The sequence below is a fragment of the Caulobacter sp. GW821-FHT11E11 genome (genome assembly GCF_058808315.1).
Genome location: NZ_JBXARO010000009.1, coordinates 56,637 through 161,938, shown reverse-complemented (window position 1 = coordinate 161,938; position 105,302 = coordinate 56,637). Strand labels below are relative to the sequence as shown.

Sequence of the window (105,302 nt, the reverse complement as noted above, 5' to 3'; positions counted from 1 at the left end):
CTTCAAAGCCAAGCAAGGCTAATGACGCCTGCCCGTCCCAGAGCCGTTCTCTGGGATGTCGGCAACGTCATCGTGCGCTGGGATCCCCGCGCACTGTATGCGAAGATCTTCAAGGAACCGGCCGATCTCGACCGGTTCCTTTCGCATGTCTGCACCCTGGATTGGCACGTCGAGCACGACAAGGGCGTCGGCTTCCCCGAGAACGCCGCCCCGCTGATCGAACGCTTCCCCGAGCAGGCGGACCAGATCCGCGCCTGGGACGAGCGTTTTCCCGAAATGCTGTCGGGCCCGATCCCCGAGACCGTCGCGGTGATCGACGCCCTGGCGGCGCGTGACGTGCCGCAGTTCGCCCTGACCAACATGCCCCAGAGCAAGTGGCCGGCGGTCCAGGCGATCTCGCCCAGCCACTTCGGTCTCTTCCGCGACGCCATCGTCTCTGGCGACGAAGGCGTGATCAAGCCGGCCCGGCGGATCTACGAGATCGTGCTGGAGCGCACCGGCCTGCAAGCCGCCGACCTGCTGTTCGTCGACGACAGCGCCGCCAATATCCAGGCGGCCATGGACATCGGCTTCCACACCCACCACTTCACCGATCCGGCCAAGCTTCGCGCAGCCGTGGAGCAGCACGGCCTGCTCTGATTCTCAGGACAGGGAGTTCGCCATGAACGTCGGTTTCGTCGGCCTGGGCGCCATGGGCGCGGCCATGGTGCGCAATCTGCTGGGCAAGGGCGTGTCGGTGACGGTGTGGAACCGCTCACGGGCCATGGTCGACGAACTGGCCGCCGAGGGCGCGATCCCCGCCGCGACCGTCGACGAGGCCTTCGCCGCCGACATCGTCCTGACCATGCTGGCCCATGACAAGGCCATGCGCGAGGTGCTGGTCGACAGCGGCGTGCTGGCGCGGGCCAGAAAGGGCGTCGTCCACGTCAACCACGCCACCATCTCGACCGATCTGGCCGCCGAGCTTTCTGCCCTGCACGCCGAACTGGGCCTGGGCTATGTCGCCGCCCCGGTGTTTGGCCGTCCGCCGGTGGCCCAGGCCGGCGGGCTGAACGTCCTTTCCGCCGGCGCGCCGGACGCCGTGGCCAAGGCCCAGCCGGTGCTGGACCTGCTGGCCGCCAAGGTCTGGCCGCTGGGCGAGGATCCGGTCCGCGCCAACGCCCTGAAGCTGGCCGGCAACTTCATGATCGTCGCCGCCATCGAGAGCATGGGCGAGGCCGTGGCGCTGGGCGAGGCCTATGGCGTCGAAGCCCCCGACCTGCTGGACATGCTGTCTTCCACCCTGTTCGCCGCGCCGATCTACAAGATCTATGGCGGCATGATCGCCGAGCGCCGCTACACCCCGCCGGGCTTCGCGGCCGAGCTGGGCCTGAAGGATGTGCGGCTGGTGCTCGACGCCGCCGAGGCCAAGGGCCTGTCCATGCCGCTGGCCGACCTGGCCGAGGCTAGCCTCGAGTCACTGCTTGCCGGTGACGAAAAGAACCTCGATCTGGCCGCTCTGGCCGAGATCGCACGAGGACGTGTGGAAGGTCGCTGAATCCCGCTTCCCAGGGGCGCGGCTTCGAACTAGGTTCCGCGCCTCCCAATTCCAGCCTTCTCGCGAGATCTCCGCATGGCCGACGACGCCGTTCCCCACGCCGACGTTCTGAACAGCACCGCCCAGGGCCAACTGAAGTCGATCGTCGACCGCGTCGAGCGGCTCGAGGTCGAAAAGGCCGAGATCATGGAGCAGATCAAGGAAGTCTATAACGAAGCCAAGGGTAACGGCTTCGACGTCAAGGTGCTGAAGAAGGTGGTCCGCCTGCGCAAGCAGGACCGCGCCAAGCGCCAGGAAGAGGACGCGATCCTGGACCTGTACCTCTCGGCCATCGGCGAGATCTAAGTTTTTCAAGGTGCGCTGGCGTGCAGGGTCGGGGATAGTCCTCCGCCATGCGCGCCAAGCCGCCCGATCCTAAAGAACAGGCCAAGAAGGCCGCGCTGAACGCCCTCAAGCGGGCCAAGCGCGCGGCCGAGAAGTCGGGCGTCGAGCTCTCCGAATGGGAGGGCGAGTTCCTGACCAGCGTCGCCCAGCGCGTCGAGACCTATGGCCGGGCCTTCGCCGATCCCGAAAAGGGCGGACGCGGCCAGGCGCTGTCGGGCAACCAGACCATCAAGCTGAAAGAGATCGTCCGTAAGGCCAAGGGCGAGAAAAAGCCCATGAGCCGCGGCAAGGGTTTCCAGCGGCGTGGTCGGCCCGAACCCGAGCCCGAGCCGGAAAGCGACGAAGGCTGACGGCCGCGCGACCAGGCCGGACGTCTGCACGACGGTTTCGCGGTTAACTCCTCAGGTTCTGGGGAGAGAACTCATGGAAACCCGCAAGTCCTGGCGCGACCTCGCGCTGACCATCCTGCTGGCCACGATCGTGGCCGGAGCCCTCGACATCACCGACGCCTGCCTCTGGTGGGGGATCACCAAGGGCGTGCCGCCCGAGCGGATCTTCCAGTCGATCGCCAGCGGCCTGCTGGGCAAGGCGGCCTTCAAGGGCGGCGCGCAGACCGCGGCCCTGGGCCTGGCCCTGCATTTCGCGATCATGGCGGTGATGGTCGCGGTCTATGTCGTGGCCAGTCAGAGGCTTAGAGTGTTAACGCGCCGACCCGTGCTGATGGGTATCGCATACGGTGCAGCCACCTATGTCGTGATGAACCATGTCGTGCTGCCCCTGTCCCAGGTCGGACCCCGGGGTCCATTCGTATTGTCAAGCTTCATCAATGGTCTAGCTGCACATCTGTTCTTGGTCGGTCTCACTATCGCCATGATTGCGACGTCACGAGAAAAGATGACAAGCACAGCCTGAAGTTTGTCCCAAAGACTTACCAAAAACTGTCGTTCGCCCATCACTGTTAAGGTCTTGGTAACGATCCGGGCGGAAAATGTGAATGATTGTAAATAGTTAACAGTTATCCTGTTGTGGGGTTCTAGGTCGCGGCTGCTCACGGCGACCTCAGTCTCGATGCGCGCGGGCGAAAGCCTGGATCGGCCGCCGAGCGGACACCACGGCCCTTCGGAATAGGGACAATGGCAACGACCTATCAATATCTGCTGCGCCGCAAGGCGGAGCTGGAAAACCGCATGATCGAGGCGCAGCGGCGGGCTCAGGCCCCATTCGAGAGCGAGCTGCGCGCGATCATCCTGGCGCTCGACGCGCTGAAGCAGGCTGGCATGGCCGAGCGGCTGTCCTCGGGCGAGCCCCCGTCCTTCGCGGCTCAGTCCTTCGCGCCGACGCCGCAACCGCAGGCCCCGACGCCCACAAAGCGCGGCCGACGAGGGCGCTCGACCCGCGACATGATCCTGATGACCCTGGCCCAGGCGCCGGGCCTCAACGAGGCCGAGATCGCCCGCCAGCTGGATCACCGCTGGAGCCGCCCCGTGACCCCGGTCGCGGTCGGCCGCGAGCTGGAGCAGCTGGAAGTCGAAGGCCTGGCCAAGCGCTCGGGTCCGGGCTGGATCCGGCTGGACGATCAGGCCCAGGACGACGAAGAGCGACCGAGCCTCAGCCTGGTCGCTCCGGGTCACTAGCTTTCTGGGTCACTAGCTAGAGAAGAAGCCCTAGGCTCGCACCGTCGTCGGCTTTGACGACACGGGGCGGGCCGGCTTCAGCAGCGCCTTCAGGCGCTGCTCGCGCGAGATGGGTCGGAAGATCATCAAGCTCGCCATCAACCCGCTTCCTTCATGTCGACTTCGATGCCCTGCTCGCGGACCTTGCGATACAGGGTCGAGCGGCCGATGCCGAGACGGCGGGCCACTTCGCTCATATGACCGGCATAGACGTCGATCGCGTGCTGGATCAGGTCGCGCTCGATGTCTTCCAGCGTCCGCAGATGACCGCGGTCGTCGAGGATTCGCACCGGGGCCTCGGCCGCCGTCGTAGGGGCGGACATGGCGGCATGCGCGGCTTGCAGCAGGGCGGCCGGCGGCGGGGCCGGCGCGACCGAGACGGCCTCAATCGGCGCCGCCAGGCCCGAGATGGCCGGGAAGTCGTAGGGCTGCAGGTACGGCGCGTCGGCCAGCACGATGGCGCGATAGATGGTGTTTTCCAGCTGGCGCACATTGCCGGGCCAGTCGAAGGCGGTCAGCAGCTGCAGGGTCTCGGGCGAGGCGCCGATGACGCGCTTGCCCTCTTCGACGTTGAAGCGGCGGATGAACGCCTCGACCAGGGCCGGGATGTCCTCGCGACGCTCGCGCAGGGACGGGGCCTCCAGCGGGAAGACGTTCAGGCGGTAATAGAGGTCCTCGCGGAAGCGGCCGGCCGAGACAGCCTGCTGCAGGTCGCGATTGGTGGCCGAGACGATGCGGACATCGACCTTCAGCGAACGCTTGGAGCCGATCGGATCGATCTCGCCCTCTTGCAGCGCGCGTAGCAGCTTGACCTGGACGTCCAGCGGCAGCTCGCCGACTTCGTCGAGGAACAGGGTGCCGCCGTCGGCTTCCTTGAACTTGCCCAGGTGCTTGTCGGAAGCGCCGGTGAACGAGCCCTTCTCGTGGCCGAACAGGATCGACTCGACGAGGTTCTCGGGGATGGCGCCGCAGTTGACGGCTACGAACGGCTTGCCGGCGCGGTCCGAGGAGCCATGCACCGCGCGGGCCAGCAGCTCCTTGCCGACGCCGCTTTCGCCGGTGATCAGCACCGGGATGCCGCTCCTGGCGGCGCGTTCGCCCATGCGCTTGACCATCGACATGATCGGCGAGCCGCCGATCAGGTCCGCGAAGGTGGTCTTGCCGCCGGCGCGCTTGGTCAGGCGCTCGACCTCGCCCTTCAGGTCGCCCATCGACAGGGCGTTGCGGATCGAGACGGTGATCCGCTCCGGAGAGGCGGGCTTGATGAAGAAGTCGGCGGCCCCGGCCTGCATGGCCTTGACCACGGTGTCGACGCCGCCGCTGGCGGTCAGCACGATCACGGGCTGGGTGAAGCCGCGGGCGCGCATTTCCTTCAGCGTTTCCTGGCCGGTCAGGCCGGGCATGACGAGGTCGAGCAGGATGACATCGGCCGGAGCGCCGGACGTCAGGTGCGCGATCGCCGCGTCGCCGCCCTCGGCGTGCGAGACCGCGAAACCGTCGCGCTCGAGCACCGCCTGGATCAGCCGACGTTGTGTCGGGTCGTCATCGACGACAAGGACCGTTTTGGTCATTGGGCATCCACCATCACCGGCCTCGCTCCCATGGAGCAGGGCTCTTGTTGGTTCAGAGTGATACAGCAGGGGGGTAAACACCGGCTTTCGGAGACGTGCCCAGAACCTTAAGCTTTAGGCTTAACAGGGTGTTGCGGGGAGGCGGGCATGGTGAGTGCGGAGCAACTGCAGGCGCTGGCCCTGGCCCTGCCCGAGGTGGCCGGCGCGGTCAGCGACAGCGGCCAGTTCGGGTTCGAGGTCGGCGGCAAGGGCCTGGCCTGGGCCTATCTGGCGCGCCCGGCGCCCAAGGCCAAGCGCGTGCTGGTCCCCGGCGTCGTCGCCATCCGCTGCACGATGGACACCAAGGAGCTGCTGCTGGAGGTCGCGCCCGAGCGGTTTTTCACCGATGATCACTATCGCGGCTATCCCGCGGTGCTGGTCCGACTTTCGCAGATCGAAGCCGACGAGCTGGCTGGACTCCTGCGCCAGGCTTGGAAGATCGTGGCCCCCAAGCCGATCGCCAAAAGGTACGAGGTGTAGGGGCATGTTCGTTGGACACTATGCGGCGGCTCTGGCCGCCCGGGCGGTCGAGCCGCGCGCGCCCCTGTGGTCCTATGTGCTGGGCTGCCAGGCCATCGACATCGCCTGGAGCGGGCTGATCCTCGCCGGCGTCGAGAAGGCCAGCGTCGATCCCGGCCTGCCCGGCAGTTCGCTGGTGCTGAGTTACATGCCCTATACCCACAGCCTGCCGGCGGCGGTGCTCTGGTCGATCGCGGTCGGGGCGGGGCTGATGCTGTTGTTGAAGCTGCCCCGGCGCGCGGGCCTGTTCATCGGCCTGGCCGTCTTCTCCCACTGGATCCTCGACTTCCTGGTCCATCGGCCGGACCTGCCGCTGCTGTGGGGCGAGCCGAAGGTGGGTCTGGGCCTCTGGAACTACCCGTTGCCCGAGCAGGTGCTGGAGCTGGGCCTGCTGGCCCTGGCCGGCGCGGCCTGGGGCTGGCGGCGCGGCCAGGAGGGCCGGGGCTGGGTCGGCGTCTTGGCCTTCCTGACCTTCCTGCTGTTCCTGCAGATCGTGCCGATGTTGTCGCCGCTCGGCGAGGGGCGGCTGTCCTTGGGCGGTTCGCCCCTGGTCGCCTATCTGGTCACCTGCATCGCCGCCTGGATGGCCGAACCCTACAGGAAACAACCCGCCTAGAGCGGCCCCGTCCGCCGGAAGACCAGGCTCTGGCCGTCGGGCGTGGTCAGGGTCATCTGGCCGTCGCCGAGCTTGTAGCGAGCAGCACGGCTGAAAGTATCCAGCAGGACCCGGTCGTTCGGGCAAGAGGCGTGCGAGAGCGGATCGACCGCGATCTTGCCCAGGCTGCGCGCGTAGTCCGTGTCGTAGCGCCCGCAGGCCGTGGTCAGCCGCGCCCGGTCGCGCTTGGCGGGCATGGCGCTGTCGACCAGCAGGGTGAAGCTGGTCCGGCGCTGGCGGTCGAAGCGGACCTGAAGCGCGTCGGGTGCGACCGCCGCGCCATTCCAGCGCTCGAGCGTCCAGGTCGTCTCGAACCCGACGCTGGACAGCAGCAGCAGCGCGCCGCCGAAGATCAGCGCCGCCAGCATCAGTCCGTCGCGCCAGAGTTTGAAGCTCGACAATGGGTTTTCCTCAACGTCCGCGCCCTTATCGCGTGTGGGGCGTTAAACGCGGGCTAAATGATTGCGCCACCCCGGCGCGGAGGCCTATTTCCAGATCCATGAACGCCCCCTTCAAGCCCGACGCCCCGCCCGAATGGAACCTGGCCGACCTGTATGTCGGGCGGGACGATCCGCGTATCGAGACCGACCTCTCCGCCGCCAAGGCCGCCAATGACGAGCTGGCCTCGCTGGAGGGCATGTTCCTGGAGGCCCGCAAGGAGCCGCAGCGCCTGGGCGTGCTGCTGGACCGCGGGATCACCTTGTACGAGCAGGCGACCAACGGCCTGTGGGGTGTCGGCGCCTATGCGGGCCTGGCCGCCTCGGTCTCGCGCGACGATCCGGCCTGGGCCAAGTTCGAGGGCGACCTGCGCGCCCGCTCGTCGCAGATCGCCGCCGAGAGCCTGTTCTTCACGCTGGAACTGAACCAGCTGGAAGACGGCGAGATCGCCGCCGCGCTGAAGGCCCATCCCGACGCCGCCCGCTGGACGCCGTGGCTGCGCCGCGTGCGCCTGTCGCGGCCGCACGAGCTGTCGCCGGAGCTGGAGCGTTTCATCGTCGACAAGGCCCCGGCCGTCGCCAACTGGGTGCGCCTGTATGACGAGACGCTGGCCAAGCTGACCGCCAAGGCCGGCGACGAGACCCTGACCCTGCCCGAGGCGCTCAACCGCCTGTCCGACCCCGACGTCGCGCGCCGCAAGGCCGCCGCCGACGGCCTGGCCAAGGCGCTGGAGGAGCGCGGCTCGACCCAGGCCCTGGTGCTCAACACCCTGGCCTTCGAGAAGCAGGTCGAGGATCGCTGGCGCCACTACGAGACCCCGGCCCAGTCGCGCCACCTGGCCAACGAGGTCGATGGCGACGCCGTCGACGCGCTGGAACAGGCGGTGGTCGAGGCCTATCCGCGCCTGTCGCACCGCTATTACGCGCTGAAGGCCAAGGTCATGGGCCGCGACAGCCTGGACTATTGGGACCGCAACGCGCCGCTCGACGCCGCCGCCCCGCGCGCCTACGCCTGGGACGAGGCCAAGGGCATGGTGCTGGAGAGCTTCCAGGACCTGGCGCCCAAGTTCGCCGACGCCGCCCGCGTGTTCTTCGACCGGCCGTGGATCGACGCCCGCCCGCGTGCGGGCAAGCAGTCGGGGGCCTTCGCCCATCCGGTGACCGCCGACCGCCACCCGTTCGTGTTCATGAACTACATGGGCGAGCGGCGTGACGTGCTGACCCTGGCCCATGAGCTGGGCCACGCCGTCCACCAGACCCTGTGCCAGCCGCTGGGCACCCTGCTGGCCGACACGCCCCTGACCCTGGCCGAAACGGCCTCGATCTTCGGCGAGGGCCTGGTGTTCGACCGCCTGCTGGCCGAGGCCTCGCCCGAAGACCGCAAGAAGCTGCTGGCCGGCAAGATCGAGGACGGCCTCAACACCGTGGTCCGCCAGATCGCCTTCCACCGTTTTGAGCGCCGGTTCCACGAGGCTCGTCAGGAGGGCGAGCTGTCGCCCGACCAGATCGGCGGCCTGTGGCTGGAGGTGATGGGCGAGAGCCTGGGTCCGGCCGTCAAGCTGAACGCGGGCTACGAGCACTATTGGGCCTATGTCAGCCACTTCTGCCACGCGCCTTTCTACGTCTACGCCTATGCGTTCGGCGACCTGCTGGTGCGCGGCCTGATGGAGAAGCGCCGCGAGGATCCGGCGAAATTCGCGCCGCTGTACGAGGACCTCCTCGCGGCGGGTGGCACGCGCACCTATGTCGAGGCCTTGAAGCCCTTCGGCCTGAACCCGAGGGACAAGGCGTTCTGGGCCGCCGGCTGCGCGCAGCTGGAGCGGCTGGTGGACGAGTTCGAAGCCCTGGTGTGACCTGACATGGCGGATGACGTCCGTGACCCCGAACGCGACCGGCTCTCCGGTCGTCTCTCCCGCTTCGCCAAGGTGGGGGCGGGATTGTCGGGCGCGGCCGTCAGCTATGGGGCCAACCGGGTCTTCGCTGGCGACGACGCCAACGCTCGCAACGCCAAGGCGCTGAAGGCCGCGCTGGGCGGACTGAAGGGCCCGCTGATGAAGGCGGCCCAGATGTTCGCCACGGTGCCCGACCTGCTGCCGCCCGAGTTCGCCAAGGAGTTCGCCGAGCTCCAGACCAACGCGCCGGCCATGGGCTGGCCGTTCGTGCGGCGGCGCATGGCGGCCGAGCTGGGCGCGGACTGGCAGGGCAAGTTCAAGAGCTTCGAGCACGAGGCCGCCGCGGCCGCCTCGCTGGGCCAGGTGCACCGCGCCACCACCCACGACGGCCGGGCCATCGCCGTGAAGCTGCAGTACCCCGACATGCAGAGCGCGGTCGAAAGCGACCTGGGCCAGCTGCGCGCCTTGATCGGCCTGTTCAAGCGCATGGACGGCTCGATCGACCCGACCGAGATGATCGTCGAGATCGGCGACCGCCTGCGCGAGGAGCTCGACTACGAGCGCGAAGCCAAGATGATGGCCGTGTATGCCAACTTCTTCGCCGGCCGCGACGACATCAGAACGCCGACGCCAGTTCCGGAGCTATCCACCGGCCGCCTGCTGTCGATGACCTGGCTGGACGGCCAGGGTCTGCTGGCCTTCAAGAGTGCGCCGCAAGAGGTCCGCGACCGCATCGCCGCCCTGCTGTTCGAGGCCTGGTGGAGCCCGATGACCCACCTGGGCGTCATCCACGGCGACCCGCACCTGGGCAACTACAGCTTTGGCGGCGAGGGCGCGGCGCATCTCAATCTGCTGGATTTCGGCTGCATCCGCGTCTTTCCGCCGAAGTTCGTGGCCGGGGTGGTGCGGCTCTATCGCGCCCTGTCCAACGACGACCGCGCTGAGCAGATGGAGTCCTATCGCAGCTGGGGCTTCACCGGATTGAACGACGACCTGGTCGACACCCTGAACGTCTGGGCCCGCTTCATCTATGGCCCGCTGCTGGACGATCGGGTCCGCACCGTCGCTGACGACGTTCCGCCCGGCGAGTACGGTCGCCGCGAGGCCTTCAAGGTGCGCCAGGCCCTGAAGGCCAAGGGGCCGGTGACCATCCCCCGCGAGTTCGTGTTCATGGACCGGGCGGCCATCGGCCTGGGCGCGGCCTTCCTGCACTTGGGCGCCAGCCATAACTGGAAGCAGCTGTTCGAGGCCTCGCTGGAGGGGTTCTCCGAAGAGGCCGTGGCCGAGCGGCAGCGGGCTGCGCTCGGCGCGGTCGGGCTCTAGCGCTCGTACTCGCTGAGCAGCCCCTCCAGCCGCCGCTGCTCGGGCTTCATGACCCAGAAGTAGCGGCCGGTGTTCCAGCCGACGCTGGCGATCAGGGCGACGCCGAACACGAACAGCATCTGCCAGGTATCCCGCTCGGTGGCCTTGCCGACGTCGTGCAACTGGGCGACGGCCAGGACAGTCGGCGCGAAGAACACGGGCAGCATCATCCAGAAGATCCTCACATTGGTCCGCGCCCGGCGGTTTGCCGACAGCATGGCCGAGAGCGTGTCGCGCATGGAGCCGCGGTCCGCGCACCGCCGGTGGCGCAGCAGGATGCCGGCGACCAGCACCGCCGCCAGGATCAGCCAGCAGACGCCCAGCATGGCCATGGCGCCCCACTCTCGCGCCAGGTCCAGGCGGCCCGAGATGACCGACTGGACCGCGACGGTCGTGAAGATCGACATGGCGATCACGGGCAGGGCGAACAGTAGCAGTTCGCCACGGCGGCGAGCCTTCAGCGTCTTCATGACTTCCTCCATCAGATAGGCCTGGGCGCGGTCGTCCGGCGTGTTGGCCGGCGAGCGCCAGGCGGCTTCAAGGTTTTCAAAGTCCATTGCCGGCCTCCTCCACGAGGCTTGAGGCGCGCTGGCGGATACGAGTCAGGCGCGCCCCGACATTGGTTTCGGTCAGGCCGTGCAGGCGGGCGATCTCGGCGTACGAGACCCCGTCCAGCGACAGCAGGATCAGCGACCGCTCCACCGGCTCCAGCTGGCGGATGGCGGCGTAGAGGCGCTCCAGCAGGGCCTCTTGCGGATCGGTCCCGGCGTCGCGCGTCAGCAGCTCGGCCTCGATCGCCACGCCGCGCAGTCGCCGCCGGGTCTCGCCGCGCCGCCAGGTGAGGGCGGCGTTGTGGGCCACGCGGTAGGCGAAAGCGCCCGCCAAGCTGACATCGTCAAACCTCGGCCGCGCCTTCCACAGCGCCAGGGTCAGTTCCTGCAGCAGGTCGTGCTGGTCGTCCGGGGCGGCGAAGGCGCGGGCCGTCCGGTGCAGCATCGGCAGATGCGGCGCCAGCCAGTTCGCGAAATCGTCTTCGGCGCGCGCCATCAGTCCCCCTGTTTCGAAAGGCTAGATGCCGGCCGGACCGTCGTCCTTACGGAAGGCTTTTCTTTTTTCAAACGCTCGTTAGCCTGACCACATGTCCGACGACCTGACAGACGCCCAGACCGGCGCGATCCCCGACGGCTTCAGCCAGCTGAACTGGTCCCGAGGCTTTGGCCGCCAGATCGGGCCGTTGTTCGAGCACCGCGAAGGTCCCGGCCAGGCGCGCCTGGCCTTCCGGGTCGAGGAGCACCACACCAATGGCCTGGGCAACTGCCACGGCGGCATGCTGATGAGCTTCGCCGACATGGCCTGGGGGCGGATCATCTCGCTGCAGAAGTCCTACAGCTGGGTGACGGTACGGCTGATGTGCGACTTCCTGTCGGGCGCCAAGCTGGGCGACTGGGTGGAAGGCGAGGGCGAACTGATCGGCGAGGAGGATCTCCTCTTCACCGTGCGCGGCCGCATCTGGGCCGGCGACCGGACCCTGATCACCGGCACCGGCGTCTTCAAGGCGCTCAGCCCCCGCAAGCCGCGGCCCGGCGAACTGGCCTATAAGGAGGCCGCCGGTGGCTGACGATCAGACTCAGCCCGCTTCGCTGCTCGCGCCGTTCCACGGCGAGCCCCCGCCCGCGCCGGCCTGGTTCGACGCGGCCATCGCCCAGGAGCCCGAGCGCTCTAGGATCGCCGTCGAGGGCGTCGAGATCGAGCTCCTGACCTGGGGCGAGGTCGGCAAGCCGGGCCTGCTGTTCCTGCACGGCAACGGCGCCCACGCCGACTGGTGGAGCTTCATCGCGCCGTTCTTCGCCAAGGACTGGCGTGTGGCGGCGATCTCGTGGTCGGGCATGGGGGGCAGCGACTGGCGCGAGGCCTACACCGCCGAGCTGTTCGCGGCCGAGATCTTTTCGGCTGTCGAGGCCGCTGGTCTTCAAGCCGGCGGCGAGAAGCCGATCGTGGTCGGCCACTCGTTCGGCGGCTTCCCGACCCTGTACTGCGCGGCGCGCCATCCCGAACGCCTGCGCGGCGCGATCATGGTCGACAGCAGCATCCAGCCGCCCGAGAAACGCTGGAAAGGCCCGCCGCCACGCTCGGGGCAGGGCGCTCGGGTCTATCCGACCCTGGAGGAAGGCCTGAACCGCTTCCGCCTGGCCCCGCCGCAGCCCTGCGAGAACCTCTACATCGCCGACTTCATCGCGCGGCGGTCTCTGAAGGAAGTCGAGGGCGGCTGGACCTGGAAGTTCGACCCCGACCTCTGGCACAATTTCCGGATGCCGGATCTGGGCCTGCTGTTGCCGCAGATCGCCTGCCCGGCAGCGCTGATGTGGGGCGAGCAGTCGAACCTGATGCGCAGCGACACCTTGGACTATATGCTGGAGCAAATGCCCAAGGACGTGCTGCTCTTGCCCCTGCCCGACGCCGACCACCACGTGATGATCGACCAGCCCCTGGCCTTCGTGGCCGGGCTTCGCGGACTGCTGGCGGCCTGGGCCTAAGCGCCGTGGCCGGCCCCGTTCTCGTCTACACGCCCGATCGTGGGATCGGCGACCTGATGTGGCACCTGCCGACCATCCGGGCGATCGCGGCGACGACGCCCGAGGGCAAGGTGGTGCTGGTCGCGCGGCCCGCCAGCCGGGCGTCCGAGGTGCTGGCGGTCGAGCCGACGGTCGCGCGCGTGCTGCACGCCCCGAACTACAAGGGCAAGCTGAAGGGAGTCCGCGAGACCCTGGACTTCTTCCGCCTCTGCAAGGCCGAGAAGCCGCGCGCGGTGTGGATCCTCGAGAAGATCGACCGTCCCGCCATCGCCGCCTTCCTGGCTGGCGTGCCCGAGCGCCGGGGATTTGGCCTGGGGCACGGCCAGGAGAGCTTCCTGACCACCGGACCGTACCTGCCGAAGTCCATGCGGCCGGCCCACCGGATCGACAAGCTGGAGGCCTTCGAGAAGGCCCACGGCCTGGTGGTGAAGAGCCGCGAGCCCGAATTGAGGCTCGACCCCAAAGCCATCGAGGCCGTGAAGGCCAAGTACGCCGATAAGCCCGGCCCGTGGCTCAGCCTCGGCATCGGCGCCAGCGAACCCGCCCGCACCTGGTCGGCCGAGCGCTTCGCCGAGACGGCCAAGCGCCTCTCCGATCTCTTCGGCACGGTGTTCTGGGTTGGCGGCCCGCATGAGGCCGAGACAGCAAGAGCTGCGATCGGCGAGCTGCCGGGCAATGTCGTCGCCTGTGACCTGTCTCTCGACCAGTCGGCGGCGCTCATCTCGCTATCGGCCGGCTTCCTGGGCAACGACTCCGGCGCGCTGAACGTCGCCGCCGCAGTCGGCACGCCCTGCGTCGGCCTGATGGGCACCGCGCCTGTCCCGGCCTATTCCCGCTGGCTCTCGCGCCTGGACGGCGGGGAAGGTCGAATCGCGGACATCTCCGTCGATCAGGCCGCCTCCGCCGTGCGCAGCCGCTTCCTTAAGGAAGGCTGGGGCAATTCGCCCGCTTGAGCCTTAAGCCCCCCCGTTGTATCGGGCGGGCTCGGTATCTCCCTTTTGCTTCCAAGGACGACACATGGCCGGCGATTATCACCGCGGTGAGATGGACATTTCGGAACAAGCGGCGACGTTCGCCGCGTTCAACGGTATGACCAAGTGGGGCTCGCTGGGCGTCGCCGTCCTGCTGCTGTTCATCACGCTGCTGTTCTGCACCCCGACCGGTTTCATTGGTAGCGCTATCGCCGCCGTGGTGCTGCTGGCCGCGGGCATCTTCTTCCTGCGTGATAAGCCCGTTCCGGCCCACTGACACCGGTAGACATCGGCATAATTTTTCCCTGACCTGCACGTCATGCCTCGACAAGAGGCAAGACTATCCCCTACAGAGCGCCTCATGCTGGTGAGCAAACAGCGCTCTGGGGAGGGGTATGCCGATGGCCGTTATTGCCGTCACAAAAGAGACCCGCGCGAACGAAACGCGGGTCGCGGCCACGCCTGAAACCGTCAAGAAGCTCGGCGCTGCCGGCTTCTCGGTGGTGGTTCAGGCGGGGGCGGGGACGGCCGCGTCCTATTTCGACGCCGAATACGAGGCGGCTGGTGCCACGATCGCCAAGACCGCCAAGGACGCCCTGAAGGACGCTGACGTCCTGTTCAAGGTGCGCGCGCCCGAGTCGGCCGAGATCGCGGCCCTCAAGAAAGGCGCGATCGTCGCCGCCGCGCTCAATCCGTACCAGGACAAGGAAACGCTGGACGCCCTGGCCAAGGCCGGCGCGACCGCGATCGCCATGGAATTCATCCCGCGCATCACCCGCGCGCAGGTGATGGACATGCTGTCCTCGCAAGCCAACCTGGCCGGCTATCGCGCCGTGATCGAAGGCGCCGAGGCCTATGGCAAGGCCCTGCCGATGATGATGACCGCCGCCGGCACCGTCGCCGCGGCCAAGGTGTTCATCATGGGCGTGGGCGTCGCCGGCCTGCAGGCCATCGCCACGGCTCGCCGCCTGGGCGCGGTGGTCACCGCCACCGACGTGCGTCCGGCCACCAAGGAGCAAGTCGAGTCGCTGGGCGCCAAGTTCCTGGCCGTCGAGGACGAAGAGTTCAAGAACGCCCAGACCGCCGGCGGCTACGCCAAGGAAATGTCCAAGGAATACCAGGCCAAGCAGGCCGAACTGGTCTCCTCGCACATCGCCAAGCAGGACATCGTCATCACCACGGCCCTGATCCCGGGCCGTCCGGCGCCGAAGCTGGTCAGCGCCGCCCAGGTGGCGTCGATGAAGGCTGGCTCGATCCTGGTCGACCTGGCCATCGAGCAGGGCGGCAATGTCGAAGGCGCCAAGCTGAACGAGGCCGTGGTCACCGCCAACGGCGCCAAGATCCTCGGTCACGCCAACCTGCCGGGCCGCATCGCCACCGACGCCAGCGCGCTCTACGCCCGCAACCTGGTGGCCCTGGCGACCCTGTTCACGACGAAGGAGGGCGCCTTCGCCCCCAACTTCGAGGACGAGATCCTGCAGGCCGCCGTCGTCACCTGTGACGGCGCGATCGTCCATCCGAACCTGAAGACCGCCTAAGCGCACCAACAGAAGGGAGGCTCCCATGGAAGCCGTTGACCCCACAGTGTTCCGTCTGGCGATCTTCGTGCTCGCCATCTTCGTCGGCTACTACGTCGTCTGGAGCGTGACGCCCGCGCTGCACACGCCGCTGATGGCCGTCACCAACGCCATTTCGTCGGTGATCATCGTCGGCGCCCTGCTGGCCGCCGCGGCCCATGGCGCCAATTCCGACTTGGCCGGCGGCGCCGTCGCCGGCTCGACCTGGATCTCCAAGGGGGCCGGCACGCTCGCCGCGGCCTTCGCGGCGGTCAACATCTTCGGCGGCTTCTTGGTCACCCAGCGCATGCTGGCGATGTACAAGAAGAAAGAGAAGAAGTGAGCGGCAGAGAGCAGGGGGAAATAGAACAATGAACGCCAATCTCGCCGCCATTCTCTACATCGTCTCGGGGGTGCTCTTCATCCTCGCGCTGCGTGGCCTCTCCAGTCCTGTGACCAGCCAGACGGGCAACCGTAACGGCATGATCGGCATGGCCATCGCCGTCGGCACCACCCTGGCCACCCTGTGGAGCCAGGGCGCGCTGGACGTCGTCACCCTGGGCCTGATCCTGGGCGGCGTCGCCGTCGGGGGCGCGGTCGGGGCGATCATCGCCCGCAAGGTCGCCATGACCTCGATGCCGCAGCTGGTCGCCGCCTTCCACAGCCTAGTCGGCATGGCCGCCTGTCTGGTGGCCGTGGCCGCCATCTACACGCCCGCCGCCTATGGCATCGTGGGCGAGGACGGCGCCATCCACCTCAACAGCCTGATCGAGCTGTCGCTGGGCCTGGCCATCGGCGCCATCACCTTCACCGGTTCGGTCATCGCCTTCGCCAAGTTGAACGGCAACATGGGCGGCGCGCCGATCCTGCTGCCGGCCCGTCACCTGCTGAACATCGCCATCGCCCTGGGCATCGTGGCCCTGGTCGTGGTGCTGGTGATCTCGGGCGGTTCGGCGATCTGGGCCTTCTGGGGCATCTTCGCCCTCAGCCTGCTGATCGGCGTCACCCTGATCATCCCGATCGGCGGCGCGGACATGCCGGTCGTGGTGTCGATGCTGAACAGCTATTCCGGCTGGGCGGCGGCGGCCCTGGGCTTCACGCTGGAAAACACCACCCTGATCATCACCGGCGCTCTGGTCGGTTCGTCGGGCGCGATCCTGTCCTACATCATGTGCAAGGGCATGAACCGCTCGTTCGTCTCGGTGATCCTGGGCGGCTTTGGCGCCGACGCGGCGGCTTCGGCCGGCCCCGGCGGCAAGGTCGAGAGCCGTCCGGTCAAGCAGGGCTCGGCCGACGACGCGGCCTTCATCATGAAGAACGCGTCCAAGGTCATCATCGTCCCCGGCTACGGCATGGCCGTCTCCCAGGCCCAGCACATCCTTCGCGAGATGTGCGACAAGCTGAAGGAAGAGGGCGTCGAGGTGAAGTACGCGATCCACCCCGTCGCGGGCCGGATGCCGGGCCACATGAACGTGCTGCTGGCCGAAGCCAACGTCCCCTATGACGAAGTCTTCGAACTGGAGGACATCAACAGCGAGTTCTCGACGGCCGACGTGGCCTTCGTGATCGGCGCCAACGACGTCACCAACCCGGCCGCCAAGACCGACCCGACCAGCGCCATCTACGGCATGCCGATCCTGGAGGTCGAAAAGGCCCGCACTGTCCTCTTCATCAAGCGCGGCATGGCCTCGGGCTATGCCGGCGTCGAGAACGAGCTGTTCTTCCGCGACAACACGATGATGCTGTTCGGCGACGCAAAGAAGATGGTCGAAGGCATCGTGAAGGGGCTCTAAGGCTTCTTCCACCGCTACGAGCGACGAAGGCCCCGGCGGAAACGCCGGGGCCTTTTTCGTGCGCCAAACGAAACAGAGGCCCCAGGGTTACCTGGGGCCTCTGTCGCGGGGTGCGGGGAGGTGGGGAGTTTTGGGGTACGCGGTACTGAAACTTGTCGGTCCTGCGATCACTGGGCGGCGACTTCGACCGGGGCGGTCTTGGCCAGGGCCAGGGCGTTGCGGTGGCGTTGCGACAGCTGGCGCTCGGCGTCCTGGCGGGCTTCGGTGACGCAGGCGCGGACGCTGGATTGCAGCTCGCCACGGTTCATCTTGGCGCGACAGACGGTTTCGCCGGCGGACTGGACGCGGGCCTTGAAGATCTTGGCCTGGGCGGGGTTGGCCAGGTTCAGGTCGGCGAAGGAGACGGTGATCGACGGGTCGCCCGGCTCGCCGCGCTCGGCGGCGTTGGCGGCTTGAGTCAGGCCCAGGACCGGCACGGCGGCCAGGCTCAGGCTGGCGACGGTGGTCAGGCTCATGATGAACTTGCGCATTTCGAAGATCCCTCTGGCTGGGCGCTGTTCTTGTGCGCCGATGAATATTGAGTACTCGCCAGAGCTCTCGAAGTCCCGTTACGACTCATTCATGACGTGTAATTAAAGAAGTGAAGCGCGTTTAATGAAGTGAACTTGGTGTAATGTTTGCATTTATTCTTGATGTCGGCATGCAAGCTGCGCTGCGTGGTGAATGAATGGTTAAGCTGCGCCCTGTTTTCGCCCCATGCGACCTTCATAGACCGCCGCCATTCACCAAGCCGAAAGGTCAGGTATGAGAGTAAAGCCGCCTGCGCGCGGTCCTCTCGACTGACCGAACGTCGAAGAGGTAGCGGTTTGATCTCCAAGAGCCTGGCTGTCCCGCCTCAACACCTGCGCGTCGCCTTCATCACCATGCTGGGCGTCGCCGCGATGGCGGGGACCCTGAACGGCGCGCTGGCCCTGGGCGACTGGGTGGCGCGGACCGCGCCCGTCGCCGCGCCGGCGCCAGCCGTCGCGCCGGTCGAGGCCCAGGCCGAAGACGCCGAGCCCGAGACGCCGCCGCCCGCCTTCCAGTTCGGCGCGCCGCTGCCGGGCCGCGTGATCAATTCGCCGTTCGGCCTGCGCCAGCTGCCCTGGGAAGAGAACGGCCGTCTGCACGAGGGCGTCGACATCGCCGCCCCCGGCGGCGCGGCGGTCAAGGTCGCCGCCGATGGCGTGGTCAAGGCCACGGGTCTCAGCGCCTCGTACGGCCGTTATGTCCTGGTGATGCACAAGGGCGGCCTGACCACCCTCTACGCCCACCTCGCCAAGCCGGCGGCGGGCGTCAAGCGCGGCGCCTATCTGCATCGCGGCGATACGGTCGCCTTCGTCGGCAATTCGGGCCGTTCGACCGGCTCGCACCTGCATTTCGAGATCCGCAAGGGCGACAAGGCCCTGAACCCGAGCTTCTTCCTGGACCGCAGCTTCGCCGAGGCCTCGGACCTGCCGCTGAAGGCGGCCGGCCGCGTTTCGCGCAAGGTGCACAAGGCCACGGTCTCGAAGTGGCCGCCCGGCGTTCTGGCCAAGGCCGGGACCGCGCCCGGCGGCGTCAAGGTCGCCCGCCTGAAGAACGGCCGTGTCCGCGCCACCATCCCGGTCGCCACGGTTCCGGCGCCGGCCGTCCAGGCGGTGAGCGCTTCGGCAGGCTCGACGACCTAAAGCTCCGTTCCCTGTGCAACGCGTCTCGACGCGTCACAAAGCGTCACTACATTGGACGGCATGATCCAGTTTCTCGGTCGCGGCGTCGCGGGCTTGGCCCTGCTGTTGGTTTCGTACATCGCCGTGGGCGGCGTAGTGAGCGCCGTCGGCGCGCCCAAGATGCGAGGCCAACTGGTCGAGATCGAGCCGGGCCGCGCGCTGCGGCTGGTCTGCGAAGGCCCCAAGAGCGACCGTCCCGTGGTCTGGCTGGAGGCCGGCGCCTTCGGCTTCGCTGCCGACTGGGGCGGAACCCAGGAAGCCCTGACCGCCGCCGGCTGGCGCTCGTGCGCCTATGACCGGGCCGGCATGGGCTTCTCGCCCAAGGGCCCCAGCCCGCGCGACGGCATCGCCATCGTCACCGACTTCGAGAAGCTGGTGGCCGCCTCGGGCGAGCCCGGCCCCTACATCCTGGTCGGCCACTCGATGGCGGGCCTGCGCCTGCGCGAATATGCCGGCCGCAACCCCGACAAGATCGCCGGCATCGTCCTGGTCGACGCCGCCACGCCCGAGGCGGCCCAAAACCCGCAGATGCAGGGCTTCATCAAGACCTTCGCCAATGTCTCCAAGTGGGCCGCGCGCGGGGCCTCGCTGGGTCTCTACAAGCCGCTGGTCCACACTAGGCTGGGCGACAAGATCGACCTGCCGCCGGCCGCCAAGGCCGAGAAGGGCTGGGCCTTCGCCAATGGTCGCCATAACCGCACCTCGGCCGAAGAGGTCGGCCTGTGGAAGGAGGCCTCGGACCAGGCCGCCCAGCAGCCGGACTTCGATCCCAAGTGGCCCGTCGCGGTGGTCACCGCCGGTCCGGTGGCGGGACGCGAGCTGCGCAAGGAGATGCAGGCCGCGCCGGCCCGTCGTTCACGGCACGGCCTGGTCGACCATGTCGAGGCCGCGACTCACACCCTGCTGATCGGCCGCCGCTTCGCCGACCACATCGTTCGCGCGGTCGCCTTCGTGGCCGACGCTTACAAGAAGGGCTGATACAACCAGAGGATCGGTCGATTCGGGGGAGGTCCCGTCATGGGCAATGCGGTCAGCCTGGAGGGCGTCAGCAAGACCTACGACGACTTCCATGCCGTGCGGGATGTCAGCTTCGACGTCCCCGCCGGCCGGATCACCGGGTTCCTGGGCCCCAATGGCGCGGGAAAGACCTCGACCATCCGCATGATCCTGGGCCTGCTGCCGGTCAGTGCGGGCAGGATCGCGGTGCTGGGCGGCGACGACGCCCAGAAGGTGCGCGACCGCATCGGTTTCCTCCCCGAGGAGCGCGGCCTCTACAAGCGCATGACCCCGATCGACGCCATCGCCTTCTTCGCGGGGCTGAAGGGCGTGCCGGAGACTGAGGGCCGCAAGCGGGCCAAGGCGATGCTGGAGGCGCAAGGCCTGGGCTACGCCATGAAGAAGCCGATCAAGGACCTCTCGAAGGGCATGGCCCAGAAGGTCCAACTGCTGTCGGCCCTGGCCCACGAGCCTGAGCTGGTGGTGCTGGACGAGCCGTTCTCGGGCCTGGATCCGGTCAACCAGCAGGCCCTGGAGGCGATGATCCGCGAGATCGCCGCGCGCGGGGCCACGGTGTTGTTCTCGACCCACGTGATGCAGCACGCCGAGCGCCTGTGCGACAAGGTCGTGCTGATGGCGCGGGGGCGTAAGGTGTTCGACGGCGACGTCGCCACGGCCCGCTGCGCCGCGCCCCGGGCGCTGGTGCTGGAAGGCGATCTGTCTGCCGAGCAGGTCGCGGCTCTGCCGGGTTTGGGCGCGGTGACCTCCGAGACCCTGCAGGACGGCGGCTGGCGACACGTGGCGGTGCTCCCTGAGGCTGGAACGGGCCACGACGCCCTGAAGGCCGCTTTCGCGCGTGACCTGTCGCTGCGACGGTTCGAGCTCAAGGAGCCCAGCCTGCACGACGCCTTCATCGTCCTGACGGGAGGCCAGGCATGAGCCGCCTGCTGAAGATCGCGCGCCGGGAATACCTGGCCTATGTCCGCACCGTCGGCTTCTGGCTGTCGATCGTGGCCCTGCCTCTGGTGATCGGGATCAGCGCCTCGGCGCCGCTGATGATGATGAAGTCGGCCAAGCCCGAGCGCCTGGCGATCGTCGACCTGACCGGCCAGAACCTCGGTCCGGCCCTGGCCAAGGCGATCGTCGAGAACCAGACCCGCGACGGCGCGCGCGCCCTGCGCGCGGCGGCCCTGTCGGCGGCCGGTCCCAAGGCCCAGGAGGAGGTTCGCAAGGCCCAGCAGGCCGGTGGCGATGCGGCCGGCCGTGAGGTCCTGGCCCGCTACAACCCCTCGGCCGCCGCCCGCTACAAGACGCCCAGGGCCAAGGCGATCGTCCTGCCCGCGCCCGCCGAGGCCCAGGCCGCGACGACCCCGCGCGCCGCCGGGCTCGCCGCCCGCCGCGCGGTGGCCGAGAAGCGTCTCGATTCGGTGCTGATCCTCAGCGGCCGCGACGACGCCATCGTCATGGACCTGTGGAGCCGCAATCTGGGCGCGCCGGTGCTGGAGGGCGACCTGAAGGCCGCCGTGGGCGAGATCATGCGCGAGCGGGCCCTGACCCGCGCCGGCGTCTCGCCCCAGACCCTGAACGCCGCCGACGCGCTGAGGCCCACGTTCAACAGCCTGTCGCCCAAGGCGGCCTCGGGCGAGAAGGTCAGTCTGCGCGACCGCCTGCCGACCATCGTGGGCTTCGCGGCCGGCATGCTGCTGTGGTCGATGATCCTGACCGGGGCCAGTATCCTGCTCAACAGCGTGATCGAGGAGAAGTCGTCAAAGATCCTCGAGGTGCTGCTGTCCTCGGCCTCGGTTCCCGAGATCATGGGCGGCAAGATCCTGGGCGTGGCGGGCCTGACCCTGACCGTGCTGGGCGTCTGGGCCATGGGCGGCTGGCTGGCCCTGATCAATTTCGCCCCCGGCCTGGCGGGCGACCTGGTAGCCGTGCTGCTGGGCAAGGGGCTGGTGTTCTATTTCGGGGCCTACCTGATCGGCGGCTACCTGATGTACGCGGCGCTGTTCGCCGGCATCGGGGCCTTCTGCGAGAGCCAGCGCGACGCCCAGACCCTGCTGGGGCCGATCATGATGGTGATGACGGTGCCGGTGATCTTCATGGGCCAGGCGATCCGCTCGCCCGAGGCGCCGATTCTCAGCGCCCTGTCCTGGATCCCGCCCTTCACCCCGTTCCTGATGCCGGTGCGCATCGCCAGCGATCCGCCGCTGGTCCAGGTGGTCGGCACCACGGTGCTGATGGCCGTGACCGTCGTGGCGATCATTGCCTTCTCGACGCGGGCCTTCCACGTGGGCGCCCTGGCGACCGGAAAGGTGAACCTCAAGACCCTGATTGGCCTGATCCTGCGCAAACAGGCGGGGTAGGGCCCAAAAACAACGTACAGCCTAGAAACGACGAAAGCCGCGCGGATCACCGCGCGGCTTTCGAAATCTTCAGCGAAGAAAGGTCCGGTTCTACCGGGCCGGCTTCTTCGGCATCGGCAGCAGGCCTTCGCGCTGGGCGCGCTTGCGGGCCAGCTTGCGAGCGCGACGGACGGCTTCGGCCTTTTGGCGAGCGCGCTTTTCCGACGGCTTTTCATAATGCACGTGCCGCTTCATTTCGCGGAACGAGCCTTCGCGTTGCATCTTCTTCTTCAGGGCCTTCAGCGCCTGATCGACGTTGTTGTCGCGGACGAAAATCTGGACCAGGGGTATCTCTCCATTCGACAGCCCGACCAATATTCCCAAGTCCCTCTTGAGGGGCCGGGCGGGCGAACAAAACCGGGTAACCTGGAAGGGGTTCTCCCAGGCGATGAGGCGGGGCTGATAGCAGAGCGGAGGGCCGCTGTCCATGCGCGACGCGGCCTAAACCTCGGTGTAGACTCGGATTTATGACGCAAACCGCCCAGACCCTCGACGAGACCGCCAGTCAAGCTTCGGATCAACCGGGATCGTCGTGGGCCGACGACGCCGAGCAGCGCGTGCTGGACGAGGCCCTGCGCCTCGCGCCCAAGCTGGGCTGGAACGCCGGACTAGTCAGCCGCGCCCTGGCGGCGGCGGGCTTGAGCGAGGCCGAGGGCCAGCTGCTGCTGCCCGAAGGTCCTCGCGACCTGGCGGCCCTGCTGTCGCGACGCCATGACGCGGCGGCGCTCGGCCGTTTGAAGGCGTTCGACGTCGCCGCTCTGAAGATCCGGCAGCGGATTCGCGAGGGCGTCGTGGCGCGGCTCGACGCGGCTCAAGAGCACGCGGATGTGATGCGTCCGCTGGCCGCCTTTTTGGCCTTTCCGACCAATCTGCCCCTGGCCCTGCGGCTGACCTGGGAATCGGCCGACATGATCTGGCGCTGGGCCGGCGACGTGGCGACCGACGAGAACCACTATTCCAAGCGGGCGATTCTGTCGGGGATTCTGATCTCGACCCTGGCCGTGGATCTGGCCTCGGGCCGCGCCTCGGCCCTGACGCACCTCGACGCGCGCATCGACAACGTCATGGCCTTCGAGAAATGGAAGGCGGGCCTCAAGCCCATGGACCTGGCGAGCGAGATGGTCTCTGCCCTCGCCAGGATGCGCTACGGCAAGTAGGGGGCCTTAGCCCCCGAAAGCGGCCGTCAGGCGGTCGAAGTGGGCCTGGACGGGGCGAGGGGCCTCTTCGTTCGGCGATTCCACGTACATGCGGCGGTCCAGGTGGCGGACCCGCTCGTACAGGCGCTCAGAGCGCGTTAGCAGGTGGGTCAGGCCGAAGGGCAGCTCCTCGATGGCCGGAGCCTCGCCGGTGGCTTCCTCGCCCAGGCGATACGATTCCGCGCAAGCGGCTTCCGGCGGCATCTCGCCCTCACGCACGGCGCGTTGGACCAGCAGCCACGAGGCGACCTGCATCAGGCGGGTGGTGAGGCGCATGCTCTCGGTGGCGTAGCCCAGGGCGGCATTGCGCGAGAGCACCTTGCTGTCATGCCGGCCGGCCCCGTCGAGATAGGCGGCGGTCTCTTCGACCAGCTGCATGCCCTCTTCGAAAGTGCGGTCGAACAGTTCCGATCGCGCGAAGTCCTGGATGACTCCAGCGCGCCAAGGCGTGTCCGCGAACGCGTTCACTTCGGTCATAGCTACTCAATGCCCCTTCGAAAGGCCGCGAGGACGTCTCGCTTGGTGACGGAACTGCAACGCCCGTGCCAAACCCAACCGTCCCGTTTCGCGACCCGCCCCCCTTCGAACCGACGATACTCTTACTGTAGAGTTGCGTCCGAAAGCGGATGAACGCTTAAGACGCCAGTAACCTCACCGAAACCTTAAAAGAGCTTTTAGTCCAGGCGACCAAACAGCGCATTCGCCGCGTCGCGCCCGGCTTTTTTCTTGGTCAGCTGGGCCTTGGTGCGTTTGATTTCGGCCTGCAGGGCCTCGATCCGCTCCTCCAGTTCCGCGACGCCGTAGATCTCCAGATCCTCGTGGGTCGTCTCGTTCAAAGCGCGTCCGCTGAAGGCGCGGGGTTCCGCAGGCTCTTCGAACATCGGCTTTTCTCCCTTTTCCGTTGGATATCTGACCCCTACCTAGGTCCCAAGGCAAGCTTCACGAGGATCAGGCTCCATGACGCAGACGATGACGGCGATCGCGATCGAGGGCGGCAAGGGCCCGGCGGAGGCCCTGCAGGCCGTCCAGCTGGAGCGTCCCGCGCCGGGACCGGGCGAAATCCTGATCAAGGTCGCCGCGGCCGGCGTGAACCGTCCCGACCTCCTGCAGCGCATGGGCTTCTATCCGCCGCCGCCGGGCGCGCCGGCGACCCTGGGCCTGGAAGTGGCGGGCGAAGTCGTGGTCGCCGCCGGGCGCTGGCAGGTCGGCGACAAGGTCTGCGCCCTGGTGGGTGGCGGGGGCTATGCCGAATATGTGGCGGTCGACGCCCGCCACGCCCTGCCGATCCCGGGTGACCTTGACCTGGTCCACGCCGCGGCCCTGCCCGAGACCGTCTTCACCGTCTTCGCCAATGTGTTCGAGCATGGCGCGCTGAAGGCCGGGGAGACGCTGCTGGTTCACGGTGGAACGTCCGGAATCGGAACAACAGCGATCGCCATGGCCAAGGCGGCCGGCGCCAAGGTCATCGCGACGGGACGCGGCGCCGACAAGAAGGCCAAGGCCCTCGAACTGGGCGCCGACATCGCCGTGGACACCAAGACCGAGGACTTCGCCGAGGTCGTGAAGGCCGCCGGCGGCGCCGACGTCGTGCTCGACATGGTCGGGGCCAGCTATTTCGAGAAGAATCTCGACGCCCTCAATGTCGGCGGCCGCATCGTCTACATCGCCAGCCTGGGCGGGGCGGTTCTGGAGGTTCCGGTGATGAAGGTCATGCAGAAGCGCGCCGTGATCACCGGCTCGACCCTGCGTCCCCGCTCGGCCGACGAAAAGGCCCGCCTGGCCGCCGAGGTCGAGCGCGTGGCCTGGCCCTGGGTGGCGGCGGGCAAGCTGAAGCCCCTGATCGACGCGACCTTCCCGCTGGCGGATGCGGCCAAGGCCCACGCCCATCTCGAAGCCGGCGAGCACGTGGGCAAGGTGGTGCTGACGGTCTAGGGAAGACTAGGCGCGCCTGAAAGCTCTGACGCTGTTGAAGTTTGCTTGATCCCCGTTCCCTTTTCACGAGAAGCGGATTATAGCTTTTCCAACATCCCGCCCGGCCGAAAGGCCGGGCGCCGTCATTTCTGGAGGACCGCATGTCCGACATCCTGATGCCCAAGGCGACCGCCGTCTGGTTGGTGGACAACACCTCTCTCAGCTTCGAGCAGATCGCCGACTTCTGCGGTCTGCACCCGCTGGAAGTGCGTGGCATCGCCGACGGTGAAGTGGCGCGCGACATCCGCGGCGCCGATCCGATCGGCAACGGTCAGCTGACCCGCGAGGAGCTGGACAAGGCCCAGGCCAACGACGCCTACCGCATGAAGGCCCAGGTCAGCCGTCACGCCGAGCTGCTGAAGCCGCAGAAGAAGGCCCCGCGCTACACCCCGGTGTCGCGCCGCCAGGACCGCCCGGACGCCATCGCCTGGTTCCTGCGCCACCACCCCGAAGTGACCGACGCCCAGATCTCGAAGATCCTGGGCACCACCAAGGCCACGATCGAGCAGGTCCGCGCCCGCACCCACTGGAACGCGGCCAACATCAAGCCGATCGATCCGGTGACCCTGGGCCTGGTCGGCCAGCTGGAGCTGGACGCGCTGGTCAAGAAGGCCGCCGAGAAGAAGGCCAAGGACGACCTGAAGAAGGGCATCCTGCCGGAAGACCCGACCCTGCGCCCCGCTTCGGAAGCCGGCCAGTTCGAGCCCGAAGTCGAGGAAGAGGAAGAAGACTTCCGCGCCCCGCGCGGCGACATCAAGGCCGAGGACGTGTTCGGCAAGTCGTCGGGCTATGTCGACGAGGAAGACGAGGACTAGTCCTCCGCTCCCGCGGCCTGAAAAGCAGAGGCCCCGCTCCTTGCCGGAGCGGGGCCTCGTGTTTTTCGGCTGCTCGAGCATTTTCCGATCGGAAAATGCTCCAACTTTCGAAGAGAGCCCTTTTTTATCCGACATGATCGTTTCGATCAGGTCGGAAAGGGCTCTAGCAGCTAGTGAAGTCGCGCCCTGAGGCCCTCGATCTCCTCCTTCAGCCGAAGCTTCTGCCGCTTCAGCTCCATAAGCATTGTAGCGTCGCTACCGGGTCTACTGGTCTCCTCCTGGATCTTGCGATCAAGGTTCTCGTGACGGGACCCAAGCTCGCGGATACGGGATTCGATGGCCATGGCTCTCGGCTCCATTGCTGTTGGAGAAGAAAGTGAACACCCGCTGCGCGGCGCTGTCAGATCACATATGATTGCAAGCGGCCCCGCTTGACGTGGCGCAGTTTGCTCCCAAGACGGACGAAAATTTACCATGACGGACGCTTCGAAGACCGTTGATCGTCAAAGGCTAGTCGTGGGGATCACGGGCGCTTCGGGCGTCGTCTATGGCCTTCGGACCCTGGATGCGCTGCGCGAACTGGGGGTGGAGAGCCATCTGGTGGTGTCCAAATCCGCGGCGCTGACGCTCGCCCAGGAGGCAGACCTGAGCGTCGCCGAGGTCAACGCCAAGGCCGAGGTCGTACACCGCACGGCTGATGTCGGCGCGTCGATCGCGTCGGGTTCGTTCAAAACCTTAGGCATGATCGTCGCGCCGTGTTCCGTCCGGACCATGAGCGAAATCGCCACCGGCGTGACGTCTTCGCTGCTGACCCGCGCCGCCGACGTCACCCTGAAGGAGCGCCGCACCCTGGTGCTGATGGTGCGCGAGACGCCGCTGCACCTGGGCCACCTGCGCACCCTGACCAAGCTGGCCGAGATGGGTGCGGTGATCGCGCCGCCGCTGCCGGCCTTCTATGCCAAGCCCGCCACCATCGCCGAGATGGTCGACCAGTCGGTCGGCCGGGCGCTGGACCTGTTCGACCTCTCCTGGAAGCCGGTGAAGCGCTGGGGCGAAGACCTCGAGACCCTCTCCGGCAAAGGCGAAGGTTAACGCGCATGCGGCTGTGGGATTGGGCCCTGGAGGTCTATGCGCGACAACCTGTCGCGGACGCGTGCCTGCACCTGCAGGACGCCCACGGCCAGAACGTGCCGTACCTGCTGTGGGCCGCCTGGATGGCCGGGGAGGGGCGCTCCGCTGACCTCAAGGACGCCGCCAGGACGATGCGCGCCTGGGACGCCGAGATCGGCGCGCCCCTGCGCGGCGTGCGCCGGGCGCTGAAGCCCGCGCGCCCTCCCGTCGACGACGCGGCCAAGGCGGCCCTGCGCGACGCGGTGAAGGCCGTGGAGCTGAAGGGCGAGCGGGTGCTGATGGAAAGCCTGGAGGCGCTCAGCGGTCCATCTGCCGCGCCTGTCTCGGTTCTGGACGGCCTCGTCGCCGCCGCTGAAGCTTCCGGCGACCCGCCGCGCCGGAGCGCGCTCGAACGGCTGGCTTCCGCCCTTGAGAAACCTTTGGGCTGAGCGCCTTTACCGGCTGTCAGCCTTTGCTATCTATCACCCGGTGAAGGGGCCCCACCGAGATGACGTCCATGAACGACGATGATCCGTCGGAAGATACCGACATCGCGATCGAACGTCGCCTTGCCGACCTGCGCGAGGAGCACAAGGACCTCGACGACGCCATCCGGGCGCTGGAAGAGCGCTACCAGCCCGACATGCTGCAGATCGCGCGTCTGAAGAAGAAGAAGCTCGCCCTCAAGGACGAGGTCGGCCGGCTGGAAGACCAGCTGACCCCCGACATCATCGCCTAGTCAGGCCGCTTCGCGCGCGGCCTCCAGGTCGCGGACCGTCTGCAGCAGACGGCCGGGCGTGATCGGCTTTTCCAGACGCGCGTCGGCGTGCTGGTCGGCCTTCAGCAAGCGGGCGTCGCAGGCCGAAGCCATCAGGGTGGCCGCGCCGGGGCGGACCTTGCGCACGGCGCTGACCAGTTCGCCGCCGCTCATGCGGGGCATGGAATGATCCGTGATCACCAGATCGGGCGCGAAGCTGTCCAGCGCCTCGAAAGCCGCCTGGCCGTCCTGGCACAGCAGGACGTCGAACCCCGCTTCGGTCAGGGTGATCTCGTAGATCATCGACAGGACGGGATCGTCCTCGGCGACCAGAATACGCTGCATGTAACCCGCCCAGTCATGCTTAACAGACTGTGAACGTGTTACCCCGCCGAAGGGCTGCTAGTCGCCGTGCGATAAAGTCGCATCACTGAGGGTTGTTAGCCGACGGCCTTACGCTTCCGGACGAACATGGCCGCGTCGGCCTCGGCCAGCGACACTTCCGGATCGACGCCGGGCTCGATCTCGCGCACGCCGAACGAGACGTGCAGCGGGGCCGACCACTCGCCGAACTCGACCGGCTGTGAACGGATGGCCTCGGCCAGGCTCTGGGCCTTGGCCAGGGCGGTCTCCTTGTCGGCCTGGGCCAGCAGCACGGCGAACTCGTCGCCGCCCATGCGGCCGACCAGGTCGCTCTCGCGGACATTGGCCAGCAGGCGCTTGGCCACGGCCTTCAGCGCCTCGTCGCCTGCGGCGTGGCCGAAGCGGTCGTTGACGCTCTTGAAGTTGTCCAGGTCGAAGAACACCAGGCTGGCCGACGAGCCGTAGCGCTGGGCGAAGGCCGAGACGCGCTTGGTCTCGCGCAGGAAGGCGCGGCGGTTCAGAACCGGGGTCAGGGCGTCCATGTCGGCCAGGCCCTGCGCCTCGTTCAGGCGCAGCTTCAGCGACGACACCTCGTTCCGCAGATCATCGATCTCGGTCATCAAGGTCTTCAAGGCCTCGACCACTTGCGGCGTCAGATCCGCGTCGGTCAGGCCGAGGAAGGCGGCGCTATCGGGGGCGGCGACCTCACGGGCGACGACCTGGGCTCCGGCGCGCACGAGGGCGCGCTTGCGGATAGCGGCGAAAGGTTCGGTCCGGGCGCCGGTAATCTTCATGACCTTACGGGGAATCGGTATTGCACAGCTGCGCCATGGTTAACGGGAACGGCGTTCGGCGCAATCGGGGGTGATGATTGGTCACACGCGCAAAGGGTCGCATGCTCGACCTATGGGCGATCTTGGCCATTCGCTCCGTAGGCTTCGTGTCGTTTTGCACTTGCGCGGAAGGGGTGAGGCGCATACGGGGCGGCCTTCATTCACCGCGCCCAGGGAAGACGCGATGACCTCGACCACTCCGCCCGTCGCCATCATCATGGGCAGCCGCTCGGACTGGCCGACCATGAAGGGCGCGGCCGACGCGCTGGACAGCTTGGGCGTAGCCTATGAGGCCAAAGTCGTTTCGGCTCACCGCACGCCCCAGCGCCTGTTCGAGTTCGCCACGGGCGCCGAGGCCGCGGGCTACAAGGTGATCATCGCCGGGGCCGGCGGCGCGGCGCACCTGCCGGGCATGGCCGCCTCGATGACCAATCTCCCCGTCCTGGGCGTGCCGGTGCAGTCCAAGGCGCTGAGTGGCCTGGATAGCCTGCTCTCGATCGTCCAGATGCCGGGCGGCATTCCCGTCGCCACGTTGGCGATCGGCGAGGCTGGGGCCAAGAACGCCGGCCTGCTGGCCGCCCAGATCCTGGCCCTGTCGGATCCGGCCCTGGGCCAGCGGCTGTCCGCCTTCCGCGCCGCCCAGACCGACAGCGTCGCCGAGAGCGTCGAGGACTAAGCATTATGGCCGACTTCCCCCTCGTTCCCGGTTCGACCATCGGCATCCTCGGTGGGGGACAGCTGGGCCGCATGCTGGCCCTGGCCGCCGCCCGCCTGGGCTTCGACGTGGTCATCCAGGATCCGGAGGAGGGCTCGCCCGCCGGCCGTGTCGCCGCCCGTCAGATCGTCGCCGCCTATGACGACCGCTGGGCCCTGAAGCGCTTGGCCGAGGCCTGTGACGTCGTCACCTACGAGTTCGAGAACGTCCCGGCCGACACGGTTTCTGAACTCGCTTCGCTCGGCGCGGTCGTTTCGCCGGGCGCCAAGGCCCTGGCCGCCGCCCAGGACCGCGTTGTCGAGAAGAGCTTCCTGGCCGAGATCGGCGTGCCCACCGTGGCCTTCGCCCCCGTCCACGACAGCGAGAGCCTGGCCGCCGCCATCGCCAAGATCGGCGCGCCGTCGCTGCTGAAGACCCGCCGCGAAGGCTATGACGGCAAGGGCCAGGCCTGGATCCAGAAGGCTTCCGACGCCGAGGCCTCGTTCGAGAAGATCGGCCGGCGGTCAGCCATCCTGGAAGCGCCCGCCGATTTCGGCCGCGAACTGTCGGTGATCGCCGCGCGCGGCCGCGACGGCGAGATCGCCTGCTATCCGGTCAGCGAGAACCACCACGAGGGCGGCGTCCTGCGCCGCACCGTCGCCCCGGCCAAGATCACCCCGGCCACCCGCGACCAAGCCGAGAAGATCGCCGCCAAGATCTTGACCGCCCTCGACTATGTCGGCGTCATCGGCGTCGAGCTGTTCGAGCTCGCCGATGGCAAGCTGCTGGTCAACGAGTTCGCCCCGCGCGTCCACAACACCGGTCACTGGACCCAGGACGGCTGCGAGGTCGACCAGTTCGAGCAGCACATCCGCGCCGTCGCCGGCTGGCCTCTGGGGCCCACCGCCCCGCACCACCATGTCGAGATGACCAACCTGCTGGGCGCCGACGTCGACGCTTGGCGCAAGCTGGCCGCCGAACCCGAGACCCGCGTCCACCTCTACGGCAAGGGCGAAGCGCGCCCGGGCCGCAAGATGGGTCACGTGAACCGGCTGCGGTCCCTAAAAGACTAAAGAGCGCGGGACTAGAGGCAGACGATCTGCGAGAGGGTGGCGCTGGCTTTCACCAGGCGGCCGCCCGTGTCGCGGGTCCAGGCTACCTCGATCTTCTCGACGCAGGGCAAGCCGTTGATCTCGCGCCGCGCGGTGCGGGATCGCGCGTCGACCTCGAACTTATGCTTTTCGAGCCACGCCACCAGCTCGCTTTCTGGCGTTCCGGCGTGGAACCGGCGGTTGAAGTGCTGGGCCGAGGCCGGATCGTCCCACCGCGCATCTCTGAGCAAGGCTGGCGGGCGCTCGGAGAACACGACCCAGAACATCACGACGGTCGTCTGCCAGTTCAGCGCTAATATCGCCACGACAAGACCGGTGACGATCGCCACCCCCGTCAGGTCCCGCCTTGCTCCAGGTGACAACGCCATGCCTTGAGCATGTCCGCTAAGGTTGAGTTCGGCAATGGCTCAGCTAGAGTTCGCGACAAGACGGGGAAGCGCTTCATGACGCCGGTGATCGAAACTGAACGGCTGATCCTGCGGGTGCCGGAGCAGGCCGACTTCGACGCCGGCTGGGCCGAGTTCCATGGCGACGCCGAGTGCATGCGCTATCTGGGCGGCGCCATGCCGCGCAGCATCGCCTGGCGCACCTTGGCCCAGGTGGTCGGCATGTGGCCGCTGCGGGGTTTCGGGACATTCTCGATCATCGAGAAGGCCACCGGTCGCTGGGTCGGACGCTCCGGGCCGTGGGAGCCCGAGGGCTGGCCGGCGCGGGAGGTGGGCTGGATGCTGCACCGCTCGGCCTGGGGGAAGGGCTACGCCACCGAGGCGGCGGGCGCGGGCCTGAAGTTCGTGTTCGAGGACCTGGGCTGGCCGTCGGTCGCCCACATGATCCACCCCGACAATGTCGGCTCGCAGGCCGTGGCGGCGCGGCTGGGCTCGCGTTTCCTGGAGATGGTCAGCCTGCCGCCGCCGATGGACGTGGCCGGCCCGACCCAGATGTGGGGCCAGAGCGCCCAGGAGTGGCGCGCGGCTCAGTCGTCCTCGTCCGCGCCTGCCAGGTCGGCGGCGTCGAAGTCGTAGTCCAGCAGGTCGCCGGGCCGGCAGCCCAGGGCCGCGCACAGCCGGGCCAGGGTGCGGAAGCGGATGCCCTTCACCTTGCCCGAGCGGAACAGCGACAGCTGGGTTTCGCTGAGGCCCACCTCGGCCGCCAGGTCGCGGGCCTTGAGGCCCTTGGCGACGATCAGGGCGTCCAGGGTGACGCGAACGGGCATCAGATCATCTCGTCCAGCTCGGCCTGCGCCGCCAGGGCCTGGTCCATCACGCGGCCCAGCAGGAACAGGGCGCCGCCGATCATGCCCAGCGTCATGCCGGCCACGTCGAAGTTCAGATAGCTGCGCTTGTCCGCGCCGACCAGCCGCATCAGGTTGATGACCACGAACACGCTGGCGACGCCCCCGACGCCCAGGGCCAGGCCGACGCGGCGCAGCGCCGAGGGCAGGGCGGCCTGGATCAGCCTGCCCTTGGCGATCTCGCCCAGCGCCTGGCCGATCGACCACACCCCGAACAGGTAGCAGGCGGCCGGCACGTACTGGATCGTCATGGCCAGGATCCTCGCAGGAGGCGGCGCAGATGGCCTTTGCAACGCCATCTGCAGCAGCGGCGCGATCCACGCGATCAGCGCCAGCAGCAGGCCGACGCTGACGACCATGAACACCGCCAGCCAGCGGAACTGGCCGCACATGCGGCGGAAATTCTCGACGTCCTTCGCGCCCACGGCGGCCTCCGATCCTGTCTCGTCTTTAATCTTGACTTAAAGATCGTTGGCTCGCAACTTTATATCTAACTTAAACGAAACGAGCCGGGCCATCATGCCAGCCGCCATCGAGACGCAAAACCTGACCCGACGCTTCGGCCGCCGCCTGGCTGTGGATGCGGTGTCCATGACTGTGCCCGAACGGGCGGTGTACGGCTTCCTGGGCCGCAATGGCGCGGGCAAGACCACGACGCTGAAGATGGTTCTGGGCCTAATTCGCCCGACCGCCGGGACCGCGCGGGTGCTGGGCGTCGACGTCGTCCGCGACCGCATTGGCGCGGCGCGCAAGATCGGGGCGCTGCTCGAGGCGCACGGCTTCTACACGAACCTGACCGGGGCCGAGAACCTGGCCCTGACCACAACTCTGCTGGGCCTCCCCGCCAACGAGATCGACCGGGTGCTGGAGGTGGTCGAGATGCGGGCCGACGCTGGCCGCAAGGTCGCAGGCTATTCGCTAGGCATGCGCCAGCGCCTTGGCCTGGCCCGCGCCATGCTGGGCGCGCCGCCGGTGCTGGTGCTGGACGAGCCGACCAATGGCCTCGATCCCGACGGCATCGCCGACATGCGCCGGTTCCTCAAAAGCCTGCCCGAGCGCACCGGCGCGACCGTGCTGCTGTCCAGCCACCTGCTGGGCGAGATCGAGCAGACCGCCACCCATGTCGGCGTGGTCAATGACGGCCGCCTGGTCCTGCAGGGCGAGCTGTCGCGGCTGAAGGCCGACCTCGCGCCGCAGATCATCCTGCGCACCGGCGACGATGCGAAGGCCGCCGAGGTGCTGGCCGGTCACGACCTGGCGCCCACCGAGGCTGGCCTGGTGGTGGCTCTTCGCGCCGGCGAGGACGCGGACCAGGCGACCGCCGCGCTGAATCGAACCCTGGTCCAGGCCGGGCTGCCGGTCTTCGCCATCGGTCCTCGCGACCGGTCGCTGGAGGACATCTACCGCCAGGTCTCCACGCCCCAACGCCAAACCGAGGTCGCCTGATGCTCGCCGTCCTGTCCGTCGAAATCCGCAAGCTGAACCGTTCGCTGGCCGCCGTCCTGGCGCTGGCCGCGCCGTCGCTGATCGCCGCTTTCGTGTTCTTCCTCGTCCTGCGCGGCAACCGGGCCGGAAAATGGGACATGTTCATGGAAGGCTCGAGCACCGCCTGGGCCTTCTTCATGCTGCCGATGAGCGTGACGGCCCTGACCGCCTTGGTGGCGCACATGGAGCACGCTCCCCGCGCCTGGGATCACCTGCGGGCGCTGCCGGTCCCGCGCTGGCGGATCTACGCCGCCAAGGCGATCTGCGTGATCGTGCTGGTGACAGTGATGAGCGGGCTGAACCTGCTGCTGACCTGGGCTTCGGTCTCGGCGGCGGTGACGATCAAGCCGGCCGTCACCCCGACCGGGACCGTGGATGTGGCCAAGCTGCTGATCCTGAACCTCAAGGTCGTGGCCGCCGCGACCCTGATGATCGCCATCCAGCTATGGACCGCCCTGCGCTTCGCCAGCTTCGTGCCGGCCCTGGCGATCGGCATCGGTGGGACCTTCTTCTCGGTGGTGGCGACCTCGGCCAAGGAGGGCGTGTTCTTCCCCTGGCAGATGCCGGTCAACATGCTGGCCAAGCAGGCCTGGCGCGGCGAGACGGCCCTGGCCCTGGGCGGCGGCCTGGGCGCGGTGGTCCTGGTCCTGGCCGTCCTGCATCTGGCGCGGCGCGAGGTGTTGTAACCCCGCGCCGGTCTCTCTAGGACGCTCCTAGGCAGAAGAGGCGGACCCATGGCCGAACAGGCGCTCATCGGATTGATCGGCGGCATGAGCTGGGAAAGCTCGGCCCAGTACTATCGGCTGATCAACGAGGCGGTGCGCGAGCGGTTGGGCGGCGTGGCCTCGGCGCGGATCCTGATGTGGTCGTTCGACTTCGCCGAGATCGAGCATCTGCAGCACGCCGGCCGCTGGCCCGAGCTGTCGCGGCGCCTGGCCGATGCGGCCCGGGCGCTGGAGGCCGGCGGGGCCGACTTCCTGGTCCTGTGCACCAACACCATGCACCGCGAGGCCGACGAGATCGAAGCGGCGGTGCAGATCCCGCTGCTGCACATCGCCGACCCGACGGGCGCGGCGATCAAGGCGGCCGGCCTGACGACCGTGGGCTTGCTGGGCACGGCCTTCACGATGGAGCACGACTTCTATCGCGGCCGGCTGGAGAAGAAGCACGGCCTGACGGTGCTGACCCCGGACGCCGACGACCGCGCCGCCGTGCACCGGATCATCTACGAGGAACTGGTCGCCGGCCGGGTGCTGGACGCCTCGCGGGAGGTCTACAAGGCGGTGATCGGGCGGCTGGCCGAGCAGGGGGCGCAGGCGGTGATCCTGGGCTGCACCGAGATCATGCTGCTGATCTCGCAGGAGGACAGCCCGGTCCCGGTGTTCGACACCACGACCCTGCATGCGATGGCCGCCGTCGACCACGCCTTGAACGGCGCCGCCTAGCCGATAGGGTGCGGCTTCGCTCTAGTTGCGGAGTCACCCGAATGCGTCTGCGCCTCGCCCTGCTCGCCAGCCTCTCGATCCTGGCGGCAAGCCCCGTCCTGGCCCAGACAGCTTACGAGGCCGTGGACCCGTTCATCGGCACGGGCGGCGACGGCCACACCTTCCCCGGTGCGGTCGTGCCGTTCGGCATGGTGCAACTGAGCCCCGACACCGACATCCTGCCCTTCAAGCAGAGCTATGCCCGCGCGGCCGGTTACCGCTTCGGCGATCCGACCATCCTGGGCTTCTCGCACACCCATTTCTCGGGCGCGGGCCACTCAGATCTCGGCGACATCCTGCTGACCCCGGTCAGCGGCGAGGCCAAGCTGGAGCCGGGCGAGGCCGACAAGCCGGGCTCGGGCTATCGCTCGCGCTACAGCCACGCCAGCGAGGTGGCCCAGCCGGGCTACTACGCTGTCACCCTCGACGACAGCCATGTGCGGGCCGAGCTGACGGCGGGCCTGCGTACGGGCCTGCATCGCTACACCTTCCAGAAGGGCGATCGGGCCCAGGTGCTGATCGACCTGCGCAGCTCGATCTACAACTATCCGGGCAAGGTGCTGTGGTCGCGGCTGCGGCTCGCCCCGGACGGGACGATCACCGGCTATCGCGAGACGCGCGGCTGGGCGCCGGGCCGCAAGCTGTTCTTCGCCATCCGCTTCGACCGTCCGCTAGTGGGGCAGCAATTCCACAACCGCGAGGCCGACATACCCTACAAGGGCTTCGCCCAGCCGGGTCGCACGCCCGAGGACCGCGCCCAGGTCCAGGGGCGGGCGCTGGTCGGTGTGTTCGACTTCGGCCAGATCGACGGGCCGCTGACCGCCAAGGTGGCGCTGTCGTCGGTCAGCGAGGACGGCGCGATCGCCAACCTGGCCAGCGACGAGCCCGGCTTCGACTTCGACGCCCAGCGGGGCCGCGCCAAGACGGCCTGGGAGAAGGCCCTGGGGGCGGTGGACATCGAGGCCGCGGCCCCGATGCGGAAAACCCTCTACACGGCGCTCTACCACACGCTTCTGGCCCCCAGTGTCTTCGCCGACGCCGACGGTCGCTACCGGGGTCCCGACGACCAGGTGCACGAGGGCAAGCTGGACGGCCGGGCCTTCACCTTCCATTCGACCTTCTCGCTGTGGGACACCTTCCGGGCCGAGCATCCGCTGCTGACCCTGGTGCAGCCGGCCGACTACACCAATGACGTGGTCACCTCGCTGATCGCCTCGCAGCGCCAGAGCCCGTACGGTCTGCTGCCGGTCTGGCAGTTCCACGGCCAGGAGACCTGGACGATGATCGGCTATCACGCCGTGCCGGTCATCGCCGACGCCTGGATGAAGGGCATCCGCGGCTATGACGGTAAGGCGGCCCTGGACGCCATGGTCAAGAGCGCGACCTACGCCCCGTACGGCGGTCTCGGCGACTACATGAAGCTCGGCTACGTCCCGATCGACAAGGAGCCCGAGGCGGCGTCCAAGACGGTCGAATACGCCTACGACGACTGGACCATCGCCCGCATGGCCAAGGACGTGGGCCAGGCCGACGTGGCCAAGACCTTCGAGAAGCGCGCCGGCTACTGGCGGAACAGCTTCGACCTGAAGACCGGCTTCCTGCGCGCCCGCAAAAGCGACGGGACCTATCGCGAGCCCTTCAACCCGACCGCCATCAACTACGGATCGGACTACACCGAGGGCAACGCCTGGCAATATTCGTGGTTCGCGCCCCAGGACCTGGGCGGCGTGGTCACGGCCCTGGGTGGCGACGCGGCGACGGTGAAGAAGCTGGACGCCATGTTCGACTTCGACAATTCGAAGATCGACTACTCGCACGCCGAGGACATCGCCGGCCTGATCGGCCAGTACATCCATGGCAACGAGCCCAGCCACCACGTGGCCTATATGTACAACTACGCCGGCGCCCCGTGGCGCACGCAAGGCCGCCTGACCCAGATCATCAAGAGCCAGTACAAGCCGACCCCGGAGGGCCTGTCGGGCAATGACGACCTCGGCCAGATGTCGGCCTGGCTGATGTTCACGTCGCTGGGCTTCTATCCGGTGACCCCGGCCTCGAACGAATACGCCATCGGCCGGCCGTTCGTGGACAAGGCGGCGCTGAACCTGCCGAACGGCAAGCGCTTCACGGTGCGAGCGCAGGGGCTGGCGGACGCGCGGCCCTACGTCGGTAGGGTAACCCTGAACGGCAAGCCACTGACCCGGGCCTTCCTGCGGCACGAGGAGATCGTCGCCGGTGGCGAACTGGTCTTCACCATGAGCGCGACGCCGAACAAGGCTTGGGCGACGAAGCCGGCGGATCGGCCGGCGTCGATGACGCCCTACCGCTAGTAGGGCAGGTTCTCCGGCGCCGGCTGCCCTGGCGCGGTCGACGGCTGCAGGGTCTCGGCCGCCTTGGCCGCCGCGTCCAGCTCCGAAGCCGCCCGTGCGAACTCCGCCGACAGGGTCTCGTAATAGCCGTTGCGGGGGTCGGGCTCGGTCTGCGGGGCCGGGTCGGGCAGCAGCCAGGCGAAGTCGCGGACCGCCAGGGTCTGGTGCGCGGTCATCATGAAGCGCCGCCAGATGCTGGCCGGGATGTCGCCGCCGACCACCTTGTTCATCGGCTTTTCGTCGTCATTGCCGACCCAGACGCCGGTCACGTAGTCGGGCGTGAAGCCCACGAACCAGGCGTCGCGCCAGTTCTGGCTGGTGCCGGTCTTGCCGGCCACCGGGCGGCCGAAGGCGGCGCGCTTGGCCGTGCCTTCGGAGACCACCTTCTTCATCATCTTCACCATGATGCTGGCGTGGCCGATGTCGTAGACGCGGCGCTCGGCGGCCGGCGGCTGGTGGGCGAAGAGGGACTGGCCGTCCTGGGTGGTGATCGACTCGATGACGTAGGGCTCGAGGCGCACGCCGCCCTGCTGGAAGACCTGGAAGCCCGAGGTCAGCTGCAGCAGGTTTACCTCGTACGAGCCCAGCGACACCGACAGGTCGGGCACGGGCGGCAGGGAGGTGATGCCGAAGCGGCGGACCAGGTCGCCGATCGCCGCGCCGCCGGCTTCCTTGCCCAGCTTCACGGCCACGGTGTTGGTCGAGGTGACCAGGGCCTGCTCGACGGTCATCGGACCGCGATAGCCGCCGCTGTAGTTCTCCGGGCTCCAGTCGCCGAACTTCACCGGCTCGTCGACGCGGATGTCGGTGGGCAGCACGCCCTTCTCGACCGCAGCGGCGTAGATGAACGGCTTGAAGGTCGAGCCCGGCTGGCGCTTGGCCTGGACGGCGCGGTTGAACGGGCTCTCGCCATAGCCGGTGCCGCCGACCATGGCGCGGATCGCCCCGTCGGCCGACAGCGACAGCAGGGCCGCCTGGCTGGCGCCCGAGCGGGTGGTCTCGGTGGCCATGGTCTGGCGCACGACCTCGGCGCCCTCGTGCTGGAGGGCCGGGTCGATGGTCAGGCGCACCACCAGGTCGGGCGCGTTCTGGCCGGCGATCTTCACGGCTTCGGTGGTGGCGTAGTCCAGCACCCAGCCGTAGTCGCCCTCGTCCTGCAGCGCCATCGGCGACAGGCGCGGGGTGTCGTCCAGCGCGCGGCTTTCCTGCTCGGCGGTGATCCAGCCTTCCTTGCGCATATTGGCCAGGATCAGGCGCGAGCGAGCCAGGGCGCGCTCCATGTCGTTGGTGAGGGCCAGACGCGAGGGGGCCTTGGGCAGGCTGGCCAGCAAGGCCGATTCCGACAGGGTCAGCTGGCTGGCGGGCTTGCCGAAATAGGTCTGGGACGCGCCGTCGACGCCGTAGGTGCCGGCCCCGAAATAGATGCGGTTCAGATAGAGCTCGAGGATCTCATCCTTGGAGAGCACCTGCTCAAGCTTATAGGCCAGCAGCATTTCCTGCAGCTTGCGCTTCACGACCCGATCGGGGGTCAGGAACAGGCCCTTGGCCAGCTGCTGGGTCAGGGTCGAGGCGCCCTGCTTGGTGCGCCCGCCGCGCCAGTTGACCCAGGCGGCCCGGGCGATGCCCTGGGCGTCGATGGCCCCGTGCTTGTAGAAACGCCGGTCCTCGGCCGCCAGGAAGGCCAAGGGCACGTAGTTGGGCACTGAATCGACGGTGATGCGCTGGCCATAGCGCGGGCCGCGCGTGGCGATCACCTGGCCGTTGCGGTCCTCGAAGCGGATGCCGGGCGCGCGGTTGACCGCGAACAGCGCCGCGCGCGAGGGCAGCTGCGGCGTGTCCTTCAGATATTTGAACCAGACATAGGCCGCGCCGCCGCCGGCGGCGAGCACGCCGATCAGGAACGAGACCAGCAGGGTTCCCCAGATCCAGCCCCACTTGCGGGCCTTCTTCTTGGCGGCGTGGTGCTTCAAATCAGCGCGGAACGGCTCCTCGGGCGGAGGAGGGGGCGGGGGCGCCGCCGACGGCTGAGGGCTGTCCGAGAGCTTGAACGGATCCTTCAACGGCGGCTCTGAAGCCCAAGGATCATGCGGCTGCGCGGGCGCGCCAGGGCTCTGCCCCGGTCCCCGTTTGGACGGATCCTTGTCGTCGAACTTGTAAGGCGGAAGCGTCCAGTCGTTCACGGTCTGCGTCAGGCTCTGTTTGGTCGCCAACTAAATCGGGTTTAGGACGGCGCCATGACGCCACGCAAACCTTTCTGGGAGACGAAGACGCTCTCCGAGTTGACCGTCCCCGAGTGGGAGAGCCTATGCGATGGCTGCGGTCTTTGCTGCCTGGTTCGCTTCGAAGACGAAGATACCGGCGAAATCATACCCACGCGCGTGCACTGCCAGCTGTTCGACGAGCATCGGTGCCAATGCAAGGACTATCCGAACCGCAAGAAAACGGTGCCGGACTGCATCAAGCTGACGCCGCACAATATCGAGGACCTGGAGTGGATGCCGCCCTCGTGCGCCTATCGCCGGCTCCACGAGGGCAAGGATTTGCCGCGCTGGCACCCGCTGGTTACAGGCGATCCCGACAGCACCCACAAGGCCGGCGTCTCGATCCGCGACCAGACCGTGTCGGAACTTAGCTTCGTCGACGCCGAGGACGCGATGGACTTCGTGGCCACGGACCTGATGCGCGATCGCGGGGATGACCTGTACGAGCCCGAGGACGAGGAAGACTAGGCGGCGCTTGCGGCCGCCGGCGTCTTCCCCATTTCCGGTAGAGCTTCCACCGGAATCCTCGCATGTCGCTGCTGATCGCCGCCCTGATCGGGCTCCTGGCCGTTCTCGTCTCGCGAGACCCCGGCGGATGGCTGTGGCGGCCTCTGGTCGAGGCGCCGGCAAGCAAGCTCGGCTCAATGACCTGGCGGCAGATGGCGGTCACCGCGATCGTGCTGGTGATGGCGATCGGCGCTTCGGAGCTGGTGCTGCTGGACCTGGCCTGGTTCCTGGCCGCCGACATCGTCGCCTGGATCGAGCTTTTCGCCACCGTGCTGGTGGTGACGCGGCTGCTGCCGGGCTGGAGGGCCTTCAAGGCGAAAGCGGGCCAGAGCCTCTCGACTGTCCTTCGCGCGCGTCCCAGGGCGGCTCGCGCCCGGAAGGTGCGCCGTCCGGCTCAGGTCTCTGACGACCCCGACCCGGAATGGGGCCTGGTTTTCGCCTGAGGCCCAGAAACGGAAAAGGCCGGCCCGCGAACGCGGAACCGGCCTTTCGTCGCCCTTACGGCGAGAAGCTGAAAGCTTCTTACTTCTTGGCGGTGAAGCCAGCGAACTTGGCGTTGAAGCGCGAAACGCGACCGCCACGGTCCAGCATCTGGGCGTTGCCGCCGGTCCACGCCGGGTGGGTGCGCGGGTCGATGTCGAGCGCGAGGGTCGCGCCTTCCTTGCCGTAGGTCGAACGGGTTTGATAGTTCGAGCCATCCGTCAGGGTGACGGTGATGAAGTGGTAGTCGGGGTGAATGTCTTGTTTCATGGCGGCGATCCAGTCCGACTAAGCCGGCGAGTGTGAATTGGGGTAAGCGCCATCCTGCGCACGCGCGGGGTGGCCCTCGAAGACGGGCGGCTATAAAGAACCCGCGCGATTTTGGCAAGGGACTGTTGATGACTGACGTGAACGCCGGCGAGCAAAAGGCCGAAGGCCGCCCCGGCGCGGGAGCCGAACTGGTCCAGGGCATGGCCGAGGCCAAGGCCCGGCGGGGGCGTCGCAAGGACATCCGTCCGCTCGTTCACCTGCTGCCTTTCGTCAAGGCCCACAAGGGCGACGGGATCGCGGCGGCCTTCTTCCTGCTGTTCTCGACGGGCGCGACCTTGGGTCTCACCGCCGCCTTCAAGGAAGTGATCGACCACGGCTTCGCCAAGGGCGCGGGCGCCGAGATCAACAGCGCGTTCCTGGGCCTGGGCGCGGTGGCCATGGTGCTGGCGATCGCCACGGCCTTGCGATTCTTTTTCATCACCCGCCTGGGCGAACGGGTCGTGGCCGATGTGCGCCGGGCGCTCTATGGCCACACCCTGACGCTGGACCAGCAGTATTTCCTCAAGACCCGCACGGGCGAGGTGCTGTCGCGCCTGACCACCGACGTCTCGCTGATCGAGCAGCTGGTCGGCGCCTCGGCCTCGATCGCCCTGCGCAACATTCTCAGCCTGGTGGGCGGCCTCGGCTACATGGCGGTGGTCTCGCCCAAGCTGGCGGGCTTCATCGTGCTGATGGTGCCGGTGATCCTGGCCCCGATGTTCCTGGTCGGCCGCCGTGTGCGCAAGCTGACCGTCACCGCCCAGGACAAGTTCGCCGACGCGGTGGGCTATGCGGGCGAGAGCCTGGACGCCCTGGAGACCGTGCAGGCCTTCGGCCGCGAGCAGGCCTCCGCGGCGCGCTTCGGTGGGGCGGTGGAAGAGGCCTACAAGGCCTCGGTGCGTCGGATCACCACCCGGGCCAGCATGACGGCGATGGTCATCACGCTGGCCTTCGGCGGCGTCACCCTGCTGCTGTGGAGCGGCGCGCGCCTCGTCCTGGCCGGCGAGATGACCGGCGGCACCCTGGCCCAGTTCGCCATGCTGGCGGTGATGGCCGCCGGTTCGATCGGGGCCCTGGGCGAGGTCTGGGGCGACGTCCAGAAGGCCTCCGGGGCCATGGACCGCATCGCCGAGCTGCTGAACGCCAATCCCGACATCGCCGCGCCGCCGGCCCCCAAGACCCTGCCGGTCCCGGCCCAGGGTGCGATCGCGTTCGAGAACGTGGTCTTCGCCTATCCCGGTCGCCCGGACCTGCCGGCCCTGAACGGCTTTGACCTCAGCGTAAAGCCCGGCGAGACCGTCGCCCTGGTCGGCCCCTCGGGCGCGGGCAAGAGCACCGTCCTGCGGCTTCTGCTGCGGTTCTACGACCCCCAGGTCGGGGGCATCCGCCTGGACGGCGTCGACCTGCGCGACGCCGAGCCGGAAGAGGTGCGGGCGCGCATGGCCCTGGTCGCACAGGACTCGCCGCTGTTCTCGGGCTCGGCGACGGACAACATCCGTTTTGGCCGCCAGGACGCGACCGAGGCCGAGATCCGCGCCGCGGCCGAGGCCGCCCAGGCCGCCGGCTTCCTGTCGGCCCTGCCGCAGGGCTTCGACACCCCGGTCGGCGAGCGCGCCAAGACCCTGTCGGGCGGCCAGCGCCAACGCCTGGCCATCGCCCGCGCCCTGGTCCGCCAGGCGCCGATCCTGCTGCTGGACGAGGCCACCAGCGCGCTGGACGCCGAGAGCGAGCGCCTGGTCCAGCAGGCCCTGACCGCAGCCATGGAAGGCCGCACCACCCTGGTCATCGCCCACCGCCTGGCCACCGTGCTCAAGGCCGACCGGATCGTGGTGATGGAGGAGGGCCGGGTGGTCGAGCAGGGCACGCATGCCGAACTCTTCGCCAAGGGCGGGCTCTATGCGCGCCTGGCCAGCCTGCAGTTCGGGGTGGCGGCCGCCTAGACGACCGCCCCCAGGATCACGGCCAGCACCGCGACGATCAGCACCACGCCCTCGACGGCGTGGATCAGCACCGCCAGCCAGCTCGACCGAAAGAGTTGGGCCGGCAGGCTGTAGCAGAGGCAGCTGATCAGCAGGCCCGGCATGATCCAGAACTTGTGGACGTGATAGGCGGTGAACAGCACGCCATTGCCCAGCCACGCCCACCGGCCCCAGGCCTTCTCCATCCGCGGCAACAGCACGCCGTGGAATAGGAAGGCCTCGCCCAGGCCGTAGTTGAAGACGCTGGAGACCACGGCCAGGGCCAGGATGTCCCAGCGCCCGCGCGCGTCTGGCGTGGCCAGGTGCTCGATGAAGGCGAAGGCCGGCGTGTGGGTCGCCAGGGCCTGGCCCAGCGCCGTGCCCTGGAACCAGGCGCCGGCCGCGTCGTCGCCGACGAAGCCGATGGCGGCGAACACCGGGACCAGCAGGAACGCGGCGATCGCCGGACGCCCCCGCCAGGTCGGCGTCGCCAGCCACAGCCGCCGGGCCAGGGGCGCGGGCCGCAGGGGCACGCCTTCCAGCTTCAGCACGATCACCGACAGCACGCCCTGCCAGGCCATGCCGACCACCATCAGCCGCCAGAAGGTCAGGCCCGGCAGCGGATCGCCGGCCGCGATCAGCCTGGGCGCGACGCCCCAGGCCAGCACCGCCATCGGCGCGGTCGCGGCCAGCCAGATCAGCAGGATGGCGCCCGTTCCGCCGCCGGCCTTGGACGTCGCCGCCGCCGGGACCAGCGCGTGGGAGCGATCGATCGCGCTCACGGCTAGAACCGCCGGACCAGGCTGATGAAGCCGGCGGCCGCGTGGTCCTTGGCCATCAGCGGGCTGTCGGTGATGTCGTTGTCGAAGATCTCGACCTCGGCCGCGGCGATCACGAACAGGCGGTCGGTGACCTGGTAGCGGGCCTGGGCGCCCAGGGACGGCGCCAGAACCCCGCCCGACGCCGCGCGGGCGGTGCGGCCGTATTCGAAGGCCCGAGCCTTGCCGACCTCCTTCTCGCGCAGGCCGTACAGCCAGGTGGCCAGCTTCTCGTCCTTCCACGACAGGCCGGCGACGACGTCGATCGACAGCTTCTCCAGCGGCGTGGCCGACAGGGTCAGGTCCAGATTGATCTCCTGGCCCTTGGTCTCGCTGGCGACATCGCGGAGGTATTCGACGCTCAGGGTCGCGGGACCGGCCGTGCCGCTGAGGCGGCCGCCGACATCGGCGCCGACGTCGCGCTTGAGGAAGGCGAAGTCCCGGGTGTCCTTGGGATCGACCAGCTGGAAGCGCGGCGCGATGCGGCCCTCCAGCTTGAAGTGGTCGTTGCGCCAGGCGGTGACCGCCAGGCCCGACAGGTCGGCCGTCAGGCGCTCGGTCTGATAGACGAACAGCGGCAGGACGCCGGTCTGGGTCTTCTTCTTGGCCGAGGCATAGGGGTTGGTGGTGGCGTAGACGCCGGCCCCCAGCAGGAAGAGGCGTTCAGGCGGCTGCGCCTCCTGGGCCTTGGCGACCATGGGCGTCAGGGCCAGGGCGCAAGCGATAACGGTGAAACGACGGATCATGACTGCTCTCGTGAGTGGGGAGGACAGTCATCGAATGGCCCAGCTCGGCGCCGGGCGTCGTCCGAACGGGTAGGCTAGAAGCTTCGGCGCTTCCGATCCTGCCGGTTCGGACGTGGCTCAGGTCTCGGGCCGGAAGGCGCTGGGCGGCTGGCCGGCGTGCTTTTTCACGGCGGCGTTGAAGGTCGAGCGCGAGTTGAAGCCGACGTCGTAAGCGATGGCCAGGATCGGTTCGTCCGACGCCTTGATCCGCGCCACCGCCTCCTCGACCCGCCAGCGATTGACGTAGTCGAAGAAGCTCTGGCCCAGGTGATCGTTCAAGGCCTGGGACAGGTGGTTGGGCGTGATGGCCACGCGGCTGGCCAGGGCGCTCAGCGACAGCAGCGGATCGCGATAGAGGGCGTCGGCGCGCATGGCCTGCTCCAGGCGGGCGGCGATCTCGACCTGGCGCGCCTCGGGCAGGGCCGAGCGGGCGTATTTCTCGGTCGCTGGCAGGACCTTGGGCGTCTCGGTCTCCTGCGTGTAGATCGGCTTCTGCGACAGGCCAAACAGGCCGATAGCCGCGGTCCAGCCCAGCTCGACAGCGGCGGCCGCCACGTCCAGCCAGTGGATGTTTGCGCCGATCGACAACACCGACTTCACCGCGCCCCAGGCCCAGGCCGCCAGCATGATCAGCACCAGGGCCCGCAGCCAGCTCAGCGTCCGGTTTTCCAGGTTCGAGAACAGGTCGCGCACCCGGCGCACGTGCCGGCCCAGCACCACGAAGGCGGCAGCCAGGTAGCCCAGGGTGACCAGCAGGAACAGCGCCACGAACAGCAGCTGCAGGATGCCCGCCGTCACATCGCCCTCGGCGCTGCCATAGACCGCCAGCCGCGTCCGCGCCGGCAGCAGGAAGAACGGCGAGGCGATCAGCACCGCCACCCCCGCCGGCCAGCCGATCCGCCACACGCGGTCGAAGGTCCAGCGGTCCGGCTCGCCGGTCATGGCCAGCACATAGGCCAGGATCGACGGCCCCAGGAACAGCGAGATCGCCCACAGGATCCCGGTCGTCCAGGGGTGGGCGGCATAGACCCCGGTGCGATCCAGCAGCAGGTCGATGCCCGACAGCCCGCTCAGCGCCAGGAACACCGCCAACGCCGTCGCCGGCGCGGCTCGCCAGTCTGGCCTGATGCCCAGCTGAGCGGCCGCGAACAACCCGATGGCGGCCGTCGCCGAAGACAGGATCAGCGCCGGAGCGTCGACCATATGACGATCACCCCCGCGATCCCGGTTTCAAAGCGGCGCGGAGAGTGTCTCGGAATGGAGGGCGGCGCAATTGGGGAGCGGCCTTGCTTGGTCTATAGTGATGGCAGGAGCATATGCATGCCGAACAAGGTCCTGACCGCCAAGGTCCCCGCGCTTCTCGCCGACGAGGTCGAGCGGCTGGCCAAGCGCATGGAGCGGTCGCCGGATTGGGTGGTCGAGCAGGCGCTGGGCGCGTTCGTCGACCGAGAGGCGCGCCAACACGCCATGACCCTGGAGGGCATGGCCGATGTCGATGCAGGTCGCTTTGTCAGCCAGGCAGATATGGAAGCCTGGGCTGACAGTCTCGATCCTGATCGCGCACCGCTCACGCCGCGCTGATGCGGATCATCTGGGTGGGCAGGGCGTCGTCCGACGTGGCGCGGCTGCACGAATTTTCTCGCCGAGGTGAACCCGCGCGCCGCCAAGGCGGTCGTGCAGAGGCTTGTCGCGGCGCCGCGACGTTTGATCGAAACGCCGCGCGCCGGCGAGCGTCTCCCCGCTTTCGCGCCGCGAGAAATTCGCCGGCTTTTGGTGGGCGACTACGAGTTTCGCTACGAACTCGTCGACCAGACGATCTACGTCCTGCGCGTCTGGCATACCCGCGAGGATCGCTGATCTACTTCCGCAGATCCGCCGGCGTCGTCGGTTCGCTGATCACGCGTTCCATGGCTTTCCAGCGGGCGTCCTCGGACTTGCCGGCGCGGTAGACGTGGTCGCGGACCATGTCCTGGCCAATGTTGTAGTTGATCACGTACGAGCGGTACGTCTCGATGAAGGACACCCGCTTCTCGGCGCCGCCGCGCGAGTACAGGCTATATTTCATCAGCGCCTGGACGGCCTGTTCCTTGGTCATCCGGCCGGCCAGATACTCGGCCGCGACGGTGTTGCCGCTGCTGGATAGGGCCGCCTTGGCCGCCTGCAGCTCGCCATAGGCCTTGGCCGTCGCCGGATCCAGGCCCGCCAGCGGATAGAGCTTGTCGCGCTCGAAGTCGGTCTTGGCGTTGCCGGGGAAGGCCAGCTCGATGCCGAAATTGGCGCTGCCCTCGGCGATGAACGATTGGGGCGAGAACAGCGGATAGACCGAGTACTCGACCCAACCCTTGCCCTTGGTCAGTTTCTCTTCCAGTAGAGCGTTCAGCACGTGATGGCCGGGATAGCCCTCGTGGCAGCCCAGGTCCAAGGCGCGGCTGATATAGATCGGCAGGTCGGTGTTGATCTGGATCAGGCTGTGGGCGTTGCCCTTGTACCAGTTGTAGCCGCTCCAGGGCTTCTTGGTGACGAACTCCATGTCGAAGCGCTCGCCGGCCGGCAGCTTGATGTGCTGCTCGGTCTTGGCCTTGCAGGCGGCGATGCCGGCCTGCATCACAGCCTCGACCTTGTCGGTCGGGATCACGTACTTGGTCTGGAAGGCGTCGACGCGGGCGGCCAGGTCGCCTTTGCCGGGCGCCAGCTTGTCGATGCGGGCCAGGATCGGGTCGTAGCTCTTCAGGGGCTTGAGCACCGGGCGGACGCTGAACAGGCCCTCGGCCTCGTCCTCGAAGCTGAACTTGTCGCCGGCGATCATGGCCAGCCGGGTCTGGGCGGCGCGCAGCTGGCCCTTCAGGAAGATCTTGCGGCGGCGCTCGTCGGGGGCGAGATCCTTGTCGGCGATCTTGCCCAGGGCGGCCTGCAGGCGGTCGGCCTCCTTGCGCAGCGCCGAGACAGGACGCGGATTGGCCTTGGCGGCGGCTTCCCATTCCTTGGGGCCGTAGTAGGCGTCGACATAGCCGGGCTCACGCTCGCCGGCCTCCAGGGTCAGGTGAACGAAGTCGACGGCGATCTTGTTCAGGGCTTCGGAGCCGGGGGCGGCGAGCGCGGGCGCGGCCAGCAACATGGCGGCGGCGAGAACGGCCGTGGAGACGGCGTGACGAAGCTTCATGGGATCCCCCAACACGCCCAAGGGCGAACAGGCGGGCACGCTGCACCGTCTTGCCCCGGTTCGGCAATATCGAGGAACGATTCTCCCTCGAGGATCAGCCGCGCGCGGCGACCGCCAGAGCCGGGAAGTCGCTGAACACGCCATCGACGCCAGCGGCGTACAGGGCCTTGAACACCGGAGCCACGTCGCCGTGCTGGGCCAGGAAGGTCGGGCTCTGGGCGTCGCCCTTCCGCAAGCTGGCGGGGAGGAAGTAGTTCTCGGCGCGTACGGTCCAGGGATGGACGGCCAGGCCAGCGGCGTGGGCGTTCTTCACCAGGTCGGTGGCCGGCAGGAGGACCTGCTTGTCGTTGGGGACCACCAGGCTCCAGTTCGGACCCAGGCCGTCGGCATAGACGGCGACGTCCTTCAGGCCCTGGGCCGTGATCAAGTCGGCGTATTTGACGCCCGGCAGGTCGGCCGGGCCGCCCTCGCCGTCGACCAGCAGGACGAGGCGCGCGGCGGTCTTGGCCTTCAGCTTCTTCAGCGGGCTGACCTCGAAGCACTGGACGAACACCGGCGCGGTGGCCGAGTTCAGGTCCAGCGCCTTCAGCTTGGCGACCAGGCGATCCTCGGTCGGCAGGTCGATCGAGGCGAAATAGGTCGGGTGCTTCAGCTCGGGATAGACGCCGATCGTGCGGCCCGTGCGCTGGGTCCCGGCCTTGGCGATGGCCACCACTTCCTCGAAGGTCAGGATCTGGGCCTGGCCGTCGAAGGCGGCGCTGGTCGGGCGCAGCTGCGGCAGCCGCTCGCGGGCGCGCAAGGTCTTGATCTCGGCCAGGGTGAAGTCTTCGGTGAACCAGCCCGTGATCTGCTGGCCATCAATGGTCTTGGTCGCCTTGCGGGCGGCGAACTCGGGACGGCTGGCGACATCGGTCGTGCCGCCGATCTCGTTCTCGTGGCGGGCCACCAGGTGGCCGTCCTTGGTCGGGACCAGGTCCGGCTCGATGAAGTCGGCGCCCTGCTCGATGGCGCGCTCGTACGACAGCGCCGTGTGCTCGGGCCGCTCGCCGCTGCAGCCGCGGTGGCCGATGACGATAGGCTTCTTCGTCTGGGCGAAGGCAAAGCCGGGCAGCAGCGTGCCGGCGAGCGCGGCGGTGGTCATGGCGCGACGGGTAAGCAGGGTCATGGGGCGCGATTTAGCGCCGGGATGTGACGGTTTGGCGAGAGCCTTCAGGCTCTCGCCGTCATAAAAAACTACGCCGCGCGCAGCTTCTCCAGGATTTGCGGGTAGAGGTCCTGGTTGCTGGCAAGGATCGACTTGCCGGCGATCACGTCGTGGTCGTTCTCGTCGATGGTGGTGACCTTGCCGCCCGATTCCTGGACCATCAGCACGCCGGCGGCGATGTCCCATGGGTTGAGGTTGCGCTCCCAGTAGGCGTCGAAGCGGCCGGCGGCGACCCAGGCCAGGTCGAGGGCGGCGGCGCCGAAGCGGCGGACGCCGGCGACCTTCTGGCTGACCTGGTGCAGCTCCTTCAGGAACTGGCCGTGGCCCGGCTTGCCCGCGAACGGCACGCCGGTGGCCAGGATGCTCTCGTCCAGGTGACGGCGGGCGGCGACGCGCAGGCGCTTCTCGGCGCCCAGGAACGCGCCCTTGCCCTTTTCGACCCAGAACAGGTCGTGGGTGATCGGGTTGTAGGTGACGCCGGCGACGACGCCTTCGCCTTCACGCTGCAGGGCGATGTTGACCGCGAAGTGCGGGATGGCGTGCATGAAGTTGGTGGTGCCGTCCAGCGGGTCGACGATCCAGGTGTGGGTCTTGTCGGTGCCCTCGATCATGCCGCGCTCTTCGCCCAGGAAGCTGTAGCCCGGGCGGGCCTTGGTCAGGATCTCGAACAGGGTCTGTTCGGCCTTGATGTCGGCATTGGTGACGAAGTCGGCCGCGCCCTTCTTGGAGACCTGCAGTTCCGTGACTTCGCCGAAGTCGCGAGCCAGGCCACGGGCGGCCTTCCGGGCCGCGTCGATCATGACGTTCAGGAGGGCGGAAGGCGTGGCCACGGGCGGATATCCTCAAGGAATGCCGTCGACGCCCGCCGGAAAGTCCGGCGGCGGAGCGGTAGGTCGACGGTGTGAAAGAACGGGCGCGGAACCTAATCGTCCACAGGCCCGATGGCAAGATGGGCCTGATTCAACAGGCTTAACGGCATTTTTCACCGAACCATGTCACGTCGATGAGGGCTGCCTCGTCCTGCTCTCGACACCAACTCGAGAGGGCGACATGCGCTGGATCGCGATCGGACTGACGGTTCTTTTCCTGGGCAATGGCCTGGTGATGCTGACCGTCCCTTATCCCTGGTACCTGACCATTCCCGGCGTCATCCAGACCGGGCCGTTCAACGACCACTTCGTGCGCGACATCGGCGCGACCTACCTGGCCTGCGGGATCGGGACCCTGCTGGGGGCGCTGGACCTCCGCCGGCATGCCGGGGCGGTGGTCGTGGCGGCGACCTTCCAGGGCGCGCATTCGATCATCCACCTGATCACGCCCTTCTGCGGGGCCAGCCTGCCGTGGCCGCTGCTGACGCGGGACTTTCCGGGCGTCTTCCTGCCGACCCTGCTGACGATCTGGCTGGCCTTCGCGGCCCTGAAGGCGAAGGGGGCTCAGGCGTGATGAGGGCGATCATGACGGCCCTCATCGGCCGGTTCGAGGCGCGCTACGACTAAGACGCGACCTATATCCGCGACCTGCTGGAAGCCAGTCCCAAGGCGCTGCGGGCCTTCCAGGGCGTGCGAACCTTGTCGGGTTATCACGAGGGCCCGCCGGCGGCGGCCCTGGCGGCGGCGGGTCTGGTCGCCACGATGAGTGAGGACTGCGGGCCTTGCGTACAGATCGGCGTGAAGATCGCCGAGGAGATCCAAGTCGCCGCCGATGTGCTGCGCGGGATCCTGACGGGCGATCACGTCCTGATGGGACCCGACGCCAGCCTGGCGTACCGCTTCGCCAAGGCCTCGCTGGCCCGCGACCTGGAGCGTTCCGACGCCCTGCGCGACGACGTGCTGGAGCGCTGGGGACCCAAGGGTCTGTCGGCGATCGCGCTCGCCATCGCCTCGGCGCGGGTCTATCCCACGGTCAAGTACGCGATGGGCCACGGCAAGGCCTGCTCGCGGGTGCAGGTCGGCGGCGAGGCGGTGGCGGTGCGGGCATGACAGCTGCGGACGCGATCTTCGAAGGTCGGCGCTCGGCCATGACCGGCCTGGCCTACCGTATGCTGGGCTCGCGGGCCGAGGCCGAGGACGTGGTGCAGGACGCCTGGCTGCGCTGGCGCAAGGTCGACGCCGACACGGTCGAGGAGCCTGGCGCATACCTCAACCGCGTCGTCACCCGCCTTGCCCTGGACCGGCTGAAGTCCGCCCGCGTCCGGCGCGAGGTCTATGTCGGCGAGTGGCTGCCCGAGCCGGTGGTCGAGCCCGACTTCGAAGCCGGCGGCGACGCCGACCTGTCGGTGGCTTTCCTGCTGGCCTTGGAGCGCCTGACCCCCCTGGAGCGGGCCGCCTTCCTGCTGCACGACGTGTTCGACACGCCCTTCGCCGAGATCGCCGCGGCGCTGGGCCGCAGCGAGACGGCCTGCCGGCAGCTGGCCTCGCGGGCTCGGGAGCATGTGCGTCGCGACCGGCCCCGCTACACCCCGACCGCCGATGAAGAGCGGAAGCTCACGACCGCCTTCTTCCAGGCTCTGGTGACCGGCGACGAGGTCGCGCTGCGCGACCTGCTGACCGAGGACGTGGTCTGGCACGCCGACGGCGGCGGCAAGGCCAACGCCAACCTCAATCCGATCTATGGCGCGACCAAGCTGGTGGCCATGCTGCAGGGCATCCGGCGCAAGTTCCCGCCGCCGGCCGACACGACCGTCCGCCTGGCGCGCGTCAACGGCCAGCCGGGCCTGGTGCTGGCGTCAAACGGCGTCGTCTTCCAGACCATGAGCCTGGAAATCGAGAACGGCCGCATCAGCGCCGTCTACACGATGCGCAACCCCGAGAAGCTCTCGGGGCTCGACGCCTAAGGAAGCTCGACCTTCGGCAGCGTGTCCTTGGTCTCGCAGGCCAGCTTGCCGGCCTTGCCGACGGCGCCGGAGATGTCCTCGATCTTGGCTTCCTTGCGCCATCCCTTGGGCAGGCCCTTGGTGCCGTCGAAGTCCATCCCGAGGTCCATCCACTTGTCGGACGCGCAGTCCAGCGCGAAGACCAGGATCGGTCCCTTGCTGGCCGGCCAGTTCCGATAGGGACCGTTGCCCTTGCCTTCGGCGATGCGGGTGACGATCAGTCCGCTGGACTGGTCGACGCGGGTAAAGTCCGCGTCGTAGTAGGTCTTGGTCTCGCCCGGAGCCAGCTTCCAGGTCTCTGCCGTCGCGGCGCCGGAAAACGCCAGGACCGGTACGCTAAGCAAACACACCACGAGTCGCTTCATGTCAGCGTCTCCCCCTTACCTGCTTGTTCGCTGGAGGGGACGCTATGCCTGTGTGCAGTGCGTCACAATATCGCCGTTATCTGAAACTCAACGAGCGGCAAGACCTTCGGCGATAGCCGCATTCAAGGCGGCGACAGCGGCATCGGGACCCTGCGGGTAAGCCCAGACTCCGGCCGATACGGCCAGGAAGTCGGCGCCGGCGGTGGCCAGGGGCGCGGCGTTGGCGGCGGTGATGCCGCCGATGGCCACGCACGGGACCTCCATCGTCTCCTGCCAGATGGTCAGGATGTCGGGCTCGGCGGTGGTGGGTGCGTCCTTGGTCGTGGTCGGGAAGAAGGCCCCGAAGGCGACGTAGTCGGCCCCGGCCTCGGCGGCTTCCATGGCCAGGTGGCGGCTGTCGTGGCAAGTCACGCCGACCATGCGCTCGCCCATCAGCTTGCGGGCCTCGCGGAAGGCCATATCGCTCTGGCCGACATGCACGCCGTCGACCGGCAGGCGGGCGGCCAGGTCCGGACGGTCGTTCAGGATCACCGCCACGTCGTGGGCCTGGGCGATCGGAGCGAGGGCCTCGACGGCCGCCTTGATCACATCGTCGGGCGCGTCCTTCAGGCGGATCTGCAGGGCGGCCACGTCGCCGCCGTCCAGGGCCTTGGCCAGCTGGCGGCCAAAGCCGGCCAAGTCGTCCAAGGCGGGCGGAGTGATCAGGTAGAGGCGGCAGGGAAGCGTCATATTCGGGGCTTTACTGGAAATTCGGAACCGGTGCGACCTCTGGCCGCTGCTAACCAGAGTGAGAGTCAGTTGCAAAGTCCGTCGCGACCGGCTAGATGAGAATGACAATCAAACCGGGTAGGGCGTTCGTACCTTGTACGTCTGTAACTGTAACGGCATCCGCGAGCGCGAAGTGCGCGCCGCCATCGACGCTGGCGCCAGCCGTCCAGCCGATATTTTCCGTCACAAGGGCTGCCAGGCTCAGTGCGCCAAGTGCGTCTGCGAGATGCGCCAGATGATCCAGGACAACCGCGAAGCGCTTGCATTCGCAGCCGAGTAACGGCCGAAAAGCCAATAAATTCAGCTATCGCGAAGCACTCGCACAGATTTCTGTGAGAGCGCGAAACACTCGCACACATTCAGGTTGAAGCCCGTTTCGGCTTGCCCCAGGTTCCCGCCGACAAACGAACCTTAAGGAGGCCGCCATGCAGGGCGATCCCGGCATCATCCGACTGCTCAACGCGGTGCTCACCAACGAGCTGACGGCGGTCAACCAGTACTTCCTGCACGCGCGGATGTACGACAACTGGGGCTTCAAGCGCCTCGGCAAGATTACCTACGACGAATCGATCGGCGAGATGAAGCACGCCGACATGCTGATCAACCGCATCCTGTTCCTGGAAGGCCTGCCCAACCTGCAGGACCTCCACAAGCTCAAGATCGGCGAGACCGTGCCGGAATGCCTGAACAGCGACCTGCAGGTCGAGATCGGCGGCCGCGAGACCCTGATCCCCGGCATCATCCAGTGCGAACAGGCCCGCGACTATGTCAGCCGCGAGCTGCTGCGCGTGATCCTCAGCGACACCGAGCACCACATCGATTTCCTGGAAATGCAGATCGGCCTGGTCAAGTCGCTGGGCGAGCAGAACTACCTGCAGTCGGCCATGGGCGAACTGCCGGCCTAAAGCGGTCTTTGCATGAAGACGCGGGCGCTCTCGTCGAGCCCGCGCCCCAGATGTTCGCGCCGGATCTCAAGGAGGTCCGGCGCTAATTTTTTGTCGTCGATGTCGAGGAAGCCCAGGCGGCGGTAGTAGGGCGCGTTCCAGGGCACGTCGCGGAAGGTCGACAGCGTCAGACGCGATTTACCGGCCGCTCGCGCCCGCTCGGCCACGGCGTCGATCAGGCTGGCGCCGATCCGCTGGCGCTCGAAGGCCGGCAGCAAGTCGATCTGCTCGATGTAGAGGCTGTCGCCGACGGGACGGAACATCACGAACGCCGCCACGTCTCCCTCGACGTCCGCGACCAGCAGGCCGCCGGCCGCGATCCGTGCGGCCAGGACCTCGGCAGGCGAGGGCTCGTCGGCGGCCAGGGCGTCCATCAGGCCGATGAAGCGCTGAGACGAGGCCCGCTCGATCTCTCGAACGGTCTCGATCTCGGAAGACAGGGCGGGGCGGATGGCGACGGTCACGCCGCCATGCTGACCCGTAGGGACGGTCTGGTCTAGGCCGCGCGGGCGCCCGGACGGCGTTGGGCCGTCGCGTTGCGGGCCTGGGCCGGGGCCTCTTGCTCCTGGCCGGTGCGGAACCGGGTCATCAGGTGCGACAGCTCGTGGGCCTCGGTGCGCAGGTTGGCGGCGGCGGCGGTGGTCTCTTCCACCATGGCCGCGTTCTGCTGGGTCACCTGATCCATCTGGTTGACGGCGCTGTTGACCTGGTTGAGGCCGGTGGCCTGTTCCTGCGACGAGCGGGCGATCTCGGAGATCAGGCCGTCGATCTCGCCGACCTTGGCGACGATGCCGTCCAGAGACGCGCCGCTTTCGCCGACCAGCTTCACGCCGCGATCGACCTGGGCGGTCGAGTTGGCGATCAGGGTCTTGATCTCCTTGGCCGCGTCGGCCGAGCGCTGGGCCAGGGCCCGGACTTCTTGCGCGACGACCGCGAAGCCGCGACCCGCTTCACCAGCGCGAGCAGCTTCCACGCCGGCGTTCAGGGCCAGGAGGTTGGTCTGGAAGGCGATCTCGTCGATCACCCCGATGATGTTGCCTATCTGGGCCGAGGACTTCTCGATCTCGCCCATGGCGGTGATCGCCTGCTGGACGACCTCGCCCGAGCGGCCGGCGTCGATGCGGGCGGCCGAGGCGGCCTGCGAGGCGCGGCGGGCGCCCTCGGCGCTGCGCACCACGGTGGCGGTGATCTCGTCCAGGGCGGCGGCGGTCTCTTCCAGGCTGGCGGCCTGTTGTTCGGTGCGGCGCGACAGGTCGTCCGAGGCGTAGGAGACCTCGTCGATGCCGGCCTGCATGCTGTGGGTGCGCTGGACGATGGTGCCGACCGTGTCGCGCAGGCAGTCGATGGCGGTGTTGAAGTCGTCCTTGACCTGCTGGTAGCGCGGATCCATCGCCGCTTCGATGTGCTCGCTGACGTCGCCGCGGGCCAGGCGGCCCAGGCCGTCGGCCAGAACCGTGACGACGGTGTTGTCCTGGTCGGCCTTCTTGCGGGCGGCTTCCGCCTCGGCGCGCTCCAGTTCGACGGCCGTGATGTCCGAAGCGAACTTGATGACCTTGATTGGCTTGCCGGCCTTGTCGAACAGCGGGTTGTAGGAGGCCTGGATCCAGATCTCCTTGCCGCCCTTGCCCACGCGCTTGAACTTGTCCGAGAAGAACTCGCCGGCGTTCAGGCGGCGCCAGAACTCGCGATAGTCGCCGCTGGCGCCATAGTCGCAGTCGACGAACAGGCTGTGATGCCGACCCTGGATCTCCGACAGGCTGTAGCCCAGGGTCTTCAGGAAATTGTCGTTGGCCGTGATGATCGTGCCATCGAGGTTGAACTCGATCACCGCCTGGCTGCGGTGAATGGCGGCGATGATCGCCTCCATCTCGGCGATCTGGCCCGTGGCCTTGCTGTCGTCCTGACGCGCCCGGAAGAAGGACATCGAGTTCGTTCCTTTTCACGCGAGGGGCCCACTCGACCCACCACCCTGGCGACGGTCTTTCCCTGCGCTTCTGCGAAAAGTTGCGCCCGGAAGTTCAAAAGAGGCTTAACGGCGCGAGTACGTAATTTGGTGACGCCGAACGAAGGGGTTGAAAAATAATCGATATAAAACAAAGAGATGGCATAAATTCTAAATGCGGCGTTTTGCTTAACGCGGCATCGGGTCGCACGAGACTTTTGGCTAGGAACACCAAAAAGTTGTCCTCCGCGATGTCGGGCGTCCGACATGTCGCGCCGCATTTTCGGTGGCGCGGTGCGCGGATCACGCCATCATGCGTTCGAGGCCCTGCTCGAGCTGGAACCAAGGCTCAGCTGGGCTGTTTGACCTTGCGAGTTCACGAGGGAGTCCCGCCATGCATATCGCCAACGGAAAGTCGCGCGAGCGCGCCCTGGCCGGTCGCGAAGCGTTCGAGATCGATCGGCGGGATGCCGGCGTCCATCCGGCGGCGCAGGTCGCGATCGGCGCGGCCTTGGCCGGCGGCGCGATCGTCGCCGCCCTGATGATGGGCCGCCGCCATGAGGCGGTGCTGGACGACGAGATGTACGCGGTCGAGTTCGCCGAGATGCACGAGCCGGTGGCTCACCAGCCCAAGCCCCTGACCAGCCTGCTGCTGCCGCCGCTGTTCATCGCCATGACCCTGTCGGGCCTGCGCACCTGGAATGCACCCGCCAGCCCAGCCCGCACCCGCGCCCTGACCATCTGGAGCCTGGTGCAGGGCTTCAACGCCCTGTGGCTGGGCCTGGGCGCGCGCCGCGTCGGCGGCCAGCTGGGCGCGGCCACGGCCTCGCTGGCGGCCTCGGCCGCCTATGCGCTGGAAGCCCGCAAGGTTGGGGGCGGTTCGGCCCCGGACTTCGGCTGGATCGGCATCGCCAACGCCCTGACCGCGCAGCTGTGGCGCCGGTCGCCAATGCGCGTCCCGACGATTCATTGAGGACGGTCTACGCGCTGCTCGCTGGCGCGGTCTTCCTGATTGAAGTCGCCATCGCTCTGTGGTGGGACGACATCTTCGTGCGGCCCTATCTGGGCGACGTGCTGGCGGTGATCCTGGTCTATCTGGCTTTGCGCGCGGCGACCTCGCTGGACAGCATCGTGGCAGCCGGTGTGGCTCTGGCGATCGCGGTGCTCATCGAGCTGGGCCAATTGGTCCACATTCTGGATGCGATCGGGCTGAGGCAGAACCGTCTGGCGCGCGTAGTGCTGGGCGGCGTCTTCGATCCGCGCGATATCCTCTGCTATCTGGTCGGCGCTTTCGTAGCCGTGGCAGTGGACTTGGCCTGGGTCAGGCGATCTTCAGCGCCGCGTCCAGGCTGAACCGGCCGCCGCCGCGCGCGATAAGGAACATCAGCAGACCCGCCCACGACAGGTGGGTAGGCCAGGCGTCCGGATAGACGAACACCTCGATCACCACGGTCATGGCCAGGAAGGCCAGGGCCGACAGGCGCGTGAACAGGCCCAGCACCAGCAGGATCGAGAACAGGTGCTCGGCATAGGTCGCCGCGTGCGCCGCCACGACTGGCGACAGCAGGGGCACATGGTACTCGCTCTCGAACAGCGAATAGGTGCCGTCGGTAATGTGCAGCAGGCCGTCGACCTTGGTCCGGCCCGACTGGAAGAAGATCGCCGCCACGCCGAACCGGGTGACCAGCGCCAGGACGTCCTCGGTCAGCACCTTGCGGGCGGTCTGGGCGAAGGCGTCGAAGGGCGCGCGCAGGGACAGGGCGGTCATCGGGCGAAGACTCCATCGGCGAACAGACGGGCGAGGTCGGAGCCGGGATCGGCTTCGAGCGCGCGCTCGGCGGCTTCGGCAGCGGTGTGGTCATCGCGGCAGGCGCGCAGGAACGCGGTTTCGGCCGCGCCGATCACGCGATGCATAACTGCGCCCTTGTCGCGAACGAGCAGGAGCGCCTCGGCGCGATCGGACAATTCGAGGTCCTCTCGGCCCGCGCGCGACGCCGACCACAGGCTGGGCAGGCCAGCCTCGAAGCTGGCGAAACGGACGCTGGGATGCAGAGCCAAGCGCGCCGTGGCCAAGTCTGCGGTCGCCAGCGCCTGGGCGGTCAGGACCGGGGCTTCGGCGGCGAACAGGGCCTCGGTCCACAGGCGGTCCAGGTGGGCGATTCCGGCCAGGTATGGCGTGTCGTCGGCCGGTGGGAAGCGCTGGAGCCAGGCGGGGAAGGCCTCGCCATAGTCCAGCAGGGCGGCGCTGGTCGGCGGCGCCTCGCGGGCGAACAGGGCGGCGGCGGCGCGGAACCAGTCCTCGCCGACCATCGACAGCACGGTTGGGAAATTAGCGGCCAGGGCGTCGACACAACCCTTGGCGATGGTGTTGCGATAGACCGACAGGCCGGCTTGGCCCTCGCCTGGCGCGAGCCAGGGCGAAAGAGCCGACGGGCTGCCGGCCAAGGCGGCGACGAAGGCGTCCTGGAAGTCGAGCAGCTCAGGCATCGACGGCCTCCAGCGCGGCCAGCTCGCCGGCGGCGCGGTCGCGCTCGGCCATCAGCTTCGCGAAGGCGGGGATGTCGTCGTCGCGCTCGACCAGGGTCGGGCGCGAGCCGACGCGGCGGATCAGGCGGCGATAGAGCGCCCAGACGGGCTCGGCCACCGGCGCGCCATGGGTGTCGATCAGCAGGCCCGAGCCGCCTTCGTCGGCGCCGTGGCCGGCCAGGTGGATCTCGCCGATGGCGTCGGCGGGCAGGGCGTCCAGATAGGCTTCGGCGCTGTAGCCTAGGTTCCTGGCGCTGACGAAGACGTTGTTGACATCGACCAGCAGGCCGCAGCCGGTACGCGCGACCAGAGCGGTCAGGAAGCCGACCTCGTCCAGGTCGTGTCCGGTCAGGGGCAGGTAGAGGGACGGGTTTTCGACCAGCACGCGGCGGCCCAGGGCGTCCTGCATGCGGCCGATATTGGCGGCGATGCGGGCCAGCGCCGCCTTCGTGCGCGGGAAGGGCAGGAGGTCGGGCTGGTGCGCGCCGCGATGGGTCGACCAGGCCAGGTGCTCGGAGACCGCGAACGGCTCGAACCGATCGACCAGGCGCTTGAGCGCGGCCAGGTGCTCGGCGTCCGGATCGGCGTCGGCGGCCAGCGACAGGCCCACCCCGTGCAGCGATAGCGGATAGCGCGCGCGGACGGCCTCCAGCGCGGCCAGGCGCGGCCCGCCGGCCGACATGTAGTTCTCGGGATGGACCTCGAACCACAGCCCCTGGGCGTCGCACGTGAGCGCGTCGTCATAGTGCTGGGATTTGAGGCCGAGGCCGGCGGTGATCATCGGGGTGTTCCCAAAGCCCGATCTCCCCGGCGCCGCCGGGGAGATCGGAAGCTGGACCTTAAGCCTTCGGCGCGGTCAGCGAGCCCATGCCGGTCGGGGTCTTGATCGTGACGCAGGTGCCCTTCTTGACCATCTTCCAGGCGTCGGGCTGGTAGTCGACTTTCGAGCTGCCGGCGCACGAGGTGCCCGCGCCCGCCTTGCAGTCGTTCTCGCCGGCCTTGGCGACGCCGTAGCACTTTTCCTGGTCGCCCTTGGCCTTGCCGTGGTCGTCGGCGGCGGCGATCGAGACGCCGGCCGACAGGGCCAGGACGGCGGCGAGGGCGGCGGTAGTGGCGGTGCGGTTCATGGGGTTCTCTCCTTTGGGCGTTTCACGCCAAGCGGCTCTCCCGCCGCCCGGTCGAGGATAGGTACGAAGCGACACGGCGCGAGGTTACACCGGTCGGCGAACAAAATTTCGGCGGGGCGCTTTCCCGGCCGACACGACACCGTGTAACCATCCGCTCCTCGCGCGCGAATAGGGGCAGGCGTGACGGAAACCGAGACCCGTTTGAAGGCGCTGATGCTGCGCGGGCTGGACGGCGACGCCGCCGCCTATCGCGAGTGTCTGGCCGTTCTCGGCGTTCGGCTTCGCGCCTATTTCGCGCGGCGGATGTCCGGCGCGCCCGGCGATGTGGAGGATCTGGTGCAAGAGACGCTGCTGGCGGTGCATCTCAAGCGGTCGACCTGGGACTCGTCCCAGTCGTTCACTGCCTGGGCGCATGCGGTGGCGCGCTACAAGCTGATCGATCACTGGCGGCGGCGTAAGATCCGCCAGACACTGCCGATCGAAGACCACATCGAGTTCCTGGCCGCAGACGAGCCCGATCCCGGCGTCGGGCTGGAGCTGGATCGCGCTCTGGCCACCCTGTCCGACAAGCAGCGGACCCTGGTTTCCGACGTCAAGCTGACGGGCCTGTCTCTCGCCGAGGCCGGGGCCCGCGCGGGCATTTCCGAGGGCGCGGCCAAGGTCGCCCTGCACCGGGCGCTGAAGGCCCTGGCGGAAAGGATGCGCCGTGCGAACGGATGATCTGATCGACGCCCTGGCCCAGGATGCGGGACCGACACGCGCGCCGCCGCGCCGGCTGGCGATTGTCGCCGGCCTGGGCGCCCTGGCGGCGCTGGTCCTGGTGCTGGCCTGGCTGCACACCCGCCACGACCTGATGCCCGCCATGCGCGGCGGCATGTTCTGGATGAAGGCGCTCTATACCGGGGCGCTGGGCTTGGCCGGCTATCTGGCGATCGAGCGCCTGTCGCGTCCGGCGGGCTCGGGCCGGCGCGGCTGGATGCTGGGCGGCGCGGTGCTGGCCCTGTTCAGCGTGGCGGGCGTCGTCCAGGCGATCATGAGCCCCGACATCCAGATGGCCCTGCACATGCTGCGCGGGCACTCTTGGCATGTCTGCAGCCGCAACATCCTGATGCTGGGCCTGCCCATGCTGGCCCTGGGCCTGTGGGCCGTGCGCGGCATGGCCCCGACCCAGCCCGTCGCCGCGGGCTTCGCCACGGGCCTGTTCGCGGGCGGCGTGGCGGCCACCGTCTATGGGCTGCATTGCGCCGAGAACACCTTCACCTTCGTGGCCCTCTGGTACAGCCTCGGCGTGCTGTCGCTGGCCGCCCTGGGCGCGCTGATCGGGCGCTGGGCGCTGCGCTGGTAGGCAGACCGCCTGTCCTCAGAAGTAGTGACGATCAAGTTTCGTATCGTCGCCTTGAGGTCGATTGACAAACCATCGTTCCGCCAATGAAGTGCCCGCGCTTTCGCGACTGACCCGCGACAAGCGCTGCTGAAACCGCCTGCCGGCTCTGTGGGGAGAGGCGCGTGACGATTGACGACACCGTCGCCCCTCTGGAGGGAGGGGCGAGCGGCGAGGGGCTTGTTGCACCCATCTGGACGACGGCAACCCTGCCTTGGCGGCTGGCCGAGATCGCCGGGGCCGGAGCCTTGGCGGGCGTGTTGATGATCCTGCTGTGGCTCGACCTGCGGCCCGACCTGTCCGTGGCGGCCGGCCAGGCCTTCTTCTGGATCAAGGCGGCGTATCCCGCGGGCGTTGCCGCCTGCGCTTTGGTAGCGACCACCTGGCTGGCGCGCGGGCGCCTGGGCGGCGTCATGGCCCTGGCGCTGGCCGGCGCGGCCGCCTGCGCCATGCTGATCGTCGCCGGCGTCCAGAACGCGGGCATGAGCGGCGCCGCCCTGGCCACGCTGCATTGGCCCAACGCCTTGGTCTGCATGGGCAACATCCTGGTCATCGCCGCGCCGATGCTGGCGCTGACGGCCTTCGGACTGCGCGACGTCGATCTGCTTCGACCCGCGCCCACCGGCTTTGCGGCCGGACTGTTTTGTGGGGGCGTCGCGGCGACGGTCGACGGCTTGCACTGCTGGCAGGGGACCTACGCCTTCGTCGGTCCCTGGTTCACCCTGGCCATGCTGGTCAGCGGTGGGATCGGGGCCGGCGCGATCAAGCTGCTCGCCCGTCGCCGCCGCTTTCTGGCTTTAGCCGCGGAATGAAAAAGGCCTCCCGGATCGCTCCGGGAGGCCTCTTCGTCTTCTATCGCTAGATCAGCCTACTCGGCGGCGGCCTTGGCCGCGCCGGCGCCGAACTTGGCGTCCAGTTCGCCGGCCGTGTAGCGCTTGGCCATGGTCGCGGTCGAGATCGCCTTGATCTTGTCGGCGTGGCCGGCCGAGCCGAACTCGACGAAGCGCGCCTGGCAGACCTTACGCATGGCTTCCTTGGCCGGCTTCATGTAGGCGCGCGGGTCGAACTCGTGCGGCTTCTCGGCCAGCAGCTTGCGGATCGCGCCGGTGATGGCCATGCGGTTGTCGGTGTCGACATTGATCTTGCGCACGCCGTGCTTGATGCCGCGCTGGATCTCTTCCACCGGCACGCCCCAGGTCTGGGGCATCTCGCCGCCGTACTGGTTGATGATGTCCTGCAGGTCCTGCGGAACGCTGGACGAGCCGTGCATCACCAGGTGGGTGTTGGGCAGGCGGCGGTGGATTTCCTCGATCACGTTCATGGCCAGGACGTCGCCGTCCGGCTTGCGCGTGAACTTGTAGGCGCCGTGGCTGGTGCCCATGGCGATGGCCAGGGCGTCGACGCCGGTCGACTGCACGAAGTCGACAGCCTGATCCGGATCGGTCAACAGCTCGTCATGCGAGAGCTTGCCCTCGAAGCCGTGGCCGTCTTCGGCCTCGCCCATGCCGGTTTCCAGCGAGCCCAGCACGCCCAGCTCGCCCTCGACCGAGACGCCGCAGCTGTGGGCCATCTGGACCACCTTGCGGGTGACCTCGACATTGTACTCGTAGGTCGCCGGGGTCTTGGCGTCTTCCATCAGCGAGCCGTCCATCATCACCGAGGTGAAGCCGTACTGGATCGCCGTGGCGCAGGTCGCCGGGCCGTTGCCGTGGTCCTGGTGCATGCAGACCGGGATGTTCGGATAGATGTCGACCAGCGCGTCGATCATCTTGGCCAACATGATGTCGTTGGCGTAGTTCCGCGCGCCGCGCGAGGCCTGGATGATGACCGGCGAGTTGACGGCTTCCGCCGCCTCCATGATCGCCAGGCCCTGTTCCATGTTGTTGATATTGAAAGCGGGCAAGCCGTACTCATGCTCGGCGGCATGGTCCAACAGCTGGCGCAGCGTGATGCGAGCCACGTAGTTCTCTCCTGCAAGCGTTAAGTAGGTTGGGTCGTTTCTTGTTATTGGGGCCGTGACGCTTGTGCGTTCTCTGCCCGGATCATTCAGTCTTCAGTCCGGCGCGGATCTGCACGATCCGCGCCAGGACAAGTCTCTTTAGGCCTCGAGCGCCGCGACGCCCGGAAGGGTCTTGCCCTCCATCCATTCAAGGAACGCGCCGCCGGCGGTCGAGACGAAAGTAAAGTCCGCCGACACGCCCGCGTGGTTCAGTGCAGCGACAGTATCACCGCCGCCCGCGACTGCCACGAGTTTACCCGATTTCGCCAGCGATGCAGCGTGTTTTGCCGCCGAAACCGTCGCTTCGTCGAACGGAGGGACTTCGAACACACCAAGCGGGCCGTTCCAGATCAGGGTGTTGCTTGCGTCCATGGCCGTCAGCAGGCGCTTGGCGCTCTCGGGACCGGCGTCCAGAATGAGGTCGTCGGCCTGCACTTCGTTCAGCGGACGGACGGCGGTCTCGACGCCCGGCGCGACCTTCTTGGCCACGACAACGTCGACCGGCAGCAGCAGTTCGCAGCCGGCGGCGGCGGCCTTGGCGATGATCTCACGGGCGGTGTCGGCCAGGTCCTTCTCGCAGAGCGAGCCGCCGACGTCGTGACCCTGCGCGAACAGGAACGTGTTGGCCATGCCGCCGCCGATCGCCAGGCGATCCAGCTTGGCGACCAGGTTGTTGAGCAAATCGAGCTTGGTCGAGACCTTGGAGCCGCCGACGATGCCGATCACCGGCTTCTTCGGGTTGCCCAGCGCGGCGTCCAGGGCTTCCAGCTCGCGCTGCATCGACAGGCCCGGATAGGCCGGCAGCAGCTTGGCCAGGCCTTCGGTCGAGGCGTGGGCGCGGTGGGCGGCGCTGAAGGCGTCGTTGACATAGACGTCGCCGTTGGCGGCCAGGGCCTTGGCGAAGTCGGCGTCGTTGGTCTCTTCGCCGGCGTGGAAGCGGACGTTCTCCAGCAGGGCGACGCCGCCGTTCTCCAGGCCGTCGACGACCTTGGCGGCTTCAGCGCCGATGGCGTCCGAAGCGAAGGCCACCGGCTGTTCCAGCAGATTGGCCAGCGGTTCGGCCACGAAGGCCAGGCTCATCGCCGGCACGACCTTGCCCTTGGGGCGGTCGAAGTGGGCCAGCAGGACAACCTTGGCGCCTTGCTTGGACAGGTAGTGGATGGTCGGCAGCGCCGCGCGCAGGCGGGTGTCGTCGGTGATCTTGCCGCTGTCGACGGGGACGTTGAAGTCCACCCGGACCAGGGCGCGCTTGCCGGCGAGGTCGGCGGTGTCGAGGGTGCGGAAAGGCATCGAGTAGACCTCACAGGTTATGCGTGTAGCTCCACAGGGCTGTTCGGAAGGCGAACACCATGCAGACGCCGAAGAGGCAGAGGACCGCCACGGTCGCGGCGATCTCTAGAGGGTGACGGTCGCGCTCGGCAAGAAGCCTCCGCGCCCGAAGCGAGAAGATCCACACCCAGGCCACGGCCAAGGCGGAAAGCAGGATCCAGCCGGGCAAATTGGCCAGGCTGTACTTGGCCGGGACGCGGTCGCGATAACCATCCAGCCACATCAGCACGCCGGCGAATGCGCCCGGCAGAGCCACCAGGCCGAACGCGCCCAGATAGGCGACCGGGGCGGCTGTCACGGCCAGCAGGGCGAGGATGAGCCAGCGCTTCATGCGATCCGCCAAGCAAAACCCCCGTCCTTGGAGGGACGGGGGTCTTTCAGGCTCTTAGAGGAACTTGGCCATCTCGAGGGCCGTGTCGCTCATGCGGGTCGCGAAGCCCCACTCGTTGTCGTACCAGGACAGGACGCGGACCAGCTTGCCCTCGATGACTTGCGTCTGGGGCAGGGCGGCGGTCGAGCTGGCGGCGATGTGGTTCAGGTCCGACGAGACCAGCGGGTCGGTCGTCGTGAACAGCACGCCCTTCATGTCGCCGTCGGCGGCGGCCTTCAGGGCCGTGTTGATCTCTTCCACCGTGGTGTCGCGGGTCGGCACGACCTTCAGGTCGATGACCGAGACGTTCGGGGTCGGGACGCGGATCGACGAGCCGTCCAGCTTGCCCTTCAAGGCCGGCAGGACCAGGCCCAGGGCCTTGGCGGCGCCGGTCGAGGTCGGGATCATGCTCAGGGCCGCGGCGCGGGCGCGGTAGAGGTCCTTGTGCATGGTGTCCAGCGTCGGCTGGTCGCCGGTGTAGCTGTGGATCGTGGTCATGTAGCCACGCTCGATGCCGACCAGGTCGTGCAGGACCTTGGCCACCGGGGCCAGGGCGTTGGTGGTGCACGAGCCGTTCGAGACGACGATGTCGTCAGCGGTCAGGGTCTCGTGGTTGACCTTGTAGACGATGGTCTTGTCGGCGCCGTCGGCCGGGGCCGAGACCAGCACGCGCTTGGCGCCGGCTTCCAGGTGCAGGGCGGCCTTGTCGCGGGCGGTGAAGATGCCGGTGCACTCGAACGCGATGTCGACGCCCAGTTCCTTGTGCGGCAGGTCCTTCGGGTCACGGATCGCGGTGACCTTGATCTTGCCCATGCCGACATCGATCCAGTCCTCGCCCGACGTGACCGTGCCGGGGAAGCGGCCGTGCACGCTGTCGTAGCGCAGCAGGTGGGCGTTGGTCTCGACCGGGCCCAGGTCGTTGATGGCGACGACCTCGATGTCGCGGCGGCCATGCTCGGCGATGGAGCGCAGGACCAGACGTCCGATGCGGCCGAAGCCGTTGATGGCGACGCGAATAGCCATGGGTCTTTCTCCTGTTATGACCGCCGTGTCGGGTTCGACCGGCGTTCCCTATTTGGGGTGGCGTTTTGCGGGGGAAAGACGCGAAGTCAAGGCCTGAGAAACTGAGACCGCCCAGATGAATGCTGCTATGGGCTCAGCATCGCCCAAATCTCGCCCCGACGACTGGCATAGACGGGGCCCATCTATATGTTGCGTCGCATGATTGGAATTCGCCGATGATCCCGGCCGACGGTACGGCCCTCGACCTCGCCGTGCGCCGCCTGGAGCGTGCGGTCGGGGCGCTGGAACAGCGTCTCGCGGCCAAGGCGGCCGAAGCCGTCCGCGCGCCCGCGCCGGCCCCGACGTCGGCCGAGCCTGGTCTTTTCGACGACCAGGAACGCATCCGCCTGATCGCCGACCTGGACGCCGCCCGCGAGCGCGAAAAGGCGCTGGAGGAAGCCGGCGAGCAGGCCTCGGCGGCCCTGGGCCGCGCCATCGCCGAGATCCGCTCGGCCCTGGGCGACGAGTCCGTGGCCAACGACGACCATGCGCACGATGACGACGAGACGGCCGCGCCGGCTCAGGACGAGGATCTGTTCGCCGATCCCAAGGAGGGCTGACCGATGGCGCAGGTGACCATCCACGTGAACGGCCGCCCCTACATGGTCGGCTGTGAGGACGGCCAGGAGCCGCACCTGACGGAACTCGCGCGCCTCTTCGACCGCCAGGTCCGCCAGGTCAGCAGCGACGTCGGCCAGCTGGGCGAGACCCGGCTCTTCCTGATGGGCGCCCTGCTGCTGGCCGACGAGCTGTCGGACATGAAACTGCGCCTGGCCCACGCCAACGCCGAGATCAGCCGCCTGAACCAGGAAGGCACCAAGGCCGAGATCGCGGCCATCCGGGCGCTGGATGCGGCGGCGGAAAAGATCGAGAAACTGGCGGCGGAGTAGTCTCAGCCGTCGAACTCGACATCGACCTCTCGCCCGCCGTGAAAAATCCGGTCGATCACGACAGCGTTGGGCGTGACGTGGAAGGCGATTTCGGTTTTTCGCTCGAAACCTAGAAGCCTGAGACCAGGCCGAATGTCGTCGCGCCGGTGACCCTGCTCGGGAAAGCTCGCGAGATTGGCGCAGCGCTTTTCTATCCGCGCGATGTAGGCCATGGCGGCGTTCGGTGCGCCGCGCTCGGCTATGTATCGATAGAGTTCGAAAAGATCGTCGCGCGCTCGGGCGAGAGGACGATCTTTCGCGTCACGGCTTGGTCTTCAGGCGATCAGCATGGTGGGCGCGGATCGAAGCGAAGACCTCAGCTGCGTCGATGACTCGGTTCGGATCGTCGAGCATCGCGTCATATACGGGGGCGACGTCTTCGCGCAGCCAGCGTTCCACAGCCGCGTCTCGTTCCTGCAGGGCGCGCACGCCAGCGCGAACGACTTCGCTGGCGGACGCATAGGTTCCCGCCGCGACGAGGTCGTCGATGTAGCGTGACTGTTCGGCGGGCAGGCTGACGGTGCGTTTGCTGACGGTGGTCATGTGGGCCTCCGCCACGACGATATCAGGCGGTATGAAGGATGCATACCGCTGTCTGCGTCACACCGCCCCTGGCTTTCCCACCGCCGAACCCCTATCTTGTTCAGCGGCGGGTCTTGCTGTGGCTCTCGTCGAAGATTTCTATTCCCAGGGACCTTAATCTCTCTATCGGGACCTGTTCCCTCCCGTGGCCGTGGCTGCGGGAACACGGGGCCCACCTGTAACTAACAGGTTCGAGTGGATTGAAACGTCTTCACGGTTCTTCGCGGCGCCGCCACCTTTCTTCCTTCAAAGCCGCTATAGACGGGCGATGACCATCGCCGATCCCCTCGCGGCCAAGATCGCGCTGCGCGTCTTCCTGCGGAACCAGCGCAAGCAACTGGCCCTCGAACATCCCGAAGCCGACTGGATGATCGCCGAAGTGGCGCGCGAGCCGCTGGCGAAGCTGTTCCCGAACCCCAAGGGCAAGATCGCCGCCCTGTATCACGGGCTCGGCTCGGAGGTTTCGCCGCGTATCCTGGCCGACCAACTGGCGGAAGCGGGCTGGGACCTGGCGCTGCCGGCGGTGCTGGACAAGGACGACGGCGAGATGGTGTTCCGGCGCTGGGACCGGACGGCGCCGCTGGTCCATGACGCCATCGGCCTGCGCAGTCCTTCGTCAGAGGCCTCGGTGGTCCAGCCCGATCTGGTGATCACCCCGCTGCTGGCCTTCCAGCGCGATGGCCTGCGGCTGGGGCAGGGCGGCGGCTACTACGACCGGGCGCTGGAAGCGCTGCGGGCCGAGAAGACGGTCTTCGCCCTGGGCCTGGCCTACAGCGGCCAGCAGGTGGAAAATCTGCCGCACGAGCCGCATGATCAAAGGCTGGACGCCATTCTCACCGAAAAAGAGTATATGGCCGTCAATGACATGAGCCGCTGACGGCTCGATCCAAGGACTTTCGATGCGTTTCGCCTTCTTCGGCGATGTCGTCGGCAAGTCGGGCCGCGACGGCCTGGCCGACCATCTGCCCGATCTTCGCCGCCGGCTCTCCCTCGAGTTCGTGATCATCAACGCCGAGAATGCGGCGGCCGGTTTCGGCATCACCGAGAACACCGCCCGCGAGCTGTTCGAGGCCGGCGCCGACTGCCTGACTCTGGGCAATCACAGCTGGGACCAGCGCGAGGCCCTGACCTATATCGTCCGCGAGCCGCGCCTGATCCGCCCGGCCAACTATCCGATCCTGTCGGATGCCCCGGGCCGGGGCAGCCATCTGTTCCAGACCGACAGCGGCAAGACGGTGTTCGTGGTCAACCTGCTGGGCCGGGTCCACATGGACGCCATGGACGATCCGTTCGCCGCCGCCGACCGTGAGCTGGACAAGGCCCCGCTGGGCCAGGTGGCCGACGCGGTGATCGTCGACATGCACTGCGAGGCCACATCCGAGAAGATGGCCATGGGCCACTATTGTGACGGCCGCGCCTCGCTGGTGGTCGGCACCCACACCCACGTCCCGACCGCCGACTGCCAGGTCCTGCCGGGCGGCACCGCCTATCAGACCGACGCAGGCGCCTGCGCCGACTATGACAGCGTGATCGGCAACCAGAAGGACGAGCCGCTGCGCCGCTTCACCACCAAGATCAGCGGTGGCCGTTACACGCCGGCCTCGGGTCCGGCGACGGTGTGCGGCGTGTTCGTCGAGACCGACGATCGCACCGGTCTGGCGGTGCGCGTCGAGCCGATCCGCGTAGGCGGGCGTCTGCAGCAGAGCATTCCCGAGGTCTAATCGCGGATCATCTCCAGCCAGTCGGGCGTCTTGGCACCTGCGGGGATATCGTTCGCCATCGAAGCCTTCGACCAGCAGGCGGCGAGCGCCTGGGCGGTCGCTCGCCGCCATTGATCCAGAGGACCGAGCTGATCCTGGAAGGTCGCCAGGACCACGCCGCCTTTGAGGTGGAACGGGCCTCTCACGATGGTGACGCCGGCATCGTAGATGACGTCGATCGAGGCGTTCTCGTTTGAGTTCTGCATGCGCACGGGAAGATCGGCCAGGGCGTCCGCCGCCTTTCCCAGCGCCGGACATGTCCTGCCGTCGATCCAGTCGGTCGAGTCGCGTTGCTCGGCGATCCAAAACGGGGGCGCGGCGTCTGAAGTCACCCGGCTCAGCAGCATGACGCCTTGTGCGGTCGATCGGCCGCCGAACCAGGACACCTGGTACCAGGGGCGAACGGCCGTCGTGCGTTGCGGCTGGGGCGGTGCGCTCGAGGCCGATACGAGGAGGCTGGCGGCGATCGCTGCCCAAGCCATTCACGTCTCCTTGCGGTCGCTGGGGGTCTTTCGGCAAGGTCGCGCAACTTGCGCATGAGCGAAAGCGCATCCTTCGACTGCGCTTAGCTTGCGACTGTCACGGATCGAGTCTTTGATCGGCTCCCTACGCCAACGGAGACACCGCCATGACCGACGCCCTCTACACCGCCAAGGCCCACGCCGTGGGCGGCCGCCAAGGCACCGCCAAGACCGACGACGGCCACCTGGACGTGACGCTGGGCTATCCCAAGTCGCTCGGCGGCGACGGCAGCGGCACCAATCCTGAGCAGCTGTTCGCGGCCGGTTATGGCGCCTGCTTCCTGGGCGCGCTGGGCCTGGTCGCCCGCAACACCGGCGTCAAGCTGGGCGAGCACAGCCTGGACAGCGAAGTCGACCTGATCAAGGACGAGACCAGCTTCCACATCGCCGTGCGCCTGAAACTGAACGCGCCGGAGCTGGACCGCGAGACGGCTCTGAAGCTGCTGCACACCGCCCACGAGGTCTGCCCGTACTCGAAGGCGACCCGCGGCAATGTCGATGTGCAGCTTGAGGTCGCCTAAGGCGCGCTAGGCGAAGTGTGAGCGGTTCGCCGCCCGAGCGCGCCGCAAAGCATCAAGCCTCCGGGAAGAACTTGAAGAAGGGCTCGGCCTCGGTCAGCACGCGCTGCACCGACGGCCGGTCCTTCAGCCGTTCCAGATATTCCAGGCACAGCGGCCAGCGGCCGTCGAAGGCCTGGACCTTGTCGGCATAGAACAGCGCCGGGAACGCCGCGCAGTCGGCCAGGCCGAAGTCGCCGCACATCCATGAGCGGCCATCGGCCAGCACGCTCTCCAGGTGATCGCAGGCCTGGGCCAGCTGGCCGTAGGCCTCGTCGACGCCGAAACCGTCCTTGGCTTCCGGCGGACGCAGGCGGTCGGCGACGATCTTCTGCATCGGCGTCTGGACGTAGTTGTCGAAGAACCGGTCCCAGAACCGCATCCGCCAGGCAAAATCCGGATTGCTCGGCGTGAATCGCACGCGACCTGGATAGTGGGCGTCCAGATAGTCGAGGATGACCGTGGTCTCGATCACCGTCTCGTCGCGGGCGCCATCCCGCAGGGCCGGCATCTTGCCCATCGGCGACAGCCTCAGGAACGCCTCGCGCCCGGCCGGATCGCCCAGATCGACCAGCACGTTCTCGAACGCTATGTCGTTCTCGTAGAGGCCGATCAGCACCTTCCAGCAGAACGAGGCCAGAGGGTGGGCGTGCAGCGTCAGGCTCATGGCGGTCGCTCCCAAACACTTAAGTAATTGCCTAACTATATCGACCATCAGCGTTACGCAATACCCCTCGGGGGTGACAAAACCCGCCCTCGGACGCTAGAAGCGCCCACACTCCATTTTTCAGATCAGAGACAGAGCCTCCGAATGGCCGGCCACTCGAAATTCAAGAACATCATGCACCGCAAGGGCCGCGCCGATGCCGCGCGCTCCAAGCTGTTCTCCAAGCTGTCGCGGGAAATCACCGTCGCGGCCAAGACCGGCCTGCCCGATCCGGCTATGAACCCGCGCCTGCGCCTGGCCGTGAACAACGCCAAGGCCGAAAGCCTGCCCAAGGACGTCATCGACCGCGCGATCAAGAAGTCGCAGATGGGCGACGCGGCCGACTATTCGGAAATCCGCTACGAAGGCGTCGCCGCCGGTGGCGTCGGCATCATTGTCGAGGTCCTTACCGACAACAAGAACCGCGCCGCCGCCAACGTCCGGTCCTACTTCACCAAGATCGGCGGCAACATGGGGGCCACCGGTTCGGTGACCTTCAACTTCGATCACGTCGGCCAGATCACCTACCCGGCCAAGGCCGCGTCGGAAGACGACATGATGGAAGCCGCCATCGAGGCCGGCGCCGATGACGTCACCTCGGACATGGGCGAGGAAGGCGAAGGCCACACCATCTACACCGCCTTCGAGAGTTTGAACGAAGTAGCCGCCGCCCTGGAAGCCAAGTTCGGCGCGGCGTCGAACACCAAGATCGCCTGGCGTCCGAAGATGCAGGTGCCGGTCACCGGCGACAGCGTCGCCACCTTGATGAAGCTGCTCGACCTGCTGGACGACGACGACGACGTCCAGAACGTCTACTCGAACGAAGACATCAGCGACGAAGACCTGGCCAAGCTGGGTTGATGACCATGTCCCGCACCTTGAACGCCCTGGAAGTCGTCGATCTTCCGGGCCTGCCCAACCATTATCGTGGCAAGGTGCGGGACAATTACGACCTGCCGGACGGTCGCCGGGTGATCGTCGCGTCGGACCGGCTCAGCGCCTTCGACCTCAACCTGTGCGCCGTGCCGTACAAGGGCCAGGTGCTGACCCAGACGGCGCGCTACTGGTTCGACGTCACGGGCGACATCTGCCCCAACCACGTCGTGGCCTATCCGGACCCGAACGTGCTGATCGGCCAGCGGCTGGAGATGCTGCCGGTCGAGCTGGTGGTGCGGGGTTATCTGGCCGGGACCACCTCAACCTCGATCCTGACGCTGTACAACAAGGGCGAGCGCCAGATGTACGGCGTCACTCTGCCCGACGGTCTGCGCGCCAACCAGCGCCTGCCGCAGCCGATCCTCACCCCCACCAGCAAGGCCGCCGACGGCGACCATGACGCGCCACTTTCGCCCGCCCAGATCCTGGAGCAGGGCCTGCTGACGGCCGAGCAATGGGACACGCTGGGCGCCTACGCCCTGGCCCTGTTCGCGCGCGGGCAGGAGCTAGCGGCTCAGCGCGGCCTGATCCTGGCCGACACCAAGTACGAGTTCGGCCTAGACGCGGATGGCCGCATCGTGCTGGCCGACGAGATCCACACGCCCGACAGCAGCCGCTTCTGGAAGGCCGCGACTTACGAGGCCCGGTTCGAGGCTGGCGAGCGCCCCGACAGCTTCGACAAGGACTTCGTCCGCGCCTGGGTGGCCCAGCGCTGCGACCCCTACAACGACCCGATCCCGGAAATCCCCGAAGACCTGATCCGTCAAACCTCGGACGTCTATATCGAGGCGTTCGAGACGATCACGGGCCAGACCTTCGCCAAGCCCGACGCGGCCGAGCCGGTGCTCGACCGCGTGCGGCGCAACCTGGACAGCTACCTGGTCGGCTAAGGGATCACTCAAGCTCCCCGCTCGTTACAGCCGGCATGGACTGGCTGCTGTCTCCCTACGACTACCTTCCCATCGTCGGCGCGGTGATCGCCGGCGGGGCGATCGGGCTGGAGCGCGAATATCGCAGCCGGCCCGCCGGCCTGCGCACCCACGTGCTGGTCGCCCTGGCCTCGTCTCTGTTGATGATGGCCGCCGTTCACCAAGTGCGGTGGATGAGCGACACGCCGATGGAGGTCGTGCGGATCGACCCGGTGCGGATGGCCCACGGCGTGCTGACCGGTGTCGGCTTTCTCTGTGGCGGGGTGATCTTCCAGCAGGGCTTCTCGGTCCACGGCCTGACCACGGCAGCCTCCCTGTGGATAACTTCGGCCATAGGCACCCTGTTCGGTGTCGGTCTGTACGGCCTGGCGGTGGTTGGCACGGTGATCGCCCTGGTGGTCCTGAGCGCCGCCCGCTTCCTCGACCATCGCCTGCCGCAGAAGAACTTCGCCGAGATCCGCGTGCGGTCGCGCCGCGAGGCGATGCTGCGCGAGAGCGATTTCCGCGACCTGCTGGGCGCGTTCGAGCTGAAAGGCGCGCGGTTGGATCAACGGTTGGTCGACGGCGGGGCGATCTTCGAGCTGTCGGGCATGTTCTCGGGGAAAGATACCTTGCCGCTGTCGGCGGTGGCCGACCGGCTGCGCGAGGACCCTCGGATCGTCGAGTTCGATATCCTTCCCCGTAAGGACTGATCTTCTCCCCGTCACAGCGTGCCGCTAGACTGCGTCACATGGTTCTGCGGGTTCACATCGACACCGACTGCGGCGTGGACGACGCCTTGGCGCTGGCCCTGCTGGCGCGCGCGCGACAGGCGGTCGAGGTGGTCTCGGTCTCGGCCGTGTTCGGCAACACCTATGTGGATCAGGCGGCGGCCAATGCCCGGGGCGTACTGCGCCTCGCCGGCTGCGGGGCCGAGGTCTATATCGGGGCCGGCGCGGGGTTGGCCAAGCGCCGGGTCGAGCGCATGCGGCCGGCCCACGGCGTCGACGGCCTGAACGGCGCGGGCTTCTCCCAGCGCTGGAAACTGCCCGAGCTGGAACGCGGCCACTCCGCCAACTTCCTGGCCTTCGCCGCCCGTCGCAAGCTGGGTGGCCTGTTTCTGGGGCCGCTGACCAACCTGGCCAAGGCCTCGCTGGAAGACCCCGCCGCCTTCCGCGACTGGCGCCCGACGATCGTGGCCGGCGCCTTCGCCGTCGAGGGCAAGGCCAAGGGCGGCGCCGACTTCAACAGCTGGAGTGATCCGGAGGCCCTGCAGCGCACCCTGGAGGCCGGGGTCATGCCGCGCCTGATGCCGCTGGACGTCAGCCACCAGGTCCAGGTCACGGCCGACGACCTGGCAAAGGGCGCGGTCTGCTGCGGCTCGCCCCTGTCCCAGCGCCTGACCAAGGCCGCCCAGGCCTATATCGCCTTCCACCAGCAAGTCTGGGGCGGCGAGGGCTGTCGGCCGCACGACGCCGTGGCCGCCGCCAGCCTGGTCGCGCCCGAGCTCTTCACCTTCGAGCCGGCCCGCCTGCGGGTGATCGTCGACGGCGAGCGCCTGGGCCGGGTCGAGCGCATCGACGGCGCGCCCAATGCCGAGGTCTGCACCGGCCTCGACATCGCCGCCGTCAAGCGCCTGATCCTGGGCGGGCTGTTCGGCTGGAGCGCCGTGGAAGCCGCCTAGTGCGGCAAGCCCCACTGGGCGGCGCGTTCGCGGACCAGATCGCGCATGAACTGGTCCAGCTCGGCCAGGCGGCGGTCCATTTCCGACACCGGCACGCCGTTCCACACAGCGTGGTCATAGGCCGAGCGCGCCTCGCGCAGACTTTCGCCGGCCTGGTAGCGCTCGGTTATGTAGAGGGTCTCGAGGAGCTTGGTCGGGCGGTCGATCTTCTCGTGCTTCATCGACCAGTAGCTGACCATGTACTCGGTCAGGATCCCATCGTCCGACGTACTCACCATCGTCCGTCTCCCTATCGTTGGAGCCAAGATAGGGAGGCGGAGCGACGGTTCCAGGGCAAAAACGCGCGTTACTTCCCGCCCGCATAGTCCTTGATCAGGGCGTACAGGAAGTCGCGGCCGTCATAGAGCGACTTGACCCGGACGCGCTCATTCAGGCCGTGGATGCCGTCGCCGTCCGAGCTGCCGAAGATGCCGGACACGCCGTAGGTCGGGATGCCGGCGGCGTTGGTGTGAACGCCGTCGGTGGCGCCGGTCAGCAGGATCGGCACCACGGGAACGCCGGGCCACAGCTTGGCGGCCTGCTTCTCGATCGGGCCCATGATCGCGGGCGTCAGGGGCGGGGGCGGCGAGACGCTGTTGGGCTCGTGAGCCAGGGTTACGGCGACCGGATCGGCGGCCAGTTCGGCCAGCTTGGCGCGGACTTCCTCGGTCGGCGTGCCGGGCAGGATGCGGCAGTTGACGTTGGCGGTGGCGCGCTGGGGCAGGGCGTTGGGCGCATGGCCGGCATTGACCATGGTCGCAACGCAGGTGGTGCGCAGCATCGAGTTCCACATCGGGTCGGCGGCGACGGCCTTCAGCGCTGCCGGGTCATTGATGTCGGCCACCAGGGCCTTCATCGCCGCGGCCTGCTCGGGGTTCACGCGGGCCTGCATCTTGGTGAAGTAGCCGCGCGTGGCGTCGTTGAAGCGCGCCGGGAAGCCGTAGGCGCCGATGCGGTCCAGGGCCGCCGACAGCTGGTAGATGGCGTTGGCCGGCACCGGGCGGCTGGAGTGGCCGCCGGGATTGGTCACGGTCAGGGTAAAGTCCTGATAGACCTTCTCGCCGCCCTGAACCTCCAGCACGACCGGCTTGTCGTGCTCGTCCAGCAGGCCGTCGGCGCCTTCGTTCAGGGCGAACTCGGCGTCGACCAGCGGGCGGTGGTTCTTCACCAGGTCCTCGATGCCGTTATAGGCCTCGCTCTCCTCGCCGCAGGTGAGGGCCAGCTTGATGTCGCGCTTGGGCTTGTAGCCGGCCTGCTTGAGGCGGATCAGGCTGTCGACCCAGATGGCCGCCTGGGCCTTGTCGTCCGACGTGCCGCGCCCGAAGAAGTAGCCGTTCTCCTCGACCAGCTTGAACGGGTCGCGGGTCCAGTCGGCGCGGTTGGCCTCGACCACGTCGATGTGGGCCAGGAGGAGCATGGGCTTGGACTTGGCGTCGGTCCCGTGGAGGATCGCCACCAGGCTGCCTTCCTTGGGGTGGCCGTCGGCGACCACGACCTTGACGTCGGCCTCGGGGAAACCGGCCGTCTTCAGCCGTGCGCCCATCGCTTCGGCGGCGGCGGTGCAGCTGCCGACCGACAGGGTGGTGTTGATCTCGACCAGCTCCTTGTAGAGGTCGCGGAAGGCCAGCTGGTCGGGGCGGACGGTCTTGGGCGGCTCGGCCGTCTGCGCGTGAGCCAGAACCGGCGCGGCCAGAAGCGCCGCCGTCATCATCCAAACCGACCGTTTCATCCGTACTCTCCCCAATGAAGCTTGGGCGGGAGGAGAGCCCGGCAAGACGCGCCGCGCAAGGGCCGCCGTTTACCGCTCGTTAGCAATACAGGGGCTTTTCCTGAAGCGCGGATCAGACGATGTTGCGAGAACACATGATGAACGCCATTCGCATCCTCGGACTCGATCCTGGCCTCCGCCGCACCGGCTGGGGCGTCGTCAGCGTGCTCGGCTCGCGGGTGACGCATGTGGCCCATGGCGTGATCGCGCCCGATGAGAAGGCCGCTTTCTCGGACCGCCTCTTGCATCTCTTTGAAGGCATCTGCGCGGTGATCGAGCAGCACAAGCCCGATGAGGCGGCGGTCGAGGAGACCTTCGTCAACACCAACGCCCAGTCGACGCTCAAGCTGGGCCACGCCCGCGCGGCGGCGATGATCGCGCCGGCCCGCGCCGGGCTGCTCGTGGCCGAATATTCCAACGCCATGGTCAAGAAGGCGGTGGTCGGGACCGGCGGCGCCGACAAGGCCCAGGTCGCCTTCATGATCGCGCGGATCCTGCCGACGGCCGGTTCACCGACCGCTGACGCCGCCGACGCCCTGGCGGTCGCCATCGCCCACGCCCACGCTCGCACCGCCCGGAGAGTCGCATGATCGGACGTCTGCGCGGCGCCGTCGCCGAGGTCGGCGAGGAAGAGGCCCTGATCGACGTCATGGGCGTCGGCTATGTCGTCCGCTGCGGCCACCGCACGCTGCAACGCCTGCCGGCCCTGGGCGACGAGACGCTGCTGCATATCGAGAGCCAGTGGAGCGAGAGCGCCGGCCTGCGCCTCTATGGTTTCGCCACGCGCGAGGACCGCAAGGCGTTCGTGCTGCTCCAGGCGATCCAAGGCGTCGGGCCCAAGGCCGCCATGGCCGTGCTGGACGTGCTGTCGCCGGCTGAGCTGGCCAGCGCCGTCGCTCGCGAAGACAAGGCCGCCGTCGGTCGCGCCAGCGGCGTGGGGCCGAAACTCGCTCTGCGCATCGTCACCGAGCTGAAGGACAAGCCGATCACGGACGGACCGGTGCTGATGACCGCGCCGACCTCCGCCAAGACCACCCCCGCCAAGCCCGCGCCAACCGGTGACGCCGTCGCCGCCCTGATGGGCCTGGGCGTCGCCGAAGTGAACGCCCGTCGCGTCGTCGAGGCCGCCGCCGTGCAGCTGGGTGAAGAGGCCACCGTCCAGGCGCTGATCAAGGCCGGCCTGCAGGAGCTGGGCCGGTGACCCGGATCATCTCCGGCGATCCCCAGCACGGCGACCAGGTCCCGGCGACCGACCGCGCCCTGCGACCCCAGACCTTGGCCGAGTTCGTCGGCCAGGAGCAGGCCAAGGGCAATCTCCGCATCTTCATCGAGGCCGCCAAGGGCCGGGGCGAGTCCCTCGACCACGTGCTGTTGTTTGGCCCCCCGGGCCTGGGCAAGACCACCCTGGCCCAGATCGTCGCCCGCGAGCTGGGCGTGAACTTCCGCGCCACCTCGGGGCCGGTGCTGAACAAGCCCGGCGACCTGGCCGCGATCCTGACCAATCTCGAGCCGAACGACGTCCTGTTCATCGATGAGATCCATCGCCTGTCCTCGAACGTCGAGGAGATCCTCTATCCGGCCATGGAGGATCACGTGCTGGACCTCGTGATCGGCGAGGGACCATCGGCGCGCTCGATCCGCATCGACCTGGCCCCCTTCACCCTGGTGGCCGCCACGACGCGGGCGGGCATGCTGGCCACGCCGCTGCGCGACCGCTTCGGCATTCCGATCCGCCTCGAGTTCTACACCCCGGCCGAGCTGCGCCACGTGCTGCTGGGCGCGGCCCGCAAGATGGGCGCGCCGCTGTCTGAAGACGGCGCCGATGAGATCGCCAAGCGCGCCCGGGGCACACCGCGTGTCGCCGGCCGGCTGCTGCGCCGCGTGCGCGACTTCGCCACCGCCGATGGCGCGGCCGTCATCGACCGCAAGGCCGCCGGCCTGGCCCTGGCTCGCCTGGAGGTGGACGAAGTGGGCTTGGACAGCCTGGACCGCCGCTACCTGCGCGCCATGATCGAGCACTATGGCGGCGGCCCCGTGGGCGTGGAGACCATCGCCTACGCCATCGCCGAGGCCCGCGACGCCGTCGAGGACGTCATCGAGCCCTATCTGATGCAGCAGGGCTTCATCCAGCGCACGCCGCGCGGCCGCATGGCCTGCGGCAAGGCCTATCTCCACCTGGGCCTGACCCCGCCCGCCGCCCCGCCGGGGACGACGCAGGGCGCGCTGTTCGACGAGTAGCCGCCATGCGCCGGACCGTCGTCGCGCTGCAGGTCGCCGCCACCCTGGTCCTATCGGTTCTGGCCATAGGCGCGGCGGGCGGCTCGTCCTCGGCGATGATCCTGCAGGTGGCCGCCGGTGTCGTCGGCGCACTTGTGGCGCTGGTCGCGGCGTGGATCGTCCGGCCGCCGGGACGCATCGTCGGCTACGGCCTGCTGGCCCTGGTCCTCGCCGTCGAAGCCTTCGTCCTGGTCGCCGGGGTCTCGATGGAAGGCGTCCGCCGCTGGATCGCGCTCGGGCCGATCCAGCTGCACGCTGCCTCACTGTTGGTCCCTCTGGCCGCCTGGACCGGCGCCCGGCGCCTCGACGCCATCGCCGCCGCTTTGCTCGCCGCGATCCTGGCCGTGCTGGCGGCCCAGCCCGACGCAGCGGCCGTCCTGGCCCTGACCCTGGGCGTCGGCGCTGTAGCCCTGATCGACAAGGCCAAGCGCCGCTGGGGTCTGGGCGTCGCCGCCGTCGGCGCGGTCTGCGCAGGTTGGGCCCTGAGCCGTCCCGATCCGCTGCCGGCCGTCGACCATGTCGAGCTGGTCGTGCGCAAATCCCTCGAAGCCTCACCGACCCTGGGCGCCCTGGCCCTCGTCGCCCTGATCGCCGTGCCGATGGCCATGCTCTGGCCCCGCCGCACCCCGGCGACCCTAGCTCTCGCCGCCGCCTGGTCCGGCTTCGTCCTGGCCAACCTGATCGCCAACTACCCTGCGCCGGTGATCGGAGCGGGGGCGTCGCCGGTGCTGGGCTGGCTGCTGTCGATTGGATTGGCGTCCGGCGCGACGCGAGCTAAGCAGTCCCCATGACCACCCCGCCCGAACCCACAGCCGGCGTGTTCTCCGGCCGCGAGCATCAGCTGCCGGTGCGGATCTATTACGAGGACACCGACTTTTCGGGGATCGTTTATCACGCCAACTACCTGCGCTATCTGGAGCGGGGGCGGAGCGACTTCTTCCGGATGGTGGGGATCTCGCACACCGAGCTGGCCCAGGCCGACACCGCCTTCGCGATCATCCACATGACGCTGGACTTCAAGCGCTCGGCGCGGATCGACGACGCCCTGGTGGTGCGCACGACCTATGACCGGGTGAAAGGCGTGCGGCTGTACGTCACCCAGAAGGTCACGCGCGGCGACGAGGTGCTGCTGGAGGCCAAGGGCGAGGCGGTCTGCATCACCCTGGATGGGCGTCCACGCCGTCCGACGGCCCAGATGCTCGCCCAGTTGGCGCCCTGGCTCGCCACGGAAGAGAACTAAGCTGCGATGATTTTCGGGATCCCCGTAAGATTGTCATAGTTTCACCCAAGCGTCGCTTCATGCCATACGGCGCGTGACAAGTGTTTCAGACGCCCCAACGGAGCCATAACCCGCATGGACGCCTCGGCAGCCGCCCCGAATTTTTCGTTCTTCGCCCTTTTCATGCAGGCCGACTGGGTCGTGAAGGGCGTGATGATCGGCCTTATCCTGGCTTCGCTGGGATCGTGGGCCGTGATCCTGGACAAGCTGTTCCGCTTCGCGAACCTGAACCGCGCCGCCGACCGCTTCGAGGAGCAGGTCACCGGCGGGCGTTCGCTGGAGGATGTCGCGGGTGAGGCCGGCGCCAATCCGCGCCACGCCCTGCCGCGCATGCTGCAGGCCGCCCTCAAGGAATGGCGCGACGCCAAGGCCAAGGGGACGATGAGCGAGAATCAGGCCGCGTTCCTGATCGCCCGCATCGACCGCATCCTGGACACCCAGATCGCCCGCGAGAACAGCAAGGTCGAAGAGGGCCTGGGCAGCCTGGCCATCGTCGCCACGGCCAGCCCGTTCATCGGCCTGTTCGGCACGGTCTGGGGCATCATGCACGCCTTCCAGAGCATCGCCTTGTCGAAGAACACCTCGCTGGCCGTCGTGGCCCCGTCGATCGCCGAGGCGCTGTTCGCCACGGCCGTCGGCCTGATCGCCGCCATTCCGGCCTATATCGCCTACAACAAGTTCTCGACCGACGCGGGCAAGTACGCCGGCCGCCTGGAAGGCTTCGCCGACGACCTGTCGACCGCGATCCAGCGTCGCCTGTCGGAACGGGCGTAACCGATGTCGATGTCGTCCGGCGACGCCTTCGCCACCAACAGCGGCCGTGGCCGCCGCCGCCGGGGTCGCCGCTCGCGCGGGGCCCTGTCCGAGATCAACGTCACCCCGCTGGTCGACGTGATGCTGGTGCTGCTGATCATCTTCATGATCAGCGCCCCGCTGCTGACCGCCGGTGTGCCGCTGGAGCTGCCCAAGACCGAGGCCGCCGCCCTGCAGAACCAGGAAGAGCCGATCACGGTGTCGATCCGCAAGGACGGCGGCATCTTCGTCGGCGAGAAGCAGATCCCGTTCGAGAACCTGGCGCCGGGCATCACGGCCATCGCCGGCAGCGGCTACGACAAGCCGATCTTCGTGCGCGCCGATGGCGGGGCGACCTATTCGGTCGTCGCCCAGGTGATGGCGGGCCTGTCGAACGCCGGCTTCAACAAGATCAACCTGATCACCGAGACTGGCGGTCCCTCTTCGGGCCAAGCGCCGAAAGACGCCCAGCCGGAGGGCGCGGGCGCCTTGCGGCCCGCGCAGTAGGATCGGCATGAGCGTCCGTCGCGAACAGACGATCTCTCCGGGCCTGCTGGCCTCGATCGCGCTGCATGGCGCGGTCGCGGCGCTGATCGCATTCGGCCTGCCGTGGAAGCAGGCCAAGCCGATCACCATCGGCGAGTCGGTGCCGGTGACCATCGTCACCAACGGTCCGACCAATGTGCGGCCGGCCGAGGAGGCCCTGGAAGAGCAGACGGCTCAGGCGCCGGATCCTGTTCCCGAGGCCACGCCGCAGCCGCCGGCCCCGACGCCCGCGCCGACTCCGACGCCGGCACCCGCGCCGCCGCCGAAGCCCGCTCCGACGCCCAAGCCCACGCCGACCCCGACGCCAGCCAAGCCCAAAGAGACCAAGAAGAGCGACAACGACTTCTTCGCCTCGATGGAAGCCTCGATCGCCAAGTCCAAGAAGGCGACCGGCAAGCCGACCGCCAACGCCCCCAAGGGCCCGGCCCGCGCGGAGACCTCGGTCTCGGCCCGCCCGGCCATGGGCGCGGCGACGGGCCTGTCGGCCGCGGCGCTGGGCCGCCTGCAGGGCGAGGTGCAGGACCGCTGGAACCCCAACTGCGAGGTCGAGGGCGGCGCCAATGTCAACGTCCGCGTGGTGTTCGTGATCGGACCGGGCGGCCGCGTCGTCGGCCAGCCGGAGTCGCCGGGCACGTCCTCGCCCGACCCCGTGGTCAAGGCGGCTTCGGACCGCGCCATCCGCGCGCTGTTCGCGGCTTCGCCGTTCGCCTATCTGCCGTCCGACCTGTACGGTCAGAAAATCGCCCTGAACTTCAACGCCAAACAGGCCTGTACGCGTTGATGATCACGAAGAAGGAGACCTCGATGCGCTTCAGAGCCCTGATGCTGGCGGCCGCCGTCCTGCTGAGCGGCGCGGCCTTCGTGACTCCTGCCGCCGCGCAGATCGAAGTCGACATCAACGCCGGCGCGGTCAAGCCGCTGCCGATCGCGGTCCCGGCCTTCTCGGGCGCCACGCGCGGCGGCGAGATCGCCCAGGTCATCACCGGCAATCTCGAGCGCTCGGGCCTGTTCCAGCCGCTGAACGTCTCGGGCGTCGCCGACAAGCTGAACGACGTGAACGTCCAGCCGCGCTTCCCCGACTGGCAGGCGACCGGCGCCCAGGCGCTGATCAACGGCCAGGTCACGGTCGGCCCCGACGGCGGCCTGCGCGTCGACTTCCGCCTGTGGGACGTGTTCAGCCAGCAGCAGCTGCTGGGCCTGCAATTCTCGTCGACCCCGGACAACTGGCGCCGCGTGGCCCACAAGATCAGCGACGCCGTCTATGAGCGCCTGACCGGTGAGAAGGGCTATTTCGACACCCGCGTGGCCTTCGTCGCCGAGAGCGGCCCGAAGCTGAACCGCGTGAAGCGCCTGGCGATCATGGACCAGGACGGCGCCAACCCGCAGTACCTGACCGACGGCTCGTACATCGTGATGACGCCGCGCTTCTCGTCGACCAGCCAGGAACTGACCTACATGGCCCTGCGGCCGACCGGGTCGTCGATCTACCTGCTGAACCTTGAGACCAGCCGGCAGGAAACCATCGGCAAGTTCCCGGGCATGGTGTTCGCCCCGCGCTTCTCGCCCGACGGCGGCAAGGTGGCGTTCTCGGTCGAGAAGGCCGGCAACAGCGACATCTACATGATGGACCTGCGCAGCCGCGCCTCGACCCGCATCACCACCGACCCGGCCATCGACACCTCGCCGTCGTTCTCGCCGGACGGGACCAAGGTGGCGTTCAACTCCGACCGCGGCGGCCAGGCGCAGCTCTACGTGATGAACACCGACGGTTCGGGCGTGCGCCGGATCTCGTACGGCGGCGGGCGCTACACGACCCCGGTCTGGAGCCCGCGCGGCGACTTCATCGCCTTCACCAAGCAGACGGGTGGCGAGTTCCACATCGGCGTCATGCGTCCCGACGGCAGCGACGAGCGTCTGCTGACCACCAGCTACCTGGACGAAGGCCCGACCTGGGCGCCGAACGGACGGGTGCTGATGTTCTTCCGCGAGGGCTCGGCCGGCAATCCGCGCCTGTGGACCGTGGACATCACCGGCCGCATCCTGCGCCCCGCCGCCTACCAGGGTTCGGGCTCTGACCCGGCCTGGTCGCCGCTGCTCGACTGATTGACACAGAGATCGGCTAAAGCGAGCAACCTGGGCCTGACGTAGGCGTTAAGGCTCAGGTTCCTGTGCGCGGGTATTCGCGCCGGAAGTGAATCCGCACCGTCTGTCGAGCATCTGACATCATTGTGAGGCTTGGTCAGACATTTAGAGGATCCATTCCAAGCGTTGCGCAGGTATGGATCAGGTCCTGAATTCGTAGACTGAGGAGAAACTGGATGAGCTTCGACACCAAGCGCGCCGTTAGACTGGCGCTCGTCGGCGTTGCCGCTGCCTCGCTCGCCGCCTGCGCTTCGCGTCCGAAGCCCCAGCCTGTCGCGCCGAGCGAGCCGCCGGCTCCGACCCAGCCGAGCAACCCCTACACCCCGCCGGCCCAACCCCCGGTCTCGAGCGGCGTGCTGCCGGGCTCGGTGCAGGACTTCGTCGTCAATGTCGGCGACCGCGTCTATTTCGACACCGACGAATATTCGGTCCGCGCCGACGCCCAGCCGGTCCTGGCCGGTCAGGCCCAGTGGCTGAACCGCTACCAGTCGGTCCGCGTCCGCATCGAAGGCAATGCCGACGAACGCGGCACCCGCGAGTACAACCTGGCTCTGGGCGCTCGTCGCGCCAACGCCATCCGCGAGTTCCTGATCGCTCAAGGCGTGGCCGCGGCCCGCATCGAGACGATCTCGTTCGGCAAGGAACGTCCGGTCGACGCCGGCACCAGCGAAGAAGCCTGGGCCAAGAACCGTAACGGCCGCACGGCCATCACGGACGGCGCTCGCTAAGCCAAGTATCCTGGGGCGGCCTCTCTCCGGAGATGCCGCCCTAGTTTTGTCCGCGTCCTATCGGTAGATCACGGTCATGAAGCTGAAATCCGCTCTTCTCGCCGCCCTGCTGGCTTCGGTCGCTACCGTCGCCGTGGCCCAGACCCCGCTGCCGCCGGCCGATCCGCTGGACGATCGCTCGGCCAAGCGTGTGGAGCGCATGGAGAAGGTGGTGCGCGAACTGCGCGCGATCGTCTTCCAGGGCCGCGACACCGGCAAGCCTGTCGTCGTGCAGCCGGCCGAGACCGACGCCCAGATCGCCGCGCTGAACGAGCGTGTCGGCGACCTGGAACAGACCCTGACCCGTCTGAACGGCCAGAACGAGACGGCCAATTTCGAGCTGACCAAGGCCAACCGCGCCGCCGCCGACCAGAAGGCGCGCGCCGATGGGCTGGAGCAGCGCCTGGCAGGCCTGGAGAAGGCCTTGGCCGACCTGCAGACGGCCGCCGCCGCCCAGGTCGCCGCGCCGGCCGCCGGCAGCCTGCCGCCGCCGCCTGCGCCGCCAGCCGATCCGACCGTGGCCTTCAAGCAGGCCAAGGACCTGCTGCTGGCCGGCGACTACGGCAATGCCGAGCAAGCCTTCTCGGCCTTCGTGGCCAACTATCCCGAAAGCACCCGCGCGGCGGAAGCCAAGTACTGGTGGGGCGAGACCCTGTTCGTGCGCGAGGCCTACAGCGACGCCGCCGGCGCCTATATCGGCGCGATCCGCGGCTGGCCGCAGACTGCCTGGGCCCCGGACGCCACCCTGAAGCTGGCGCGCTCGATGGTGGCCCTGAAGAAGACCACCGACGCCTGCCGCACCCTGGACGAGCTGTCCAAGCGCTATCCCAAGGCCCCGGCCCAGGTGACCTCGCGCGCGGCCTCGACCCGCGTCGCGGCGAAGTGTTCCTAGAACCGGTCCGGGCCGCCCTCGACCGGCGGCTCGAACCGACCTCCGCCGCTCCGCTGGCCGTCGGCTTTTCGGGCGGCGGCGACTCCCTGTTCCTGCTGAAGGCGGTCCTGGACTGGGCGCGACCGCGTGGGCGGTCGGTGCTGGCCTTGGTCGTCGATCACCGACTTCAGTCCGATAGCGAGCGCTGGACCGCCGACGCCGTCGCCAAGGCGCAGGCGCTGGGGGCGGAAGTTCGCGCCTTGGCCTGGACCGGCGACAAGCCAAAGACCGGTCTGCCCGCTGCCGCTCGTCGCGCCCGTCACGTCATGCTGGCAGACGCGGCCCGCGCGGCCGGGGCCAAGGTTCTGCTGCTGGGCCACACCGCCAGCGACCTGGCCGAGGGCGCGGCGATGCGGGCCGAGGGCTCGACCGTTTCCGATCCGCGCGAATGGGCGCCGTCGCCGGTTTGGCCGGAGGGGCGGGATGTGTTCCTGCTTCGGCCGTTGCTGGCGCTGGGGCGTGATGAGATCCGCCAGGCTCTGGCCGACCGGGGCGAGACCTGGCTGGATGATCCCGCCAATGAAGACCTCCGCTATGCCCGCGCGCGGGCTCGCGCCTCTGGGATGGGCGAGGCGTCGCCGATCGAACCAGCGCCACGTCAGCCACCGACCTTCAGCATCGACGCCGCCGGGACGATCCGCTTGCAGCGCGACGTCGCCGCCGCGCACTTGGCCGCCGCCCTGCTGTGCGCCGCCGGGACTGAACGTCCGCCGCGCGGTGAGCGGCTGGATCGTCTCGTGCAGCGTGTTCGATCGGGTGAAGCCTTCACCGCTACCTTGGCCGGAGCGCGGATCGAGGCCGCCGACGACGTCCTTATCTGCCGCGACGCCGGTGAGACCGCGCGGGGTGGCCTTGCGCCGCTGGACCTCGCGCCTAGCCAGACCGGCGTCTGGGACGGCCGTTGGGAGATCACCGCCGGAGAGATTCCGCTGACCGTCGTCGCCCTTAAGGGCTCGGCGTCCAGCCTGCCGCCCGAGCAACGCGCCACACTCGCGAGCCTCCCCGCCGCTGCCCGGCCGTCGCTGCCGCTGATCCTGCGCCAAGGCTGGGCACCGACGCTTGACGGCCCGGAGTTTGCACAGGCAGGAGGAGGGCGCGCGCGCCTGCTCGTTCTGGATCGTTTCAAGGCCGCGACCGGCCAGATCGACCAAGAATCCGTGACCTGATGTCACGCGCATGGCGCAAGCGCGTTCAACCGCCTATCTTGGTGGGTCAAGAGCTATCGTTGGGAAGACGACGCGTATGAATTTCAGGAACCTGGCCATCTGGCTGGTGATCGTGGCGGTGCTGGCAGGCGTCTTCGTCGTCAGCCAGAACGCGCGCACGAAGAGCGGTGGCGAAGTCAGCTACTCGCAGCTGCTCAAAGACGTCGACGCCGGCAAGATCAAGTCGGCCGAGATCGCGGGCCAGACCGTTGTCGCCAAGACGGCCGACAACAAGGTGCTGACCGTCAATGCGCCGATGAACTCCGAGGAACTGGTCAACCGCATGGTGGCCAAGAACGCCGACGTGAAGTTCAAGAGCGGCTCGATCAGCTTCCTGGCCATCCTGGTCCAGCTGCTGCCGATCCTGCTGGTCGTGGGCGTCTGGCTGTTCTTCATGCGCCAGATGCAGGGCGGCGCCAAAGGCGCCATGGGCTTCGGCAAGTCCAAGGCCCGACTGCTGACCGAGAACAAGAACCGCATCACGTTCGAGGACGTCGCGGGCGTCGACGAGGCCAAGGAAGAACTGCAGGAGGTCGTCGACTTCCTGAAGGACCCGGCCAAGTTCCAGCGTCTGGGCGGCAAGATCCCCAAGGGCGCGCTGCTGGTCGGCCCTCCCGGCACGGGTAAGACCCTGATCGCCCGCGCCGTCGCGGGTGAGGCGGGCGTGCCGTTCTTCACGATCTCGGGTTCGGACTTCGTCGAAATGTTCGTCGGCGTCGGCGCCAGCCGCGTGCGCGACATGTTCGAGCAGGCCAAGAAGAACGCCCCCTGCATCATCTTCATCGACGAAATCGACGCCGTCGGTCGCCATCGCGGCGCCGGCCTGGGCGGCGGCAACGACGAGCGTGAGCAGACCCTCAACCAGCTGCTGGTCGAGATGGACGGCTTCGAAGCCAACGAAGGCATCATCCTGATCGCCGCCACCAACCGTCCCGACGTTCTGGACCCCGCGCTGCTGCGTCCGGGCCGCTTCGACCGTCAGGTCGTGGTGCCGAACCCCGACGTCGCCGGCCGCGAGAAGATCATCCGCGTCCACATGAAGAACGTGCCGCTGGCCGCCGACGTCGACGTTAAGACCCTGGCGCGCGGCACCCCGGGCTTCTCGGGCGCCGACCTGGCCAACCTGGTCAACGAAGCCGCCCTGACGGCCGCCCGCAAGAACCGTCGCATGGTCACCATGCACGACTTCGAGCACGCCAAGGACAAGGTCATGATGGGCGCCGAGCGCCGCTCGATGGCCATGAGCGACGCCGAGAAGAAGCTGACCGCCTATCACGAGGGCGGCCACGCCCTGGTGGCCCTGCGCGTCCCCGTCGCCGATCCGGTCCACAAGGCCACGATCGTGCCGCGTGGTCGGGCCCTGGGCATGGTCATGCAGTTGCCGGAAGGCGACCGCTACTCGATGAGCTTCGACATGATGACCTCGCGCCTGGCCATCATGATGGCGGGCCGGGTCGCGGAGGAGCTGATCTTCGGCAAGGAGAAGATCACCTCGGGCGCGTCCAGCGACATCAGCGCCGCCACCAGCCTGGCCCGCAACATGGTCACCCGCTGGGGCTTCTCGGACCAGCTGGGCACCGTGGCCTACGGCGACAACCAGGACGAGGTGTTCCTGGGCCACTCTGTAGCCCGCACCCAGAACGTCTCGCCCGAGACCATGATCACCATCGACGCCGAAGTGCGCCGTCTGGTGAAGGGTGGCGAGGACGAGGCGCGCCGGATCCTGACCGACGAGCTTGACAACCTGCACTCGGTCGCCAAGGCCCTGCTGGAGTACGAGACCCTGAGCGGCGACGAGATCATCGGCGTCATGAAGGGCGAACTGCCCAAGCGCGACGAGGACGAGAGCAACAAGGAAACGGTCGCCGCGCCGTCCCTGGTGCCGCTGTCCCCGGGCGCGGGCGCCAGCGTCACCGCCTAGGGCGGTCTTCGCTTCAAAGATCAAAGCCGGCTCGCAAGGGCCGGCTTTTTTCTTGCCCGGGCGGCTGGAACCGGCCGTTTAGACGCGTCTTTTTTCCAAGGGATCGCCGCAACCTGTCGGCTATCCGACCGTTCAAAAGCTTGACCGCGTAGGCGCGGGCAAGGGGCTCTGCTATTGGAAACCATGCCTTCCGTTGACGAGCCCTTCGGCTCGCCCTCCAGTTCATCCGTGGCGCCCGCTTTCCTGACCGGTGGCGGCGAAATGGCTCTCGCCCTGGCGACGCGCGACTGGTCGGGCACGTCGCTGGGCGCGCCCGAGGCCTGGTCGCCCGCCCTGAAGGTCGCCGCCGGCATGATGCTGGCCTCGCCGATCCCCACCTTCCTGGCCTGGGGGCCCGAAACCCTGCTGCTGCACAACGACGCCGCGCGAGGCCTGCTAGCCGCCAACAGCGTCGCCCTGGGCGCGCCATTCGCGGAGGTGTTCCCGGTGGCGGCCGGCCTGCCGCTGCTGGACCGTGCCCTGAAGGGTGAGAGCATCGTGCAGGAGGCCATCGGCTTTGCCCGCGCCGACGGCGAGGCGGCGTGGTGCAACCTGATGTTCGCCCCGGTGCGCGACGACGCCGGCGAGGTCGCCGGCGTCCACGTGCTGTGCAACGACATCACCGAGCGCGTCCGCCGCGAGCAGGGGCACCTGGAGGACGAGCGCCGCTACCGCGCCCTCTTCGAGTCGATGGACGAGGGCTTCTGCGTCATCGAGTTCCTGGACGGCCCTTTCGGCCCCTTGAGCGACTACGTCCACGTCATGGCCAATGCCGCCTACGAGCGGCACGCGGGCATCCCCAACGTGGTCGGCCAAAGGGTCCGCGAGATGGTCCCCGCCGAGGCCGGCAGCTGGGTCGAGCGTTACGGCGCGGTGCTGCGCACGGGGCAGGCGATCCGTTTCGAGCAGGAGCTCGTGGCCACCGGCCGCCATCTGTCGCTGTCGGCGTTCCGCATCGAGCCGCCCGAGCTGCGCCAGGTGGCGGTGCTGTTCCAGGACATCACCGCCCGCAAGCAGGCCGAGGAGGAGTTGCGCCGCCTCAACGAGACCCTGGAGGCCCGCGTCGCCGAGGCCCTGGCCGGTCGCCGTCTGCTGGCCGATGTCGTCGAGGGCGCCAGCGTCTTCGTCCAGGTCGTCGACACGAACCTGACCTGGCTGGCCATCAACAGCGCGTCGGCGAGCGAGTTCGAGCGGATCTTCGGCATTCGGCCGCGGGTCGGCGACAACATGGTGGAGCTGCTGGCCGACTATCCCGAGCACCAGGCTCAGGTCCGGGACGTCTGGTCGCGCGCTCTGGCGGGCGAAAGCTTCATGGAGACCGACGAGTTCGGCGACTCCGAGCGCGAACGCCGTCACTACGAGATGCGATTTCATCCGCTTTACGACCTCAATGGCGAGCGGATCGGCGCCTACCAGTTCGTCTATGACGTCAGCCAGCGGGTGATCGAGCAGGAGCGCCTGCGCGAGACCGAGGAAGCCCTACGCCAGGCCCAGAAGATGGAAGCCGTCGGCCAGCTGACCGGCGGCCTGGCCCACGACTTCAACAACCTGCTGGCCGGCATTTCCGGCTCATTCGAGATGATCGGCGCGCGCCTGGCCCAGGGCCGCGCGGCCGATGTCGAGCGCTACCTGGCGGCCGGCCAGGGCGCGGCCCGCCGGGCTGCGGCCCTGACGCACCGCCTCCTGGCCTTCTCGCGGCGCCAGACCCTGGCTCCCAAGCCGTTGGTCATAAACCGCCTGATGACCGAGTTCGTCGAGCTGGTGCGCCGCACGGTCGGCCCGAGCATCGAGGTCGAATATGTCGGCGCCACCGGCCTGTGGCCGACCCTGGTCGACGCCAACCAGTTGGAGAACGCGCTTCTCAACCTGTGCATCAACGCCCGCGACGCCATGCCGGACGGTGGGGTGATCACCATCGAGACCGGCAACCGCTGGCTGGACGCCCGCACGGCCCGCGACCACGGGCTGGAGCCGGGCCAGTACGTCTCGGTCTGCGTCAGCGACACCGGCACGGGCATCGACAAAGCGACGCTGGAGCGGGTGTTCGACCCGTTCTTCACCACCAAGCCGATCGGCCAGGGCACGGGCCTGGGCCTGTCAATGGTCTACGGCTTCGCCCGCCAGTCGAACGGCCACGTGCGGATCTATTCCGAGGTCGGGCAGGGGACGATGGTCTGCCTGTACCTGCCGCGCCGTCTGGGCGAGGAGGACGAGGTCGAGGCGGTCGAGCAGCCGACCGGCCCCGCGCCGGTCAAGGCCGGCAAGACCGTGCTGGTCGTCGATGACGAGCCGACCGTGCGGATGCTGGTCGTCGATGCGCTGGAAGAGCTGGGCTATGCCTGCCTGGAGGCCGCCGACGGCTCGGCCGGCCTGCGGATCCTGCAGTCGACCGCCGAGATCGACCTCCTGATCACGGATGTCGGCCTGCCGGGCGGACTGAACGGTCGCCAGGTCGCCGACGCCGCCCGCGCGCTGAAGCCCGATCTGAAGGTGCTGTTCATCACCGGCTATGCCGAGAACGCGGTGCTGAACCACGGTCACATCGAGCACGGCATGGAGGTGCTGACCAAGCCCTTCGCGGTCGGCGACCTGGCCGGCCGGGTCGACCGGATGCTGCGCGATGGCTAGCCCTGTCCGCTCCCGCGTCATGGGCATCGTCAATGTCACGCCCGACAGCTTCTCGGACGGCGGCAAGTTCCTAGGCGCGGCCGACGGCATCGAGCACGCCCGCCGCCTGATCGCCCACGGCGCCGACATTCTCGACATCGGCGGCGAGAGCACCCGGCCGGGCGCCGCGCCGGTCTCGGAGTTCGAAGAGATCCTGCGGGTCGTCCCGATCATCGAGGCGATCCGCCGGGCCAGCGACATCCCGATCTCGGTCGACACCATGAAGCCCGGCGTGGCCCGCGCGGCGATCAAGGCCGGGGCGACGATCTGGAACGACGTGGCCGCCCTGCGGTTCTCGCCCGACGCCCCGGAGGTCGCCGCCGAGCTGGGCTGCGAGGTCGTGCTGATGCACATGCTGGGCGAGCCGGGGACCATGCAGGACGACCCGCGCTATGGCGACGTGGTCGCCGAGGTCGAGGCCTTCCTGCTGGCGCGGGCCTTCACGGCCATGGCCGCCGGCGTGGCCAAGGAAAAGATCTGGCTCGATCCGGGCATCGGCTTTGGCAAGACCGTCGACCACAACCTGGCTCTGCTGAAGGCGCTGCCTCGGTTCGTGGCCCTGGGTTATCCGATCCTGCTGGGGGCCAGCCGCAAGCGGTTCATCGCCGGCATCGATCCGTCGGCGGGGGAGGCCACCGATCGCCTGGGGGGCTCGCTGGCGTCGCATCTGGCGGGCGCGGACGCAGGCGTCGCGGCGGTGCGGGTGCACGACGTGCGCGAGACGATCCAGGCCCTGGACGTCCAGGCGGCGATCAAAGCTATTTGAAGTCCCGCTCAGGGAACCCCTTATCGCATAGGCGTTAGGTGCGCCTGCGCGCGAGTCTGGGTTGATTGCGACTCCCGGTCTCGCTTGCGGGTTGGGGAATCACCGCGCTTAAATATCTGGGGACGGCCTATCGAAAGCACCCGCAAGATGCGCTCGCGACATGCCCTGATTATCGAAGACGAGATCCTGATCGCGCTGGAAATCGAGGAACTGCTCAAGCAGCAGGGCTTCACCAGCATCGCGATCGCGGAGAGCCCGCTGGAGGCGCTGGACTGCGCCCTGAAGCGCAAGCCGGATCTGATCACCGCCGATTATCGGATCGTCGACGGCACCGGCGTCGAGGCCGTGAAGATGATCATGGCCCACCTGGGTCCGATCCCGGTCGTCTACGTCACCGGCCACGCCAAGGCCCTGGACGATCAGAAAGACGGCGTCGTGGTGCAAAAGCCGATCCGTCCGAACATCCTGGCAGGGGCCTGGCAGCACGCGTTGCAGGCGGCGTAGCGGACCTTCCGAATCCCGCCTAAACAGCGGGGATGTCCAACGCCTCTAGAGGCCGTGTCCTCGTCATCGCCGGGTCCGATTCCGGCGGCGGCGCGGGGATCCAGGCCGACATCAAGACCATCACCGCCCTGGGCGGCTATGCGGCCACGGCGATCACCGCCGTCACCGTGCAGAACACCCTGGGCGTCACCGGCGTCCACCCGATCCCGCTGGACGTGATCGCGGCCCAGGCCCGCGCCGTGCTGGATGACATCGGCGCAGACGCCATCAAGACCGGCATGCTGGGCGACGCCGCCGTCGTCGAGACCGTGGCCGCCGCGATCGACCATGCGGGCAAGGTCCCGGCCGTCGTCGATCCCGTCATGATCGCCAAGGGCGGCGCGTCCCTGCTGGCCGAGGCCGCGATCGGCGCGGTGAAGAGCTTGATGATCCCGCGCGCGGCGCTGCTGACCCCCAACGCTCCGGAAGCCGCCGCCCTGACCGGGCTCGTGGTCGAGACCACCGACGACCTGCGGCGGGCGGGCGAGGCGCTGCTCGCCATGGGCGCCAAGGCGGTGCTGATGAAGGGCGGTCACATTCTTGCTGGGAATGGGGCCGGCGACCGCGTCGTCGACGTGCTGATGACGACCGAGGGCGAGACCACCTTCGAGGGCGAGCGGATCGAGACCCGCCATACCCACGGCACCGGCTGCACGCTGGCCAGCGCCTGCGCCACGGGCCTGGCCCAGGGCCTGCCTCTGGAAGCCGCCGTCGCCCGCGCCTGGAACTACGTCCACGAGGCCATGCTGCGCGCGCCCGGTTTCGGCGCCGGCCACGGCCCCCTGGACCACGGCTGGACCCTTCGCCAATGACTCAGAGCCTTGAAGACCGCCTGCGCGAGATCGTCCGCGCGACGCCCACGACCTGGGAGGTGCTGCGCACCGTCCGTGATCTGGACTTGCCCGACTGGATGATCTTCTCGGGCGCGGTCTACCAGCCCGTCTGGAACCACCTGACCGGCCGCGACCTGGCCTATGGCATCAAGGACTACGACGTCGCCTATCACGACGACAGCGACACCAGCTACGAGGCTGAGGACGTCGTCATCCAGCGCGTCGCCGCCGCCTTCGAGCCGCCGCTGCGCGAGCTGGTCGAGGTCCGCAACCAAGCCCGCGTGCACCTGTGGTTCGAGAAGAAGTTCGGCGCCGACGAGCCCTATCCGCCGCTGGAGGACAGCGCCGCGGCCTTGAAGCGCTTCGTGGCCACCGCCTTCTGCGTCGGCGTGCGGCTGGAGAAGGACGACAGCTTGAGCGTCTGGGCGCCGTTCGGTCTGGAGGACCTGTTCGCCATGCGCCTGAAGCCCAATCCCTTGCGGGTGAAGGGCGCGGGCGGCTGGGAGCGCACCACCGGCTCGGCCAAGGCCCGCTGGCCGGAGATCAGCGTTGAAGGCTAGATTGTCACCGGGACAATAAAGGCTTTGCCCGTCGTTCCCGCCGCGCATAACAGCGAAGTCCACCTCAAGGAGCTTCCCATGCGCCAGTGGACCATCGACGCCTTCGCCAGCGGCCCGTTCAAGGGCAATCCAGCCTGCGTGGTCGAGCCTTTCGAGACGTGGCCGTCGGACGCGTGGATGCAGGCCCTGGCGGCCGAGAACAACCAGGCCGAGACGGCCTATCTGCTGAAGACCAACGACCCAGCCCGCTTTGGCCTGCGCTGGTTCACGCCGGCCCGCGAGGCCCCGCTGTGCGGCCACGCCACCCTGGCGTCGGCCCACGCGCTGTTCCTGGAAATGGGCGTGGATGTCCCTTTGCTGACCTTCGACACCCTGTCGGGGTCGCTGACCGTGCGTCGCGATGGCGAGGGGCTGGAGATGGACTTCCCGGCCGACCCGCCGAGCCGCACCGACATCCCGGAAGGGCTCGGCAAGGCGCTGGGCGTCGAGCCGGTCGAGGTGTGGGCCGGGGCCTATCTGATCGCGGTGCTGAAGGACGAGGCGACGGTGCGGGGCTTGAAGCCAGACCTGGCGGCGCTGAACGGCATCGCGGGCGAAGCGACGGATGGAGCGGGCCAGACCGTCGTCGTGGCGCAGGCCGATGCCGGGCGCTCCTACCAGGTGGTCAGCCGTTTCTTCGCGCCGGCCGCGGGCATCCCTGAGGATCCCACGACCGGCTCTGCTCACTGCATCCTGATGCCGCTGTATGGCGACAAGCTGGGCGCGCAGGTCCTGAAGTTCCATCAGGCCTATCCCGGCCGGGGCGGGGACCTGGAATGCGAAAACCGCGGCCAGCGCGTTCTGTTGCGCGGCCGCGGCTTCACGGTGGTGGAGAGCCGGCTCCGGGTGGAGCCGGCGTTCAGCTAGGATCGGTTACCAGCGACGGTCCGGGCCGCGGTGGTCGCGGTCACGATCGCCGTAGCCGTAACCGTAGTCACGGTCGTGGCGCTCGACACGGATCTTGGCGCTGATGCGGTCGAAGCGACGATCCAGGTCAGCGCGTTCCCAGCCGCTCAGGCCGCCGCGGCGGTACTGGGCTTCCAGGCGAGCGGTCTGGCGCAGGTCGCTACGCAGACGAGCGGCTTCCGAGCGGGTCAGCGAGTGGTTGCGCACGCCCATGTCGATGCGGCGTTCCAGCTGGTCTTGGCGCTGGTTGATCGACTGGGCCGAAGCCACGGCGGGAACGGTGGCGGCCGCCAGGGCCGAGACCGCAACGATCGGGATCAGGATCTTCTTCATCGGTTCGGTTCCTTTCAAATCTCTGCGTCGCACAAGTGGGGGAAGCGACGTTGAGCTAAGAGAAACACGCTCAGCCTGAAGCGGTTCTGAGCCGCTCGTTATGTTGCGTTCATCTTCCGACAAAAGAGAGGTTTAAGCCGCCTGCGCCAGGCGCGCGGCGGTCATTGCCGCCTCGATGGCGGCATAGAGCTTGGTGACCTCGATGGGCTTGGCCACGTGGCCGTCCATGCCGGCGGCCAGATAGTCCTCGACCTGGTGGGCCAGGGCGTTGGCGGTCACGGCCACGATCGGGGTGCGCTGGCGACCCTCTTCGGCTTCCAGCTGGCGGATCGCCTGGGCGGCCTCCAGGCCGTCCATGACGGGCATGTGGATGTCCATCAGCACGATGTCGAACTTGGCGGCCTTCCAGGCCTCGACGCAGGCCGCGCCGTCGCCGACCAGCACCACCTCGGCGTTCAGGGGGGCCAGGACGGCCTCGACGACCTTCTGGTTGGTCGGATTGTCGTCGGCCGCCAGCACGCGCAAGAAGGCGGTCTCGGCCGGTGCGGGGGCCTCGGACGAGACGACGACGCGCGGCGCGGGCGCGTGGTCATCGTCGATATAGTGGACGTCGGTCAGCGCTTCCTCGCGGGGCAGGGCGACCAGCACGGTGAAGGTCGAGCCCCGGCCCTCGCGGCTCTGCACCTTGATCGAGCCGTCCATCATGGCGGCCAGCTCGCGGCAGATCGCCAGGCCCAGGCCCGAGCCGCCGAAGCGGCGGGTGGTGGTGCTGTCGGCCTGGACGAACTTGTCGAACAGGCGCGGCAGGATTTCGGGCGAGATGCCGATGCCGGTGTCGGCCACGTCGATCCGCAGGCCCGAACCGTCCTCGGCCGAGGCGAAACGGACGGCGACGGCGCCTTCCAGCGTGAACTTCAGGGCGTTGGCGATCAGGTTGCCCAGGATCTGGCGCAGGCGGTCGCTGTCGCCGCGCCACAGGCCTTGCGCCTCGGGCGCGATGGCGACCTCGAAGGCCAGGCCCTTGTCGCGGGCCTGGGGCGCATAGGTCTCGCGGATGGCCTGGGCCAACTGGGCGATGTCGAACGGACGGTCGGTGATCTCCAGGCGGCCGGCCTCGATCTTGGAAAGGTCCAGCACGTCGTTCAGCACGCCCAGCAGCAGGCCGCCGGACTCGCGGATCACCTTCAGGCGCTCGCGTTGCTTGGAGCCCAGGTCGTCCATGGCCATGACCTCGGCCATGGCCAACACGCCGTTCAGCGGCGTGCGGATTTCGTGGCTCATATTGGCCAGGAAGTGCGACTTCAGCACGTTGGCGGCGTTGGCGTCGTCGCGCGCCTTGACCAGCTCGGCCATGGCGCCGCGCAGGTCGTGGTCGTTGGCCTCCAGACGCGTCACCAGGTGATTGAAGCTGTCGGTCAGGCTCTGGAAGACGTCGTCGTCGGCGGTCTGCTCGACGGCCTTGTAGCGGCCGCCCACGGCCGTTTCGTGCATGGCTTCCGACAGGCGCTCCATGGGGCGCGCCAAGCGGCGGGCGAGGCTGTTGGCCAGCAGGATCGCCAGGCCCGCGGCGCCGAAGAACAGGGCGCCGGTCAGGGCCAGGTCGCGGGCCAGGGTCTGGCCCAGGCCCGGATGCTGGGCGACCAGCACCAGGGTGCCGACCGTCTGCGAGGACAGCTTGATCGGCCGCGTCAGGGTGTCGGCGTCGGTGGGATTGGCCGCGCCCAGTTGGGCGACGGTGCGACCCTTGGTGTCGATGATGCGGACGGCCGCGACGCTGGGCGCCTTGGCCACGGCTTCCAGCGCCCGATAGACGCCGACCATGTTGTGGTCGGCCAGGGGGGCGGCGGCGCCGGCGGCGGCCATTTGGGCCAGGATCTCGTGATTGGCGCGGGCTTCCTGCCGCGCGACGCTCCACTGCTGCAGCATGAAGCACAGGCAAGCAGCCACGAGAGCGAGCACGGTCGTGGCCAAGGCCACACCGGCGATTCGCGCCTGTAGCGGTGCGTGTGTCGCGGCAGCGCTCGCGCTGTTGTTGTGCTTTTCGCCCATCAGCGTTCAGGAACTCAATCGTCGCGACAGTATGCCTGAAGGTTCCTAACGCTTCGCTTCCAAGGGCAGTGAGAGACACGCGACAAAACAACGCTAGGACGCATTTTTGCGTTGCTTTGCCTTTAACAATCTATTTACCTTTTCCATTAGTGTTTCGTTAACGGAGGCGGGCGTGGAAAAGATTTTTGTTGCGCAGCGGGTGGGTACCAAACTGGTCTCGACCGAGGACGCGCTGGACAATGCGATGATCGAAGCGGCGGGCCTGATGGCCGACATGCTGCAGGCGCGTAAGGACCTGAACCTGTCGGTGATCTCCGGCGACAAGGCCCATGCCAAGATCGTGCAGGCGATGGCCCTGATGGCCGAAGCGCGTTCGGCGATGGTCGAGGCCCACCAGGAACTCGGCGAAATGAAGCTGCGTCTCGGCATCCGCACCAAGATGGTCGGCATCGAGCGCGACAAGGAAATCTCGGGCTCGCTCAAGACCGCCCGTGATCTGCGCGAAGTCGGCTGAACCTCGCCAAACTTTGCAAGACTTTAACTTGGTGAGGCCCTTATCTTGCGATAGGGGCCTTTTCCATGCTGAGCCAAATCTTCCTGGTCTTCTGGGCATGTTTCATTGGCGTTGTCGTCTTCGCCTGGTGGCGGGGCGGAACGCCTGAACGCATCGGTGCGTCGGCCGTGCTGGCCACCGCGATCATCGTCGAGATCATCCATGCCAGCCTGCCCAAGTCGGCGCAGGCCGGGGCGCTGCTCCTGACGGAAGGGGTGCTGGCCCTGACATTCCTGGTGGCCGCGATGCGCTACGTCCGGCCGTGGTTGGGCATCGCCATGGTGCTAGAAGGCATCCAGTTCAGCCTGCACGCCTACTTCTTCGTGGCCGACAAGCCGCACAACTATTTGTACAGCATCGTCAATAACCTGATCACGATCGGCGTCCTGCTGTGCCTGGTGGTCGGGACGTGGTTGAATCATCGCCGCAAGGCCGCGTCGGCGGCGAGTTAGACCCCGAGCGCGCCGTTTCGTCGCGCCTTCGGAAAAAATCTTCTCAAATCTCCGCTTGCAATCCGCGCCGGAAAACGGTTTCTCGCCGGCGGGCCACGCCCCCCCAACGGGGCGCTGTCCATCTGTAAGGATGGGAGACATCGCTATGACGACCCTCGCCAAGCCGGCAATCCGTCCGGCTCGCCCCGAGTTTTCTTCCGGCCCCTGCGCCAAGCGCCCCGGCTGGACCCCCGAAAATCTTCAAAACGCCGTCCTCGGCCGTTCGCACCGGTCGAAGCTGGGCAAGGCGCGCCTGAAGGCCGCCATCGACCAGACGCGCGAAGTGCTGGAAGTGCCCGCCGACTTCCTGATCGGCATCGTCGCCGGTTCGGACACCGGCGCCGTCGAGATGGCCATGTGGTCGATGCTCGGCGCCCGACCCGTGCAACTGATGGCCTTCGAGTCCTTCGGCAAGGACTGGGTCACGGACGTCACCAAGCAACTGAAGCTGCCCGACGTCGAAGTCTTGAGCGCTCCTTATGGCGAGCTGCCGGACACCTCGAAGGTCGATCCGGCCAAGGATCTGGTCTTCACCTGGAACGGCACGACCTCGGGCGTGCGCGTCCCGAACGCCGACTTCATCTCGGACGACCGTGAAGGCATCACCATCTGCGACGCCACCTCGGCGGCCTTTGCTCAAGATCTCGACTGGGCCAAGCTCGATGTCGTGACCTTCTCCTGGCAGAAGGCCCTCGGTGGCGAAGGCGCGCACGGGATCCTGATCCTGTCGCCGCGCGCCGTGGCCCGCCTGGAAAGCTACACGCCGGCCTGGCCGATGCCGAAGCTGTTCCGCATGACGAAGCCTAACAAGGATGGGGGCGGCAAGATCGCCGCCGACATCTTCGAAGGCGCGACAATCAACACGCCGTCGATGCTGTGCGTGGAAGATGCGCTGGACGCCCTGAAGTGGGCCGCCTCGATCGGTGGCCTGGAAGCCATGCAGGGCCGCGCCGACCAGAACCTGGCCGTGCTGGCCGACTGGGTCGCCAAGACCCCGTGGGTGGACTTCCTGGCGGCCACGCCGGAGATCCGGTCGAATACGTCCGTGTGCCTCAAGGTCGTGGATCCCAAAATCAGCGCCCTGCCGGAAGACGCTCAAGCCGACTTCGCCAAGAAGCTGGCCAGCCTGCTCGAGAAGGAGGGCGCTGCCCTCGACATCGGCGGCTATCGCGACGCCCCGGCCGGCCTGCGCATCTGGTGCGGCGCCACGGTGGAAGCTTCGGACCTCGAGGCCCTGACGCCCTGGCTCGACTGGGCCTTCGCCACCGTCTCGGCCGAACTGGCCGCCGCCTAAGCTGACTCATTGCGGCTGAAATCCTCGTCCTTCGACTAGCTCGGGATGAGGATTTCAGACTGCCGCCTCTCAGTAGCCCTCATCCTGAGCCTGTCGAAGGACTAGGGCGCGCACCCAATTCTCCGCAAGGAAATCCCAAATGACCGCTCCTCGCGTTCTCATCGCTGACAAGCTCAGCCCCGCCGCCGTCGACATCTTCAAGAACCGCGGCGTCGACTTCGACATCAAGGTCGGCCTGTCCAAGGACGAACTGATCGCCGTGATCGGCGACTATGACGGCGTCGCCATCCGCTCGGGCGCCAAGCTCGACAAGGACGTCATCGCCGCCGCCCATCGCCTGCGCGTCATCGCCCGCGCCGGCATCGGCGTCGACAATGTCGATATCCCGGCCGCCACGGCCAAGGGCATCGTCGTGATGAACACGCCCTTCGGCAACTCGATCACCACGGCCGAGCACGCCATCGCCATGATGTTCGCCTTGGCCCGCCAGATCCCCGCCGCCGACGCCTCGACACAGGCCGGCAAGTGGGAGAAGAACCGCTTCATGGGCGTCGAGCTGTACGCCAAGACCCTGGGCCTGATCGGCGCCGGCAACATCGGCGGCATCGTCGCCGACCGCGCGCTGGGCCTGAAGATGAAGGTCGTCGCCTACGACCCCTTCCTGTCGCCGGAACGCGCCGTCGAGATCGGCGTCGAGAAGGTCGAGCTGGAAGAGCTGCTGGCCCGCGCCGACGTCATCACCCTGCACACGCCGCTGACTGACAAGACCCGCAACATCCTGTCGGCCGAGAACCTAGCCAAGACCAAGAAGGGCGTGCTGATCGTCAACTGCGCCCGTGGCGGCCTGGTCGATGAAGCGGCCCTGCGCGCGCTGCTCGACAGCGGCCACGTCGCCGGCGCCGGCTTCGACGTCTTCGTCACCGAGCCCGCCAAGGAAAACCCGCTGTTCGGCTCGGACAAGGTCGTGGCCACCCCGCACCTGGGCGCGAGCACCAACGAAGCCCAGGAGAACGTGGCCCTGCAGGTCGCCGAGCAGGTCAGCGACTATCTGCTGACCGGCGCGGTCACCAATGCCCTGAACAGCCCGTCGATCACGGCGGAAGAAGCCCCCAAGCTGAAGCCGTACGTGGCCCTGGCCGAGAAGATCGGCGCCCTGGCCGGCCAGATGGTCGACTTCGGCGTCACGGCCATCGACATCGCCTACGAGGGCGAAGTCACCAACCTGAACGTCAAGCCGATGACCTCGGCCGCCCTGGCCGGCGTGCTCAAGCCGATGCTGGCCGAGATCAACATGGTTTCGGCCCCGGCCATCGCCAAGGAGCGCGGCATCACCGTTTCGGAGAGCCGTCAGGAAATCAGCCCCACCTATGACAGCCTGATGCGCGTGACCATCACCACCGAAAAGGGCAAGCGCGCCTTCGCCGGCACGGTGATCGCCGGCGCCCCGCGCGTCGTCGAGGTCAAGGGCATGGAGCTGGACGCGGCGTTCTCGCCGGCCATGCTGTACATCAACAACCTGGACAAGCCGGGCTTCATCGGCGCGCTGGGCATGCTGCTGGGCGAAGCGGGCGTCAACATCGCCACCTTCAACCTGGGTCGCCTCTCGGCCGACGCGGACGCCATCGCCCTGGTCGGCGTGGACCAGGCCCCGGCCGCCGAGCTGCTGGCCAAGATCCAGGCCCTGCCGCACGTGAAGGAAGCGCGCGCGCTGACCTTCTAAGGATTTCGGCGTCTTCGCCTGGAAGACGCCGTCATTCGATGCCTGTAAGGGGAGCCGTCAGCCTGCTGACGCTCCCCTTCTTCATGTCAGGAATCCATGTCCCTGCTCGTTCCCCGCAAGATCAGCTGGCCCGGCTTCCTGGTCTTCGTCGCCGCCGTCGTGTTCACGCTGTACGCGGCTCTGGCGCCTGGCGACGACACCGCCGGCCTGATCCCGTGGGACAAGGCCAAGCACTTCATCGTCTTCTACGGCCTGACCTTCCTGGCCTCGGTCGCCCTGCCGCGCAGCCGGCCGTGGAAGATCGGCGGGGTGCTGCTGGCCTTCGGCGTCGCCATCGAGATCCTGCAGGGCCTGCCGATCGTCGGCCGCGACGCCGACGTGTTCGACATCGTCGCCGACACCCTGGGCATCGGCTTCTATTTCGGCCCGATCATCGTCACCCAGTGGCTGACCCGGGACGCCTAGGCGGACGTCCCACCACGGCCCGCGCCATCCCGGAACCGCGCCGCGCCCGCCCGGGCCTCGCGGCGTAGCGGCTCCAACCCGCCACGACCCTCGACTTTCAGGGCTTCGGCCAAGTCCGTGTCCCACTGGGCGTAGGCCGAGGCGCGATCGGCGCGCAGGCACAGTTGAGGAAAGGCGGCGATCTGCCGGGCCAGTTCGTAGGCCGCCGCCAACGCCATGCCGCGCGGCACCACCCGGTCGACCAGGCCCCACGACAGCGCCTCGGCAGCGCCCACGGCGCGGCCGGTCAGGATCATGTCCAGCGCCCGGCCCTGGCCGACGATGCGCGGCAGCCGCACCGTGCCGCCGTCGATCAGCGGCACGCCCCAGCGCCGGCAGAACACCCCGAAGGTCGCGTCCTCGGCGGCCACCCGCAGATCGCACCACAGGGCCAGCTCTAGACCGCCGGCCACGGCGTGACCCTCGACGGCGGCGATCACCGGCTTGGCCAGCGGCCGCCGCGTCGGCCCCATCGGGCCTTCGCCCTCGGGGGCGTAGCGCTCGCCCTCGCCCGACGCCGCGACGGCCAGGTCGAAGCCGGCGCAGAAGGTCCCGCCCGCGCCGGTCAGGATCGCCACGGCGGCGATTTCGTCGGCCTCGAAAGCGTCGAACGCGGCGCGCAGGGCGATGGCCGTGGCCGGGTCGACGGCGTTGCGCTTGTCGGGACGGTTGATCGTGACGGTCCAGACGGGGCCATCCTGTGTGAGCTCGACCGTGCTCATGTTCGCCTCCTTCAGAAGCTGTCCACCCGGATTTCCCAGGGCTTGGAGACCCCCGCCGCGGCGTCCAGGCCGCCGACCACCCAGCGCCGGGTGTCGGCCGGGTCGATGACGGCGTCGATCTCGAGGGCGGCGGCCATGCTGGTCGCCTTGCCGGCCGCGTACAGCCGCGCCACCAACTGGTCGTAGAGCGCCTTCTGCTTGGCCGGGTCGGTCTCGGCCTCCAGCTCCTTGCGGTAGCCCAGCTTGACTGCCCCTTCGAGACCCATGCCGCCGAACTCGCCGGTCGGCCAGGCGGCGATGAAGGCCGGCGAGTGGAAGGACCCTCCCGCCATGGCCTGGGCGCCCAGGCCGTAGCCCTTGCGGGTGACGACGGTGAACAGCGGGCTGCGCAACTTGGCCCCGGCGATGAACTGGCGGCTGACCCGGCGCACGGCGGCGGCGTCCTCGCTGTCGGGGCCGACCATGAAGCCGGGGGTGTCGCACAGGCTGAGCACCGGCAGGGCGAAGGCGTCGCATAGCTGGAGGAACCGCGCAGCCTTCTCGGCCCCCTCGCAGTCGATGGCCCCGCCCAGGTGGCGCGGGTCGTTGGCGATCAGCCCCATCGGCCGACCCTCGATGCGGATCAGGCCGGTGACCATGCCGGCCGCGAAGCCGCCGCGCAGTTCCAGGAATGAATCCTCGTCGACGAGCAGGTTGATCAGTGTGCGGACATCATAGACGCGCAGGCGGTTTTCCGGGATCGCGGTCCGCAGCCGCCGCTGGTCCGGCGCGGTCCAGGTCGGCAGTTTCCCTTGGAAATAGGACAGCGCCTGCTTGCCCAGCCGGGTGGCGTGGGCTTCGTCGTCGGCCAGGATGTCGATGACGCCGTTGGCCCATTGATGCGCCGACGGACCGATCTGCTCGGGCCGGAAGACGCCCAAGCCCCCGCCCTCGATCATCGCCGGCCCGCCCATGCCCAGGTTGCTGTCCCGCGTGGCGATGATGATCTCGGAGAGCCCCGCGATAGCCGCGTTGCCGGCGAAGCAACGACCCGCGACGATGGCGATCTTGGGGACCAGGCCCGACAGCTGGGCGAAGCTGCGGAAGGTCGGCACGTCCAGCCCCGCCACCGCCGTGGTGTCGGTGTCGCCCGGCCGCCCGCCGCCGCCCTCGGCGAACCAGACGACCGGCAGGCGCTGGTCGGCGATCACCGCCATCAAGCGGTCGGACTTGCGATGGTTCATCGCGCCTTGGGTCCCGGCCAGAACCGTGAAGTCGTAGGCCAGCGCCGCCGTCCGCGCCTTGTCGGGCGGGAAGAACGCGCCGTTGACGCTGCCTATGCCGGTGATCAGCCCGTCGGCCGGGGTGTTGGCGATCAGGTCCTCGGTCGAGCGTCGCCGCTTCTGGGCCGCGATGGCCAGGGCGCCGTATTCCAGGAAGCTGCCGGGATCGACCAGGTCGTCGATGTTCTCCCGCGCCGTGCGGTGGCCGGTCTTGCGGCGCTTGGCGACTGCGTCGGGGCGGGCCTCATCCAGGGTGTAGCGGTGGCGGGCGATGACCTCGGCCAGGTCGGGCCGGATCGTGTCGAGGTCCTCGGTGACGGCTTCGACGGCCTCGCCGCCGGTGACCTCCATCGGCTCCAGGAACACCAGCGGCTGGCCCTCGGCGACGGTGTGGCCAGGCTCGACGACGACCTTGAGCACCCGCCCGCCCGACGTGGCGTGGACCAGGTGCTCCATCTTCATCGCCTCCAGCACGGCCAAAGCCTGGCCGGGGCGGACGAGGTCGCCTTCGCTGACGCTGATTGAGCCGACGGTAGCGGAGAGTGGTGCGGCGACAGCGACCGAGCCGTCGAGGGTCTCGAGAGCCTGCGCGTTCTGTGTCGGCGGGCCGGCGACCAGCTCGGCCGCATGATCCTTGATGAACCGCGTGGTGGGGGTGTCGGGCGTCGCCGCCAGGATCGCTCGCACCAGCGGCGCCGTGGTCGCGACTCCGGTGATGGCGAACTCTGCCAGCGCCCGGTCCAGCCGCGCCGAGGCCTCGGCATAGGTCCGGCCGCGCGCGATCACCTTGGCCAGCAGGCTGTCATAGGTCGCCCCGACCACCGTCCCGGCCGCGACGCCCGCATCGACCCGCACGCCCGGACCGCCCGGCGGGCTCCAGGCGCTGATCGTCCCGCTGGACGGTTTCACCTGGCCGTCGACGGTCAGGGTCTCGGCATTGATCCGCGCCTGGATCGCGACGCCGAAGGTCGGCGGAACCTCCAAGTCCAGAGGCTTCCCCGCCGCCAGGTCGAACTGCAGCCGCACCAGGTCCAGGCCCGTGACCTCCTCGGTCACCGTATGCTCGACCTGCAGGCGCGGATTGACCTCAAGGAAGTAGGGGCTGTCGCCTTCGACCAGGAACTCGACGGTGGCCAGGCCCCGGTAGCCGGCGCACAGCGCCTCGGCATGCTTCCAAAGGTCTGTCCGCAGAGCCTCGGGCAAGGCCGCCGGCGCGATCTCGACCAGCTTCTGGTTTCGGCGTTGCAGCGAGCAGTCGCGATCGCCGATGGCCAGCACGCGGCTGCCGTCGCCGACGATCTGCACTTCGATATGCCGGGCTTGTTCGATGAGCTTCTCGGCATAGAGGCCGCCGTCGCCGAACGCCGCGACAGCCTCACGCTCACAAGCCGCGAAGGCGGCCTCCAGCGCGGCCGCGTCCCGCACCGCCCGCATGCCGCGTCCGCCACCGCCGGCCCGGGCCTTCAACATGATCGCCCCGTGCTCGACCTGGAACGTTCGCGCGGCCTCCAACGAGATCGCCCCCGTCCCGGGGATCAGCGGCGCGCCCCGCTCGGTGGCTAACCCGCGCGCGCGGGCCTTGTCGCCGAAGGCCTCCAGATGCTCGGGCGAGGGGCCGACGAAGACAATGCCGGCCTGCGCGCAGGCCCGCGCCAGGGCAGGGTTCTCCGACAGGAAGCCATAGCCCGGATGCAGGGCGTCACAGCCCTCCGCCTTGGCCGCCGCCACGATCGCGGCGATGTCCAGATAGGCCAGCGCGCCCGCGCCGGGCAGGGCGACCGCGCGGCCGGCGGCGGCGATGTGTCCGGTGTCGCCCTCCGCATGGACCGCCACGCTTTCGATCCCCGCCTCCGCCGCCGCGCGGGCGATGCGGACGGCGATCTCGCCACGGTTGGCGATCAGGACGCGGGACAGGGTCATGCGGGCTCTCTTCATACGGCCGTTTGACGCACCTTCGCCTGGACGGCTTGACTCTCCAAGCGCGAAAGATCAGAACAAAAGTAGAACAAGGAG

The 105,302-nt window shown here is 68.1% G+C and carries 125 protein-coding genes, 1 other RNA gene and 3 pseudogenes (1 of these 129 only partly in view); 84 read left to right on the top strand and 45 right to left on the bottom strand.

The window, feature by feature from the left end:
• The 7 genes from ykgO to AC1RR5_RS22105 all read left to right on the top strand — a co-directional run.
• Nucleotides 1-22: the 3' end of a type B 50S ribosomal protein L36 gene (gene ykgO, locus AC1RR5_RS22135; RefSeq protein ID WP_004616427.1), read on the top strand. Its footprint begins 104 nt before the window's first position; only the last 22 of its 126 coding nucleotides appear in the window; its start codon lies beyond the left edge, outside the window; its stop codon occupies nucleotides 20-22.
• Nucleotides 22-639, top strand: coding sequence for an HAD family hydrolase (locus tag AC1RR5_RS22130; RefSeq protein ID WP_492925081.1), 618 nt, complete (start codon nucleotides 22-24; stop codon nucleotides 637-639). Before ykgO ends, AC1RR5_RS22130 begins: the two co-directional genes overlap by 1 nt.
• A gap of 22 nt (nucleotides 640-661) precedes the next feature.
• Nucleotides 662-1,537 (top strand): NAD(P)-dependent oxidoreductase, encoded by an 876-nt coding sequence (locus AC1RR5_RS22125; protein WP_492925079.1) that lies wholly within the window; start codon nucleotides 662-664, stop codon nucleotides 1,535-1,537.
• A 75-nt stretch (nucleotides 1,538-1,612) separates the two neighbouring features.
• Nucleotides 1,613-1,882 (top strand): nucleoid-associated protein GapR, encoded by a 270-nt coding sequence (gene gapR / locus AC1RR5_RS22120; protein ID WP_172269802.1) that lies wholly within the window; start codon nucleotides 1,613-1,615, stop codon nucleotides 1,880-1,882.
• A gap of 47 nt (nucleotides 1,883-1,929) precedes the next feature.
• The gene (locus tag AC1RR5_RS22115; protein WP_492925077.1) at nucleotides 1,930-2,271 is read left to right on the top strand and encodes a hypothetical protein; all 342 of its coding nucleotides are present in this window, start codon (nucleotides 1,930-1,932) and stop codon (nucleotides 2,269-2,271) included.
• A 73-nt stretch (nucleotides 2,272-2,344) separates the two neighbouring features.
• Complete coding sequence (locus AC1RR5_RS22110) at nucleotides 2,345-2,833, top strand: hypothetical protein (RefSeq protein WP_492925075.1); 489 nt, start codon at nucleotides 2,345-2,347, stop codon at nucleotides 2,831-2,833.
• A 221-nt stretch (nucleotides 2,834-3,054) separates the two neighbouring features.
• Nucleotides 3,055-3,555, top strand: coding sequence for a hypothetical protein (locus AC1RR5_RS22105; RefSeq protein WP_492925073.1), 501 nt, complete (start codon nucleotides 3,055-3,057; stop codon nucleotides 3,553-3,555).
• Between the two features lie 30 nt (nucleotides 3,556-3,585).
• Here AC1RR5_RS22105 and AC1RR5_RS22100 read toward each other — a convergent pair whose 3' ends face one another.
• Both AC1RR5_RS22100 and AC1RR5_RS22095 read right to left on the bottom strand, forming a co-directional pair.
• The gene (locus tag AC1RR5_RS22100) at nucleotides 3,586-3,681 is read right to left on the bottom strand and encodes a hypothetical protein (RefSeq protein WP_454717928.1); all 96 of its coding nucleotides are present in this window, start codon (nucleotides 3,679-3,681) and stop codon (nucleotides 3,586-3,588) included.
• Nucleotides 3,682-3,692: 11 nt separating this feature from the next.
• Entirely contained in the window at nucleotides 3,693-5,165 is a 1,473-nt protein-coding gene (locus tag AC1RR5_RS22095) for a sigma-54-dependent transcriptional regulator (RefSeq protein ID WP_492925071.1), read from the bottom strand.
• Between the two features lie 147 nt (nucleotides 5,166-5,312).
• On the opposite strand from AC1RR5_RS22095, the gene AC1RR5_RS22090 reads away from it, so the two are divergent.
• Nucleotides 5,313-5,684, top strand: coding sequence for an MmcQ/YjbR family DNA-binding protein (locus AC1RR5_RS22090; protein WP_492925069.1), 372 nt, complete (start codon nucleotides 5,313-5,315; stop codon nucleotides 5,682-5,684).
• A gap of 4 nt (nucleotides 5,685-5,688) precedes the next feature.
• Nucleotides 5,689-6,339: a hypothetical protein gene (locus AC1RR5_RS22085; protein ID WP_492925067.1), complete on the top strand. Its 651-nt coding sequence runs from the start codon at nucleotides 5,689-5,691 to the stop codon at nucleotides 6,337-6,339.
• On the opposite strand, the gene AC1RR5_RS22080 is transcribed toward AC1RR5_RS22085, so the two are convergent.
• Entirely contained in the window at nucleotides 6,336-6,779 is a 444-nt protein-coding gene (locus tag AC1RR5_RS22080) for an META domain-containing protein (protein ID WP_492925065.1), read from the bottom strand. The two genes, AC1RR5_RS22085 and AC1RR5_RS22080, sit on opposite strands and share 4 nt — an antisense overlap.
• Before the next feature lie 98 nt (nucleotides 6,780-6,877).
• Here AC1RR5_RS22080 and AC1RR5_RS22075 point away from each other — a divergent pair, with 98 nt between their 5' ends.
• A complete protein-coding gene (locus AC1RR5_RS22075) occupies nucleotides 6,878-8,668 on the top strand; it encodes a M3 family oligoendopeptidase (RefSeq protein ID WP_492925063.1) in 1,791 nt (596 codons plus the stop codon).
• Nucleotides 8,669-8,674: 6 nt separating this feature from the next.
• Nucleotides 8,675-10,030, top strand: coding sequence for an ABC1 kinase family protein (locus AC1RR5_RS22070; protein ID WP_492925061.1), 1,356 nt, complete (start codon nucleotides 8,675-8,677; stop codon nucleotides 10,028-10,030).
• Here AC1RR5_RS22070 and AC1RR5_RS22065 read toward each other — a convergent pair.
• Together AC1RR5_RS22065 and AC1RR5_RS22060 are read right to left on the bottom strand one after the other, a co-directional pair.
• Entirely contained in the window at nucleotides 10,027-10,626 is a 600-nt protein-coding gene (locus tag AC1RR5_RS22065) for a hypothetical protein (RefSeq protein ID WP_492925059.1), read from the bottom strand. The genes AC1RR5_RS22070 and AC1RR5_RS22065 overlap by 4 nt on opposite strands.
• Nucleotides 10,616-11,116, bottom strand: a complete 501-nt coding sequence (locus tag AC1RR5_RS22060) for an RNA polymerase sigma factor (RefSeq protein ID WP_492925057.1) — start codon at nucleotides 11,114-11,116, stop codon at nucleotides 10,616-10,618. The genes AC1RR5_RS22065 and AC1RR5_RS22060 overlap by 11 nt, the downstream gene beginning before the upstream one ends.
• Before the next feature lie 91 nt (nucleotides 11,117-11,207).
• On the opposite strand from AC1RR5_RS22060, the gene AC1RR5_RS22055 reads away from it, so the two are divergent.
• The 7 genes from AC1RR5_RS22055 (at nucleotide 11,208) to AC1RR5_RS22025 (ending at nucleotide 16,962) form a co-directional block, all read left to right on the top strand.
• Nucleotides 11,208-11,687: a PaaI family thioesterase gene (locus AC1RR5_RS22055; protein ID WP_492925055.1), complete on the top strand. Its 480-nt coding sequence runs from the start codon at nucleotides 11,208-11,210 to the stop codon at nucleotides 11,685-11,687.
• Nucleotides 11,680-12,603, top strand: coding sequence for an alpha/beta fold hydrolase (locus tag AC1RR5_RS22050; protein WP_492925053.1), 924 nt, complete (start codon nucleotides 11,680-11,682; stop codon nucleotides 12,601-12,603). Before AC1RR5_RS22055 ends, AC1RR5_RS22050 begins: the two co-directional genes overlap by 8 nt.
• 56 nt (nucleotides 12,604-12,659) lie before the next feature.
• Entirely contained in the window at nucleotides 12,660-13,595 is a 936-nt protein-coding gene (locus AC1RR5_RS22045) for a glycosyltransferase family 9 protein (protein WP_492925282.1), read from the top strand.
• 64 nt (nucleotides 13,596-13,659) lie between these two features.
• Nucleotides 13,660-13,890, top strand: coding sequence for an aa3-type cytochrome c oxidase subunit IV (locus tag AC1RR5_RS22040; protein WP_295113935.1), 231 nt, complete (start codon nucleotides 13,660-13,662; stop codon nucleotides 13,888-13,890).
• A 118-nt stretch (nucleotides 13,891-14,008) separates the two neighbouring features.
• Entirely contained in the window at nucleotides 14,009-15,151 is a 1,143-nt protein-coding gene (locus tag AC1RR5_RS22035; RefSeq protein WP_492925051.1) for a Re/Si-specific NAD(P)(+) transhydrogenase subunit alpha, read from the top strand.
• Between the two features lie 25 nt (nucleotides 15,152-15,176).
• Nucleotides 15,177-15,512 (top strand): proton-translocating transhydrogenase family protein, encoded by a 336-nt coding sequence (locus AC1RR5_RS22030; RefSeq protein ID WP_099581343.1) that lies wholly within the window; start codon nucleotides 15,177-15,179, stop codon nucleotides 15,510-15,512.
• Between the two features lie 28 nt (nucleotides 15,513-15,540).
• Nucleotides 15,541-16,962 (top strand): NAD(P)(+) transhydrogenase (Re/Si-specific) subunit beta, encoded by a 1,422-nt coding sequence (locus AC1RR5_RS22025; RefSeq protein WP_492925049.1) that lies wholly within the window; start codon nucleotides 15,541-15,543, stop codon nucleotides 16,960-16,962.
• A 167-nt stretch (nucleotides 16,963-17,129) separates the two neighbouring features.
• On the opposite strand, the gene AC1RR5_RS22020 is transcribed toward AC1RR5_RS22025, so the two are convergent.
• Nucleotides 17,130-17,492: a UrcA family protein gene (locus tag AC1RR5_RS22020; RefSeq protein WP_492925047.1), complete on the bottom strand. Its 363-nt coding sequence runs from the start codon at nucleotides 17,490-17,492 to the stop codon at nucleotides 17,130-17,132.
• Nucleotides 17,493-17,828: 336 nt separating this feature from the next.
• On the opposite strand from AC1RR5_RS22020, the gene AC1RR5_RS22015 reads away from it, so the two are divergent.
• The 4 genes from AC1RR5_RS22015 to AC1RR5_RS22000 are packed head-to-tail and all read left to right on the top strand — an operon-like array spanning nucleotide 17,829 to nucleotide 22,072.
• Nucleotides 17,829-18,671 (top strand): M23 family metallopeptidase, encoded by an 843-nt coding sequence (locus AC1RR5_RS22015; RefSeq protein WP_492925045.1) that lies wholly within the window; start codon nucleotides 17,829-17,831, stop codon nucleotides 18,669-18,671.
• Between the two features lie 60 nt (nucleotides 18,672-18,731).
• Entirely contained in the window at nucleotides 18,732-19,688 is a 957-nt protein-coding gene (locus AC1RR5_RS22010; protein ID WP_492925043.1) for an alpha/beta fold hydrolase, read from the top strand.
• A 39-nt stretch (nucleotides 19,689-19,727) separates the two neighbouring features.
• Nucleotides 19,728-20,645, top strand: coding sequence for an ABC transporter ATP-binding protein (locus AC1RR5_RS22005; protein ID WP_492925041.1), 918 nt, complete (start codon nucleotides 19,728-19,730; stop codon nucleotides 20,643-20,645).
• A complete protein-coding gene (locus AC1RR5_RS22000) occupies nucleotides 20,642-22,072 on the top strand; it encodes an ABC transporter permease (RefSeq protein ID WP_492925039.1) in 1,431 nt (476 codons plus the stop codon). Before AC1RR5_RS22005 ends, AC1RR5_RS22000 begins: the two co-directional genes overlap by 4 nt.
• Nucleotides 22,073-22,162: 90 nt before the next feature.
• On the opposite strand, the gene rpsU is transcribed toward AC1RR5_RS22000, so the two are convergent.
• Entirely contained in the window at nucleotides 22,163-22,396 is a 234-nt protein-coding gene (gene rpsU, locus AC1RR5_RS21995; protein ID WP_198576648.1) for a 30S ribosomal protein S21, read from the bottom strand.
• A 182-nt stretch (nucleotides 22,397-22,578) separates the two neighbouring features.
• Here rpsU and AC1RR5_RS21990 point away from each other — a divergent pair, with 182 nt between their 5' ends.
• Nucleotides 22,579-23,268 carry a COQ9 family protein gene (locus AC1RR5_RS21990; RefSeq protein ID WP_492925037.1) on the top strand — a complete coding sequence of 230 codons (690 nt, stop codon included), beginning with the start codon at nucleotides 22,579-22,581 and terminating at the stop codon, nucleotides 23,266-23,268.
• A 6-nt stretch (nucleotides 23,269-23,274) separates the two neighbouring features.
• Here AC1RR5_RS21990 and rcdA read toward each other — a convergent pair whose 3' ends face one another.
• Nucleotides 23,275-23,784, bottom strand: coding sequence for a protease adaptor protein RcdA (gene rcdA / locus AC1RR5_RS21985; RefSeq protein ID WP_492085304.1), 510 nt, complete (start codon nucleotides 23,782-23,784; stop codon nucleotides 23,275-23,277).
• A 197-nt stretch (nucleotides 23,785-23,981) separates the two neighbouring features.
• On the bottom strand, nucleotides 23,982-24,188 hold the full coding sequence (locus tag AC1RR5_RS21980; protein ID WP_492925035.1) for a DUF1192 domain-containing protein: 207 nt from the start codon (nucleotides 24,186-24,188) through the stop codon (nucleotides 23,982-23,984).
• Nucleotides 24,189-24,264: 76 nt separating this feature from the next.
• On the opposite strand from AC1RR5_RS21980, the gene AC1RR5_RS21975 reads away from it, so the two are divergent.
• Nucleotides 24,265-25,239 carry an NAD(P)H-quinone oxidoreductase gene (locus AC1RR5_RS21975; protein WP_492925033.1) on the top strand — a complete coding sequence of 325 codons (975 nt, stop codon included), beginning with the start codon at nucleotides 24,265-24,267 and terminating at the stop codon, nucleotides 25,237-25,239.
• Nucleotides 25,240-25,379: 140 nt separating this feature from the next.
• A complete protein-coding gene (locus AC1RR5_RS21970) occupies nucleotides 25,380-26,093 on the top strand; it encodes a DUF1013 domain-containing protein (RefSeq protein WP_492925031.1) in 714 nt (237 codons plus the stop codon).
• Nucleotides 26,094-26,263: 170 nt separating this feature from the next.
• On the opposite strand, the gene AC1RR5_RS21965 is transcribed toward AC1RR5_RS21970, so the two are convergent.
• Nucleotides 26,264-26,437, bottom strand: coding sequence for a YdcH family protein (locus AC1RR5_RS21965; RefSeq protein WP_454717904.1), 174 nt, complete (start codon nucleotides 26,435-26,437; stop codon nucleotides 26,264-26,266).
• A gap of 130 nt (nucleotides 26,438-26,567) precedes the next feature.
• Between AC1RR5_RS21965 and AC1RR5_RS21960 the strand changes: the two genes are divergently transcribed.
• The 3 genes and pseudogenes from AC1RR5_RS21960 to AC1RR5_RS21950 all read left to right on the top strand — a co-directional run bounded on the left by AC1RR5_RS21960 (nucleotide 26,568) and on the right by AC1RR5_RS21950 (nucleotide 27,942).
• On the top strand, nucleotides 26,568-27,185 hold the full coding sequence (locus AC1RR5_RS21960) for a UbiX family flavin prenyltransferase (protein ID WP_492925029.1): 618 nt from the start codon (nucleotides 26,568-26,570) through the stop codon (nucleotides 27,183-27,185).
• Nucleotides 27,136-27,652: pseudogene (locus AC1RR5_RS21955) on the top strand (TIGR02444 family protein); the annotation flags it as partial. The gene AC1RR5_RS21960 and the pseudogene AC1RR5_RS21955, both read left to right, overlap by 50 nt.
• 59 nt (nucleotides 27,653-27,711) lie before the next feature.
• Nucleotides 27,712-27,942 carry a YdcH family protein gene (locus tag AC1RR5_RS21950; RefSeq protein WP_492925027.1) on the top strand — a complete coding sequence of 77 codons (231 nt, stop codon included), beginning with the start codon at nucleotides 27,712-27,714 and terminating at the stop codon, nucleotides 27,940-27,942.
• Here the strand turns inward: AC1RR5_RS21950 and AC1RR5_RS21945 are convergent, their stop codons facing one another.
• On the bottom strand, nucleotides 27,943-28,305 hold the full coding sequence (locus tag AC1RR5_RS21945; protein ID WP_492925025.1) for a response regulator: 363 nt from the start codon (nucleotides 28,303-28,305) through the stop codon (nucleotides 27,943-27,945).
• 95 nt (nucleotides 28,306-28,400) lie between these two features.
• Nucleotides 28,401-29,117: a GGDEF domain-containing protein gene (locus AC1RR5_RS21940; protein WP_492925023.1), complete on the bottom strand. Its 717-nt coding sequence runs from the start codon at nucleotides 29,115-29,117 to the stop codon at nucleotides 28,401-28,403.
• 223 nt (nucleotides 29,118-29,340) lie between these two features.
• Between AC1RR5_RS21940 and purE the strand changes: the two genes are divergently transcribed.
• On the top strand, nucleotides 29,341-29,832 hold the full coding sequence (purE, locus tag AC1RR5_RS21935; RefSeq protein ID WP_492925021.1) for a 5-(carboxyamino)imidazole ribonucleotide mutase: 492 nt from the start codon (nucleotides 29,341-29,343) through the stop codon (nucleotides 29,830-29,832).
• A 5-nt stretch (nucleotides 29,833-29,837) separates the two neighbouring features.
• Nucleotides 29,838-30,923 (top strand): 5-(carboxyamino)imidazole ribonucleotide synthase, encoded by a 1,086-nt coding sequence (locus tag AC1RR5_RS21930; protein ID WP_492925019.1) that lies wholly within the window; start codon nucleotides 29,838-29,840, stop codon nucleotides 30,921-30,923.
• 11 nt (nucleotides 30,924-30,934) lie between these two features.
• On the opposite strand, the gene AC1RR5_RS21925 is transcribed toward AC1RR5_RS21930, so the two are convergent.
• Nucleotides 30,935-31,291 carry a hypothetical protein gene (locus AC1RR5_RS21925; RefSeq protein WP_492925017.1) on the bottom strand — a complete coding sequence of 119 codons (357 nt, stop codon included), beginning with the start codon at nucleotides 31,289-31,291 and terminating at the stop codon, nucleotides 30,935-30,937.
• A gap of 48 nt (nucleotides 31,292-31,339) precedes the next feature.
• Here AC1RR5_RS21925 and AC1RR5_RS21920 point away from each other — a divergent pair, with 48 nt between their 5' ends.
• The gene (locus AC1RR5_RS21920; protein ID WP_492925015.1) at nucleotides 31,340-31,984 is read left to right on the top strand and encodes a GNAT family N-acetyltransferase; all 645 of its coding nucleotides are present in this window, start codon (nucleotides 31,340-31,342) and stop codon (nucleotides 31,982-31,984) included.
• Here the strand turns inward: AC1RR5_RS21920 and AC1RR5_RS21915 are convergent.
• Together AC1RR5_RS21915 and AC1RR5_RS21910 are read right to left on the bottom strand one after the other, a co-directional pair.
• Complete coding sequence (locus tag AC1RR5_RS21915; RefSeq protein WP_492925013.1) at nucleotides 31,936-32,175, bottom strand: helix-turn-helix domain-containing protein; 240 nt, start codon at nucleotides 32,173-32,175, stop codon at nucleotides 31,936-31,938. The genes AC1RR5_RS21920 and AC1RR5_RS21915 overlap by 49 nt on opposite strands.
• On the bottom strand, nucleotides 32,175-32,678 hold the full coding sequence (locus AC1RR5_RS21910) for a DUF2975 domain-containing protein (RefSeq protein ID WP_492925011.1): 504 nt from the start codon (nucleotides 32,676-32,678) through the stop codon (nucleotides 32,175-32,177). Before AC1RR5_RS21910 ends, AC1RR5_RS21915 begins: the two co-directional genes overlap by 1 nt.
• 94 nt (nucleotides 32,679-32,772) lie before the next feature.
• On the opposite strand from AC1RR5_RS21910, the gene AC1RR5_RS21905 reads away from it, so the two are divergent.
• From AC1RR5_RS21905 to AC1RR5_RS21890, 4 genes are read left to right on the top strand one after another with little or no spacing between them, the layout of a single operon-like run.
• Nucleotides 32,773-33,699: an ABC transporter ATP-binding protein gene (locus tag AC1RR5_RS21905; protein WP_492925009.1), complete on the top strand. Its 927-nt coding sequence runs from the start codon at nucleotides 32,773-32,775 to the stop codon at nucleotides 33,697-33,699.
• Nucleotides 33,699-34,424, top strand: a complete 726-nt coding sequence (locus tag AC1RR5_RS21900) for an ABC transporter permease (protein WP_492925007.1) — start codon at nucleotides 33,699-33,701, stop codon at nucleotides 34,422-34,424. The genes AC1RR5_RS21905 and AC1RR5_RS21900 overlap by 1 nt, the downstream gene beginning before the upstream one ends.
• A 48-nt stretch (nucleotides 34,425-34,472) precedes the next feature.
• Entirely contained in the window at nucleotides 34,473-35,183 is a 711-nt protein-coding gene (locus tag AC1RR5_RS21895) for an aspartate/glutamate racemase family protein (RefSeq protein ID WP_492925005.1), read from the top strand.
• 41 nt (nucleotides 35,184-35,224) lie between these two features.
• The gene (locus AC1RR5_RS21890; protein ID WP_492925003.1) at nucleotides 35,225-37,552 is read left to right on the top strand and encodes a GH92 family glycosyl hydrolase; all 2,328 of its coding nucleotides are present in this window, start codon (nucleotides 35,225-35,227) and stop codon (nucleotides 37,550-37,552) included.
• On the opposite strand, the gene pbpC is transcribed toward AC1RR5_RS21890, so the two are convergent.
• Nucleotides 37,549-39,771 carry a multimodular transpeptidase-transglycosylase PbpC gene (pbpC, locus tag AC1RR5_RS21885; protein ID WP_492925281.1) on the bottom strand — a complete coding sequence of 741 codons (2,223 nt, stop codon included), beginning with the start codon at nucleotides 39,769-39,771 and terminating at the stop codon, nucleotides 37,549-37,551. The two genes, AC1RR5_RS21890 and pbpC, sit on opposite strands and share 4 nt — an antisense overlap.
• Nucleotides 39,772-39,825: 54 nt before the next feature.
• Here pbpC and AC1RR5_RS21880 point away from each other — a divergent pair, with 54 nt between their 5' ends.
• Complete coding sequence (locus tag AC1RR5_RS21880; protein ID WP_492925001.1) at nucleotides 39,826-40,320, top strand: YcgN family cysteine cluster protein; 495 nt, start codon at nucleotides 39,826-39,828, stop codon at nucleotides 40,318-40,320.
• Between the two features lie 62 nt (nucleotides 40,321-40,382).
• A complete protein-coding gene (locus AC1RR5_RS21875; RefSeq protein ID WP_492924999.1) occupies nucleotides 40,383-40,802 on the top strand; it encodes a hypothetical protein in 420 nt (139 codons plus the stop codon).
• 79 nt (nucleotides 40,803-40,881) lie between these two features.
• On the opposite strand, the gene rpmE is transcribed toward AC1RR5_RS21875, so the two are convergent.
• Complete coding sequence (rpmE, locus tag AC1RR5_RS21870; protein WP_454761430.1) at nucleotides 40,882-41,109, bottom strand: 50S ribosomal protein L31; 228 nt, start codon at nucleotides 41,107-41,109, stop codon at nucleotides 40,882-40,884.
• 125 nt (nucleotides 41,110-41,234) lie between these two features.
• Between rpmE and AC1RR5_RS21865 the strand changes: the two genes are divergently transcribed.
• A complete protein-coding gene (locus AC1RR5_RS21865) occupies nucleotides 41,235-43,088 on the top strand; it encodes an ABC transporter transmembrane domain-containing protein (protein ID WP_492924997.1) in 1,854 nt (617 codons plus the stop codon).
• Here the strand turns inward: AC1RR5_RS21865 and AC1RR5_RS21860 are convergent.
• The 3 genes from AC1RR5_RS21860 to AC1RR5_RS21850 all read right to left on the bottom strand — a co-directional run bounded on the left by AC1RR5_RS21860 (nucleotide 43,085) and on the right by AC1RR5_RS21850 (nucleotide 45,912).
• Nucleotides 43,085-43,888, bottom strand: a complete 804-nt coding sequence (locus tag AC1RR5_RS21860) for a CPBP family glutamic-type intramembrane protease (RefSeq protein WP_492924995.1) — start codon at nucleotides 43,886-43,888, stop codon at nucleotides 43,085-43,087. The genes AC1RR5_RS21865 and AC1RR5_RS21860 overlap by 4 nt on opposite strands.
• A 2-nt stretch (nucleotides 43,889-43,890) precedes the next feature.
• Entirely contained in the window at nucleotides 43,891-44,670 is a 780-nt protein-coding gene (locus AC1RR5_RS21855) for a MipA/OmpV family protein (RefSeq protein ID WP_492924993.1), read from the bottom strand.
• Between the two features lie 117 nt (nucleotides 44,671-44,787).
• On the bottom strand, nucleotides 44,788-45,912 hold the full coding sequence (locus tag AC1RR5_RS21850; RefSeq protein WP_492924991.1) for a helix-turn-helix domain-containing protein: 1,125 nt from the start codon (nucleotides 45,910-45,912) through the stop codon (nucleotides 44,788-44,790).
• 117 nt (nucleotides 45,913-46,029) lie between these two features.
• On the opposite strand from AC1RR5_RS21850, the gene AC1RR5_RS21845 reads away from it, so the two are divergent.
• On the top strand, nucleotides 46,030-46,290 hold the full coding sequence (locus AC1RR5_RS21845) for a CopG family ribbon-helix-helix protein (RefSeq protein WP_492924989.1): 261 nt from the start codon (nucleotides 46,030-46,032) through the stop codon (nucleotides 46,288-46,290).
• Between the two features lie 66 nt (nucleotides 46,291-46,356).
• Nucleotides 46,357-46,566: a type II toxin-antitoxin system RelE/ParE family toxin gene (locus AC1RR5_RS21840; RefSeq protein WP_492924987.1), complete on the top strand. Its 210-nt coding sequence runs from the start codon at nucleotides 46,357-46,359 to the stop codon at nucleotides 46,564-46,566.
• A gap of 1 nt (nucleotide 46,567) precedes the next feature.
• Here AC1RR5_RS21840 and AC1RR5_RS21835 read toward each other — a convergent pair whose 3' ends face one another.
• The 3 genes from AC1RR5_RS21835 to AC1RR5_RS21825 form a co-directional block, all read right to left on the bottom strand.
• Nucleotides 46,568-47,869 (bottom strand): hypothetical protein, encoded by a 1,302-nt coding sequence (locus AC1RR5_RS21835; protein WP_492924985.1) that lies wholly within the window; start codon nucleotides 47,867-47,869, stop codon nucleotides 46,568-46,570.
• A gap of 94 nt (nucleotides 47,870-47,963) precedes the next feature.
• Nucleotides 47,964-49,034 carry a glycerophosphodiester phosphodiesterase gene (locus tag AC1RR5_RS21830; protein ID WP_492924983.1) on the bottom strand — a complete coding sequence of 357 codons (1,071 nt, stop codon included), beginning with the start codon at nucleotides 49,032-49,034 and terminating at the stop codon, nucleotides 47,964-47,966.
• A 68-nt stretch (nucleotides 49,035-49,102) separates the two neighbouring features.
• A complete protein-coding gene (locus AC1RR5_RS21825) occupies nucleotides 49,103-49,903 on the bottom strand; it encodes an inositol monophosphatase family protein (protein ID WP_492924981.1) in 801 nt (266 codons plus the stop codon).
• A gap of 220 nt (nucleotides 49,904-50,123) precedes the next feature.
• Here AC1RR5_RS21825 and AC1RR5_RS21820 point away from each other — a divergent pair, with 220 nt between their 5' ends.
• The 3 genes from AC1RR5_RS21820 to AC1RR5_RS21810 all read left to right on the top strand — a co-directional run bounded on the left by AC1RR5_RS21820 (nucleotide 50,124) and on the right by AC1RR5_RS21810 (nucleotide 51,906).
• Nucleotides 50,124-50,516 carry a hypothetical protein gene (locus tag AC1RR5_RS21820; protein WP_492924979.1) on the top strand — a complete coding sequence of 131 codons (393 nt, stop codon included), beginning with the start codon at nucleotides 50,124-50,126 and terminating at the stop codon, nucleotides 50,514-50,516.
• A gap of 125 nt (nucleotides 50,517-50,641) precedes the next feature.
• The gene (locus tag AC1RR5_RS21815; RefSeq protein WP_492924977.1) at nucleotides 50,642-51,052 is read left to right on the top strand and encodes a hypothetical protein; all 411 of its coding nucleotides are present in this window, start codon (nucleotides 50,642-50,644) and stop codon (nucleotides 51,050-51,052) included.
• Complete coding sequence (locus AC1RR5_RS21810) at nucleotides 51,049-51,906, top strand: sigma-70 family RNA polymerase sigma factor (RefSeq protein ID WP_492924975.1); 858 nt, start codon at nucleotides 51,049-51,051, stop codon at nucleotides 51,904-51,906. The genes AC1RR5_RS21815 and AC1RR5_RS21810 overlap by 4 nt, the downstream gene beginning before the upstream one ends.
• Here the strand turns inward: AC1RR5_RS21810 and AC1RR5_RS21805 are convergent.
• Nucleotides 51,903-52,310, bottom strand: coding sequence for a hypothetical protein (locus AC1RR5_RS21805; RefSeq protein WP_492924973.1), 408 nt, complete (start codon nucleotides 52,308-52,310; stop codon nucleotides 51,903-51,905). The two genes, AC1RR5_RS21810 and AC1RR5_RS21805, sit on opposite strands and share 4 nt — an antisense overlap.
• A gap of 87 nt (nucleotides 52,311-52,397) precedes the next feature.
• The gene (thiE, locus tag AC1RR5_RS21800; RefSeq protein ID WP_492924971.1) at nucleotides 52,398-53,039 is read right to left on the bottom strand and encodes a thiamine phosphate synthase; all 642 of its coding nucleotides are present in this window, start codon (nucleotides 53,037-53,039) and stop codon (nucleotides 52,398-52,400) included.
• 133 nt (nucleotides 53,040-53,172) lie between these two features.
• Between thiE and AC1RR5_RS21795 the strand changes: the two genes are divergently transcribed.
• Together AC1RR5_RS21795 and bfr are read left to right on the top strand one after the other, a co-directional pair.
• Entirely contained in the window at nucleotides 53,173-53,358 is a 186-nt protein-coding gene (locus AC1RR5_RS21795) for a (2Fe-2S)-binding protein (RefSeq protein ID WP_492924969.1), read from the top strand.
• A 145-nt stretch (nucleotides 53,359-53,503) separates the two neighbouring features.
• Nucleotides 53,504-53,983, top strand: a complete 480-nt coding sequence (bfr, locus tag AC1RR5_RS21790) for a bacterioferritin (protein WP_492924967.1) — start codon at nucleotides 53,504-53,506, stop codon at nucleotides 53,981-53,983.
• Here the strand turns inward: bfr and AC1RR5_RS21785 are convergent.
• Together AC1RR5_RS21785 and AC1RR5_RS21780 are read right to left on the bottom strand one after the other, a co-directional pair.
• Entirely contained in the window at nucleotides 53,980-54,486 is a 507-nt protein-coding gene (locus AC1RR5_RS21785; protein WP_492924965.1) for a GNAT family N-acetyltransferase, read from the bottom strand. The two genes, bfr and AC1RR5_RS21785, sit on opposite strands and share 4 nt — an antisense overlap.
• Before the next feature lie 32 nt (nucleotides 54,487-54,518).
• Nucleotides 54,519-55,946 (bottom strand): methyl-accepting chemotaxis protein, encoded by a 1,428-nt coding sequence (locus AC1RR5_RS21780; RefSeq protein ID WP_492924963.1) that lies wholly within the window; start codon nucleotides 55,944-55,946, stop codon nucleotides 54,519-54,521.
• A gap of 412 nt (nucleotides 55,947-56,358) precedes the next feature.
• Here AC1RR5_RS21780 and AC1RR5_RS21775 point away from each other — a divergent pair, with 412 nt between their 5' ends.
• Together AC1RR5_RS21775 and AC1RR5_RS21770 are read left to right on the top strand one after the other, a co-directional pair.
• The gene (locus AC1RR5_RS21775) at nucleotides 56,359-56,937 is read left to right on the top strand and encodes a tryptophan-rich sensory protein (RefSeq protein WP_492924961.1); all 579 of its coding nucleotides are present in this window, start codon (nucleotides 56,359-56,361) and stop codon (nucleotides 56,935-56,937) included.
• Nucleotides 56,898-57,317, top strand: a complete 420-nt coding sequence (locus AC1RR5_RS21770) for a ribosomal maturation YjgA family protein (protein WP_492924959.1) — start codon at nucleotides 56,898-56,900, stop codon at nucleotides 57,315-57,317. The genes AC1RR5_RS21775 and AC1RR5_RS21770 overlap by 40 nt, the downstream gene beginning before the upstream one ends.
• Here the strand turns inward: AC1RR5_RS21770 and AC1RR5_RS21765 are convergent.
• Genes AC1RR5_RS21765 through AC1RR5_RS21750 form a run of 4 tightly spaced genes read right to left on the bottom strand, consistent with a single transcriptional unit; the run spans nucleotide 57,286 to nucleotide 59,617 of the window.
• Entirely contained in the window at nucleotides 57,286-57,732 is a 447-nt protein-coding gene (locus AC1RR5_RS21765; RefSeq protein WP_492924957.1) for a DoxX family protein, read from the bottom strand. The genes AC1RR5_RS21770 and AC1RR5_RS21765 overlap by 32 nt on opposite strands.
• On the bottom strand, nucleotides 57,729-58,451 hold the full coding sequence (locus AC1RR5_RS21760; RefSeq protein WP_492924955.1) for an HvfC/BufC family peptide modification chaperone: 723 nt from the start codon (nucleotides 58,449-58,451) through the stop codon (nucleotides 57,729-57,731). Before AC1RR5_RS21760 ends, AC1RR5_RS21765 begins: the two co-directional genes overlap by 4 nt.
• Nucleotides 58,444-59,271 (bottom strand): MNIO family bufferin maturase, encoded by an 828-nt coding sequence (gene bufB / locus AC1RR5_RS21755; RefSeq protein WP_492924953.1) that lies wholly within the window; start codon nucleotides 59,269-59,271, stop codon nucleotides 58,444-58,446. Before bufB ends, AC1RR5_RS21760 begins: the two co-directional genes overlap by 8 nt.
• A 58-nt stretch (nucleotides 59,272-59,329) precedes the next feature.
• A complete protein-coding gene (locus AC1RR5_RS21750) occupies nucleotides 59,330-59,617 on the bottom strand; it encodes a BufA1 family periplasmic bufferin-type metallophore (RefSeq protein ID WP_492924951.1) in 288 nt (95 codons plus the stop codon).
• Between the two features lie 180 nt (nucleotides 59,618-59,797).
• Between AC1RR5_RS21750 and AC1RR5_RS21745 the strand changes: the two genes are divergently transcribed.
• From AC1RR5_RS21745 to AC1RR5_RS21735, 3 genes are all read left to right on the top strand, one after another.
• Nucleotides 59,798-60,337, top strand: coding sequence for a sigma-70 family RNA polymerase sigma factor (locus AC1RR5_RS21745; protein ID WP_492924949.1), 540 nt, complete (start codon nucleotides 59,798-59,800; stop codon nucleotides 60,335-60,337).
• Nucleotides 60,324-60,962, top strand: a complete 639-nt coding sequence (gene nrsF / locus AC1RR5_RS21740) for an anti-sigma-F factor NrsF (RefSeq protein ID WP_492924947.1) — start codon at nucleotides 60,324-60,326, stop codon at nucleotides 60,960-60,962. The genes AC1RR5_RS21745 and nrsF overlap by 14 nt, the downstream gene beginning before the upstream one ends.
• 161 nt (nucleotides 60,963-61,123) lie before the next feature.
• Nucleotides 61,124-61,810, top strand: a complete 687-nt coding sequence (locus AC1RR5_RS21735) for a DUF1109 domain-containing protein (RefSeq protein WP_492924945.1) — start codon at nucleotides 61,124-61,126, stop codon at nucleotides 61,808-61,810.
• A gap of 56 nt (nucleotides 61,811-61,866) precedes the next feature.
• Here the strand turns inward: AC1RR5_RS21735 and fba are convergent, their stop codons facing one another.
• The 4 genes from fba to gap form a co-directional block, all read right to left on the bottom strand.
• Complete coding sequence (gene fba / locus AC1RR5_RS21730; RefSeq protein WP_492924943.1) at nucleotides 61,867-62,958, bottom strand: class II fructose-bisphosphate aldolase; 1,092 nt, start codon at nucleotides 62,956-62,958, stop codon at nucleotides 61,867-61,869.
• A gap of 138 nt (nucleotides 62,959-63,096) precedes the next feature.
• Complete coding sequence (locus tag AC1RR5_RS21725) at nucleotides 63,097-64,287, bottom strand: phosphoglycerate kinase (protein ID WP_492924941.1); 1,191 nt, start codon at nucleotides 64,285-64,287, stop codon at nucleotides 63,097-63,099.
• A 10-nt stretch (nucleotides 64,288-64,297) separates the two neighbouring features.
• On the bottom strand, nucleotides 64,298-64,657 hold the full coding sequence (locus tag AC1RR5_RS21720; RefSeq protein ID WP_492924939.1) for a hypothetical protein: 360 nt from the start codon (nucleotides 64,655-64,657) through the stop codon (nucleotides 64,298-64,300).
• Between the two features lie 54 nt (nucleotides 64,658-64,711).
• Nucleotides 64,712-65,719 (bottom strand): type I glyceraldehyde-3-phosphate dehydrogenase, encoded by a 1,008-nt coding sequence (gene gap, locus AC1RR5_RS21715; RefSeq protein ID WP_492924937.1) that lies wholly within the window; start codon nucleotides 65,717-65,719, stop codon nucleotides 64,712-64,714.
• Nucleotides 65,720-65,934: 215 nt separating this feature from the next.
• On the opposite strand from gap, the gene AC1RR5_RS21710 reads away from it, so the two are divergent.
• On the top strand, nucleotides 65,935-66,318 hold the full coding sequence (locus AC1RR5_RS21710; RefSeq protein ID WP_492924935.1) for a hypothetical protein: 384 nt from the start codon (nucleotides 65,935-65,937) through the stop codon (nucleotides 66,316-66,318).
• Nucleotides 66,319-66,321: 3 nt separating this feature from the next.
• Entirely contained in the window at nucleotides 66,322-66,648 is a 327-nt protein-coding gene (locus AC1RR5_RS21705) for a cell division protein ZapA (protein WP_291880144.1), read from the top strand.
• Nucleotides 66,649-66,650: 2 nt separating this feature from the next.
• Here AC1RR5_RS21705 and AC1RR5_RS21700 read toward each other — a convergent pair.
• Nucleotides 66,651-66,914: pseudogene (locus AC1RR5_RS21700) on the bottom strand (type II toxin-antitoxin system RelE/ParE family toxin); the annotation flags it as partial.
• Nucleotides 66,915-66,948: 34 nt separating this feature from the next.
• Complete coding sequence (locus AC1RR5_RS21695) at nucleotides 66,949-67,230, bottom strand: type II toxin-antitoxin system ParD family antitoxin (RefSeq protein WP_492924933.1); 282 nt, start codon at nucleotides 67,228-67,230, stop codon at nucleotides 66,949-66,951.
• A 110-nt stretch (nucleotides 67,231-67,340) separates the two neighbouring features.
• Between AC1RR5_RS21695 and ssrS the strand changes: the two genes are divergently transcribed.
• The 3 genes from ssrS to AC1RR5_RS21680 all read left to right on the top strand — a co-directional run bounded on the left by ssrS (nucleotide 67,341) and on the right by AC1RR5_RS21680 (nucleotide 68,990).
• Nucleotides 67,341-67,503: non-coding RNA, 6S RNA (ssrS, locus tag AC1RR5_RS21690), on the top strand.
• A gap of 34 nt (nucleotides 67,504-67,537) precedes the next feature.
• Nucleotides 67,538-68,146: a 5-formyltetrahydrofolate cyclo-ligase gene (locus AC1RR5_RS21685; protein WP_492924931.1), complete on the top strand. Its 609-nt coding sequence runs from the start codon at nucleotides 67,538-67,540 to the stop codon at nucleotides 68,144-68,146.
• A 22-nt stretch (nucleotides 68,147-68,168) separates the two neighbouring features.
• A complete protein-coding gene (locus AC1RR5_RS21680; RefSeq protein WP_492924929.1) occupies nucleotides 68,169-68,990 on the top strand; it encodes a TIGR00282 family metallophosphoesterase in 822 nt (273 codons plus the stop codon).
• Here the strand turns inward: AC1RR5_RS21680 and AC1RR5_RS21675 are convergent.
• Complete coding sequence (locus AC1RR5_RS21675) at nucleotides 68,987-69,511, bottom strand: hypothetical protein (RefSeq protein ID WP_492924927.1); 525 nt, start codon at nucleotides 69,509-69,511, stop codon at nucleotides 68,987-68,989. The two genes, AC1RR5_RS21680 and AC1RR5_RS21675, sit on opposite strands and share 4 nt — an antisense overlap.
• A 146-nt stretch (nucleotides 69,512-69,657) precedes the next feature.
• On the opposite strand from AC1RR5_RS21675, the gene AC1RR5_RS21670 reads away from it, so the two are divergent.
• A complete protein-coding gene (locus AC1RR5_RS21670) occupies nucleotides 69,658-70,071 on the top strand; it encodes an organic hydroperoxide resistance protein (RefSeq protein ID WP_454717853.1) in 414 nt (137 codons plus the stop codon).
• 52 nt (nucleotides 70,072-70,123) lie between these two features.
• Here the strand turns inward: AC1RR5_RS21670 and AC1RR5_RS21665 are convergent, their stop codons facing one another.
• Nucleotides 70,124-70,774: a glutathione S-transferase family protein gene (locus AC1RR5_RS21665; protein WP_492924925.1), complete on the bottom strand. Its 651-nt coding sequence runs from the start codon at nucleotides 70,772-70,774 to the stop codon at nucleotides 70,124-70,126.
• A 144-nt stretch (nucleotides 70,775-70,918) separates the two neighbouring features.
• Between AC1RR5_RS21665 and AC1RR5_RS21660 the strand changes: the two genes are divergently transcribed.
• The 4 genes from AC1RR5_RS21660 to AC1RR5_RS21645 are packed head-to-tail and all read left to right on the top strand — an operon-like array spanning nucleotide 70,919 to nucleotide 74,341.
• Complete coding sequence (locus AC1RR5_RS21660) at nucleotides 70,919-71,674, top strand: YebC/PmpR family DNA-binding transcriptional regulator (protein ID WP_492924924.1); 756 nt, start codon at nucleotides 70,919-70,921, stop codon at nucleotides 71,672-71,674.
• On the top strand, nucleotides 71,674-72,639 hold the full coding sequence (locus tag AC1RR5_RS21655; RefSeq protein ID WP_492924922.1) for a phosphoribosylaminoimidazolesuccinocarboxamide synthase: 966 nt from the start codon (nucleotides 71,674-71,676) through the stop codon (nucleotides 72,637-72,639). Before AC1RR5_RS21660 ends, AC1RR5_RS21655 begins: the two co-directional genes overlap by 1 nt.
• A 35-nt stretch (nucleotides 72,640-72,674) precedes the next feature.
• On the top strand, nucleotides 72,675-73,370 hold the full coding sequence (locus AC1RR5_RS21650) for an MgtC/SapB family protein (protein ID WP_492924920.1): 696 nt from the start codon (nucleotides 72,675-72,677) through the stop codon (nucleotides 73,368-73,370).
• Between the two features lie 38 nt (nucleotides 73,371-73,408).
• Entirely contained in the window at nucleotides 73,409-74,341 is a 933-nt protein-coding gene (locus AC1RR5_RS21645; RefSeq protein ID WP_492924918.1) for a nucleoside hydrolase, read from the top strand.
• Here the strand turns inward: AC1RR5_RS21645 and AC1RR5_RS21640 are convergent.
• Both AC1RR5_RS21640 and AC1RR5_RS21635 read right to left on the bottom strand, forming a co-directional pair.
• Nucleotides 74,338-74,619, bottom strand: coding sequence for a hypothetical protein (locus AC1RR5_RS21640; RefSeq protein ID WP_492924916.1), 282 nt, complete (start codon nucleotides 74,617-74,619; stop codon nucleotides 74,338-74,340). The two genes, AC1RR5_RS21645 and AC1RR5_RS21640, sit on opposite strands and share 4 nt — an antisense overlap.
• A 68-nt stretch (nucleotides 74,620-74,687) precedes the next feature.
• Nucleotides 74,688-76,109 carry a M20/M25/M40 family metallo-hydrolase gene (locus AC1RR5_RS21635; RefSeq protein WP_492924914.1) on the bottom strand — a complete coding sequence of 474 codons (1,422 nt, stop codon included), beginning with the start codon at nucleotides 76,107-76,109 and terminating at the stop codon, nucleotides 74,688-74,690.
• A 122-nt stretch (nucleotides 76,110-76,231) separates the two neighbouring features.
• Between AC1RR5_RS21635 and ruvC the strand changes: the two genes are divergently transcribed.
• From ruvC to AC1RR5_RS21540, 19 genes are all read left to right on the top strand, one after another.
• Nucleotides 76,232-76,738 carry a crossover junction endodeoxyribonuclease RuvC gene (gene ruvC, locus AC1RR5_RS21630; RefSeq protein WP_492925279.1) on the top strand — a complete coding sequence of 169 codons (507 nt, stop codon included), beginning with the start codon at nucleotides 76,232-76,234 and terminating at the stop codon, nucleotides 76,736-76,738.
• Nucleotides 76,735-77,349, top strand: a complete 615-nt coding sequence (gene ruvA / locus AC1RR5_RS21625; protein WP_492924912.1) for a Holliday junction branch migration protein RuvA — start codon at nucleotides 76,735-76,737, stop codon at nucleotides 77,347-77,349. Before ruvC ends, ruvA begins: the two co-directional genes overlap by 4 nt.
• Complete coding sequence (gene ruvB / locus AC1RR5_RS21620) at nucleotides 77,346-78,386, top strand: Holliday junction branch migration DNA helicase RuvB (RefSeq protein WP_492924910.1); 1,041 nt, start codon at nucleotides 77,346-77,348, stop codon at nucleotides 78,384-78,386. The genes ruvA and ruvB overlap by 4 nt, the downstream gene beginning before the upstream one ends.
• 5 nt (nucleotides 78,387-78,391) lie before the next feature.
• A complete protein-coding gene (locus AC1RR5_RS21615) occupies nucleotides 78,392-79,216 on the top strand; it encodes a hypothetical protein (protein WP_492924908.1) in 825 nt (274 codons plus the stop codon).
• Nucleotides 79,213-79,665, top strand: a complete 453-nt coding sequence (gene ybgC / locus AC1RR5_RS21610; protein ID WP_492924906.1) for a tol-pal system-associated acyl-CoA thioesterase — start codon at nucleotides 79,213-79,215, stop codon at nucleotides 79,663-79,665. Before AC1RR5_RS21615 ends, ybgC begins: the two co-directional genes overlap by 4 nt.
• Before the next feature lie 114 nt (nucleotides 79,666-79,779).
• On the top strand, nucleotides 79,780-80,478 hold the full coding sequence (gene tolQ / locus AC1RR5_RS21605; protein WP_492924904.1) for a protein TolQ: 699 nt from the start codon (nucleotides 79,780-79,782) through the stop codon (nucleotides 80,476-80,478).
• A gap of 3 nt (nucleotides 80,479-80,481) precedes the next feature.
• The gene (locus AC1RR5_RS21600) at nucleotides 80,482-81,003 is read left to right on the top strand and encodes an ExbD/TolR family protein (protein ID WP_492924902.1); all 522 of its coding nucleotides are present in this window, start codon (nucleotides 80,482-80,484) and stop codon (nucleotides 81,001-81,003) included.
• A gap of 7 nt (nucleotides 81,004-81,010) precedes the next feature.
• The gene (tolA, locus tag AC1RR5_RS21595) at nucleotides 81,011-81,823 is read left to right on the top strand and encodes a cell envelope integrity protein TolA (protein ID WP_492924900.1); all 813 of its coding nucleotides are present in this window, start codon (nucleotides 81,011-81,013) and stop codon (nucleotides 81,821-81,823) included.
• Nucleotides 81,824-81,846: 23 nt separating this feature from the next.
• Entirely contained in the window at nucleotides 81,847-83,145 is a 1,299-nt protein-coding gene (gene tolB, locus AC1RR5_RS21590) for a Tol-Pal system beta propeller repeat protein TolB (RefSeq protein WP_492924898.1), read from the top strand.
• Between the two features lie 200 nt (nucleotides 83,146-83,345).
• On the top strand, nucleotides 83,346-83,912 hold the full coding sequence (gene pal, locus AC1RR5_RS21585; protein ID WP_492925277.1) for a peptidoglycan-associated lipoprotein Pal: 567 nt from the start codon (nucleotides 83,346-83,348) through the stop codon (nucleotides 83,910-83,912).
• 76 nt (nucleotides 83,913-83,988) lie between these two features.
• Nucleotides 83,989-84,843 carry a tol-pal system protein YbgF gene (gene ybgF / locus AC1RR5_RS21580; protein WP_492924896.1) on the top strand — a complete coding sequence of 285 codons (855 nt, stop codon included), beginning with the start codon at nucleotides 83,989-83,991 and terminating at the stop codon, nucleotides 84,841-84,843.
• Entirely contained in the window at nucleotides 84,834-86,048 is a 1,215-nt protein-coding gene (tilS, locus tag AC1RR5_RS21575) for a tRNA lysidine(34) synthetase TilS (RefSeq protein WP_492924894.1), read from the top strand. The genes ybgF and tilS overlap by 10 nt, the downstream gene beginning before the upstream one ends.
• 76 nt (nucleotides 86,049-86,124) lie before the next feature.
• A complete protein-coding gene (gene ftsH, locus AC1RR5_RS21570) occupies nucleotides 86,125-88,008 on the top strand; it encodes an ATP-dependent zinc metalloprotease FtsH (RefSeq protein ID WP_492924892.1) in 1,884 nt (627 codons plus the stop codon).
• 183 nt (nucleotides 88,009-88,191) lie between these two features.
• Nucleotides 88,192-90,675 (top strand): PAS domain-containing protein, encoded by a 2,484-nt coding sequence (locus tag AC1RR5_RS21565; RefSeq protein ID WP_492924890.1) that lies wholly within the window; start codon nucleotides 88,192-88,194, stop codon nucleotides 90,673-90,675.
• Nucleotides 90,668-91,480 (top strand): dihydropteroate synthase, encoded by an 813-nt coding sequence (folP, locus tag AC1RR5_RS21560; RefSeq protein ID WP_492924888.1) that lies wholly within the window; start codon nucleotides 90,668-90,670, stop codon nucleotides 91,478-91,480. Before AC1RR5_RS21565 ends, folP begins: the two co-directional genes overlap by 8 nt.
• A 147-nt stretch (nucleotides 91,481-91,627) precedes the next feature.
• A complete protein-coding gene (locus AC1RR5_RS21555) occupies nucleotides 91,628-91,984 on the top strand; it encodes a response regulator (RefSeq protein ID WP_492924886.1) in 357 nt (118 codons plus the stop codon).
• Between the two features lie 32 nt (nucleotides 91,985-92,016).
• Nucleotides 92,017-92,835 (top strand): bifunctional hydroxymethylpyrimidine kinase/phosphomethylpyrimidine kinase, encoded by an 819-nt coding sequence (gene thiD, locus AC1RR5_RS21550; protein WP_492924884.1) that lies wholly within the window; start codon nucleotides 92,017-92,019, stop codon nucleotides 92,833-92,835.
• Nucleotides 92,832-93,416: a nucleotidyltransferase family protein gene (locus tag AC1RR5_RS21545; protein ID WP_492924882.1), complete on the top strand. Its 585-nt coding sequence runs from the start codon at nucleotides 92,832-92,834 to the stop codon at nucleotides 93,414-93,416. The genes thiD and AC1RR5_RS21545 overlap by 4 nt, the downstream gene beginning before the upstream one ends.
• Before the next feature lie 78 nt (nucleotides 93,417-93,494).
• A complete protein-coding gene (locus tag AC1RR5_RS21540) occupies nucleotides 93,495-94,322 on the top strand; it encodes a PhzF family phenazine biosynthesis protein (protein ID WP_492924880.1) in 828 nt (275 codons plus the stop codon).
• 6 nt (nucleotides 94,323-94,328) lie between these two features.
• Here the strand turns inward: AC1RR5_RS21540 and AC1RR5_RS21535 are convergent, their stop codons facing one another.
• Nucleotides 94,329-94,694: a hypothetical protein gene (locus tag AC1RR5_RS21535; RefSeq protein WP_492924878.1), complete on the bottom strand. Its 366-nt coding sequence runs from the start codon at nucleotides 94,692-94,694 to the stop codon at nucleotides 94,329-94,331.
• Between the two features lie 132 nt (nucleotides 94,695-94,826).
• Nucleotides 94,827-96,834: pseudogene (locus AC1RR5_RS21530) on the bottom strand (ATP-binding protein).
• A gap of 108 nt (nucleotides 96,835-96,942) precedes the next feature.
• Between AC1RR5_RS21530 and AC1RR5_RS21525 the strand changes: the two are divergent.
• The 5 genes from AC1RR5_RS21525 to AC1RR5_RS21505 all read left to right on the top strand — a co-directional run bounded on the left by AC1RR5_RS21525 (nucleotide 96,943) and on the right by AC1RR5_RS21505 (nucleotide 101,266).
• Nucleotides 96,943-97,257 carry a hypothetical protein gene (locus AC1RR5_RS21525; RefSeq protein WP_492924876.1) on the top strand — a complete coding sequence of 105 codons (315 nt, stop codon included), beginning with the start codon at nucleotides 96,943-96,945 and terminating at the stop codon, nucleotides 97,255-97,257.
• 65 nt (nucleotides 97,258-97,322) lie between these two features.
• The gene (locus AC1RR5_RS21520) at nucleotides 97,323-97,748 is read left to right on the top strand and encodes a hypothetical protein (protein WP_492924874.1); all 426 of its coding nucleotides are present in this window, start codon (nucleotides 97,323-97,325) and stop codon (nucleotides 97,746-97,748) included.
• Nucleotides 97,749-97,893: 145 nt separating this feature from the next.
• Entirely contained in the window at nucleotides 97,894-99,081 is a 1,188-nt protein-coding gene (locus AC1RR5_RS21515) for a phosphoserine transaminase (RefSeq protein WP_492924872.1), read from the top strand.
• 139 nt (nucleotides 99,082-99,220) lie between these two features.
• Nucleotides 99,221-100,801, top strand: coding sequence for a phosphoglycerate dehydrogenase (serA, locus tag AC1RR5_RS21510; RefSeq protein WP_492924870.1), 1,581 nt, complete (start codon nucleotides 99,221-99,223; stop codon nucleotides 100,799-100,801).
• Between the two features lie 96 nt (nucleotides 100,802-100,897).
• Nucleotides 100,898-101,266 carry a VanZ family protein gene (locus tag AC1RR5_RS21505; RefSeq protein WP_492924868.1) on the top strand — a complete coding sequence of 123 codons (369 nt, stop codon included), beginning with the start codon at nucleotides 100,898-100,900 and terminating at the stop codon, nucleotides 101,264-101,266.
• Here AC1RR5_RS21505 and AC1RR5_RS21500 read toward each other — a convergent pair.
• Together AC1RR5_RS21500 and AC1RR5_RS21495 are read right to left on the bottom strand one after the other, a co-directional pair.
• Nucleotides 101,263-102,027 carry a crotonase/enoyl-CoA hydratase family protein gene (locus AC1RR5_RS21500; RefSeq protein WP_492924866.1) on the bottom strand — a complete coding sequence of 255 codons (765 nt, stop codon included), beginning with the start codon at nucleotides 102,025-102,027 and terminating at the stop codon, nucleotides 101,263-101,265. The two genes, AC1RR5_RS21505 and AC1RR5_RS21500, sit on opposite strands and share 4 nt — an antisense overlap.
• Before the next feature lie 11 nt (nucleotides 102,028-102,038).
• Nucleotides 102,039-105,209, bottom strand: a complete 3,171-nt coding sequence (locus tag AC1RR5_RS21495; protein ID WP_492924864.1) for an acetyl-CoA carboxylase family protein — start codon at nucleotides 105,207-105,209, stop codon at nucleotides 102,039-102,041.
• Between the last annotated feature and the right edge of the window lie 93 nt (nucleotides 105,210-105,302).

Coding starts and splice junctions, on each gene's coding strand:
- AC1RR5_RS21810 (WP_492924975.1), top strand. CDS start 51,049: ATGACAGCTGCGGACGCGATCTTCGAAGGTCGGCGCTCGGCCATGACC.
- AC1RR5_RS21615 (WP_492924908.1), top strand. CDS start 78,392: ATGCGCCGGACCGTCGTCGCGCTGCAGGTCGCCGCCACCCTGGTCCTA.
- AC1RR5_RS21725 (WP_492924941.1), bottom strand. CDS start 64,287: ATGCCTTTCCGCACCCTCGACACCGCCGACCTCGCCGGCAAGCGCGCC.
- AC1RR5_RS22060 (WP_492925057.1), bottom strand. CDS start 11,116: ATGGCGCGCGCCGAAGACGATTTCGCGAACTGGCTGGCGCCGCATCTG.
- AC1RR5_RS21805 (WP_492924973.1), bottom strand. CDS start 52,310: ATGAAGCGACTCGTGGTGTGTTTGCTTAGCGTACCGGTCCTGGCGTTT.
- AC1RR5_RS21665 (WP_492924925.1), bottom strand. CDS start 70,774: ATGAGCCTGACGCTGCACGCCCACCCTCTGGCCTCGTTCTGCTGGAAG.
- AC1RR5_RS21980 (WP_492925035.1), bottom strand. CDS start 24,188: ATGTTCGAAGAGCCTGCGGAACCCCGCGCCTTCAGCGGACGCGCTTTG.
- AC1RR5_RS21555 (WP_492924886.1), top strand. CDS start 91,628: ATGCGCTCGCGACATGCCCTGATTATCGAAGACGAGATCCTGATCGCG.
- AC1RR5_RS21990 (WP_492925037.1), top strand. CDS start 22,579: ATGACGCAAACCGCCCAGACCCTCGACGAGACCGCCAGTCAAGCTTCG.
- AC1RR5_RS21600 (WP_492924902.1), top strand. CDS start 80,482: ATGTCGATGTCGTCCGGCGACGCCTTCGCCACCAACAGCGGCCGTGGC.
- AC1RR5_RS21820 (WP_492924979.1), top strand. CDS start 50,124: ATGCGCTGGATCGCGATCGGACTGACGGTTCTTTTCCTGGGCAATGGC.
- gapR (WP_172269802.1), top strand. CDS start 1,613: ATGGCCGACGACGCCGTTCCCCACGCCGACGTTCTGAACAGCACCGCC.
- AC1RR5_RS22075 (WP_492925063.1), top strand. CDS start 6,878: ATGAACGCCCCCTTCAAGCCCGACGCCCCGCCCGAATGGAACCTGGCC.
- AC1RR5_RS21500 (WP_492924866.1), bottom strand. CDS start 102,027: ATGAGCACGGTCGAGCTCACACAGGATGGCCCCGTCTGGACCGTCACG.
- AC1RR5_RS21930 (WP_492925019.1), top strand. CDS start 29,838: ATGGCCGACTTCCCCCTCGTTCCCGGTTCGACCATCGGCATCCTCGGT.
- AC1RR5_RS21760 (WP_492924955.1), bottom strand. CDS start 58,451: ATGCCTGAGCTGCTCGACTTCCAGGACGCCTTCGTCGCCGCCTTGGCC.
- AC1RR5_RS22130 (WP_492925081.1), top strand. CDS start 22: ATGACGCCTGCCCGTCCCAGAGCCGTTCTCTGGGATGTCGGCAACGTC.
- AC1RR5_RS21720 (WP_492924939.1), bottom strand. CDS start 64,657: ATGAAGCGCTGGCTCATCCTCGCCCTGCTGGCCGTGACAGCCGCCCCG.
- AC1RR5_RS22070 (WP_492925061.1), top strand. CDS start 8,675: ATGGCGGATGACGTCCGTGACCCCGAACGCGACCGGCTCTCCGGTCGT.
- AC1RR5_RS22105 (WP_492925073.1), top strand. CDS start 3,055: ATGGCAACGACCTATCAATATCTGCTGCGCCGCAAGGCGGAGCTGGAA.
- AC1RR5_RS21695 (WP_492924933.1), bottom strand. CDS start 67,230: ATGACCACCGTCAGCAAACGCACCGTCAGCCTGCCCGCCGAACAGTCA.
- AC1RR5_RS21660 (WP_492924924.1), top strand. CDS start 70,919: ATGGCCGGCCACTCGAAATTCAAGAACATCATGCACCGCAAGGGCCGC.
- AC1RR5_RS21915 (WP_492925013.1), bottom strand. CDS start 32,175: ATGCCCGTTCGCGTCACCCTGGACGCCCTGATCGTCGCCAAGGGCCTC.
- AC1RR5_RS21680 (WP_492924929.1), top strand. CDS start 68,169: ATGCGTTTCGCCTTCTTCGGCGATGTCGTCGGCAAGTCGGGCCGCGAC.
- folP (WP_492924888.1), top strand. CDS start 90,668: ATGGCTAGCCCTGTCCGCTCCCGCGTCATGGGCATCGTCAATGTCACG.
- AC1RR5_RS21565 (WP_492924890.1), top strand. CDS start 88,192: ATGCCTTCCGTTGACGAGCCCTTCGGCTCGCCCTCCAGTTCATCCGTG.
- ruvA (WP_492924912.1), top strand. CDS start 76,735: ATGATCGGACGTCTGCGCGGCGCCGTCGCCGAGGTCGGCGAGGAAGAG.
- AC1RR5_RS22085 (WP_492925067.1), top strand. CDS start 5,689: ATGTTCGTTGGACACTATGCGGCGGCTCTGGCCGCCCGGGCGGTCGAG.
- AC1RR5_RS21900 (WP_492925007.1), top strand. CDS start 33,699: ATGCTCGCCGTCCTGTCCGTCGAAATCCGCAAGCTGAACCGTTCGCTG.
- AC1RR5_RS21535 (WP_492924878.1), bottom strand. CDS start 94,694: ATGAAGAAGATCCTGATCCCGATCGTTGCGGTCTCGGCCCTGGCGGCC.
- AC1RR5_RS21635 (WP_492924914.1), bottom strand. CDS start 76,109: ATGAAACGGTCGGTTTGGATGATGACGGCGGCGCTTCTGGCCGCGCCG.
- AC1RR5_RS21675 (WP_492924927.1), bottom strand. CDS start 69,511: ATGGCTTGGGCAGCGATCGCCGCCAGCCTCCTCGTATCGGCCTCGAGC.
- AC1RR5_RS22040 (WP_295113935.1), top strand. CDS start 13,660: ATGGCCGGCGATTATCACCGCGGTGAGATGGACATTTCGGAACAAGCG.
- rcdA (WP_492085304.1), bottom strand. CDS start 23,784: ATGACCGAAGTGAACGCGTTCGCGGACACGCCTTGGCGCGCTGGAGTC.
- AC1RR5_RS22055 (WP_492925055.1), top strand. CDS start 11,208: ATGTCCGACGACCTGACAGACGCCCAGACCGGCGCGATCCCCGACGGC.
- AC1RR5_RS22090 (WP_492925069.1), top strand. CDS start 5,313: ATGGTGAGTGCGGAGCAACTGCAGGCGCTGGCCCTGGCCCTGCCCGAG.
- AC1RR5_RS22115 (WP_492925077.1), top strand. CDS start 1,930: ATGCGCGCCAAGCCGCCCGATCCTAAAGAACAGGCCAAGAAGGCCGCG.
- AC1RR5_RS21705 (WP_291880144.1), top strand. CDS start 66,322: ATGGCGCAGGTGACCATCCACGTGAACGGCCGCCCCTACATGGTCGGC.
- AC1RR5_RS22035 (WP_492925051.1), top strand. CDS start 14,009: ATGCCGATGGCCGTTATTGCCGTCACAAAAGAGACCCGCGCGAACGAA.
- AC1RR5_RS21650 (WP_492924920.1), top strand. CDS start 72,675: ATGGACTGGCTGCTGTCTCCCTACGACTACCTTCCCATCGTCGGCGCG.
- AC1RR5_RS21545 (WP_492924882.1), top strand. CDS start 92,832: ATGACTCAGAGCCTTGAAGACCGCCTGCGCGAGATCGTCCGCGCGACG.
- AC1RR5_RS21950 (WP_492925027.1), top strand. CDS start 27,712: ATGACGTCCATGAACGACGATGATCCGTCGGAAGATACCGACATCGCG.
- ybgC (WP_492924906.1), top strand. CDS start 79,213: ATGACCACCCCGCCCGAACCCACAGCCGGCGTGTTCTCCGGCCGCGAG.
- AC1RR5_RS21850 (WP_492924991.1), bottom strand. CDS start 45,912: ATGGTCGACGCTCCGGCGCTGATCCTGTCTTCGGCGACGGCCGCCATC.
- tolQ (WP_492924904.1), top strand. CDS start 79,780: ATGGACGCCTCGGCAGCCGCCCCGAATTTTTCGTTCTTCGCCCTTTTC.
- AC1RR5_RS21670 (WP_454717853.1), top strand. CDS start 69,658: ATGACCGACGCCCTCTACACCGCCAAGGCCCACGCCGTGGGCGGCCGC.
- AC1RR5_RS22110 (WP_492925075.1), top strand. CDS start 2,345: ATGGAAACCCGCAAGTCCTGGCGCGACCTCGCGCTGACCATCCTGCTG.
- AC1RR5_RS21710 (WP_492924935.1), top strand. CDS start 65,935: ATGATCCCGGCCGACGGTACGGCCCTCGACCTCGCCGTGCGCCGCCTG.
- AC1RR5_RS22065 (WP_492925059.1), bottom strand. CDS start 10,626: ATGGACTTTGAAAACCTTGAAGCCGCCTGGCGCTCGCCGGCCAACACG.
- gap (WP_492924937.1), bottom strand. CDS start 65,719: ATGGCTATTCGCGTCGCCATCAACGGCTTCGGCCGCATCGGACGTCTG.
- AC1RR5_RS21940 (WP_492925023.1), bottom strand. CDS start 29,117: ATGAAGATTACCGGCGCCCGGACCGAACCTTTCGCCGCTATCCGCAAG.
- AC1RR5_RS21645 (WP_492924918.1), top strand. CDS start 73,409: ATGGTTCTGCGGGTTCACATCGACACCGACTGCGGCGTGGACGACGCC.
- AC1RR5_RS21520 (WP_492924874.1), top strand. CDS start 97,323: ATGCTGAGCCAAATCTTCCTGGTCTTCTGGGCATGTTTCATTGGCGTT.
- AC1RR5_RS21845 (WP_492924989.1), top strand. CDS start 46,030: ATGCCGAACAAGGTCCTGACCGCCAAGGTCCCCGCGCTTCTCGCCGAC.
- AC1RR5_RS22095 (WP_492925071.1), bottom strand. CDS start 5,165: ATGACCAAAACGGTCCTTGTCGTCGATGACGACCCGACACAACGTCGG.
- purE (WP_492925021.1), top strand. CDS start 29,341: ATGACCTCGACCACTCCGCCCGTCGCCATCATCATGGGCAGCCGCTCG.
- AC1RR5_RS21965 (WP_454717904.1), bottom strand. CDS start 26,437: ATGGCCATCGAATCCCGTATCCGCGAGCTTGGGTCCCGTCACGAGAAC.
- AC1RR5_RS22000 (WP_492925039.1), top strand. CDS start 20,642: ATGAGCCGCCTGCTGAAGATCGCGCGCCGGGAATACCTGGCCTATGTC.
- AC1RR5_RS21880 (WP_492925001.1), top strand. CDS start 39,826: ATGACGCCACGCAAACCTTTCTGGGAGACGAAGACGCTCTCCGAGTTG.
- tolB (WP_492924898.1), top strand. CDS start 81,847: ATGCGCTTCAGAGCCCTGATGCTGGCGGCCGCCGTCCTGCTGAGCGGC.
- AC1RR5_RS21895 (WP_492925005.1), top strand. CDS start 34,473: ATGGCCGAACAGGCGCTCATCGGATTGATCGGCGGCATGAGCTGGGAA.
- AC1RR5_RS21495 (WP_492924864.1), bottom strand. CDS start 105,209: ATGACCCTGTCCCGCGTCCTGATCGCCAACCGTGGCGAGATCGCCGTC.
- AC1RR5_RS21920 (WP_492925015.1), top strand. CDS start 31,340: ATGTCCGCTAAGGTTGAGTTCGGCAATGGCTCAGCTAGAGTTCGCGAC.
- AC1RR5_RS21835 (WP_492924985.1), bottom strand. CDS start 47,869: ATGAAGCTTCGTCACGCCGTCTCCACGGCCGTTCTCGCCGCCGCCATG.
- thiD (WP_492924884.1), top strand. CDS start 92,017: ATGTCCAACGCCTCTAGAGGCCGTGTCCTCGTCATCGCCGGGTCCGAT.
- AC1RR5_RS21515 (WP_492924872.1), top strand. CDS start 97,894: ATGACGACCCTCGCCAAGCCGGCAATCCGTCCGGCTCGCCCCGAGTTT.
- tolA (WP_492924900.1), top strand. CDS start 81,011: ATGAGCGTCCGTCGCGAACAGACGATCTCTCCGGGCCTGCTGGCCTCG.
- AC1RR5_RS21975 (WP_492925033.1), top strand. CDS start 24,265: ATGACGCAGACGATGACGGCGATCGCGATCGAGGGCGGCAAGGGCCCG.
- AC1RR5_RS22005 (WP_492925041.1), top strand. CDS start 19,728: ATGGGCAATGCGGTCAGCCTGGAGGGCGTCAGCAAGACCTACGACGAC.
- AC1RR5_RS22020 (WP_492925047.1), bottom strand. CDS start 17,492: ATGCGCAAGTTCATCATGAGCCTGACCACCGTCGCCAGCCTGAGCCTG.
- ybgF (WP_492924896.1), top strand. CDS start 83,989: ATGAAGCTGAAATCCGCTCTTCTCGCCGCCCTGCTGGCTTCGGTCGCT.
- AC1RR5_RS21750 (WP_492924951.1), bottom strand. CDS start 59,617: ATGAACCGCACCGCCACTACCGCCGCCCTCGCCGCCGTCCTGGCCCTG.
- AC1RR5_RS22100 (WP_454717928.1), bottom strand. CDS start 3,681: ATGATCTTCCGACCCATCTCGCGCGAGCAGCGCCTGAAGGCGCTGCTG.
- AC1RR5_RS21830 (WP_492924983.1), bottom strand. CDS start 49,034: ATGACCCTGCTTACCCGTCGCGCCATGACCACCGCCGCGCTCGCCGGC.
- AC1RR5_RS21540 (WP_492924880.1), top strand. CDS start 93,495: ATGCGCCAGTGGACCATCGACGCCTTCGCCAGCGGCCCGTTCAAGGGC.
- AC1RR5_RS21775 (WP_492924961.1), top strand. CDS start 56,359: ATGCATATCGCCAACGGAAAGTCGCGCGAGCGCGCCCTGGCCGGTCGC.
- AC1RR5_RS22010 (WP_492925043.1), top strand. CDS start 18,732: ATGATCCAGTTTCTCGGTCGCGGCGTCGCGGGCTTGGCCCTGCTGTTG.
- AC1RR5_RS21505 (WP_492924868.1), top strand. CDS start 100,898: ATGTCCCTGCTCGTTCCCCGCAAGATCAGCTGGCCCGGCTTCCTGGTC.
- AC1RR5_RS21960 (WP_492925029.1), top strand. CDS start 26,568: ATGACGGACGCTTCGAAGACCGTTGATCGTCAAAGGCTAGTCGTGGGG.
- AC1RR5_RS21890 (WP_492925003.1), top strand. CDS start 35,225: ATGCGTCTGCGCCTCGCCCTGCTCGCCAGCCTCTCGATCCTGGCGGCA.
- AC1RR5_RS22025 (WP_492925049.1), top strand. CDS start 15,541: ATGAACGCCAATCTCGCCGCCATTCTCTACATCGTCTCGGGGGTGCTC.
- thiE (WP_492924971.1), bottom strand. CDS start 53,039: ATGACGCTTCCCTGCCGCCTCTACCTGATCACTCCGCCCGCCTTGGAC.
- AC1RR5_RS21685 (WP_492924931.1), top strand. CDS start 67,538: ATGACCATCGCCGATCCCCTCGCGGCCAAGATCGCGCTGCGCGTCTTC.
- AC1RR5_RS22045 (WP_492925282.1), top strand. CDS start 12,660: ATGTGGCACCTGCCGACCATCCGGGCGATCGCGGCGACGACGCCCGAG.
- AC1RR5_RS22030 (WP_099581343.1), top strand. CDS start 15,177: ATGGAAGCCGTTGACCCCACAGTGTTCCGTCTGGCGATCTTCGTGCTC.
- AC1RR5_RS21905 (WP_492925009.1), top strand. CDS start 32,773: ATGCCAGCCGCCATCGAGACGCAAAACCTGACCCGACGCTTCGGCCGC.
- bufB (WP_492924953.1), bottom strand. CDS start 59,271: ATGATCACCGCCGGCCTCGGCCTCAAATCCCAGCACTATGACGACGCG.
- bfr (WP_492924967.1), top strand. CDS start 53,504: ATGCAGGGCGATCCCGGCATCATCCGACTGCTCAACGCGGTGCTCACC.
- AC1RR5_RS21780 (WP_492924963.1), bottom strand. CDS start 55,946: ATGTCCTTCTTCCGGGCGCGTCAGGACGACAGCAAGGCCACGGGCCAG.
- serA (WP_492924870.1), top strand. CDS start 99,221: ATGACCGCTCCTCGCGTTCTCATCGCTGACAAGCTCAGCCCCGCCGCC.
- AC1RR5_RS21855 (WP_492924993.1), bottom strand. CDS start 44,670: ATGATCCGTCGTTTCACCGTTATCGCTTGCGCCCTGGCCCTGACGCCC.
- AC1RR5_RS21945 (WP_492925025.1), bottom strand. CDS start 28,305: ATGCAGCGTATTCTGGTCGCCGAGGACGATCCCGTCCTGTCGATGATC.
- AC1RR5_RS21765 (WP_492924957.1), bottom strand. CDS start 57,732: ATGACCGCCCTGTCCCTGCGCGCGCCCTTCGACGCCTTCGCCCAGACC.
- ftsH (WP_492924892.1), top strand. CDS start 86,125: ATGAATTTCAGGAACCTGGCCATCTGGCTGGTGATCGTGGCGGTGCTG.
- AC1RR5_RS21655 (WP_492924922.1), top strand. CDS start 71,674: ATGACCATGTCCCGCACCTTGAACGCCCTGGAAGTCGTCGATCTTCCG.
- AC1RR5_RS21970 (WP_492925031.1), top strand. CDS start 25,380: ATGTCCGACATCCTGATGCCCAAGGCGACCGCCGTCTGGTTGGTGGAC.
- rpmE (WP_454761430.1), bottom strand. CDS start 41,109: ATGAAACAAGACATTCACCCCGACTACCACTTCATCACCGTCACCCTG.
- AC1RR5_RS21875 (WP_492924999.1), top strand. CDS start 40,383: ATGTCGCTGCTGATCGCCGCCCTGATCGGGCTCCTGGCCGTTCTCGTC.
- AC1RR5_RS21640 (WP_492924916.1), bottom strand. CDS start 74,619: ATGGTGAGTACGTCGGACGATGGGATCCTGACCGAGTACATGGTCAGC.
- AC1RR5_RS22125 (WP_492925079.1), top strand. CDS start 662: ATGAACGTCGGTTTCGTCGGCCTGGGCGCCATGGGCGCGGCCATGGTG.